At 34.4% G+C, this 115,343-nt stretch carries 99 protein-coding genes (2 of these 99 only partly in view); 61 read left to right on the top strand and 38 right to left on the bottom strand.

Annotated features, from left to right (window positions below; all coding sequences use genetic code 11):
- The 12 genes from M666_RS15815 to M666_RS15760 all read left to right on the top strand — a co-directional run.
- Positions 1-151, top strand: partial view of a cupin domain-containing protein gene (locus M666_RS15815; RefSeq protein ID WP_029446630.1) — the final stretch only. 332 nt of this gene lie to the left of the window's left edge; the window shows 151 of its 483 coding nt (coding positions 333-483); its start codon lies beyond the left edge, outside the window; its stop codon occupies positions 149-151.
- Between the two features lie 31 nt (positions 152-182).
- Positions 183-1,280 carry an L-dopachrome tautomerase-related protein gene (locus tag M666_RS15810; protein WP_029446629.1) on the top strand — a complete coding sequence of 366 codons (1,098 nt, stop codon included), beginning with the start codon at positions 183-185 and terminating at the stop codon, positions 1,278-1,280.
- 134 nt (positions 1,281-1,414) lie between these two features.
- Positions 1,415-2,353, top strand: coding sequence for a cyclase family protein (locus M666_RS15805; protein WP_082007918.1), 939 nt, complete (start codon positions 1,415-1,417; stop codon positions 2,351-2,353).
- A gap of 25 nt (positions 2,354-2,378) precedes the next feature.
- Positions 2,379-3,587 carry an MFS transporter gene (locus tag M666_RS15800; protein ID WP_029446627.1) on the top strand — a complete coding sequence of 403 codons (1,209 nt, stop codon included), beginning with the start codon at positions 2,379-2,381 and terminating at the stop codon, positions 3,585-3,587.
- An 8-nt stretch (positions 3,588-3,595) separates the two neighbouring features.
- Positions 3,596-4,537, top strand: a complete 942-nt coding sequence (locus tag M666_RS15795) for an aldo/keto reductase (RefSeq protein ID WP_316932426.1) — start codon at positions 3,596-3,598, stop codon at positions 4,535-4,537.
- Between the two features lie 59 nt (positions 4,538-4,596).
- Positions 4,597-5,556 carry a TIGR03571 family LLM class oxidoreductase gene (locus tag M666_RS15790; protein ID WP_029446625.1) on the top strand — a complete coding sequence of 320 codons (960 nt, stop codon included), beginning with the start codon at positions 4,597-4,599 and terminating at the stop codon, positions 5,554-5,556.
- A gap of 333 nt (positions 5,557-5,889) precedes the next feature.
- A complete protein-coding gene (locus M666_RS15785; RefSeq protein ID WP_029446624.1) occupies positions 5,890-6,396 on the top strand; it encodes a peroxiredoxin-like family protein in 507 nt (168 codons plus the stop codon).
- Between the two features lie 366 nt (positions 6,397-6,762).
- A complete protein-coding gene (locus M666_RS15780; RefSeq protein ID WP_151198075.1) occupies positions 6,763-7,380 on the top strand; it encodes a hypothetical protein in 618 nt (205 codons plus the stop codon).
- A 710-nt stretch (positions 7,381-8,090) separates the two neighbouring features.
- Positions 8,091-11,888, top strand: coding sequence for a thrombospondin type 3 repeat-containing protein (locus M666_RS15775; protein WP_029446622.1), 3,798 nt, complete (start codon positions 8,091-8,093; stop codon positions 11,886-11,888).
- The gene (locus M666_RS15770) at positions 11,885-12,574 is read left to right on the top strand and encodes a hypothetical protein (RefSeq protein ID WP_029446621.1); all 690 of its coding nucleotides are present in this window, start codon (positions 11,885-11,887) and stop codon (positions 12,572-12,574) included. Before M666_RS15775 ends, M666_RS15770 begins: the two co-directional genes overlap by 4 nt.
- Positions 12,575-12,617: 43 nt before the next feature.
- Complete coding sequence (locus M666_RS15765) at positions 12,618-14,012, top strand: BamB-related PQQ repeat family beta-propellar protein (protein ID WP_029446620.1); 1,395 nt, start codon at positions 12,618-12,620, stop codon at positions 14,010-14,012.
- A gap of 8 nt (positions 14,013-14,020) precedes the next feature.
- A complete protein-coding gene (locus tag M666_RS15760; protein ID WP_029446619.1) occupies positions 14,021-15,244 on the top strand; it encodes an SGBP N-terminal domain-containing protein in 1,224 nt (407 codons plus the stop codon).
- Between the two features lie 1,567 nt (positions 15,245-16,811).
- Here the strand turns inward: M666_RS15760 and M666_RS15755 are convergent.
- Positions 16,812-18,452 (bottom strand): right-handed parallel beta-helix repeat-containing protein, encoded by a 1,641-nt coding sequence (locus M666_RS15755; RefSeq protein WP_029446618.1) that lies wholly within the window; start codon positions 18,450-18,452, stop codon positions 16,812-16,814.
- 345 nt (positions 18,453-18,797) lie between these two features.
- Positions 18,798-19,919 (bottom strand): mechanosensitive ion channel family protein, encoded by a 1,122-nt coding sequence (locus M666_RS15750; RefSeq protein WP_029446617.1) that lies wholly within the window; start codon positions 19,917-19,919, stop codon positions 18,798-18,800.
- A gap of 317 nt (positions 19,920-20,236) precedes the next feature.
- Between M666_RS15750 and M666_RS15745 the strand changes: the two genes are divergently transcribed.
- The gene (locus M666_RS15745; RefSeq protein WP_029446616.1) at positions 20,237-20,713 is read left to right on the top strand and encodes a hypothetical protein; all 477 of its coding nucleotides are present in this window, start codon (positions 20,237-20,239) and stop codon (positions 20,711-20,713) included.
- Positions 20,714-20,785: 72 nt separating this feature from the next.
- Here the strand turns inward: M666_RS15745 and M666_RS15740 are convergent, their stop codons facing one another.
- The 6 genes from M666_RS15740 to M666_RS15715 all read right to left on the bottom strand — a co-directional run bounded on the left by M666_RS15740 (position 20,786) and on the right by M666_RS15715 (position 28,754).
- Positions 20,786-21,253, bottom strand: a complete 468-nt coding sequence (locus M666_RS15740; RefSeq protein ID WP_029446615.1) for a lipocalin-like domain-containing protein — start codon at positions 21,251-21,253, stop codon at positions 20,786-20,788.
- 206 nt (positions 21,254-21,459) lie between these two features.
- Positions 21,460-21,936 carry a nucleoside deaminase gene (locus M666_RS15735; RefSeq protein WP_024480968.1) on the bottom strand — a complete coding sequence of 159 codons (477 nt, stop codon included), beginning with the start codon at positions 21,934-21,936 and terminating at the stop codon, positions 21,460-21,462.
- Between the two features lie 90 nt (positions 21,937-22,026).
- Positions 22,027-23,151, bottom strand: a complete 1,125-nt coding sequence (locus M666_RS15730) for a glycerate kinase (RefSeq protein ID WP_029446614.1) — start codon at positions 23,149-23,151, stop codon at positions 22,027-22,029.
- Positions 23,152-23,163: 12 nt separating this feature from the next.
- Positions 23,164-24,768: a sodium:solute symporter family protein gene (locus M666_RS15725; protein WP_029446613.1), complete on the bottom strand. Its 1,605-nt coding sequence runs from the start codon at positions 24,766-24,768 to the stop codon at positions 23,164-23,166.
- Positions 24,769-24,786: 18 nt separating this feature from the next.
- The gene (locus tag M666_RS15720; protein WP_029446612.1) at positions 24,787-26,091 is read right to left on the bottom strand and encodes an MGH1-like glycoside hydrolase domain-containing protein; all 1,305 of its coding nucleotides are present in this window, start codon (positions 26,089-26,091) and stop codon (positions 24,787-24,789) included.
- Positions 26,092-26,159: 68 nt separating this feature from the next.
- Positions 26,160-28,754 (bottom strand): TonB-dependent receptor, encoded by a 2,595-nt coding sequence (locus M666_RS15715; protein ID WP_029446611.1) that lies wholly within the window; start codon positions 28,752-28,754, stop codon positions 26,160-26,162.
- A 188-nt stretch (positions 28,755-28,942) separates the two neighbouring features.
- Here M666_RS15715 and M666_RS15710 point away from each other — a divergent pair, with 188 nt between their 5' ends.
- Positions 28,943-29,971, top strand: coding sequence for a LacI family DNA-binding transcriptional regulator (locus tag M666_RS15710; RefSeq protein WP_029446610.1), 1,029 nt, complete (start codon positions 28,943-28,945; stop codon positions 29,969-29,971).
- Here the strand turns inward: M666_RS15710 and M666_RS20065 are convergent.
- Entirely contained in the window at positions 29,968-30,462 is a 495-nt protein-coding gene (locus tag M666_RS20065; protein ID WP_052206664.1) for a DUF4251 domain-containing protein, read from the bottom strand. The two genes, M666_RS15710 and M666_RS20065, sit on opposite strands and share 4 nt — an antisense overlap.
- Positions 30,463-30,538: 76 nt before the next feature.
- Complete coding sequence (locus M666_RS15700; protein ID WP_029446608.1) at positions 30,539-30,880, bottom strand: hypothetical protein; 342 nt, start codon at positions 30,878-30,880, stop codon at positions 30,539-30,541.
- Positions 30,881-31,042: 162 nt separating this feature from the next.
- Here M666_RS15700 and hpf point away from each other — a divergent pair, with 162 nt between their 5' ends.
- On the top strand, positions 31,043-31,348 hold the full coding sequence (gene hpf, locus M666_RS15695; protein WP_024480960.1) for a ribosome hibernation-promoting factor, HPF/YfiA family: 306 nt from the start codon (positions 31,043-31,045) through the stop codon (positions 31,346-31,348).
- Between the two features lie 79 nt (positions 31,349-31,427).
- Here the strand turns inward: hpf and M666_RS15690 are convergent, their stop codons facing one another.
- The gene (locus M666_RS15690; protein WP_151198074.1) at positions 31,428-31,751 is read right to left on the bottom strand and encodes a hypothetical protein; all 324 of its coding nucleotides are present in this window, start codon (positions 31,749-31,751) and stop codon (positions 31,428-31,430) included.
- A 224-nt stretch (positions 31,752-31,975) separates the two neighbouring features.
- On the opposite strand from M666_RS15690, the gene M666_RS15685 reads away from it, so the two are divergent.
- On the top strand, positions 31,976-32,938 hold the full coding sequence (locus tag M666_RS15685) for a TerC family protein (protein ID WP_024480958.1): 963 nt from the start codon (positions 31,976-31,978) through the stop codon (positions 32,936-32,938).
- Between the two features lie 245 nt (positions 32,939-33,183).
- Here M666_RS15685 and M666_RS15680 read toward each other — a convergent pair whose 3' ends face one another.
- The 3 genes from M666_RS15680 to M666_RS15670 all read right to left on the bottom strand — a co-directional run bounded on the left by M666_RS15680 (position 33,184) and on the right by M666_RS15670 (position 36,487).
- Positions 33,184-33,876, bottom strand: coding sequence for a YiaD family glycine zipper/OmpA-like lipoprotein (locus M666_RS15680; RefSeq protein WP_029446606.1), 693 nt, complete (start codon positions 33,874-33,876; stop codon positions 33,184-33,186).
- Between the two features lie 4 nt (positions 33,877-33,880).
- Complete coding sequence (locus M666_RS15675; RefSeq protein ID WP_034659917.1) at positions 33,881-34,360, bottom strand: lipocalin-like domain-containing protein; 480 nt, start codon at positions 34,358-34,360, stop codon at positions 33,881-33,883.
- 150 nt (positions 34,361-34,510) lie between these two features.
- A complete protein-coding gene (locus M666_RS15670; RefSeq protein WP_029446604.1) occupies positions 34,511-36,487 on the bottom strand; it encodes an alpha-ketoacid dehydrogenase subunit alpha/beta in 1,977 nt (658 codons plus the stop codon).
- 121 nt (positions 36,488-36,608) lie between these two features.
- Here M666_RS15670 and M666_RS15665 point away from each other — a divergent pair, with 121 nt between their 5' ends.
- The 6 genes from M666_RS15665 (at position 36,609) to M666_RS15640 (ending at position 41,086) form a co-directional block, all read left to right on the top strand.
- Complete coding sequence (locus M666_RS15665; RefSeq protein WP_029446603.1) at positions 36,609-37,559, top strand: isopenicillin N synthase family dioxygenase; 951 nt, start codon at positions 36,609-36,611, stop codon at positions 37,557-37,559.
- Between the two features lie 6 nt (positions 37,560-37,565).
- Positions 37,566-38,012, top strand: coding sequence for a DUF1572 family protein (locus M666_RS15660; RefSeq protein WP_025615271.1), 447 nt, complete (start codon positions 37,566-37,568; stop codon positions 38,010-38,012).
- Between the two features lie 20 nt (positions 38,013-38,032).
- The gene (locus M666_RS15655) at positions 38,033-38,362 is read left to right on the top strand and encodes a translation initiation factor (protein ID WP_025615270.1); all 330 of its coding nucleotides are present in this window, start codon (positions 38,033-38,035) and stop codon (positions 38,360-38,362) included.
- Positions 38,363-38,436: 74 nt separating this feature from the next.
- Complete coding sequence (locus M666_RS15650) at positions 38,437-39,369, top strand: DUF1835 domain-containing protein (protein ID WP_029446602.1); 933 nt, start codon at positions 38,437-38,439, stop codon at positions 39,367-39,369.
- Between the two features lies 1 nt (position 39,370).
- Positions 39,371-40,240: a nucleoside phosphorylase gene (locus M666_RS15645; protein WP_029446601.1), complete on the top strand. Its 870-nt coding sequence runs from the start codon at positions 39,371-39,373 to the stop codon at positions 40,238-40,240.
- Positions 40,241-41,086: a substrate-binding domain-containing protein gene (locus tag M666_RS15640; RefSeq protein WP_029446600.1), complete on the top strand. Its 846-nt coding sequence runs from the start codon at positions 40,241-40,243 to the stop codon at positions 41,084-41,086.
- 14 nt (positions 41,087-41,100) lie between these two features.
- On the opposite strand, the gene M666_RS15635 is transcribed toward M666_RS15640, so the two are convergent.
- From M666_RS15635 to M666_RS15625, 3 genes are all read right to left on the bottom strand, one after another.
- Positions 41,101-41,505 (bottom strand): response regulator, encoded by a 405-nt coding sequence (locus tag M666_RS15635; protein WP_029446599.1) that lies wholly within the window; start codon positions 41,503-41,505, stop codon positions 41,101-41,103.
- A gap of 236 nt (positions 41,506-41,741) precedes the next feature.
- A complete protein-coding gene (locus M666_RS15630; protein ID WP_029446598.1) occupies positions 41,742-42,407 on the bottom strand; it encodes a uracil-DNA glycosylase in 666 nt (221 codons plus the stop codon).
- A gap of 48 nt (positions 42,408-42,455) precedes the next feature.
- Positions 42,456-43,505 carry a DUF6340 family protein gene (locus M666_RS15625; RefSeq protein ID WP_029446597.1) on the bottom strand — a complete coding sequence of 350 codons (1,050 nt, stop codon included), beginning with the start codon at positions 43,503-43,505 and terminating at the stop codon, positions 42,456-42,458.
- Between the two features lie 182 nt (positions 43,506-43,687).
- Here M666_RS15625 and M666_RS15620 point away from each other — a divergent pair, with 182 nt between their 5' ends.
- Positions 43,688-45,865 carry an endonuclease MutS2 gene (locus tag M666_RS15620; RefSeq protein ID WP_029446596.1) on the top strand — a complete coding sequence of 726 codons (2,178 nt, stop codon included), beginning with the start codon at positions 43,688-43,690 and terminating at the stop codon, positions 45,863-45,865.
- A gap of 307 nt (positions 45,866-46,172) precedes the next feature.
- Here M666_RS15620 and M666_RS15615 read toward each other — a convergent pair whose 3' ends face one another.
- Together M666_RS15615 and M666_RS15610 are read right to left on the bottom strand one after the other, a co-directional pair.
- On the bottom strand, positions 46,173-47,021 hold the full coding sequence (locus M666_RS15615; RefSeq protein WP_029446595.1) for a universal stress protein: 849 nt from the start codon (positions 47,019-47,021) through the stop codon (positions 46,173-46,175).
- Between the two features lie 464 nt (positions 47,022-47,485).
- The gene (locus M666_RS15610; RefSeq protein ID WP_029446594.1) at positions 47,486-47,887 is read right to left on the bottom strand and encodes a DUF4890 domain-containing protein; all 402 of its coding nucleotides are present in this window, start codon (positions 47,885-47,887) and stop codon (positions 47,486-47,488) included.
- 581 nt (positions 47,888-48,468) lie between these two features.
- On the opposite strand from M666_RS15610, the gene M666_RS20805 reads away from it, so the two are divergent.
- The 5 genes from M666_RS20805 to M666_RS15590 all read left to right on the top strand — a co-directional run bounded on the left by M666_RS20805 (position 48,469) and on the right by M666_RS15590 (position 55,790).
- The gene (locus M666_RS20805) at positions 48,469-48,858 is read left to right on the top strand and encodes a cation:proton antiporter (protein WP_262486522.1); all 390 of its coding nucleotides are present in this window, start codon (positions 48,469-48,471) and stop codon (positions 48,856-48,858) included.
- A gap of 1 nt (position 48,859) precedes the next feature.
- Positions 48,860-50,611, top strand: a complete 1,752-nt coding sequence (locus M666_RS15605) for a cation:proton antiporter (RefSeq protein ID WP_262486521.1) — start codon at positions 48,860-48,862, stop codon at positions 50,609-50,611.
- A gap of 586 nt (positions 50,612-51,197) precedes the next feature.
- A complete protein-coding gene (locus M666_RS15600; protein ID WP_029446593.1) occupies positions 51,198-53,072 on the top strand; it encodes a tetratricopeptide repeat protein in 1,875 nt (624 codons plus the stop codon).
- Between the two features lie 152 nt (positions 53,073-53,224).
- A complete protein-coding gene (locus M666_RS15595; RefSeq protein WP_029446592.1) occupies positions 53,225-53,638 on the top strand; it encodes a thiol-disulfide oxidoreductase DCC family protein in 414 nt (137 codons plus the stop codon).
- 115 nt (positions 53,639-53,753) lie between these two features.
- Entirely contained in the window at positions 53,754-55,790 is a 2,037-nt protein-coding gene (locus M666_RS15590; RefSeq protein WP_029446591.1) for a mucoidy inhibitor MuiA family protein, read from the top strand.
- A gap of 11 nt (positions 55,791-55,801) precedes the next feature.
- Here M666_RS15590 and M666_RS15585 read toward each other — a convergent pair whose 3' ends face one another.
- Positions 55,802-56,971: a peptidase MATCAP family protein gene (locus tag M666_RS15585; protein WP_029446590.1), complete on the bottom strand. Its 1,170-nt coding sequence runs from the start codon at positions 56,969-56,971 to the stop codon at positions 55,802-55,804.
- Positions 56,972-57,200: 229 nt separating this feature from the next.
- On the opposite strand from M666_RS15585, the gene M666_RS15580 reads away from it, so the two are divergent.
- Genes M666_RS15580 through M666_RS15555 form a run of 6 tightly spaced genes read left to right on the top strand, consistent with a single transcriptional unit; the run spans position 57,201 to position 63,453 of the window.
- The gene (locus M666_RS15580) at positions 57,201-57,803 is read left to right on the top strand and encodes a CDP-alcohol phosphatidyltransferase family protein (protein ID WP_029446589.1); all 603 of its coding nucleotides are present in this window, start codon (positions 57,201-57,203) and stop codon (positions 57,801-57,803) included.
- Complete coding sequence (locus M666_RS15575; protein ID WP_029446588.1) at positions 57,793-58,608, top strand: phosphatidate cytidylyltransferase; 816 nt, start codon at positions 57,793-57,795, stop codon at positions 58,606-58,608. The genes M666_RS15580 and M666_RS15575 overlap by 11 nt, the downstream gene beginning before the upstream one ends.
- Before the next feature lie 3 nt (positions 58,609-58,611).
- Positions 58,612-59,655 (top strand): patatin-like phospholipase family protein, encoded by a 1,044-nt coding sequence (locus M666_RS15570; protein ID WP_029446587.1) that lies wholly within the window; start codon positions 58,612-58,614, stop codon positions 59,653-59,655.
- A gap of 59 nt (positions 59,656-59,714) precedes the next feature.
- A complete protein-coding gene (locus M666_RS15565; protein ID WP_029446586.1) occupies positions 59,715-60,470 on the top strand; it encodes an SDR family NAD(P)-dependent oxidoreductase in 756 nt (251 codons plus the stop codon).
- Positions 60,452-61,762, top strand: coding sequence for a phosphatase PAP2 family protein (locus M666_RS20060; RefSeq protein ID WP_029446585.1), 1,311 nt, complete (start codon positions 60,452-60,454; stop codon positions 61,760-61,762). Before M666_RS15565 ends, M666_RS20060 begins: the two co-directional genes overlap by 19 nt.
- Positions 61,759-63,453: a bifunctional alpha/beta hydrolase/class I SAM-dependent methyltransferase gene (locus M666_RS15555; RefSeq protein WP_029446584.1), complete on the top strand. Its 1,695-nt coding sequence runs from the start codon at positions 61,759-61,761 to the stop codon at positions 63,451-63,453. The genes M666_RS20060 and M666_RS15555 overlap by 4 nt, the downstream gene beginning before the upstream one ends.
- A gap of 157 nt (positions 63,454-63,610) precedes the next feature.
- Here M666_RS15555 and M666_RS15550 read toward each other — a convergent pair whose 3' ends face one another.
- Both M666_RS15550 and aroC read right to left on the bottom strand, forming a co-directional pair.
- Positions 63,611-64,912 carry a dicarboxylate/amino acid:cation symporter gene (locus tag M666_RS15550; protein ID WP_029446583.1) on the bottom strand — a complete coding sequence of 434 codons (1,302 nt, stop codon included), beginning with the start codon at positions 64,910-64,912 and terminating at the stop codon, positions 63,611-63,613.
- 61 nt (positions 64,913-64,973) lie between these two features.
- Positions 64,974-66,038: a chorismate synthase gene (gene aroC / locus M666_RS15545; protein ID WP_025615250.1), complete on the bottom strand. Its 1,065-nt coding sequence runs from the start codon at positions 66,036-66,038 to the stop codon at positions 64,974-64,976.
- 192 nt (positions 66,039-66,230) lie between these two features.
- On the opposite strand from aroC, the gene M666_RS15540 reads away from it, so the two are divergent.
- Positions 66,231-67,103, top strand: a complete 873-nt coding sequence (locus M666_RS15540) for a UDP-2,3-diacylglucosamine diphosphatase (protein WP_029446582.1) — start codon at positions 66,231-66,233, stop codon at positions 67,101-67,103.
- On the opposite strand, the gene M666_RS15535 is transcribed toward M666_RS15540, so the two are convergent.
- Complete coding sequence (locus tag M666_RS15535; protein WP_029446581.1) at positions 67,095-70,004, bottom strand: FAD-binding and (Fe-S)-binding domain-containing protein; 2,910 nt, start codon at positions 70,002-70,004, stop codon at positions 67,095-67,097. The two genes, M666_RS15540 and M666_RS15535, sit on opposite strands and share 9 nt — an antisense overlap.
- Before the next feature lie 93 nt (positions 70,005-70,097).
- Here M666_RS15535 and M666_RS15530 point away from each other — a divergent pair, with 93 nt between their 5' ends.
- Complete coding sequence (locus M666_RS15530) at positions 70,098-70,610, top strand: hypothetical protein (RefSeq protein WP_024480929.1); 513 nt, start codon at positions 70,098-70,100, stop codon at positions 70,608-70,610.
- A 102-nt stretch (positions 70,611-70,712) separates the two neighbouring features.
- Complete coding sequence (locus M666_RS15525; RefSeq protein WP_025615247.1) at positions 70,713-71,825, top strand: TlpA disulfide reductase family protein; 1,113 nt, start codon at positions 70,713-70,715, stop codon at positions 71,823-71,825.
- Between the two features lie 82 nt (positions 71,826-71,907).
- Here the strand turns inward: M666_RS15525 and M666_RS15520 are convergent, their stop codons facing one another.
- Together M666_RS15520 and M666_RS15515 are read right to left on the bottom strand one after the other, a co-directional pair.
- Entirely contained in the window at positions 71,908-73,545 is a 1,638-nt protein-coding gene (locus tag M666_RS15520) for an LVIVD repeat-containing protein (RefSeq protein WP_029446580.1), read from the bottom strand.
- Positions 73,546-73,675: 130 nt separating this feature from the next.
- Positions 73,676-74,311, bottom strand: coding sequence for a rhomboid family intramembrane serine protease (locus M666_RS15515; protein ID WP_025615245.1), 636 nt, complete (start codon positions 74,309-74,311; stop codon positions 73,676-73,678).
- Between the two features lie 58 nt (positions 74,312-74,369).
- Between M666_RS15515 and M666_RS15510 the strand changes: the two genes are divergently transcribed.
- Positions 74,370-75,251 (top strand): lysophospholipid acyltransferase family protein, encoded by an 882-nt coding sequence (locus tag M666_RS15510; RefSeq protein ID WP_029446579.1) that lies wholly within the window; start codon positions 74,370-74,372, stop codon positions 75,249-75,251.
- Positions 75,252-75,313: 62 nt separating this feature from the next.
- On the opposite strand, the gene glmM is transcribed toward M666_RS15510, so the two are convergent.
- The gene (gene glmM / locus M666_RS15505; RefSeq protein WP_024480924.1) at positions 75,314-76,702 is read right to left on the bottom strand and encodes a phosphoglucosamine mutase; all 1,389 of its coding nucleotides are present in this window, start codon (positions 76,700-76,702) and stop codon (positions 75,314-75,316) included.
- A gap of 94 nt (positions 76,703-76,796) precedes the next feature.
- Between glmM and M666_RS15500 the strand changes: the two genes are divergently transcribed.
- From M666_RS15500 to ppnP, 5 genes are all read left to right on the top strand, one after another.
- Positions 76,797-77,381, top strand: coding sequence for an acyl carrier protein phosphodiesterase (locus M666_RS15500; RefSeq protein WP_029446578.1), 585 nt, complete (start codon positions 76,797-76,799; stop codon positions 77,379-77,381).
- Positions 77,382-77,402: 21 nt separating this feature from the next.
- The gene (gene ggt / locus M666_RS15495; RefSeq protein WP_029446577.1) at positions 77,403-79,088 is read left to right on the top strand and encodes a gamma-glutamyltransferase; all 1,686 of its coding nucleotides are present in this window, start codon (positions 77,403-77,405) and stop codon (positions 79,086-79,088) included.
- A gap of 9 nt (positions 79,089-79,097) precedes the next feature.
- A complete protein-coding gene (locus M666_RS15490; RefSeq protein WP_029446576.1) occupies positions 79,098-79,811 on the top strand; it encodes a hypothetical protein in 714 nt (237 codons plus the stop codon).
- A gap of 5 nt (positions 79,812-79,816) precedes the next feature.
- Complete coding sequence (locus M666_RS20560) at positions 79,817-79,969, top strand: hypothetical protein (protein ID WP_173399766.1); 153 nt, start codon at positions 79,817-79,819, stop codon at positions 79,967-79,969.
- 90 nt (positions 79,970-80,059) lie between these two features.
- Positions 80,060-80,341: a pyrimidine/purine nucleoside phosphorylase gene (gene ppnP / locus M666_RS15485; RefSeq protein ID WP_029446575.1), complete on the top strand. Its 282-nt coding sequence runs from the start codon at positions 80,060-80,062 to the stop codon at positions 80,339-80,341.
- Between the two features lie 6 nt (positions 80,342-80,347).
- Here the strand turns inward: ppnP and M666_RS15480 are convergent, their stop codons facing one another.
- Entirely contained in the window at positions 80,348-81,106 is a 759-nt protein-coding gene (locus M666_RS15480) for an XRE family transcriptional regulator (protein WP_024480919.1), read from the bottom strand.
- Positions 81,107-81,221: 115 nt separating this feature from the next.
- Here M666_RS15480 and M666_RS15475 point away from each other — a divergent pair, with 115 nt between their 5' ends.
- From M666_RS15475 to M666_RS15465, 3 genes are read left to right on the top strand one after another with little or no spacing between them, the layout of a single operon-like run.
- On the top strand, positions 81,222-82,484 hold the full coding sequence (locus tag M666_RS15475) for a putative DNA modification/repair radical SAM protein (RefSeq protein ID WP_039325905.1): 1,263 nt from the start codon (positions 81,222-81,224) through the stop codon (positions 82,482-82,484).
- 6 nt (positions 82,485-82,490) lie between these two features.
- Positions 82,491-82,721 carry a hypothetical protein gene (locus M666_RS15470; protein WP_029446572.1) on the top strand — a complete coding sequence of 77 codons (231 nt, stop codon included), beginning with the start codon at positions 82,491-82,493 and terminating at the stop codon, positions 82,719-82,721.
- 37 nt (positions 82,722-82,758) lie between these two features.
- Positions 82,759-83,535, top strand: a complete 777-nt coding sequence (locus M666_RS15465; protein ID WP_029446571.1) for a TIGR03915 family putative DNA repair protein — start codon at positions 82,759-82,761, stop codon at positions 83,533-83,535.
- 43 nt (positions 83,536-83,578) lie between these two features.
- Here the strand turns inward: M666_RS15465 and M666_RS15460 are convergent, their stop codons facing one another.
- Positions 83,579-84,106: a DUF8685 domain-containing protein gene (locus M666_RS15460; protein WP_024480915.1), complete on the bottom strand. Its 528-nt coding sequence runs from the start codon at positions 84,104-84,106 to the stop codon at positions 83,579-83,581.
- A gap of 125 nt (positions 84,107-84,231) precedes the next feature.
- Here M666_RS15460 and uvrA point away from each other — a divergent pair, with 125 nt between their 5' ends.
- The 5 genes from uvrA (at position 84,232) to M666_RS15435 (ending at position 93,778) form a co-directional block, all read left to right on the top strand.
- Positions 84,232-87,066, top strand: coding sequence for an excinuclease ABC subunit UvrA (uvrA, locus tag M666_RS15455; protein ID WP_029446570.1), 2,835 nt, complete (start codon positions 84,232-84,234; stop codon positions 87,064-87,066).
- 63 nt (positions 87,067-87,129) lie between these two features.
- Positions 87,130-87,816, top strand: a complete 687-nt coding sequence (locus M666_RS15450) for an LOG family protein (RefSeq protein WP_025615235.1) — start codon at positions 87,130-87,132, stop codon at positions 87,814-87,816.
- An 8-nt stretch (positions 87,817-87,824) separates the two neighbouring features.
- Positions 87,825-90,665, top strand: a complete 2,841-nt coding sequence (locus tag M666_RS15445) for a gluzincin family metallopeptidase (protein ID WP_029446569.1) — start codon at positions 87,825-87,827, stop codon at positions 90,663-90,665.
- A gap of 160 nt (positions 90,666-90,825) precedes the next feature.
- Entirely contained in the window at positions 90,826-93,237 is a 2,412-nt protein-coding gene (locus M666_RS15440; protein ID WP_029446568.1) for an alpha-ketoacid dehydrogenase subunit alpha/beta, read from the top strand.
- A 163-nt stretch (positions 93,238-93,400) separates the two neighbouring features.
- The gene (locus M666_RS15435) at positions 93,401-93,778 is read left to right on the top strand and encodes a DoxX family protein (RefSeq protein ID WP_029446567.1); all 378 of its coding nucleotides are present in this window, start codon (positions 93,401-93,403) and stop codon (positions 93,776-93,778) included.
- Here the strand turns inward: M666_RS15435 and holA are convergent, their stop codons facing one another.
- The gene (gene holA, locus M666_RS15430; protein ID WP_029446566.1) at positions 93,779-94,777 is read right to left on the bottom strand and encodes a DNA polymerase III subunit delta; all 999 of its coding nucleotides are present in this window, start codon (positions 94,775-94,777) and stop codon (positions 93,779-93,781) included.
- Between the two features lie 26 nt (positions 94,778-94,803).
- Here holA and M666_RS15425 point away from each other — a divergent pair, with 26 nt between their 5' ends.
- The 3 genes from M666_RS15425 (at position 94,804) to M666_RS15415 (ending at position 97,283) form a co-directional block, all read left to right on the top strand.
- On the top strand, positions 94,804-95,250 hold the full coding sequence (locus tag M666_RS15425; protein WP_024480908.1) for a type I restriction enzyme HsdR N-terminal domain-containing protein: 447 nt from the start codon (positions 94,804-94,806) through the stop codon (positions 95,248-95,250).
- A 99-nt stretch (positions 95,251-95,349) separates the two neighbouring features.
- Entirely contained in the window at positions 95,350-96,354 is a 1,005-nt protein-coding gene (locus M666_RS15420) for a glycosyltransferase family 2 protein (protein WP_029446565.1), read from the top strand.
- A gap of 77 nt (positions 96,355-96,431) precedes the next feature.
- Entirely contained in the window at positions 96,432-97,283 is an 852-nt protein-coding gene (locus M666_RS15415; protein ID WP_024480906.1) for an OmpA/MotB family protein, read from the top strand.
- A 72-nt stretch (positions 97,284-97,355) separates the two neighbouring features.
- Here the strand turns inward: M666_RS15415 and M666_RS15410 are convergent, their stop codons facing one another.
- From M666_RS15410 to M666_RS15390, 5 genes are all read right to left on the bottom strand, one after another.
- On the bottom strand, positions 97,356-97,976 hold the full coding sequence (locus M666_RS15410) for an L-threonylcarbamoyladenylate synthase (RefSeq protein WP_029446564.1): 621 nt from the start codon (positions 97,974-97,976) through the stop codon (positions 97,356-97,358).
- Positions 97,977-98,116: 140 nt separating this feature from the next.
- Entirely contained in the window at positions 98,117-99,814 is a 1,698-nt protein-coding gene (locus tag M666_RS15405) for an alkaline phosphatase D family protein (protein WP_029446563.1), read from the bottom strand.
- A 114-nt stretch (positions 99,815-99,928) separates the two neighbouring features.
- Entirely contained in the window at positions 99,929-100,315 is a 387-nt protein-coding gene (gloA2, locus tag M666_RS15400) for an SMU1112c/YaeR family gloxylase I-like metalloprotein (RefSeq protein ID WP_024480903.1), read from the bottom strand.
- A complete protein-coding gene (locus M666_RS15395) occupies positions 100,315-100,605 on the bottom strand; it encodes a putative quinol monooxygenase (protein WP_029446562.1) in 291 nt (96 codons plus the stop codon). The genes gloA2 and M666_RS15395 overlap by 1 nt, the downstream gene beginning before the upstream one ends.
- A gap of 17 nt (positions 100,606-100,622) precedes the next feature.
- Positions 100,623-102,953 (bottom strand): ATP-dependent helicase, encoded by a 2,331-nt coding sequence (locus M666_RS15390; protein WP_029446561.1) that lies wholly within the window; start codon positions 102,951-102,953, stop codon positions 100,623-100,625.
- A gap of 172 nt (positions 102,954-103,125) precedes the next feature.
- Here M666_RS15390 and M666_RS15385 point away from each other — a divergent pair, with 172 nt between their 5' ends.
- The 6 genes from M666_RS15385 to M666_RS15360 all read left to right on the top strand — a co-directional run bounded on the left by M666_RS15385 (position 103,126) and on the right by M666_RS15360 (position 108,430).
- A complete protein-coding gene (locus M666_RS15385; RefSeq protein ID WP_029446560.1) occupies positions 103,126-103,665 on the top strand; it encodes a DsrE family protein in 540 nt (179 codons plus the stop codon).
- A 3-nt stretch (positions 103,666-103,668) separates the two neighbouring features.
- Entirely contained in the window at positions 103,669-104,946 is a 1,278-nt protein-coding gene (locus M666_RS15380) for an amidohydrolase (RefSeq protein WP_029446559.1), read from the top strand.
- Between the two features lie 107 nt (positions 104,947-105,053).
- Complete coding sequence (locus M666_RS15375) at positions 105,054-106,610, top strand: FMN-binding glutamate synthase family protein (RefSeq protein WP_029446558.1); 1,557 nt, start codon at positions 105,054-105,056, stop codon at positions 106,608-106,610.
- A 38-nt stretch (positions 106,611-106,648) separates the two neighbouring features.
- Entirely contained in the window at positions 106,649-107,416 is a 768-nt protein-coding gene (locus M666_RS15370) for a hypothetical protein (protein WP_029446557.1), read from the top strand.
- A 101-nt stretch (positions 107,417-107,517) separates the two neighbouring features.
- Entirely contained in the window at positions 107,518-107,844 is a 327-nt protein-coding gene (locus M666_RS15365) for a hypothetical protein (protein WP_024480896.1), read from the top strand.
- A gap of 70 nt (positions 107,845-107,914) precedes the next feature.
- Positions 107,915-108,430, top strand: coding sequence for a DUF7935 family protein (locus M666_RS15360; protein ID WP_024480895.1), 516 nt, complete (start codon positions 107,915-107,917; stop codon positions 108,428-108,430).
- Between the two features lie 8 nt (positions 108,431-108,438).
- Here M666_RS15360 and M666_RS15355 read toward each other — a convergent pair whose 3' ends face one another.
- The 3 genes from M666_RS15355 to M666_RS15345 are packed head-to-tail and all read right to left on the bottom strand — an operon-like array spanning position 108,439 to position 112,348.
- Complete coding sequence (locus tag M666_RS15355) at positions 108,439-109,326, bottom strand: patatin-like phospholipase family protein (RefSeq protein ID WP_024480894.1); 888 nt, start codon at positions 109,324-109,326, stop codon at positions 108,439-108,441.
- Between the two features lie 15 nt (positions 109,327-109,341).
- Positions 109,342-110,256, bottom strand: a complete 915-nt coding sequence (locus M666_RS15350; RefSeq protein WP_029446556.1) for a patatin-like phospholipase family protein — start codon at positions 110,254-110,256, stop codon at positions 109,342-109,344.
- A 1-nt stretch (position 110,257) separates the two neighbouring features.
- Positions 110,258-112,348 (bottom strand): M1 family metallopeptidase, encoded by a 2,091-nt coding sequence (locus M666_RS15345; RefSeq protein WP_029446555.1) that lies wholly within the window; start codon positions 112,346-112,348, stop codon positions 110,258-110,260.
- Between the two features lie 80 nt (positions 112,349-112,428).
- Here M666_RS15345 and recG point away from each other — a divergent pair, with 80 nt between their 5' ends.
- The gene (recG, locus tag M666_RS15340) at positions 112,429-114,534 is read left to right on the top strand and encodes an ATP-dependent DNA helicase RecG (RefSeq protein WP_029446554.1); all 2,106 of its coding nucleotides are present in this window, start codon (positions 112,429-112,431) and stop codon (positions 114,532-114,534) included.
- A gap of 12 nt (positions 114,535-114,546) precedes the next feature.
- Here recG and M666_RS20055 read toward each other — a convergent pair whose 3' ends face one another.
- On the bottom strand, positions 114,547-115,343 hold the 3' portion of the coding sequence (locus tag M666_RS20055) for a PKD domain-containing protein (protein WP_029446553.1). Its footprint extends 2,158 nt past the window's final position; 797 of the gene's 2,955 nt are visible here — the last part of the coding sequence; its start codon lies beyond the right edge, outside the window — the gene reads right to left on this strand; its stop codon occupies positions 114,547-114,549.

Raw genomic sequence — 115,343 nt, 5'->3', positions numbered from 1 at the left:
CTTACTGTTTTGGGGTAAAGGCACAGCACATGGAAACGGAAAAATTTTAGAAGGCCCATTAGACGTACTTGTTTTTGACGCCATAGCCAGAGACCCAAGCGATGTTATTTGGGTAGACCCATCAACCCAAAAGAAATTCTTAGGCAACTAATTAAATCAATTCAATTTTAAAAACAATAACGATGAAAACTATAACAATTATAAAAACAGTCTTGTTCGCACTTGTAATGAATTTTACACTATCAGCACAAGCACAATTAGAAACGATAGCCACATTTCCAGAATCACGACCAGGAAATATAACCGTCTCTAACGACGGAAGAATATTTGTAACAATGAGTGCCCTAAGTGCTTCAAAATATATGGTGAAAGAAATTTTGCCTAATGGAGAAGCTATTCCGTTTGGTGATAAAGAATGGATTGTAAAACCACAAAACGGAAGCATAAAAGGAATCAATTCAACCATCGGAATTCAAGCCGATGCTAACGGAATCCTTTGGGTGTTGGATATGGGTAATGTAAAACAAAATCAGGTTCCAAAATTGGTGGGTTTTGATTTGATAACCGGTAGTGTAACAAAGGTTTTTCCTATTCCAAATACGGTATTATCAACAAAACCTTTTTTACAGGATTTTGTAATCGATGTTAAAAACAACACTGCTGTAATTGCAGATATGACCGATGCGTTAAATCCGCCAATTGCACCAGCTTTTGTGGTGATTAACTTAGAAACAGGTTATATAAGACGAGTTCTGGAAGGGGATGCATCATTTTTGCCTGCTGATGAACCAGTAAAAATTCACGGTAGATTAGTATCCCACCAAAGAAAAGACGGTACTACTATTCAACCAAGATATCCTTTAAACCCAATTTCTATTGATGACGAAAACAACTACATCTACTATGGTGCAATGGGGAATACCAAAATTTACCGCATTTCGGCTGCCGTATTAGAAGATGAAAGTAAGCAAGATAGCGACCTGAATAAGCACATCGAGTTTTATGCCAACAAACCAAAATCTGACGGATTTAAAGTGGGTGCAAACGGAAAAGTATATGTCACCGATGTTGAAAATTCAGCCATTGTAGAAAGTACGCCTGCTGGAATGAAAACCATTGCGCAATCTAAAAAAGACCTGTCTTGGCCCGATGGTGTTGCCATACACGGAGACTACTTGTATATCGTAGCAAACCAGCTTCATAACCTTCCTTTATTGAATGAAGGAAAAGATGCCAGTAAACCGCCTTACTTGGTGTTGAAAATGAAGATTGAAGAGTAAGTATCTCTAAAAAAAGGGGTGATGTATGCGCAATATTAAATGTGACATACATCACTTTAAAATGGTGATGTACCTCCTCGCACACCCCTTGCTTTAATCGGAAATTTGTATCAGAAATTAAAAAACATATAAAAATGAATACAATAGTAAATACATTAAAAACAGTGGCATTAGCAGCTACACTTTTTACTGCTTTAACTACAAACGCACAACAAGTACCAACGTCACCTTATGGTGCAGACGATGAAATTGGCGCACTAAACCTTTTGAATGAAGAAACGGTTTTAGATGCCGTAAAATTGGTGAAAAAAGGAAAAGTATACCGCCTAGGAATGGTGGTAAATGCAGAAACCGCAGCTTTCCGTCACAGATACTTTCATATTGAAACCTTACAACCAGAAACTGCTGCTGCAGGTTCTAACAAATTCACGTACGTAGATGACCAATTAATTGGTTGGACAGGTGTTGGGTCTCAAATAAACGGATTGGCACATTACGGTAGAGACAATGTGCATTATAACGGACATAAAGTAGAAGATTTTTTAACCGTTTCTGGTGTAAAAAAATTAGGGTTAGAAAAATTACCCCCAATTGTTACTAGAGGTGTTGTATTAGATATGCGTTCTTATTACAATCAAGATATTGTAAAAGAAGGTACTGTTTTTACCGTAGAAGACATTGAAAAAGTAGCCAAAAAACAAGGCATTGAAATTCGTAAAGGTGATGTGGTATTGTTCTATACAGGATGGACAAAATTAATGGGTAAAGATGATAAACGCTATTTAGCTGGTGGACCTGGTATTGGTACAGAAGCTGCACATTACTTAGGTAAAAAAGGAATTGTAGCAGCAGGTGCAGATAACTGGTCTTTTGAAGCTGTACCACACGAAAACAGCGCACTTTCTTTTCCTGTAAATCAAATGATGGCAACCGAATATGGTGTACAAGTATTAGAAAACATTCTTGTAGATGAATTGGTAAAAGATAAAGCTTGGGAATTCCTGTTTGTATTAGGTCACCCTTTATATGAAGGCTCTACGCAAGTACAAATAAACCCGGTTGCCATTAAATAAGAATAACAAAAAACGATTAGAAATTATGGAAACATCAACGATAAATAAAGACACAACGGTAGCTAAAAAGAAGGGATTACCGGCAGCATTATGGGCATTGACGATAAGTGCATTTGCTATTGGAACAACAGAATTTGTAATTGTAGGTCTACTATCTACCGTTGCAAATGATTTAGGCACATCATTAACCTCTGCAGGATTATTAGTTAGTTTATATGCTATTGGTGTAGCTATTGGAGCACCCATATTAACCGCCTTAACAGGTAAAATTCCTAGAAAACAGTTATTAATGGGGATTATGGTGTTATTTATAATTGGTAACGGATTAGCAGCCATTGCACCAAGTTTTGAATTATTGCTGTTATCAAGAGTCGTAACAGGTTTTGCGCACGGTGTATTTTTCTCTATCGGTTCTACCATTGCAGCCAGTTTAGTACCTAAAGATAAAAGGGCAACTGCCATTTCTATAATGTTTGCAGGTCTTACCGTGGCTATTGTAACTGGTGTGCCTTTAGGAACATATATCGGTCAGAATTTTGGGTGGAGAGCTACTTTTATTGGTGTTGCTTTATTAGGATTAGTAGGTGCAATAGCTAGTTTGGCTTTGGTTCCTAAAAACATCAAACAATCAGCGCCATTACGTCTTATAGACCAATTAAAGGTGATTAAAAATCCGTCTATTTTATTGGTGTTAGCCATTACTGCATTTGGGTATGGTGGTACGTTTGTCACTTTTACTTATTTAACACCGCTATTGGAAGAAGTAACCGGTTTTTCTTCAGATATGACTAGTATATTTCTTTTAATTTATGGTATCGCCATCGCGATCGGTAATATCATTGGTGGTAAAGTCTCTAACAACAAACCAGGAAAAGCATTATTAGTAATGTTTGCGTTGCAAGCCATAGTATTGTTTGTGTTGTACTTCACGGCTTCTAATCAAATCTTGGCAATTGTAACCTTGTTTTTTATGGGAATCCTAGCGTTTTCAAATGTACCGGCATTACAATTATATGTCGTAAAAATGGCGGAAAAATACTTACCAGGAACCGAAGATGTAGCATCTGCCTTAAACATCGCAGCTTTTAACGTCGGTATCGCGATTGGGGCTTACGTAGGCGGCATGGTGGTAGAATCAAATTTGGGTATTGAAGCCACTCCTTGGGTAGGTGGTATCCTAGTGATTGTAGGATTCTTGTTGACCCTAGTTTTATTCAGAAAAGAGAAAATATAAATAACAGAATGATGACTACATTAAAATTTAGAAATAACGACGAAATGCCAATTTTAGGCTTAGGAACTTTTAGATCTGAACCTAATGAAGTGTACAATGCGGTATTTTCCGCTATTAAAATAGGATACAGACATATAGATTGTGCTGCGGCATACGGTAACGAAAAAGAAGTAGGTAATGCTATTGCTGAAGCCATAAAACAAGGTTTAGTTACGCGTAACGATTTATGGATAACTTCCAAATTATGGAATGCTTCTCACGGAGAGGAAAATGTGATTCCAGCGCTTAATCAGACTTTAGAAGATTTACAACTAGAGTATCTAGACCTGTATCTCATCCACTGGCCAGTAGCTCTTAAAAAAGGAACCGAAATGCCAGAAAAAGCATCCGATTTTATTCCACTTTCAGAGGTGCCATTAACCAATACTTGGAAAGGGATGGAAGCTGCTTTAGAGCAAGGTCTTACAAAACATATTGGAGTGAGTAATTTCAATGAGAATCAGTTGAAAGAAGTATTAGCGACTGCAGTGCATCAACCAGAGCTGAATCAGGTAGAAATGCATCCGTTTTTACAGCAAGAAGCATTACAATCATTTTGCATACAAAACAATATACTGCTAACCGCTTATGCACCATTAGGTTCGCTTGTAGATAAAAATAGCACGCTACGTTTGTTGGAAAATGATACGATACAAACCATTGCCGAAGCAAAACATATATCGCCTGCACAAGTCGCATTGGCATATACGATGCAACGAGGCATTGCCGTAATTCCTAAATCTATAAATGAAGCACGATTGCTTCAGAATTTAGAGACGATAAACCATACGCTTACTGAAGAAGATATGGCGTTGTTTAAGGATTTAGATAAGGGACACCGCTTTATAGATGGTAAATTTTGGGAAGTTGAAAACGGACCATACACTGCAGATAGTATCTGGAATAACTAATCTTGAAAATCATCAAGTGTCTTGACAGAAACCTGATGATTTCAAAAACAAATAACACTATGAATCAATTTGATAAACTATATAGACCAGGTAAAATGACATTGGGTATAGAGTTTCCTTTAGATAACGATTGGTCAACCGAAGGAAATCGCAAACGGTTGGAAGATAACAGACCCTTTGGCGTGCCCGATATCTCCAACCATTTAGCATTGGCACAACAAATTGATGAAGCAGGCTTCGCAGCCTTATGGATGCGAGATGTTCCTGTGTATGATCCTAATTTTGGCGATGGCGCGCAATTGTTTGATACCTTACCGTACTTGGGGTATTTAGCTGCTGCTACCAAAAATGTTTTGTTAGGTACGGCTGCCATTGTATTGCCCTTACAACAACCTATAAAGTTAGCAAAGGCTGCTGCTACCATAGAAAATTTAAGTGATGGCAGGCTTTTATTGGGTTTAGGTTTGGGAGACAGACCAGTGGAGTTCCCGATGTATAATATCGATTATAAAAAAAGACCTGAAATCTTTAGACAAAATCTTGATATCATCGAAGAAGCTTGGAAAACTAATAGCGATTTAAAATCTAAGTATGATTTTTTAAGTAGTGACATTGAAGTGTATCCAAAACCGAAGAAAGACATTCCGCTTGTAGTAGCGGGCCATTCCGGACAAAGTATTAATTGGATTGCCAAAAACGCACAAGCTTGGTTTAATTATCCAAGACCCGTAGCAGAAACTTTAGAAAACAGAAAGTATTGGTGTAATGCTTTGTATGATGAAGACCAAGCAGCAAAACCTTATATTTCTGCCATACATTTAAACCTATCTAAAGATGATAATGCAACTTTTAACCCACAACGATTTGGTGGTACGGTAGGCATCAACCATCTTACCGAATATTTAAAGTCCTATGAAAATGTGGGAGTCAATCATATGGCTATCAACCTCAGAAAATCTGAAACACCAGTTAGTGAAGCCATTGCTAAAATTAAAGATGTGGTGTTACCTGAGATTTAAAATGAAACTAAAAACGGTCTAAGAGAAATTTAGTTCCTAGTAGGTTTATTATTTTAAGGATTCTGGAACCTCCTGCGTCGGTTGGGTATAAAATAGGGGAGAGGAATGGCTATATAGTGCGCGGCTCTGATAAACCAAATATTTTATAGAACAAAAACTTCAACCACCTTACATTGGAGCATAATAAAATTACAGTGATATTTTTAAACGCTGGTAGCCAATAAATTGAATACTAAAGCTTTAGTGGTTTGAAGCAATAATTTAAACATATGTGTCAACCATAACTCCTTTTTACGACTAAATTATGCATCAATAAAATATAATAATAAAAGCATGATAAAACCGAGACAAAAAGCACCCGAGTTAGAAATTAAATTAGTGAATGATACCACGTGGAAACTTAGTGATCAATCACCTGAAAATTTTACCATGATCTTGTTTTACAGGGGTAAACATTGCCCTGTATGTAAATCGCAGTTAGAAGAGTTACAGAAAAAATTAGATAAGTTTATACAACGTGGAGTTTCTGTAATAGCCATTAGTACGGACACAGCCGAAGTTGCCAAAGCCACGTATGACGAATGGGAGATTTCAGATATTCCATTGGGTTATGGTTTACCTATAGAAGAAGCCAGAGAATGGGGTTTATTCATTTCTGAAGGTATTAAGAACGAGCCTAAACATTTTACCGAACCTGGATTGTTTTTGTTAACACCAGAACAAACAGTTTATTGGGAATCTATACAGTCTATGCCATTTGGTAGACCTGGTTTTAACGATGTTTTAGGTGGTATCGACTATATCTTAAAAGCAGATTATCCTGCTAGAGGAGAGGCATAGTATTCTTCATTAAAAAGCTAAAAAAATTAAAAAGTTGATGTAAGCGTGAGTTTCATCAACTTTTTAGTTTATAATAAATAGCAATTTAAATTAATAGTAGATTCTAATTGAACGTACGATTATATACCATTAAAAAGATAGAAAAAACTAGGTTACGAAGTTCTGTAAATAGTTACTTGTTAAAATTTTGTACCTTCGAAAAGGTTAATAAAATATATTAAAAAGCCCTTTAATTATGGTTTTTTATTAAACAGCTCAAACATTCTTTCTAATTATATGATGGTAAAAGTACAGGGTTATTTACAATCCGATATTAAAAATTTTTTTAGGTTCTCAGAAAATTATAGCACAAAGCCAGCATATTTTATGATGCTTTTTTTATGTGTTGTAACCTACGGATACAGTCAGCAAACGTTTGATGCTGCTAATAAGCAATATGACGTTTTACAAGAAAGAATAAAAAAGAAAGACACCTTAATACATTATATCACAAAACATTATGAGTGTTCTCAAGTATTATCAGGAAGAATTGATTATTACTATGAGGCAGACAAGCTTGTATTAATTAATCATTTATATAAACAAGGACTTGCAAACCTTTGGACTTCAGAAGATTATTTTATCATAGATGATACACTAAAAATAAAAACCTTAACTACGGAAGAAACAATTCACCTTAATACGGAGTATAAAAAAGATGAAAAAGGATCATCATCTATACGTGTAGAAAAAGTAATAGAAGTTGTTGAACAACGAATGTTTTTTGACAGTAATACTACTAGTACATGTTTTGCAAGAAAGCATGCAAAAAATGGACTTGATTGGGATGCTGCTTATTTTAATTCTTTAGCGTTAAAAGAAAGTAATTGCATAGAATATGATGACGAAATACGCGATAAATACAAACTACTCAGGAAGGCTGAAAAGAAATTAAATGTAGGGTACTCTTATAGAAAACAACAATGTATTTTTTATATGTGGTAAATGAATAGTAGCTCAATCAAGATTTTTATAAAAACACGTAAAAAACCTATCTAATTTTTTAGTCTGGCTTAATTTTTTTACGCTAATAATTAGCCGTTTTGTCAACACATTAAACTTTCACATAAATACTGACGATATAGACCTAAAGGCGCTATAGCCACAGTTATGCAAAACAGAACTGAAAAAGTTCTATTCGCCGTTTAACCCACTCCCAGCCGCACCAGTCTTGCCGCCAATCTAAAATGTCACTTTTTTTAAATTTTAATTCTAAAAAACTTCTTTGAAAAGGTAATGAAACCGAGCCCTTTTGCGAGGTTCATGAATTCCTTTTAAAAACAAATAACTAGCAATGAATAAACACTTATTATGAGACCCGACGGTAGGAGGGGAGTGTAATGGGTGTGGAATGGTATTTTACTATAATTTTAATCGATTACGGAATTGCAATTAAAAGATGCTGACGGGTCATCTCCAAATTTCTCCGATAAGGAATAAACAAAAACAGAAATGACAAAATGGATAACATATTAAACAGGTAAATTGTTAGAGACGAAGGTTAAATAAACGATTATTTTGTAGTCGTTTGTAGGTTCACCTGATTTATTGACATTTAATCTATATGGACTTTATTTTTTACAAAATAAATAAAAAAAAGACTTATTTTTCCCACAAAATATAAGGCCTTTAAAACCCAACCAACTAATAGTTTTATGAAAAAAATCTCATTTCTGATTTATTTTTTGTTTTTTTTTCAAACAATCTTACAGAGTCAAATATTAGATGCTTCACTATTAGAACTAAAATTTTCTAATGATGGATATCCTGAAAAATTCACAAAGGTTGAAAATGGTTTTTTCTTTAGTTCAGAAGATGATCAATTATGGTTTTCTGATGGCTTAATTGAAAATACATATTTGGTAAAAGATTTTGAATCAGGAACATATGATGATATTACATCTTTAACCCCAGTTGGAAGGAAAGTTTTTTTTGTTGCTGAAAATGGCAGTGATAATAGAGAATTGTGGGTGTCTGACGGTACTGGGGAAGGGACTATTCAGCTGACAGATCGAAATGTAAATTATAGTACTGAAGGTATTTATAATATTATTGAGTATAATGGAAAAGTATATTTTGGAGCATATAGTGAAACTTATGGAAATGAGCTTTGGGTAAGTGATGGCACTTCTATTGGGACATTTGTTTTAAAAGATATTTCAGAGAGTGCCAATAGTTCTCCTAAAGATTTTTTTGTTTTTAATAATAAATTAATTTTCAAGGCTATTACAGATGATAACAAGTATGATTATTGGTCTACAGACGGAACAGAACTGGGTACTGTTCTTTTAAAAAATTTTCAAGAAGACAGCATTTATGGTGCAGTTTCTGAAGGTCAAGTTATTTATAATGGGAATTTCTATTTTTTTGCAAATAATGGAGTAACAGGTTATGAATTGTGGAAAAGCGATGGTACAACACAAGGCACACAATTGTTCAAAGAAATTTATCCTGGTAATTATAATAGTAGTAATAGCATGAATGGACTTATTGTAAATAATAAATTATTATTTTTTGCAAATGATGGAGTGAATGGAAATGAACTTTGGAAGACAGATGGAACAACTGAAGGAACCTCATTATTTAAAGACCTCAATCCTGGATCAGGATCTGGAATTCAATATAATGGAATATTACATTTAGTAGGAGATTTGATTTATTTTACGGCTTCTGATGGAGCAGAACAATCGGGTCTTTGGGTAACTGATGGAACAGAACAAGGAACTATTTTTTTAAATTCCGCAACTCCACAAATTTTAGAGGGTAATGTAGCAGGAACTCATGCAGTTTACTTTGCATATAATGAAAATTATAAAAGTGCATTGTGGAAAAGTGATGGTACACCTAATGGTACTAATGTTATTTCAGAAGATGTTGAAGTTACTAATATCTCCGTTTCAGAGCAAGGTTTTCTTGCTTATGGAGATCGTATTTTTTTTAACGGAAACAATAAAGCCAATGGAAATGAATTGTGGGTAACAGATGTTACCTCTGAAGGAACTAAGCTATTTTTTGATGTAAACCATAGATATGGCGTTAGTCCTTCCTTGTTAACTGAAGTTGGTGACCAACTCTTTTTTAGGGGAAATAATGATGGGTATTATGAACTTTGTGTGAGCGATGGTACAATTGAGGGCACAAATTATCTCCCCATTAATCCTGATGGCCAAGGTGTTGATGACGAATCAGAATTTATTAATTTCAATGGTAAGCTAGTAGTAAGTGCTAATGATGGGGTTCATGGTTATGAGTTATGGATTAGCGATGGCACCAAGGAAGGTACAAAGATGATAAAAGATATTAATACTGGTAGTGGTAGTAGTATGTACAACGAACTTAATGTTAAAACCCTAACAGTAATCAACAATCGACTATATTTTATTGCTGATGACGGAATCTATGGTTCTGAATTATGGACTAGCGATGGCACAGAATCTGGTACCTATCGGGTCACTGATATTGCCAAAGGAGTAAATAATCATTATGGAAGTTACCCACAAAATTTAGTTTTGCTCGATGATTATATATATTTTTCAGCTTCTGACGGAACAGGATCTGCTCTTTACAAAACTAATGGTACAGAATCTGGCACTAATAAGATAATAAATTTAAATAGGTTAGAATCTATAAGTGTGATCAATAATAAATTAGTAATGATAGCTGAAACTTCAGGTACTTCTTATGGACCACATGATTTATGGGTTTCAGATGGTACTGCTGAAGGAACTAATCATTTAATGTCTTTTGGAGATGGTATAGATAGTAATATTCAGTTTACTACAGTTTTAAATGATGAATTATATTTTGTTGCACGTTTTCCATACAACCCAAATGGTAATAATGAAAGGTATGGTAAGTCTATTTTTAAAACAAATGGTACTCTTGAAGGTACTATTCCATTATTTGTAGGTAGCGAACACCCTATACATAATCCTGATATTGATAATATTCTTACATGCGGAGACTACGTTTATTTTGGCATACAAGAATCTCTTGGATTTGGAAATAAAGAACTGTGGCGAACCAGCGGTGCTTTAGAAACAACTATAAAACTTGTAGGACAGGAAGAAGGGGAATATAACTCTGTTAATAACCTGGCCTGTTTTAAAGATAACTTGATTTTCACACAATACTCCTCTGACTTTCAAATTTGGATAACTAATGGGCAACCTGATAAGGTTATAGGGTTAAACTTTAATATATCAAATGGTTCACCGCTATCAGGGTCGCCTTTTTATTTTACAAGTGTCGTAAATAAATTATATTTTGAAGGCACTTCTACAGAAAGTGGTAGTGAAATATATGTCGCAAATCCTTTGAGGATTCGTCCAGAAGGTACACTTGAAGATAACGATGAGGATGGCGTAATAGATCTTTTTGATGAATGTACTGAAACACCTTCAGGAGAATCTGTAAATGATGAGGGTTGCTCAGAAAGCCAACTTGATGATGATGAGGATGGTATTTCGAATGAATTAGATGAATGTCCTGAAACTCCAATGGGTGAAGCTGTTAACTCAAATGGATGTTCTGAAAGTGATTTAACCGATGAAGATAAAGATGGTGTAAATAATAATCTTGATCTCTGCCCTAATACCCCTTTAGGAGAATCTGTTGATGAAAATGGGTGCTCTCAAAGCCAGCTAGATGATGATGTAGATGGCGTGATGAATAACCTCGATATTTGCCCCGAAACTCTCCCTATTTATGAAGTGGATAACAATGGATGTCCGGTATTATTTGAATTACCTTCAGACAATTTCACAATTGAAGTAACGGGAGTATCATGCGTAGGTAAAAATAATGGGAAATTATCAATTCTTGCAGAAGAGCCCTTCAATTATACCGCAACAATTGATGGAGATGAATATACTTTTTCATCTAAACTTTTGATTCAAAATCTATATTCCGGATCGTATAATCTTTGTATAACTATCGAAGGAGAGCTTGATTTTCAAAGATGTTTTAATCTAATAGTTGAATCAGCATCCGAAATTTCTGGTAAATCAACAACGTCGGTTTTCAATGATAAAGTATCAGAATTAATAGAAATAGACTCAGGAACTCCACCGTACATCGTTTCATTAAACGATAAAGATATTATGACTACGTCTTCATTAGTATTCAATGTTGATGTATCTTATGGAGATACCTTAAAGGTTTCTTCAAAATTTGAATGTGAGGGAGTACTAGAGAAAGATATAGTTACAGGTAGTGAATTGTTAGTTTATCCAAACCCTACCATGGATTTGGTTAACATTCTTATCGCTGAAAAAAATGTTTCTGATGTTGTGCTCAAATTATTCGACTCTCAACAAAGGTTGCTATCGTCAAAAAAACATAATATATCAAATGGAAAGGTTCAAATATCTATTGCAGACAAACCATCTGGAGTATACTTTATAAAACTTGAGTTACATAGCCCATTGATGTTTAAAATAATCAAGCAATGAAAAAATACCTACTAACTTTAATAATTGTGTTGGTTTTTGGTTGTAAAAAATCTGATGATGCAAGTCCAATCGTGGAGCCAGAAACTTTAAATACAGCACCAACGGTTCCAGTAAAAACTTATCCGACAAATGGACTTCTCTGTACTGAAAATCCACTTGAGTTTAAGTGGAATTCGGCAACTGATAAAGAGGGGGATGTTATATCTTATGAACTTGAAATAGCTAGCGATGCAGGGTTTAACAACATTATTGAAAGAGTAACAATTAATAGTACTAGTAAAATTTTGGTTTTAGAGAAGGGTATTGAACTCAACTGGCGGTTAAGGTCTAAAGACACTCAAAATGAAGTTAGCCCCTATTCACCAAATTGGAAATTTTATACTGAAGGTGATGGGGTGATTAATTATGTTCCTTTTACGCCTAGCTTAATCGCTCCTATTCTTGATACGAAAGTTTCAGGTAGTATGGCAAAATTAGAATGGTCATCAAGTGATGTTGATAATGACAGCCTTAGTTACGATATTTATTTTGGGGAAACTACACCTCCTGCCTTGTTTGATGAAAACATAACAAATACGAGTTATGAAATCAATATAAACCCAAACCAAACCAACTACTGGAAGATAATCGTTAAAGATGGAAAAGGCGGAGAAGCTATTGGTGCTATCTGGAAGTTTAAAAGTTGATTAATTTTAATATCCCTATTAATTATATCTCTAATTTTGACTAATGAAATATATTGCTGTTTTACTAATTATCTTATGTTTGTCATGTTCATCAGACGATAACACTCCGGCTCCAACGCCAAATTCGGCACCCCAATCTATAAAGATTGATGCAATTACTTTTGAAGGAGAAAATGTTACTATAGATTGGAGTGATGCCCAAGATGCAGATGGGGATCAAATCTTTTACAAACTTTACATAAATTCAGTTTTGATAAAAGAATCTACCGAATCTATAGCTACTTCAATTCTAAACTATAATTCAGAATATTCAGGAAGAATTATCGGTACTGATAAAAAGGGAGGTGTTGTGGAAATCGATTTTGAAATTTCAGCTCCAAAAAGTAAAATACTTTTTTATACAGATGGTTTTAGTTCACTTATTGCATTAGACCTATATACTTTAAAACCCATGTGGTCTGCACAGACTTCATCTTTAGAAAGCCATACCATTTCAGATAATCTCATTTATTCTGGAATAGAAGCTATTAATGGTATAGATATTCTTTCTGGGGAAATAAAATGGACAAGTACACCTAACACAAATAGCAATAATATTCAATATAGAAACATTATTCTAGACGACACTAATGTTTTTGCGTTTGGTCCTAATTCAACTTTATATTGCGTAAATAAGAATTCCGGTGGAAAATTATGGGAACGTAGCTTTCTTAATTATTACGCACAATTGGCAATAGATGCAGATAAAGTATTTGTAAGTAGTAGGAATAATGATCATCTATACGCTATAAATAAACTAACCGGACTAACAGATTGGAGCTTTTTAATAACAGTTAATAATAGTAATCCAGGTGCTTCTTCACAAATAAAGACGAATCCGTTAATCGTTAATGATGCTATCTATTTTGGTGATAATCATGGTAATTTTTATTCTCTTAATAAAAATACAGGATTACAAAACTGGATAATCCATTCAAATCAATTTGAAACGTATTATCCTTCTCCAACTCAATTTAAAGAATCCGTAATTGTAGGCACCTATAATACACTCTATGCCTATAACCAAAATAATGGATCTACTATATGGGAGTATAAACCTAATAATGGTACATTAGAAACCTCTCCTTTTATCTATAATGATAAAGTTTATATTGGAGTATCAAAGAATGGAAGTGGCGAGTTGTTATGTCTAAATGCAAATGATGGATCTCTGATTTGGAGATTAGATTTAGAAAATAACACTACATCTTCACCCATTGTATTCGAAAATACTGTATACATAGGTGATTGGAATAAGAATATGTATGCAGTAAATGCTGAAACAGGAACACTAGATTGGAAAATTAAAACCGAAGAGATGATTTTTCGTTCTCCAACAATTGTAGTCGGTGCTTCGGAAACTGTAATTTATTCAAGTGTTAGCGGATTAAAAAATTAAATTGTAAAATGAAAAATATAATCTTTATTCTAGTATTATTTGTTGGTGTATTGTCTTCGTGTAAAAAGGACGATGCTCCAGAGACGCCTAAAGAAGTAGTTTTGAGCACGGAAAATCAAATAATATCTTTTCAATTAAACATTGAAGGAACATTAGTAACTGGTTCTATTGATGAGACCAACAAACTAATAACACTAGACACAGAAGATGCAGATGTAACATCCTTAGTTCCAATAATAGAATATTCAGATGACTCAACTATTTCACCAGCAGTAAATGTCTCTCAAAATTTTGAGAATGAAGTCGCATATACAATTATCGCAGAAAACGGAGACTCAAATATCTACCGGGTAGTTGTTAACAATATAAGTTCTAATACAGCTATACTAAATTTTCAATTATTAATTAATGCCAAAACTTATGAAGGTACAATAGATAATGATTCTAAAACTTTGTATGTCGAAACAGATTATACCTTAGACACTGCAGATATTGTATTTTCTTTACCTGAAGGAACGTCAATTACACCTGTACTAGAAGGTACTCCAAATTTCTACCTACCTATTGAATATATGGTAACAGCTGAAAATGGTGAAATAACTATTTATACGTTAACTACTAAAGCTTATTATTTTTTTGACAATAACTCCAACCATTTATTTTATAGTGACGCTACTGCTGGATTTTCAGGAACAGGTCTAGATTTGACAATACCAAATTCCTCAATTATTATAGAGAATGAACAAAACTCTTATACCATACAAAACACAATAATATCAAACTCTTCTACTTATACAAATGGAATGCCTTTTGATGCGTTTAGATGTACTTTTCCTGATAATATTACTACAGCTACCGATTATAAGATAAAATATTTAATAGATGGAGAAGTTAAAACCGTATCCGATTTTAATATTGATGTTTTAGCGGAAAATGTGCCTGTTATCACTTCTTTAAATCAAGAAAAATATGCTTGGAATGATATTTTAATTATTACTGGTGAAAATTTACCCGATATTATTTCTATTCCTTCAAATGGGTCCCTTTTTATTATTCAAAATTCAAATAGTTACGACTTAACTGTCAATAATGATAGAACCCAACTAACTCTTACACTTGACTACTCCTATTTATTTCCTTCTTATTTTGGAAGACCTGAGGGAGAAAAAACCATTACTTTATATGGAACAAACCGTAGAATTGGGACTACAATTAATACTATTTTTAAATAGATTATAGTACCAGTAATTTCTATAATGTTAATTGAATACTCTTTTTACGAAACGACAATAGGAGCGAAGTGGAAAATTATTTACTAGTCAAGCTCAATGCCTACATTTCGCTCTAAGCTGAAAATGTACTTTGCGTACATTTTCTTTACGCTCTGCCATGTTTCAAAATTATCTGCAAACCTATATTTTTTTTGTTTCGCCACTGAATTAACTCGCTCAAAGTATACTTTACCGTAAAAGAAAAGAAATTCCAATAAACATCTAGGTGCTAAATGCCAACGCTTGGGTTTAGAATCAATACCTATAAAAAATCACGTAAAAAGAAACATTGAGTATGCTCTTAAAAGTGGAGATGGAGAGAGGAAGAGAAGGTTTTTAGAACGTAATTTTTAATCTATGCTTTTTTTTCCGGCCTAAGAGAATTTTGGTAAAACAATAGGCGAGGGGAGCGACCATATTCTAGAGAACTCGCAATACAGTTTGTTAAACAGTAATATGTTTCAAGAAGTTCAAAGCAGTCTTAAGAGTTAAAATGCATTCTAGAATATAGCGATTAAGCCGTACATTGTTTCCAAAGTTATCTGAAGCCTTGATTTTTTTGTTTCGCCGCCGCCTCGTCGCGCTCAAAGTATACTTTGCCGTATCAAGAAAAAAAGATAAAATATTTCGGTTACAGGTTACAATGCTGAAAGTCTATTTTACATAATAATAAAAGCACCTAAAGGAAAGATTCAATTAAGACGAGAAGTTAGTAAGTGTGCAATTATCTCGCAGAGTAATTTTGTACTCTTACGGCAAGCTGACAAGAATTCTCTAAAAAAATCTTGCAGGGTTTTTCTCGAACCTGTCTGCCGACAGGCAGGTACGCGAATTTTAATAAGAGTAAAAAGGTTAGCTTTTATTTTAGCGCTGGCAAGTGTTGGAAGTTATTCGCAGATTTTTAGAGTTCTGAAGTTTCGTGAGAATCGCATATTTAAAATTATAGGAGCCATTGTACTGAATATCCAATTTAAACTAACATTCCAGTAAAACGGCTTTTACATAATTGCTATCGATATAAGTCTAAAGACGTTATATCTGCAACTATGTAAAATAGAACTGAAAAAGTTCTATTCGCCGTTTTTACTCATAATACTTATTTGTTCTATAATTTATATTATGTAAAATAGAGTTTTTCAGGACCTCTTTACTTTTGTAAAATTGCTATCCCGTTTAGACTTATAAGTCAATGAATACATAATGCCACTTGCTTCGTCTCGCCGACTTTCTAAATCATCCACAGGATAATTCAAAAAGCTTGCGTATGTAAAATAGAAAATATAGGAACTCCTCTCTCAATTGAATCAAACATAACTAAATTATCACTTGTTCTGTAGGTTCATCTATAAAACCTATAAGTCCAACGCTTCATCTCGCCGCTATTTAAAATCATCCTTGAGTTAATCTCAAATACGCCTGTATTCTGATTCGCTAAAACAAAAAAACTCACGTACAAAAAACAAATGTCTTTACGTACGTGAGTAAAATTTTTAAATAGCAATCTATAGCAGCTTATAAACTTAATTGTTTAGTTGGTATAAGCTCCCATATTCCATGCGCCAGTAGTTGGTCTAGCCACCTGGTTGATATCAACTTTTATGTTAAGTTCGTATAAAGATTCAAAATGATCATACACATCTAATGTTAAAGCACTAGGAGTTAATCCCGCAGCTACGGCAGTACTAGCTGCTTGCAAAGAGAAATCATTAGCATCTACAAATAAAGGATCTGCACTAATACAGCCTTCGCCTTTATCAAATGCAGCTTGAAAACTTTCTAGATCATGAGTAACACCATTACTCCAGGTTATTTTAGCTTCAGCATCAAAATGATTATTTCTAAGTGTAGATAGTGTTCCAGTTTGGTAACTGTCTTCTAACATCACATCAAAATCTCGTGTATTAGAAAATACATTGTTTTCAATGATCATGGTAGAGTTATAATAGCCATTAGCAACTGCAATATCACTATTGACAATGGTATTATTAATGATGTATCTTGGTGTAGCTCCATTGTTTATTTCTATTCCTAAACCACTGGTAGCACCATTATGTGCAGTACCATCTATAGTAGCATCATGTATAAAGTTCCCAATAATAAAAACACTTTTTCCATTAGTACCTGCACCGCCATTATCACTACCTCCGCGAATACCAGTGTATGCATTATAAATTTCGTTATAAAGTATCCACACACGATCTGGAGCATATTGAAAACCAATTCCTTTTGCGGGTGACCATGGGGTATCTATAATATCATGAATTACATTTTCACTGATGATAATATCTAAGGCATATTTTATTCCGATACCAGCTTGCGCAATATTAAAAATATGGTTCCGCGCAATATATATATGATGTGCTGTCGGTTGGTTTTCCAAGGTCCCGGCTTCTACTTGAAGTCCGGCAGACGAGTTACTAAATTCATTATTTACGACCCACATGTTACTAGTATAAGATTGTATAGAACACCCACGGGCATCAATATCTACATCTGAATCAAGCGGGCCAATTCTATGTGCTTTATTATTGTATATAATAATATCTGAAGCTGGATCATCTTTTAAGCCTACCGTATTTATTAAAACACCGCCAGCAACATCAACTTCACCTTTCATTTCACTATTTCTAATTAAGATGTGATCTACAGGAGATCCTGGTTGGTTTGAACCCAATTGTATTCTCCCACCAGAATGAAAATAAAAACCATCTAGATAAACATAACTACCGGATAACAGCATTTTTTTATCTGTAATCTCTGCTTTATTTTCAGTATCACTAACCACCCAAACAGGTCCGCTTTCTCCGGCTATCCATGTTTCGCCAGTTCCTTCGCCTCTAAGTTTTATATCGTTTTGTATGTAATTATAATTACCTGAAACCACCACATATGACCCTGCAGGAACAGGATATGGAATTGTTTTACGTGGTGCACTTGGCGTTCCGTAGGTATTATCAGTATCAGAACCCACGGCATATTCCACAAAATAATAACCAATTTGCTCGGTATCCCAAGTAGCTGGTCTTTCTGGGCTAGCCATATCTGGAGAAATCCATGCATCGGGAACACCAATAGCGGCTAAATAGTCGCCCGTAATTCCGGAAGTTGGGGACCCATCATCTAATACCGTATCTAATTCGCCATCACTGCTGCAACTTGCAATGCTCATGCATAGTATTCCTATGCAGGTAATTTTAATAAAAAATTTGTTCACGTTTCTTTTTTGGGATTAGATAGATTTGGTGTTACCTATCTAAACTAGCGATTCTGGAATTTATTGCAGCTAAGTAGCAAATGAATTTAGTTGTAAGATATTTCTTATGGTTGTTTTTGGTGATTGTAACTAACTGTAGTGTAGTTAGTTATGAAACAAGAATAGCATCAGGGGAAATCTAAATTATACTGTAAGTAAAAGGGCTTAAGATATTCCATATCAGCCCCTACCCTAGTATATTTTCTGTTGCTTATCACGCGTAGTTTTAGTGCTTTTTGAGATATACTATCGCAATGTGTACTAAGAATCTTTCGGCTTTAATTGTTCTTTTAATTCCGCCAACTGGTTTTCTTTGAATACCATAGTACGGTGTGGAAACGGAATTTCGATGCCTTTGGCGTCAAACTCCTTTTTAATGCTTTCTAAGAGATCACATTTCATGACAAATGATGACGGATAATCTTTTGCCCAGGTCCACGCCCTAAGCGTAACTTCAGATTCATTGAGACCTATAACGCGCACCAATACTTTAGGATCTCCGTTTTTTATATCTAATGGATTTCTATTGTCTATAATGCTTGGATGTTGGGTACATTGTTCGCGCATGATCTCTTTAGCGGTATCAATATCACTATCATAAGAAATACCAATCTCTATCCATTGGCAGCATTTACGATCGCCTAAATCATAATTAATGAGCTTCTCTTTGTTAATGATGGAATTTGGAACCACAATCATTTTATTCTCAAAATTCCTAATCACCGTATGGCGTAAGGTAATATCTATAACCGTACCCACCATATCATCAGAAATACGAACAATATCAAAAATTTTAAAAGGTTTGAAGGTGATAATAAACACACCGCCCACTAAATTTGCTAAGGCTTCTTGAGAGGCTACACCGGCAATAACGGCAATGACTCCTGCCCCACCCAAAGCTGTTTGTGCCAAACCGCGTAGTGAAGGGAAGGCCATCACAGCAAAAAGCACTCCTAAGAAATACACGCCAAATACGGCCAGATTTCGTAAAAATTTGTAGCTCGTAGGATCGTTCTTTTCTTCTACCCGTTTTGCAATAACATGCGCAAAAAGCATTTGCACTACAGAGACCCCAATAATGGTAAGAATAAGGACAAAACCTAAGTAAAAAATCAGCCAGAAATCTTTCTGTACCCGTTGGTAATACTGCTCATCTATAAATACAAAAATCAAAGAAATGAACCCTAAAACAATCCACAAGGTCTTAAGAATACGACGAAGTAAGTCTAAGGTACTAGAATCCTGATTAGGAAATTTTGCATTCAGCTTAGCTTTTAACCACTTATGAAAGTAATTGGTGATTACGAGTAATATAATTACGGTTCCAACGGTTGCTAGAATATGGTAAATTGCCTTTGAATTTTCCTGAATAAACTCGTTCATATCATCCTACGTCTTAAAGGTAACTATTGGGTGCTTGTTGTTTGGGATTCAAATTTACAGATTGTAACCCACATGGAGAGCTCCATTATCTTAAGAATTGATTTTTAAGAATAAACTAGGGCCATTTGGGATAATTTTTTATGTAGGAATAATTTTCAATGATTGCTTTTCAGCGTTAAAAATAAACCTATTATCGTCTTTTTTGAACCCCTTAAAAGAATTGCATTTTTCGCAATAAAAAATGCGTTGATTGCATCAATAAATGTGAATTCCTTTATATACATTTGCGCGAGTATTAACACTAATTTTAACTAAATATGAACTTGAAAAAAATCTCCCTAGTATTGTTTTTAGCAGCAGCGTTTACCTTTGTTGGTTGCTCTAAAGATGAAAACCAAACTACTGAAAATGAATTACGTACTAAAGTATTTGCTTTAAATGCTGCTGATAATGCAGACATTTCTGGAACGGCTACATTTACAGAAAAAGAAGACGGTACAACAACCATCTTCTTGAGTTTAACTAATTCTAATAATGATATTCACCCAGCATTTATTTATTTAGATGATGTAACTTCTACTGGTGAAGTTGCCATTACTTTAGCACCTATTGAATGTAATTGTGAAGAAAGTACAACAGAAGTTTCTATGTTAGATAACGGTACGGCAATTACGTTTGATGAATTGTTATTTTTTGATGGAAACATTAGAGTACACCAAAGTGCAAGTGACTTAGAAACAGTTATTGCTCAAGGGAATATTGGTATCAATGCGATCAACGAACAAGCGAAATAATTAAAGACTATTTTATACAAAAAACCCTCGAAGAATTTTCTTCGAGGGTTTTTTTATGCCTATTAATCGACTTTAATTACGTCTAGATAAAATTCCAATATAATCATCTAGAACACCATCGTTATCATAATCAATCTTGATTTGATACTTTAAGGTGTTTTCTGATAATTCTAAGATAGTTAGGGCGCTATGGTCTTCAGGATCGCTGCCTAGGTTTAGGTTTAGAATTGAATCTTCAATACTCCAAGTACCTACGGTCGATGCGACTTGCTCACATCCGTTTCCTGTAATGTTTTCAAATTCGGTTTGATTGTAAACGCCATCACTCGTATAAATCTGATATTCATTTTCTTTTTGGCACTCATCATTAAATTCAATATCCTCACCGTTTAAAGTCTGTGAGATGTAATTCCATTCTCCTAATATAAGCTCACTCTGGTCTAGCGGTTCTTCGACATCATTATCATTGTCGTCGTCTGAACATGAAACAAACAATGTTGCAGCGAATACCATTCCTAAAAATAATCTGGATTTTTTCATGGGATACTTTTTAAGTTGTTGTACTTAATACGCTTTTATGCTATGGATATTGCCTTCGTATCGATTAAAATTAGAACAGAGTTCTGTTACTTAAATCAATTAAAAAAGCCTCGAAGAATTTTCTTCGAGGCTTTTTTACAATACTCAATACTCAATACTCAATACTCAATACTCAATACTTAATACTTTGTACTTAATACTACGAACTAGTATTCTTTTTTATCTTGCTTACTATCCCAAGCATTAAACACTTCTAAAGCGTCTTTACGTGCTAGTTGTACAAACTTAATTTGACGTCCGTCAATATCTTTATCAATCTCATCATAAATAAACTGATCATCAAACTGAATGGCAGCAGCATCTTCACGGCTACACCCAAAATAAACCATTTTTGGTCGGGTCCAGTAAATAGCGCCTAAGCACATTGGGCAGGGCTCACAAGATGTATAAATAGTACAATCTGTTAATTCAAAATTATTTAGTTTTTTACACGCTTCACGAATAGCCACTACCTCAGCATGTGCTGTAGGATCATTGGTAGAAGTAACTCTGTTATAACCTTCGGCGATAATTTCATCGTCTTTTACAACCACGGCTCCAAAAGGTCCGCCAGCATTAGCATTCATACCTTCTGCGGCAAGTGCTATCGCTCTTTTCATGAAAAACTCATCTCTTTCTGTCATGCTTCTTTTCAATTTTAAAATGCGGGCAAAATTCGGCAATATTTATAGAAATCCGAATAATAAACCCACATTTCTGAACAAAACATTATTTTAAGCGATACAACGGGCAAAATTATAGGCTGCAAAAACCAAATTATCAGCACTCGTTGCCATAGCTTCTTCTATGGTTGTAATTTCTTTTAAGATGGAGGTGGTATACGTGATGCCCAATGCTTCTTGCGCTGCTATAGATAAATCTACAACTCCGCATAAGGCCGCAACTTTTATTTTTTCTTTATGTGCCGCCGTCAATACCCCTTGGATTGTTTTTCCGGATAAGGATTGAGCATCTAATTTTCCTTCGCCTGTAATAATCCAATGTGCGCCTTGTATACGGACATCAAAATTAGCAAGTTCTTTGAGCAGTTCTATACCTGAAGCAAGGGTGCCCTTTAAAAATATAGATATCCCTACTCCCATGCCTCCTGCTGCACCACCGCCTACAATTTGCTGTACATCTGTGCCGTACATTGTATTAAGCACCCGCGAAAATTGCTGCAAGCCTACATCGAGCTCCTTTATTTGCGCTTCATTAGCTCCTTTTTGGGCTCCATAAATATAGGCAGCACCATTTTTTCCATATAAAGGGTTGGTCACATCACAGGCCACTTGTACTTTTAATTTCTGTAACTTTTTAGAGATTTTGTTTGCGGCAATATGGTGAACTTTTATCAAATTACTACCAATAGGTTGTAACGCTTGATTGTTGGCATCAAAAAACTCATAACCTAATGCGGCGGCCATTCCCATTCCAGCATCATTAGTAGCGCTACCTCCTATACCTAAAATTAGATGTTCTGCACCCCGATCTAAACAATCAGCAATAAGTTCTCCAGTGCCATACGTACTCGTAATCATGCAATTGTATGCACTAGGTGCTAAAAGTTTTAATCCCGAGGCTTCTGCCATTTCTATATAGGCGGTTTTAGTGGCACTAGAATATAAGTACGAAGCTTCTACTTTTTCAAATAGCGGGTTGTTTACGCTTACCGTAACCATAGTGCCCTGAATGTAGTTTTTAATCACCTCCACGGTACCATCGCCACCATCCGCCAACGGAATTTTTAGAATATCCGCTTGCGGAAATACTTTTAGGAGTCCTTCTTCTACCGCATCACAAAATTCAATTCCACTTAGCGAACCTTTAAATTTATCGGGGGCAATCACAAATTTCATAGTTGCGTTTTTTTAACTTAATATACTTGGTAGTAAGGTACTTATGGTTACAATTATTCCGAAATACACTACTAAAATAGCCAGTTCTTTTCTACTAGGATTGTAGACCACCTCTAAACCTTCTTTCGCTTTTGCTTTTACAATATAGCTTACGCCTATTGCAACAATAATAGTGACCAAACATCCTAAAGCATTCCACCAGAACCAAAATATTTGAGGTACATAAAGCCATAGGTACATATTGAATAAAACCCCTGCTATGATCCCCACATTGGCCCCAAAGGCATGGGTTTTTTTGGTAGCAATAGCTACTATAAATACCGCAAGTATAGGACCGTAGAAAACAGAGCTAATTTTATTGATGACCTCAATAACGGTACCTTCTATATTTCCTGCAAAAAAGGCAAAGAACAAACATACTAGTCCCCAGAATATAGAAAGATATCTAGAATAGCTGATGTATTGTTTGTCTTGCATATTGGGCTTAAAACGCTTTACAATATCTTCCATAGTTACTGCCGAAAGCGAGTTTACGGTAGAACTTAAACTGGACATTGCGGCAGACATAATAGCTACAATTAGAATACCGATAACACCATTAGGTAAGTATTTTATAATAAATACAGGCACCATTAAATCGGCCTTTTTACCTTCTAAGGAACCAATATTGGTCGCGTAAACGGTATCTATCAATTCTTGGTAACTACTATCTTGCATTAAGAGTGTTCCTAAGACCAAGCCCATAATACAATAGGTTAAGGTGAACGGGAAACGTAATAATCCGTTGGCTAATAGTAATTTTTTTAGCGAAGGCATATCTTTAGAAGACAGTAAACGTTGTGATTGTGTTTGGTCTGTTCCGTAATAGGATGCGTATAAAAAGAAGCCCCCTAGCACCATAGGCCAAAAACCAAATTCATCATTACCATCGGCATTATTAAAACCCCATTTACTAAAATCGACCGCCTTTACACGATCTGGATCTACATGGGTTAAGAAATTATCAATGCCTCCCAATTCACTAAAGCCATATACTAAACATATAATAATACCAAAAAAGAGAATGGTCATTTGTATTACATCACCCCAAATAACCGCCTTCATACCCCCTTGAAAAGAATAGATCATGGTAATTACTCCAATAAGTAACACTGAAACAACAAAGTCTAACTGAATAGTAGCTTGAAGGATTAGTGCCATGGCATACACCATTACTCCGGTGGCAACAGACCTACTAATTTGAAAAACAATACTAATTAATAACCGGGAAGAAGAATCAAAACGTTTTTCTAGGTATTCATAGACACTAACAATTCCAGATTTATATAAGGTAGGCAAAAGTACAATAAGTAAAAAAGCCATGGCCAATGGCACCCCAAATTCATAGGTAAGCCATTGCATACCTCCACCATCTTTTAAGCCTACAAATGCGGGGGCAGATATAAAGCTAATGGCAGATAATTGCGTGGCCATGGTAGACAAACTCAACGGAAACCACCCCATAGACTTACCGCCTAAAAAGTAATCTCCTGATGTTTTATTTTCTTTAAAAAAGAAGCCCATAGCTAAAAACGCTAGGAGATATACTATGATGATGATATAATCTAGATAGTTCATAATGGCTTGGTTTTGTGGTTATTTAAGCAAATCTATAAGCAGAGCAGCACTCCATGAGAAGTTATTACCACCATATCCTACGTTTTCTGTTTCATTTACTTTTTTGATAGGATTAAAATACTCAAAAAAGCCATTCTTTTCTATTAGAGCGATAGAATCTTCTTTAACACGTTGCGCCACATCATTAAAACCATAACGTTTTAATCCGTTATAAAGAATCCAATTCATATTAATCCATACGGGACCTCTCCAGTATTTTTTAGGATCAAAACGATCGCTGTTCGGATCAAAAGAAGCACATAAGTATAGCTCCTCACCGCCAAATTTACCCATCATCGTTTGTAGCAATAAATCTGCTCTTTCCTGACTAGGTATCCCAGCATAAAAAGCAGAAAATGACGAGGAGGTTACAAAACGTATAGGAGCATCTTTTCTTAAATCATAATGCACGTAGGCATTCAATTTATCATCCCAAAGTTTGTCATTAAACCCTTTGATACTCTTTTTTTGCCATGCTTCTAATTGCGCTACTTTACTAGTATTACCTAACAAGCGGTATAAATTGATAAGTGATTCGTTAGATTTTATCAACATAGCATTGAATAAAGGATCTAATACAAGGAAAGGTGAATGTGCTGCAATTTTAGCATCGTTATAGTTGTGCTCCTTAGCAATTTCAATAATATTCAAGTAATGATCATACTCCCGTTTGGTGGGGCGTTGTGATGCATCTACATGGGTCGTATCTCGGCGCTCAAACGTATAATCTGGCGGATTCATAGTTTTCCAAATGTCATCCCAAATAGGAGAATTGTCGGTACCAGATTCCCAATTATGGTAGATGAATGCTAAACCTTCATTATTCACATCTCTGTGGGTATAGAAATACGCATGATTGTCATATACCTTATCTATTTGCGTAGCAATATACTGCAATAGATCTTCTTTGTCTTCTGCAATCCGATACATTTCTTCAAGGACAAAACCTGTGACCGGTGGTTGTGTCATTCCTGTAGATTTGTATTTTTTAGAAGCAAGCGGACTCAAATCTGAACGGTGCACATCGGCACCTGGGAAATAGGTGTCACTTTCATTATGAAAAATGATATGAGGTATAAATCCGTTTTCCCATTGCGCATCTAATAAGGTCGCAATTTCAGTTTTTGCTTTTTCAATATCATAATGTGCCTGTCCAATGGCTATAAAGCCACTATCCCATTTCCACTGGAAAGGATATAAACCTTTACAAGGAATGGTAAAACCACCTTCTTGAAAATTTTCGTTTAGGATGGCTATTGCTTGTTTGATTAATTGTTCTTTCATAAATACATAGAATTAAAACACATTGGAAGCTCTCAGGAACCAATGTGTTTCTTAATATAAAACTCAACTTAAAAATTAAATGTCGCGTTTAAGAATACACGTGTTGGTAGAATTGGTCTACCTACGAAGAAAGCTTCTTCTGTTTGTGTATTATTAAGACGAGGAGAACCTTCTGTAATTCCTTCAGAATTTAAAAGGTTGTATACTTGTGCACCCAGTCTAACCGTACCACCATCTTCACCTGTTTTAAAGGTGTAGCCTAGGTTTAAATTAGTAATACCAATAGCATCTAATTCAATAGAATTAGAATCATTCGTATATTTTTTACCCGTATAATTATAATTAACCCCAGCATCGAATGTAGCATTGTCATACTCTAGACCAATAGCATTGATGAAATTTGGTTGTCTAGAAATCTTATTTCCTTCAAACTCAGGGTTCGAAGTAGATTTAGTAATCTCATGACTTTGTACGGTTAAAGATCCGTTTAAGCTAAAGTCTTGAACAAACCTCCAGTTATAGGTACCTTCAAAACCAAAGGTTTTGGTATCTTGCGTATCTACATCTTCTATAAAACCACCTCCTGGAGCATTGATAAAGTTTACTACTCTACGATCATTTAGGTTTATAGCATATAAAGCACCTGTACCAGAGAAGTTGTTTTTTCCGTACTTCACCCCTAATTCTCCTTGAACAATTTTCTCTGTATCATAGCTACTAGGATTCCCGAAGCCGTCAAATTTTGTTCCTCTTAATTCCGGAAAGAAATAGCCTCTAGAAAAGTTACCATAGGCACTCAAGGCATCACTTACTTTATACAAACCAGCTAAGGCTACGGCAAAATCATCTGCAGAAACATGCCCTCTTGTCCAGCTACCATTACCCCACGTAACATTGTCTAAATTAGCTATTCCTGTATTATCTACCAGGTAAGAAGTAGACCCTTCATTTTCAATAGTCCCTGAAGCACGTTCGTAACGTACACCAAAATCTAAATTCCAACGGTCTAATTTAATTTCATCCGTTAAGAACAAGGCAATTTTATTACTAGAAATATTTCTATTGGTATAGGCAGTACCTCTATTGGTTACCCCATTAATAGAATATCCAGACAGCTCTACTAAATCTGGTCTGTTATTATATTCCCCTAAATAATTAGTAATTACATTAAAATCTCCTGCCGTAGATCTAGAAATAAAAGTACCTCCGGTGATGGTATGATCGCCCGCCGTTCTTGTTAATTTAATATCTGCCATAGTTTCAGATAAAGGCCTGCTTCTATCCAAGATTCTATTTTCAAATAATAATGCATCTGCAGCTAAGGGCTGTCCGTTTAAATAGGTAAAATCTCCACCGGTTAAACCTCTTGCCGCTAAATATTCTGCTTGAGTTTCTACGACATTGGCACCACTAACACCACTACCATCTAAAAATAAATTAAATTGGTGTGCATATTTAGAGTAACGCAGTTTCGCATCCATCTTTAAATTGTCTGAAAAGTTGTGCTTAAATTGCGTTAAGAAAAATCCGCCTTTCGTAGCTACACCTTCTTCTATAGGAGACTCATACACCCCATCAGGAGTTAAGTATGAAATGTTGGCAGCAGCTGCTGTCTGTAACGTGTAAATGGTGTTACCATCATTCCCTGTAGGACGATCACGAGAACCTCCTTCTAAAGGATAAGGCAAAAAGAACTGTACTTTATCATCTATATATTGTCCTGAAAAGGTAATAGATCCGTTTTTAGTAACTTGTTTTAGGTTCCCTCTTAATTGAAAACCTTCTGTAGGTAATCCCGTTTTAATAGGACCATCATCATACCTGTAAAAACCAGAAAGCGCATAGAACGTATTAGAATCTTCGCCACCTAAAGGTCCGCTAGTCACAAAATCTGCCTTGTAACGAGAGTTTGTCGCTACTTCTGTACGTATTGTTGTTTTTTGATCTACGCCTCCTGTGATGCTGTTATAGTTAATAATACCCGCAACAGAACCTACTCCATATAATATAGAAGATCCCCCACGTACAAATTCCAAATTTTTAATTCCAATATCATTCCTAAAATACACATCATGTGCAGAAGAATTAAGTCCGAATGTACTTAATACCGGCATACCATCAATTTGTAATGGTGTATACTGGTATTGACCTCCCGAAGGTAATCCTCTTACAAAAACGTTAGAGGCAACTTCTCCCCCACCACCTTCAGCAGTAATTCCGGGTACACCAATTAAAATATCTGCTTGGCTACTTGTATTTGCTTTAGCTAATTGTTTTGCTCCTAAAGAGGTAATTGATAAAGGAGATTCCTTTTGTGATCTTGTTGTAGAGGTAGCGGTTAGTAAAATTTCATCTAATTGCTCCCCACTTTCCATCATAACGATGTTTACTTGTACGGTACCGCCATTTAGGGTAACTGGCTTCTCTACAGCGCCATAACCTATATAGGTAACACGAATAGTTTGTGAGCCGGTTAAATCCGAACTTAGACTATAATTTCCGTCAAAATCGGAAATAGTTCCTGCAGTAGTAGCTTTAATAATAATGTTGGCTCCTGCAACAGGTATTCCGGAATCATCTGTAACCACACCCATAATTTCAGTTTGTGCGTTTACGGTAGAAAATCCAAGAATGCAAACGAATGCAAAAATTAAATTCTTCATAATTTGTCGTTTAGTTAATAAAAGTTTTTGAGTTAATTGTTTAAATACAGCTTAAATTTATGTGGATATAACATTCAAACCCTAGTTATTTTACAATTTTCTTATGCAATCGTTTGCGGTAACGTTTGCAAAATGTTAAATTTACTTTTAGCTATATTATTTTTTAGACTTTATAGTGTTATACACCTATGGAAAAGAAAACAACAGTTACTTTAAAAGATTTAGCCTTGCGTCTAAACCTCTCGGTATCAACGGTATCTAGAGCTTTAAATAATCATCCAGATATAAGTGCGCATACTATTCAAAGAGTTAAAGAGCTCGCGGAAAAGTTAAATTATGTTCCCAATTTATTTGCCAAAGGCTTTCGATCGCATAGAACGCATATTCTAGGCGTAATTGTCCCTAATATATCACACCTATTTACTTCTACCTTATTAAAAGGTATTTTAGAAGAGGCAGAACAAAATGGATATCGGGTGATTATTTCAGAATCTAACAATGAAGAAAATAAGCAAACAGAGATGTTACAAACAATGATGCAATTTGGGGCAGATGGGATCCTCTTGTCTTTGGCTAAGAAAACCAAATCTGTGCATCACATCTTAGAAACCTTGCAACGTATTCCTTTAGTCCTCTTTGATAAGGTGTCCGAAAAAGTTCCATGTACTCAAATTGTAATTAACGAAGAAGAAGCTGCTTTTAATGCTGTAGAACATTTGATTGGTTTGGGTAAAAAGAGAATTGCAATTTTAAAAGAAACAGAGAATTCTTTTAATTCTGAAAAACGATTTCAGGGATACAAAAGGGCTTTGGAAACCTATAATATTCCTTTAGACTTAAAATTGGTACAGAGTACAGAAGATATATCTTTAAATAATGGAAAACGCTTAACCAATGTATTATTGAGCCAGAAAGTACGGCCTGATGCTATTTTTGCCATAACAGATAATGCGGCGATAGGCGCTATAAAAGCACTACATAAATTTAATGTAAAAATTCCAGAAGATATTGCTGTAGTAGGCTTTAGTAACTCTATTAATTCTACCATAATTCAACCAGAATTATCTACAGTAGACCAGCCAGGAGAGCGTATAGGTAGAATTGCCGCTAAATCGTTAATTGATGAAATTAACCACCCAAATAAAGAATTAATGTCTAAAACTATAGAGATTAAAACCAATTTAATTGTTCGTGATTCTTCCTTTAAAGCTATTTAATTTTCTAAGGGAGCTATTTCTGATACAGTACCTCTAAAACCTATAGAAGTTCTTTGGGAACTGGTAACCATAATTTCACTTGTCCAATTAGGAAAAAGAAGTACTGTAATACTATAGTGTTCATTGGAATCTCCTGAGATTTTAAATTTGATGGTATGGGTTTGCGTCCTATCATTTTTAACTTGCTCATAAAAAGTAGGGACGGTATTAAATGTGATACCAGTATCGTTCACAGCATACCCACCACCCATTTGACGTTCGCCAAAATAAGGTAAATGCGCTGTTATACTATCACCTTTAATGCTAAGGTAATTTGTATTTCCTATTAAATTAATGTTTCCCGGTGAGTTTCCAGGACCTAGTAAGCCATTGTTTGCTATATAATTCATGCTACTAGTAGCCATAGGTGTAGCCCAATCAGAAGAGATCTGAAAATTCTTTTGTATAACGAGTTGGTCTAGAGCGATACTTTTAGGGGTAGCACTGACCATTTTTTTAGAATTTGAGCATGCAATACCAGAAAAAAGAGCACACAAAATTATCAAGAAACGTAGAATCATAAATGATTTAGTGTTGTTGAGAACTTGTATAATACGCTTGAAATTCTGACTGTAACACCATAAAATCATCTAATTGCATTTTGATTCTATCTACTTGATTTTCTAGTAGTTCCTTTCGTTCTTTTACGGCTTCTATGATTTCTTGATTTTTGTTTTTTAAACGATGCATCTGCTGCTTTAACAAACTTTTTCGTTCAAATAAGTCTTCTGTTTTTGGCTCGCAAGTATAGCTATTGAGCTTTACATTTAATTGATCTAACTCTTTTGAATACCGCTCTAATTTGATGAGATAGCTGCGATTATTGAAGAGATTTTTTTGCTGTGCTGAGTTAATTTTTAAATCTTCCATGTTCCCGTATTTAAATCTGACTATAATGTACGAAAAATACTTCAAAGTAAAAATGATTTAATATGGTATTAATGCATATTTAACAATTACTTTAAAGAAAAAATGTGGTATCTTTAAGTATTAGAAAAGTATAAGTAGAGTATCAATTTAAATTAAATATATATGAATATCAATTTTGAATATAACGACGTAAAAGCAAGTGAAAGGCTTGAAATTTTTGCAGGTAAGAAACTAACAAAGCTTTTTGATAAACATGATAATATAATTCGTGCTGATGTCTTTTTCAAAAAAGAAAATACATCTACTCCTGATACCGGATTAATATGTAATATTAAATTGAGTATTCCTGGACCAGTATTATTTGCAGAATCTAGTAAAGGTAGTTTTGAAGCTTCAATAGCGTCATCTACAGATGAATTAGAACGTCAGCTTCAAAAGAGAAAAGATAAAATGAGTCGAGTAAAATAAATTTTGTTTTCTAAAATCAAAAAAGAGCGCCTTAAAATTGTACAATTTTAAGGCGCTCTTTTTATTAAGCATTTCAAGATTACTGTTCGTCTTCCAACTTCGTGTCTACCGTAACAATTTCTGAGAGGTACCTAGAAAAATCTTTAGAGAAAACCTTTCTCATTAATCTTCTTCTTTTTCGATCAGAAATTTCTAGAGCATTTACCAAAGCTCTGTTTCGTTTAAATTTTTGACGTTTTGTTTCTTCTGCGCTAGTGTACTCTGGCTCAAACTTAAATATTATAGGTCCCTCGTCTTTTTCTGTAGCAACAGTTGTAGTGACGCGGGATTTTTCTTGAGCGACCAGTTGACAAAAGCCTACAGCAAAAAACAGGACAACAGTCCAAATTGTAGGATTCTTCATTTTCATCATATAAGTGTTCGGAATAAATATATAAGAAAGATTTGAACAGGTACTAATCCTAAATAAATAATGTAGTTTGTCGATGATATCCTGTTTTTTGGCTATAAAACAAAGGGAGTCAATGAGCTACAATAGCACGATTAGCGATAGAATTAATATTTTTATTATTCAGATAGCTAATATCATCAAATCATTATTACTTTTACTTTTTTAAATAATTTTATATGCTGATTTGGGGATTATTTTTGGTGTTAATTATAATTTTTTTAGCCCTTGATTTGGGTGTTTTTAATAAAGAAGACCATGTTATTAAAACAAAAGAAGCTAGTATCTGGACGGCTGTTTGGGTTACCGTAGCCTTAGCTTTTAGTGGTGTTATTTATTGGTTGTTTTCTTCGGGTTTGATAGAAAACCCAACGGGCCTTACTCCCAAAGGGGCTGTTTTAAAATATATTACAGGTTATTTAATTGAGCTTTCACTAAGTATAGATAACGTATTTGTTATTGCAGTGATATTTACCTCTTTCAAAATTCCGTTAATATACCAACACCGTGTGTTATTTTGGGGTATTCTTGGCGCTATCGTGTTCCGAGCTCTGATGATCCTTTTTGGTGTTGCATTAATTACACGTTTTGATTGGATAATTTATGTATTTGGAGTATTCTTATTATATACTGCTTTTAAGATGTTGAAAGGAGATGATGACAATTTTGATCCTAAAAACTCTTTTGTGTTTAGACAAATAAAAAAAGTATATCCCATAACAACACAGATTAACGGGCATGACTTTTTTATAAAAAAAATGGGCTTAAATGCCGCTACGCCATTATTTGTAGCCCTTATTGTTATTGAATTAACAGATATATTATTTGCTCTAGACAGTATTCCTGCAATCTTAGCTATTACGGCAGATCCATTTATCGTATTTACCTCTAATATCTTGGCCATTTTAGGCTTACGTTCTATGTATTTTTTAATTTCTAGAATGTTACAGAAGTTCAGGTTTATCAACTATAGCTTGGTAGTGATCTTAGCCTTTGTAGGGATTAAGATGTTACTGTCTCATCATGTAGAATTTCCAGAGTGGTTATCTTTAGGAGTGATCGCTTTAGCGTTAATTGGAGGTATTGTTGCTTCGCTAGTTATAAAAGATACCGGAGCATTAGAGGAAGGTGAAAAAGAATAGTACTATTAGAGTATGGGTTTCTGAAGAATTTTAAAGAAAACTTTTGCTAATGATTTAGTCCTATGACAAAGCTTGAGAATTCTCTTTCCTTAGAAAGTATGGAGAATATCTAAGGATCCTAATTAGTGACTTCCCACCTCAATTTGGGATGTTTTAGGCTGAGTACCTCTACAAGATTAGTACACATAAAAAAACCTCGAAAGCACGTTGCTTTCGAGGTTTTTTAAATAAGTTTATTTCTTATTTTATTGTGTTTTCTGAACGGCTTCTTGCTTCAATTCATCACTAGCAACAATTACCATTTCTACTCTGCGGTTTTTTGCTTTCCCTTCTGCCGTACTATTGTCTGACTTAGGTTGTGTTTCTCCGTACCATTTAGTCGTTAATCTACTACCTGCAATACCATGTGTATTTAAATAGCTAGTCACAGATTCTGCTCTTTGCTTAGATAAATTCATATTGTAATCATCTGCACCAGCACTATCCGTATGGCCCTCTACTAAGATGTTAGAATCTGGATATTCTTTTAAGATACCCACCAAACGATCTAAAGTAGTTGCCGAAGTACCTTTTACAACAGACTTATTCGTATCAAAATACACACCTGCATCTTCATTAAATACCACATTAATTCCTTCACCAACTCTAGTAACCTCAGCTCCAGGAATTTCTTCTTCAATACGTTCTGCTTGCTTATCCATACGGTTACCAATGTAACCACCGGCAGCACCACCTACTACAGCACCAATAATAGCACCTAAAGCAGTATTGTTTCCGTTTCCAATATTATTTCCTAAGATACCGCCAATAGCAGCACCACTACCAGCGCCGATAACGGCACCTTTTTGTTTGTTGTTGGCATTTTTAACAGCGCTACAGCTAACTGTTAAGGTAACAGCAAGTAATACTGTACTTAATTTTAATCCTATATTTTTCATTATTCTATTGTTTTGTAAATTCATATACTACAGCTACTGGCGCACCATTAGCCATTACGTTAGATTTCAATGTCATGTTAGAAGCTGTTAAGCTTGCAATATCTAAACGATATCCGTAACCACCAGAAATATCCTTATTTTTCTCATCAATTGGCTTAAATTGTAATTGACTTGTACCGTAATCGTTCTCTATTACAGACCAACGAATGTATCTATCTCCGCCATTACATAAAGAAGATTGCGCGATAGTATAACGACCTGTACTGTTGTTGTCTCTAAAAAACCAGTTACTTCCTTCAAAACAAATGTCTTGAGCATCGTTAAAGATCACCGATTTAAAACTTCCAGGTTGTCCTTCAAAGGAAACATTTGTTAATTCCCAAGTTCCACTAAGCAGATTTCTTTTCTCTCTGACTGCTTTCGTAGCAGAACAAGAACTTAGAACTACACTAAAGAGTAAACTTAGTATCAAAATTTTTCTCATAATATCTATTTTTATTTAGGTATAATTATATACGTTCAAAACGCATTAAAGTATTCATTTAACAAAGTTAAATCATTGTTAAACGTATGCAAGCTCGTATTATTATGCAGAATTTTTTAATTCGATGAAATAATTTTTTAACACGAATACCTAGTAGGCTAAAAGCGCCAGTAAAGCCTTTAAAAATCTATCTTTAGGTAAATAATTGTGTTCTAATATTTTAGAAAAAGGAATGGGAGTATCTAAACTAGCTACACGTTGCACAGGAGCATCTAAAAACTCAAAGCATTCTTCCATAACCAAAGCAGCTATTTCACTAGCAAGACTTCCAAACAAACTATCTTCTTGCAAAATGATAAGCTTACCTGTTTTTTTTACAGAATGATAAATGGTTTCCGTATCCAATGGTTGTAAGGTACGCAAGTCAATAAGATCTGCATGTATTTCTGGTCGCTCTTCTAAAACCTCTAAAGCCCAATGCACGGCAGCACCATACGCCACTATAGTAATCGCTGTTCCTTTTGTAAGCAATGCGGCCTTTCCAAGGGGTAAGGTATAATAGGCTGTAGGTACTTCTTGATAGAGGCTTCTGTAAAGTGCTTTGTGTTCAAAGAAAAGTACAGGATTAGGATCATTAATGGCCGTAGCTAACAAACCTTTAGCATCAAAAGGAAATGCGGGGTATACTACTTTTAACCCCGGGGTTTTCGTAAACCAAGCTTCATTTGTTTGTGAATGAAAAGGTCCTGCTCCTACTCCAGCTCCGCAAGGCATTCTAATAACAACATCTGCTTTTTCTGCCCATCGATAATGCGTTTTTGCTAGGTAATTTACGATAGGATTAAAGCCGCTACTCACAAAATCGGCAAATTGCATTTCTACAACAGCCTTCATGCCGTTTATAGATAAGCCCATTGCGGCAGATATAATTGCCGATTCGCAAATTGGGGTATTTCTAACCCGTTCTTTTCCAAATTGCGCAACGAAGCCCTCTGTGATTTTAAACACACCGCCGTAGTCGGCAATATCTTGTCCCATAAGTACCAAGTTGCCATGTTTTTCCATAGCTTGTTTTAAACTCTGAGAAATGGCATCAACCAAACGGATATTTTCTGTAGTTAAATTCGGCGCTTCTTCTATGTAGGTAAAAGGCGCATAAACATCTGCTAGCTCTTTTTCAGGAACTAAGGGTAAATCTTCTTCTTGATAAGAAATTTGCAACTCTTCCTCTATTTCTTGTTGCATCTTTGTTTTGAGAAGTGTAATGGCATCAGCCGTTAGCGTATTTGATGCTAGCAAAAAGGCCTCGTAATTAGTTATTGGATCTTTTGCTTCCCAGGTATCTAATAATTCTTGAGGGACATATTTTGTCCCACTAGCTTCTTCATGACCGCGCATTCTAAAGGTCTTAAACTCTAGTAATACAGGTCTAGGATTTTCCCTAAGGTCTGAACATAGTGCGTTCACTCTAGTATAAACCTCTAAAATATTATTTCCATCAATACAATGAGATTCCATACCGTAACCAATACCTTTATCTGCCAAATCTTTACAGTTAAATTGTTCATTGGTGGGGGTTGATAATCCGTAGCCATTGTTTTCAATACAAAAAAGAACTGGAAGATTCCATACCGATGCTACGTTTAAAGCTTCATGAAAATCTCCTTCACTAGTAGCTCCTTCTCCAGTGAAAACAGCAGTAACTTGTTTGTTCTTTTTTAAAAGATTGGCAAGCGCTATCCCATCTGCGACTCCTAATTGTGGTCCTAGATGTGAAATCATTCCAATAATTTTATGTTCTTGAGATCCAAAATGAAAGCTTCGATCTCTACCCTTAGTAAAACCGTTTGCTTTTCCTTGCCACTGAGAAAACAATCTTGACAATGGGATGCCTCTGGTGGTGAATACGCCTAAGTTTCGATGCATAGGTAATAGGTATTCATCTGGATGTAAAGCGGCTGTTACCCCAACAGAAATGGCCTCCTGTCCTATTCCACTAAACCATTTTGTTATTTTTCCCTGTCGTAATAAAATCAGCATTTTTTCTTCAATCAGCCGGGGTAATAAGAGCTGTTTGTATAGTTTAATTTTCGTATGATCTGATAAGGAATAGTCCGTGTACTTCATAACTTTTGTTACGGATTTGAGCCGTTCTATAAATGTAACAAAATTGACACAGAACAAAAACATTCTTAACAATTGAGAGTTGTCTTATTTTTAGCTAAATTTGATTCTTAATTTTTATCATATGAGTGTTGTTCCAAGTGTAGATTTGCAAGATTTTGTATCTGGAGATCCAAAGAGAAAAGAAAAATTTATAAAAGAAATAGGAAGTGCTTTTGAAAATATAGGTTTCGTAGCATTGCGCGGACATTTTTTGTCTGATAAATTAGTAGATGATTTATACGAAGAGATTAAAAACTTTTTCAAACTTCCACAAGAGGTAAAAGATTCTTATGAAATAGAAGGTATTGGCGGACAAAGAGGCTATACTTCTTTTGGGAAAGAACATGCAAAAGGAAAGAAAGAAGGCGATTTAAAAGAGTTTTGGCATTTTGGTCAATATGTAGAAGACAATCCTGAATTGGAAAAAGAGTACCCTGCAAATGTCATGGTCAAGGAGCTTTCTACATTTAATGAAGTAGGTGAAGAAACCTTTAAAATGCTTGAAAAAACTGCTAAGTATGTGTTACGTGCATTGGCCTTGCATTTAAATTTAGAAGAGACTTACTTTGATAACTATATTAAAAATGGTAACTCTATTCTAAGACCAATTCATTACCCACCAATTACCTCTGAACCTAAAAATGCGGTAAGAGCAGCTGCGCATGGTGATATTAACCTTATTACGTTATTAATGGGGGCACATGGCAAAGGATTACAGGTGAAAAATCATAATGACGAATGGGTAGATGCTATTGCTAAACCCGATGAATTAATGATTAATGTGGGCGATATGTTATCACGTCTAACCAATAACAGATTAAAATCTACGATTCATCAAGTGGTAAACCCTCCAAAAGAATTATGGGGAACTTCTCGTTATTCTGTACCTTTCTTTATGCATCCAGTTAGTGAAATGTCATTAAATTGTCTAGAGAATTGTATTGATGAGGAAAATCCTAAATTGTATGAAGATATTACTGCGGGCGATTTTTTACATGAACGCTTGATAGAATTAGGTCTGATAAAAAAGTAGACATTTATGTCTTTAGAAACATTAAAGACGCTATTTAAGCGCGATTTATTAAGACTTAAATGGGAGATTGAAAGCTATAAAGAGGAAGCCTCCTTATGGAAAGTAGATCACGCAATCACCAATTCGGCCGGAAATTTATGTTTACACCTTGTAGGGAACTTAAATGCGCTGATTGGCGTGCCATTTGGCAAAACAGATTACAAAAGAGATAGAGAAGCTGAGTTTTCTTTAAAGAATGTGCATCGATCTGTTTTAATAAAACAGATTGATGCCACAATTTTAACCGTAGAAAAATCGTTAGAAACTATAAATGAGGCTGATCTAAAGAATGATAGCCCTATTGTGCCTTCTAAAACAGAAGTAACCACGGTAGATTATTACCTGACACATTTAGCCCTGCATCTGTCCTATCATTTGGGACAAATTAATTATCACAGGCGTTTTTTTGAATAACTTATTTTAATACCTTTTAAATGGACTTAAAAGATCAACTAAAAAACTTTTTTCCAGAGCATCAAGAAGAGAAAGTTACTCCGGAGAAAGTTGTCGGAGAAAAAATTTGGATGCAAGATGATCCTATTATTTGCAAATACGAAAAAAGAAAAGGAAAGCCTACGACCATTCTTGAAGGGTATACTGGAGCCGACGAAGATTTTAAAAAATTGGCTAAAGAATTAAAAACAAAACTAAGTGTTGGTGGTAGCTTCAAAGATGGTGCTATCATTATTCAAGGCGACTACAGAGATAAGATTATGGCCTTATTAAAAGAAAAAGGATTTAAGGTAAAACGCGTTGGCGGCTGATAACTGTTAATTCTCTTTTCTTTTTTTACATTTAATAGTACATTTATATCCCTTAATTTTTAAATACCCTCCAAATGAGCTCCCTACTACACATAACAAACGGCGATACATTTACCAACAAGCTAAAAACACTTAACGTTCCAGGAGCAATTATTACCTGGCGCGAAATGCTGTGTGAAGGCAAAACAGAAAGTAATGTGGGTAGCGAGAATTTTTGGAAAACCCGCTTTGAATTTTTGAATAAAAACTATAAGGTTTCAAAGTCAATTTTTATAGAAAAAACCTTAAAGGAATACAGATCACTTTGTAATCATAAGAAACAAGATGAAATTGTCTTGTGGTTTGAGTACGATTTATTCTGCCAAATAAATATGTTAGCGGTTATTAGCTGGCTTAAAACACATCGCAAATACGCACAAATATCATTAGTGTGTAGTGGCAAAGAAGACAAATCTGATGTAAAGTATGGCTTAAATGATTTAAGTGATACAAAGCTTAAGAAGCTTTATAAAAACAAGATTACACTTACCCTTGATGATATAGAATATGCAGATTATGTATGGCAATTGTATTGCAGCGATAATCCTATTCGATTAGAAAATCTTACCGATTTTGATAATTATCAATTTAAATATTTAGGAGAAAGTATTCAGGCGCATTTACACCGTTTCCCTTCCGTAAAAAATGGATTAAATGAAATGGAGTCTAGAATTTTACAATTAGCAGCAGAATCAAAGGCCGCTAATAAAACTGATTTTATGGAGATTCTTCTTAAAAATCAAGGAATTTTAGGTTTTGGAGATTCACAATTTCAGCGGGCTTTAGGACGTTTAAAACCTTTGTTTTCTTCTTTCAATCCCGTACGATTAACGCAAAAAGGAAAACTTATATTACAAGGTGATACCAGTTATTATTCCTGTATCCAGGAGAACGACTATTATTTAGGAGGAGCTTTGAAATATGATTTCCTTTACAATACCGATACGAACAGAATTTTAAAATTATAGCATGCAATTAAAGCCATCAGAGCTAGTGTTAAATGCCGATAATAGCATTTATCATCTTAATATATTACCAGAAGACATCGCAGATACTATTATTACCGTAGGAGACCCAGACCGTGTAGGCGGGGTGTCTAAGTATTTTGATACGATTGAAGTAAAAAAAGGAAAGCGAGAATTTCATACCCATACAGGAACCTTAAATGGAAAGCGTATTTCTGTTATTTCTACAGGAATAGGAACAGATAATATTGATATCGTTCTTAATGAATTAGATGCCTTGGTGAATATTAATTTTGAAACAAGGAAAATCAACTCAGAAAAAAAGCAATTAGATATTATACGTATTGGTACTACTGGTGCCATACAGCCTCATATAAATGTGGGCGATTTTTTACTTAGTGAGCACGCTATTGGATTTGATAGTTTATTGCGATTTTATGATGCAAAACATGTATTGAATGAAGAGGTGCAAAACAGTTTTATAAAACATACAACATGGTCTAAAGATAAATCTACACCTTATGTAGTTTCCTGTGATCAAGATCTTGCAGCTACTTTTATGTCCGAGACAATGCATAAAGGATTTACAGCGACAAATGTTGGTTTCTATGGTCCTCAAGGACGAGTACTTCGTTTGAAAACTGAAGACCCTAGTTTAAATGATAAATTAGCATCCTTTGATTATAACGGGCTAAAAATTACCAATCTAGAAATGGAAACCTCTGGAATTTATGGTTTGGCTAAGTTGTTAGGACATAGAGCTGTATCATTAAATTGTATTTTAGCCAATAGAAGTACGGGAGAATTCTTAACAAACCCTACCGAAGCTACTGAAAAATTAATTGAATACGCGTTAAAAAAATTGACAGAGTAGATGAAGAAAGTTAGAATTATTGGTGTTCCAGAACATTTTAACCTGCCATGGCATATGGCTATTGAAGAAAATGCCTTTAAAGAAAGAGGTATTGATTTAAGTTGGACAGATATTCCTGAAGGTACAGGTGAAATGTGTCAAATGTTAGAAAATGATGAGACCGATTTAGCCATAATTCTTACAGAAGGTATTGTTAAAAGTATATCTACTGGCAATCCCGTTAAAATAGTTCAGGAATTTATTGCTACACCCCTACTTTGGGGAATTCATGTAGCAGCCACAAGTAATTGTAAGACCATAGCCGATTTAAAAGATAGTACGGCTGCCATAAGTAGATTTGGTAGCGGAAGCCATCTAATGGCCTATGTAAATGCCGATAATCAAGGGTGGAGTACTAAAGACTTAAAGTTTGAGGTGATAAATAACTTAGATGGCGCTATAACGGCACTAACAGCCAACACCGCAGATTATTTTATGTGGGAAAGGTTTACGACCAAACCCGTGGTAGATCGCGGCATATTTAGACGCGTTGCAGATTGCCCTACGCCCTGGCCTTGTTTTGTTATAGCCGCCAGTGACAAATTTCTAAAGGAACATCCGTCGTTAGTACATCATATTACTGAAGTTATAAACCTATACACTGAAGAATTCAAAAATATACCAAGTATAGATAAAACACTAGCAAATGCCTACGGTCAAAAACTAGAAGACATCAAAGAATGGCTGGCCATCACAAAATGGAGTCAGAAACCGCTAAAGGTTTCAACACTTCAGAAAGTTCAAGACACTTTATTTACCTTAAATCTTATTGATAAAAAATTAGCACCAGAAGCAATACTTGTGTAGCACTAGAACGGTATTTACAGAATAAAGTATTTGTTTAGTAAAGAACTAAATTTCTCGTCAGACATTGGTTTTTGAAAATATTCTTTTACATCTTCATTATCTGTAGCTCTAATTAAATCCTTATCATCTTCGCTGACAGTAGTCATGACAACGATACAATTGTTCTTAATGCTGGGTGATAATTTTTTGTAGCGCTCTAAAAAGGCCCAACCGTTCATAACAGGCATATTAATGTCTAAAGTAATTAAACAAGGGAAAAAGTCAGAGTCGTCAGAACTTTCTTCCAAAATTTCTAAGGCTTCTTCTCCATTTAAAGCTTTGTAGACATCTACATCGATGTCGAGTTTTTTTATAAATACGCTATTTATAAAATTTGTAGATTCATCATCGTCTACAAGTAAAATAGATTTTAAGTTCATTTTGGTTTGTGTTTTTTGGTTGGGTCAAAAATATTGAGAATTTATTTTTAAATGGAAAAAATAATGAACAGTTCCTTAATTTTTAAAGATTCTTAATAATTAACCCTCAAAAAGTCTGGTATTAAAAAATTAACTCCTTGACTTATACCAATTTAATTATAATTAACTCATTAACCAAATAATATGATAATTGCTATTTTTTAATTTGATACCAGTGCTGCAGTATCTAGAGGCTATTACCAGTTAATAGGGTCTTTTTTTAGTTGTATCAAAATGTCATTAGTTGTACTAAAGCATTTGTTACCAAACCAATAGCCTCTATTGGCACTTAAGGGAGATGGATGACCGCTGGTGAGAATATGATGTTTACTTTTGTCTATCAATTTTGCTTTCTTTTTAGCAAAACCACCCCAAAGTAAAAAAATCACGGCTGTTTTTTCGGCACTAATTTTTTTGATGACAGCATCTGTAAATACTTCCCAACCTTTTTTTTGATGACTTCCTGCTTCGTGGGCTCTAACGGTTAAGGTAGCATTAAGAAGTAAGATGCCTTGTTTTGCCCAAGATTCTAAATTTCCAGATTCGGGATAAGGCTTCTGAAGGTCGGTAGCCAATTCTTTAAAAATATTGACTAATGAGGGTGGGTGCGCTACGCCGTCTTGGACAGAAAAACACAAACCATTAGCTTGGTTTGGTCCGTGATATGGGTCTTGACCAATAATAACCACTCGGGTATCCTGAAATGTACAATGATTAAAGGCTGCAAAAATATCTTCCTGTTTTGGGTAGACCACCTGCTCACTATATTCTTTAGCTACAAAAGTGGTTAGTGCTTTAAAATAGGGCGCACTAAACTCTTCTTCTAATTGCGTCTTCCAACTTTTGTGAATATTCCAAGTCATACTTTAGATTGTTTTGAAATCAAAAGTAACAAAATATACGCTTCTACTTTAATTAGAGCGCTGTTGGTCTAATACATTATTTTGTTGTACTCTATACTTAAGAACATTTACGTAATCTAATGCTAATTTATCCTTGGAGTCAGTATAGGCTTTTGAGGCATATTGAATAGCAAGATCTAAATCGCCATCTATTTCACTACTAATAGCCATATTATAATTGGCTCTTCCCTGAATTTTTAAGTCCGGATTTGTAGTTTCTTGTTTCCAAAGTTCTGCGGCACCATCCCAATCACCTGTCAGTGCTCTCCGGTGCGCTACCTTAAAATTATCAGTTCCAGACATATAGTAATCTCTAGAGATTCTCACTTTATTCGGAATTAAACGTTGTGCGTAAGCAATACCAACATTCTTGCTATATTCTTGGATCGTTTCATTACGTTGTTTTACTGCTTCCACTGCCTTTATAGGATTAATACCTTGACCGTGAAAAATCATCTCTTTGGTGTAATTTTTCTCATCAATAATTAATTTTGTACTAGGATCATATACGCGCCATCCACAGTTAACCAACGTGTTTAAGGTTACTTCATGCGCAGGTACGTTTACTTTAACGCCTAAATTGTTCTCTAAAGGCATTGTAGTTACTTTAAAGGATGATTTTGTATCTGTATCATAAAAAGCTAGTGAAAAAATAACATCAACATTATATGTGTCACATAATTTATCTATCGTTTCCCAAGAGAGTGTTGCTGGCAGAACACCCAATCCGCTTTTAACTTCTTCTATGTTTTCTAGAATTTTAATTTCATCTAGACTTTTAATCATTTCCAATTCTGATGCAAAAGCACTTATAGCTGCTTCGGCCCCTTTTTGGTCTAAATTTAGACCCTCTGCAGAAAGTATTTGATCTATTTTGTCTAAGCCTTTATTCCCTTTAGAGGGCTCACTCCTATTAATAATCCCTATGGTTTTAACCGCAGAAGAAAGATGCACTTTAGCAGGTGTCGTTACTCCCATAGTCATTTTATTGGTAGAGGCACATGCAGAAATAAACAGTGCTATGCTTAAATAAATAAAGGGTTTGATTTGATTTTTCATAGGATTAATAATCTGTTTAAAGTGGATACAAAAATGTATCAGAACAAATGTATATTAAACTCCAAAAGCTAATTTTTATTGCCTTATTGGGGTACTATGAAGTATCTCAATCCTTAGACAAAAAGTGAATTAATTTTGTAATTTATAGTGAAATATTTTTTTCAATGTATCTTTGAAAAAGAATGAATAAGATAAACGATAAGACATTAAAAGATTTAGAATTTTATACAGTTCTAAACCATATTGCAGCACGTTGTAATACAGAGCAGGGTAAAGAAAATGCCTTGCAAATAGTTCCGCTAAGATCAAAAGAATTGATTGTAATACATTTAGGACAAACTTCTGAATATGTTTCTTCTTTTTCCAATGATAACCGGATTCCCAATCATGGTTTTGATGCGATTAATCAAGAGTTAAAACTATTAAAAATTGAAAACGCAACGATAGAAATTTCTGGGTTTAGAAAAATTGGCAATATCTGTAGTACCGTAAATACGATTAAGAAGTTTTTAAAGAAATTTAAAGAGTACTACCCTTTACTTTTTCAAGCATCCGAAGATGTTGAACTAAATATTGAGATTCCAACGCAAATAGATGCTGTCATAGATAGGTTTGGGGAAATTAAAGATAATGCCTCAGATAATTTACGGATTATTAGATCGGAAATTAATGGCTTGAAAGGGAAGATTAATCAGAGTTTTTCTCGGGCGCTGACCATGTACCAAGCTTCAGATTTTTTAGATGAGATTAGAGAATCTGTTGTAGATAACCGTCGTGTTTTAGCGGTAAAAGCCATGAACCGTAAAAAGGTGAAAGGTGCTGTTATGGGTACTTCTAAAACAGGAAGTATTGTTTATATAGAACCAGAAGCTGCACTACAGTTTAGTCGTCAATTAAATAATTTAGAATTTGAAGAGCGAGAAGAGATTCAAAGAATTCTTAGGGTGCTAACCGCGCATATCACTCCTTTTATTCCTGAATTATCTATTTATCAAGACTTTTTAGCCCACATAGATATTACCGCTGCAAAGGCGAAATACGCCATGGAAATGGATGCTGTATTGCCAGAGTTTAGTGAGAATAATGAATTATATTTAAGGGATGCCTACCACCCACTGCTCTACTTAACTAATAAACGCAAGAAAGAAAAGACGTATCCTCAGACGATAGGTTTGCATGATGAAAATAGAATTATTGTTATTTCTGGTCCTAATGCAGGAGGAAAAAGTATCACCCTAAAAACCTTAGGAATTCTACAGGTGATGTTGCAGAGTGGCTTATTAATTCCAGTGCATGAGCGTAGTAAAGTGTGTTTGTTTAGTAGGATATTAACAGATATTGGAGATAATCAATCTATTGAAAATCATCTAAGTACGTACAGTTACCGACTTAAGAACATGAACTACTTCTTACGTAAGTGTGATGATAAAACCTTGTTTTTAATTGATGAATTTGGTACAGGTAGTGATCCGGAATTAGGAGGAGCATTAGCGGAGATTTTCTTAGAAGTATTTTATGAACGTGGTTCTTATGGTGTGATTACTACGCACTACTCCAACTTAAAGTTGTTGGCTAATGAATTGCCCCATGCAACCAATGCCAATATGTTGTTTGATTCAAAAACCTTAGAACCTACGTATCAACTGGTTTTAGGGCAAGCAGGAAGTTCGTTTACATTTGAAGTAGCGCAGAAAAACGGAATTCCATATAGTCTAATAAACCGTGCTAAGAAAAAAATTGAGAGTGGTAAAGTGCGCTTTGATGCCACGATAGCCAAATTACAAAAAGAGCGTAGTTCTATGGTTAAAACCGGAACAAAGCTTAGAGAGGAAGAAACAAAAGCGCGTAGTGAAGCACAACGCTTCGAGGAACTGAATACGAAAGTGAAATCTAAATTAGAAAATTATCAAGAGTTGTATGATTCTAGCCAGCGCATGATTTATTTAGGAAATAAATTGAATGATGCGGCATTGAAATATTTTCAAGATAAAAAGAAAAGACCTCTTGTTTCAGAATTGCTTCGGATTGTAGAAACTGAAAATAGCAAGCGTAAAAAGAAATCTTCGCAACAAGTAAAAATAGAAAAAGCGAAGAAGGTTGAAGTTGAAAAAGAGGTGATTCAGAAAGTTGAAGTCATCAGGGAAGAAAAAAAGAAAGAGAAAAAGATAAAGGCTGTTGTAGAAAAGAATAAGCCTAAACCTGTTTTTAGGCTTGGAGACCGTGTGCGAATGATAGATGGAAAAGCGGTGGGTAGTATTGATAAATTAGAGAAAAATAAGGCGGTGGTTAATTATGGTATGTTCACCACAAACGTAAGTATAAACCAATTGGAATTGGTAGAAGCAAAAAAGAAGAAATAGAATGAATTCATGAGCATTCTAAAAATATAATGAGATTATAAATAGATAAAATTTAGAGCTAAAATTTGTAGACTATTATTGGTAATAGCGCTTAACAGACTACTTTTTAGTAGCTGTGGCTTTTAATAAGGCATATAACAGGAGTAACCTTTCTAAGTCTACTAAAATAATTTCATTCTTGAGAAGAGGTAAAGCCATTATATAGATGGTATAGCAGTCTCTCGATACTTTAATGAAAATTTTATTTTATAAATTTAAGATTTAGCACTCTTGTCATATGTTTTAAGTAATGTGTACTACTATTTTTTTAGTTTCTTAAATCATGTAAAGCCAATACAGGAATGTTAGGGTTATTGCCTAATTCTTTCACCATTGGGTTTGAGAAAATACTACCGAAAAAATTATGCTTCTTGTTTATAAAAGCTATCATCTCGCTTTCGCGACTTTGGAAAAAACAACGCACACCTTCTTGTATGTCTGAACTATATAATACATGGTGCGAAAAACTAGTAGCACCTAAAATCTGATTCAGCAACGCTTTATTTTCCGATTGTTTTTTACTGAATTCTTTATCCTTTTGAATATACAAAATTCGGATGGGAGCATTGGTTATTTTAGAAATTTCAATTAAAGTTGCTAATTCCTTTTCCTTGTAATGCGTTTTAAAACTGGTAGGAAACACAATCTCGTTTGGATTTTTAAAAATAACCTTATCAGGAATTTCAAACACCGGACAGTTTCTAACCTTCTCCATCATATTTACGGCATTACTACCTTGAATTAATTTTTTGTCCTCTTTTCCCCCTTCCGATCCAATAAGTATCAACTCTATATCTTCTTTTTCAACAACTTTTTTGAGTACATCATTAAAAGATCCAAATTCATTCAGAAAATGAAACGTGTGTTTATTGTTCGCATTATTAAAGCGTTCGTGCTTCTTTAACTTTTCCATGCTTTTTTCTGCAAGCTCTTTTACCTCATTTAACTTTTTGTCGGTAGGTTCAGGACTTAAAAGATTGTTTTTGGAATATCCAGTAAGATAGTACGAATGCAAAATAAAGAATTCACAAGATTCTCTTTTGTAGAGCTCAATGGCGTAATTTATTGCGTTATTGGCATTATGTGAAAAATCTGTTGGAATTAATATTCTTTTCATTTTGGAATGATTTTAAGTATATTCCAAAGCTAAGCTTCATTTCGTACACATGAGATGACCGATGTCATCTAAGCAATTTTATTACTATGGATCATTCCAGGAATTCAATATCCATTTTAAAAATTAATAAAAATTACGTGATTCTAGTCTGCGTAGAATTTGTTTTGGAAATAAACTGCTCAACTTCCCCCTAGAAATCAGAAACAGTATGTACAGCACTACCCTGATTGAAAATATAATGGTGAGATAAGGAAGACACAAACAACACAATGGAATTCCCAATAGATGATGCTCATAAAAATCAGGATATCTAGCATGAATGCAGCGCACAAAAAAATGGACGGTTCGAATACTACTTGGAAGTTAATACTTAATCCGTTCTTAACTAGATATAAAAAACGGGTCCAACTATAGAAAAGTTAAACCCGCTGAAATTTTTGTTTACTCAAAATTATGGATCCTGTTTACGACTTCATTTTTTTAGCTCCTTTTTTGTTTTTACCTCTTTTTTCTTGCATGGTTTCCCATTTTTGAAACTGCTCTGTATTTAGAATGCCTCTCATTTCTTCTTTATGAGCATTTAATTGAGCTCCCATTTCAGCTTTTCTTGCTTCACGTTCTTCTTCGGTCGGTTTTTTTCTTTCGCCACTTTTACGCTCTTCCATTTTAGATGTGCGCTCTTGAGCATTTTTAAGATTCATATCATAAACCTTAGCTTGCTGATCTTCATTTAAGCCTAATTCTTTGGTTAATCTTTCTGTGTTTTTTTGAGCAAACGTTTCAGGATCAATGACTTTTTTTTCGCTTCTTTGTGCAATTGCATTCATACCAATGAATAATACGATCACTGTAATTATTTTTTTCATTTTTATATATTTTAATGATTAGCTATTGGTAGGACTCTTATTTTTTAAAAAGGTTTAGTCTTATTAATTTCGGATAGCATTTAAAGACCTTCTTCAGTTCCTATCTTTTTTCGTTACCTGTAACCTGGCATTTTATAAAAAATAAGTACGAAGTAAATTTCTAATTTAGTTGATCATGTGCATGCAACAAATAGCGTTTGACTTGAGAAAGGACTGATGAGTACTTTATAAAATATGTTCATTCAACTAGCGCGTGTCATTAAGACAATACTAGCTGTAATTATTAAATTAATGCAAAAAGAGTAGATTATACCATCTAAAAATACATTTCTTTTAAGAAAAATTAAGCAATACTAAACAACTCGTATAAATGATTGCTTTCATTATTTAATTAGCATACAGTTCATAGTTTCATCTATATTTATAGTACCAAACTATCTTAATTTAGAAAGAGAAAAATTATTTGAATGATGTTTGTTTTTAATGCATTCAAATAAAAAATAGAACGTTTTTAAACGCTCCCCACGTTTATGACTCAAATATTGAGTGAATAATAAATATTTCATTTCATAAATTAAACTATGATAGTAGTAAGCATATTTGAAACATCGCTGCCATTAACAGATCCTGTTTTAAAATTTCTTTTAATATTGGTGATTATTTTGTTTGCTCCAATAATCCTAAACAAAATTAAAATACCACACCTTCTTGGGCTAATAATTGCGGGTGCTGTAGTTGGACCTAATGGTGTTAATTTAATAGAACGAGATAGTGGAATTATATTATCTGGAACAGCCGGATTACTTTACATCATGTTTCTTGCAGGATTGGAAATAGACTTAGTTGACTTTAAAAAAAACAGCAAAAAAAGTATTGTTTTTGGTTTACTTACTTTCAGTATTCCTATGACATTAGGTACCATATGTGGGATTTACATTCTAGATTTCTCTACGCAAACAGCAGTTGGCTAGTATGTTTGCATCTCATACCCTAATTGCTTACCCCTTAATAAGCAAACTTGGTGTTGCCAAAAATAGAGCCGTAAACATAACGGTGGGAGGAACAATGATTACTGATACCCTAGCTTTATTGGTTTTAGCAGTCATTGTTGGAATGACAACTGGAGAAGTAAATGCGCAATTTTGGATCCGATTATCAGTATCCATACTAATTTTTGGTTTCATTGTGTTATTCCTGTTCCCTATTATTGGAAGATGGTTTTTTAAAAAATTTGATGATAATGTTTCTCAATATATTTTTGTTTTAGTAATGGTTTTTTTAGGGGCTGGTCTAGCAGAGCTGGCGGGAATAGAACCTATTATAGGCGCTTTTTTAACTGGTTTAGCCTTAAACAGACTTATTCCTCACATCTCACCTTTAATGAATAGGATAGAATTTGTGGGAAATGCTATTTTTATTCCTTTTTTCTTAATTGGCGTGGGAATGCTTATAGATTTCCGGGTGTTTTTTAAAGATTTTGAAACAATTAAAGTTGCGGCAATTATGATTTTTATTGCAACGCTTGCAAAATTTATTGCAGCATGGTGTACACAAAAAATTTATGATTTTTCTTTAGATGAACGTAGATTGATTTTTGGATTAAGTAATGCTCAAGCAGCAGCAACATTAGCTGCGGTTTTGGTCGGATATTCTATAATTCTTGGGAAAACACCATCTGGTGAGCCGATACGTTTATTAAACGAAACTATTCTGAATGGCACAATACTTATGATTCTGTTTACATGTACTATCGCTTCTTTTGTAGCTCAAAAAGGAGCTCAAAATATTGCACTCTCAGAACATACGGATGCTTTGCCTGAAGAAACTGACCATCCAGAACGAATATTAATTCCTATCAGTAATATGGATACTACTGATGAACTCATTAATTTAGGAATCACTATCAAATCCAAAAGTAACAAAGATGGCTTGTATGCGCTGAGTATTGTTGATAATACTAAGACTAATGGTTCTGCAGATAAACTAGCAAAAACAATACTAAGTAAGGCAGCCATAGCTGCAGCCGCTACAGACACCAACTTACATGAACTATTGCGTTATGATATCAATTTAATAAATGGAATCACTAGCGTTACAAAAGAACACGCCATAACTGATTTAATTCTAGGGCTCCATGTTCATAAAGGTATTTCAGATTCATTTTTAGGAAACCTTACAGAAGGTATTTTAACTAAAAGTAGCACCACCACCTTAATTTATAAACCTGTTCAACCTCTCGGGACTATAAAAAGACATATCGTTATTGTACCTGAAAATGCGGAAAAAGAAATAGGTTTTCCTTTTTGGTTACTAAAAGTGTGGAACATTGCAAGAAATACCAGCGCTAAACTCCTTTTTTATGGCAATGAAAACACTTTAAAATTTATAAAAGATATTAAAAAACAATATCCTATTGAATGTTCATTTGAAACGTTTAATGATTGGGATAATTTTTTGATTATAGCTAAAACTTCTTTCAAAGACGACAACATAATTATTGTTTTAAGCAGAAAAGAACAGCTTTCTTACCATAGAAATATGAGTAAAATTCCGGCTTATTTGAATACGTCTTTTAAAAAGACAAGTTGTATTTTAATTTATCCCATGCAATCTTCTCTAAATACAACGCAGAAGATAAATGTGACCAACCCTAGTTTAATGGAGCCCTTGGAAAAACTAGAGGAAATTAGTAAAACCATAGCTAAGCTTTTTACACACAAATAACAGGCGTAAAAAGACCCCAGTACAACAAGTTAAAATATAGAAAGAGAAAAAGTTAGAAAATAAGTGTTTTAGAAAACGGAAATCTTTCACTGCTATTTCTGATACGCGTTTTGAGGTCAAAAGCAATAACAAAGCACTACCCGATTTCTTCTTTGTTACAGCATATGATATTTAACAAGAACCATAAAAATAGAATTAGAGTTTAATTTGATTCCATTTACTACTTGTATACGATTTTAAGATCAGCATGATTAAAACTAGACGCAATTAGGGCGTACGCCTAATAAATGCTATAGACAAAGTATGGACAACGAAAAGATACTACTATACGATATGTCTTAAAATGGTAGTTATTTGGATATTGTACAATACGCTCTTAATAGCTGTAAAAATGAGGTGTCATTCGATTTTTATACTACTTACTTTAAGGTGATTTTGAGGATAAGGAATAGACATTTGTTCCTATAGCCTTCTGAGGTTTTATGTTATTACAAAGCAGAAAACCGCTATCTTAGAACTCCAGAATGAAAAATATACTCCCCCTATTATTTAAATTATTCCAACTATAAATAGTTTAATTCTAGTTATGAAAGTTTTTATAATGGTATTGGCTACCTTTTGCTTTGCTTTTTCTTATGGGCAAATAGAGCGGAAAGTAGATAGTTTAAAAAAAGCTTTAAAAGCTGAAAAAAGTCTTATAGGTAAAGTAGAAACCCTTGAAACATTGTATGCAATTTTGCGCTACAATAACCCTGAAACCTCCTTAAAATATTCCCTGAAAGCCTACGAGATAGCGCGTACGCTAGAGGATAAAAAAAAGCAACTTAAGGCGGTATATCAATCGGCTATTAGTTATAGAGCATTAAACCAATTAGATGCGGCTGTGTCGTATCATGAGACCGCCATGAAACTTTCTACAGAACTAAAGGAAGAGGTTTTTTACGCAAAAAGCTTATTAGAATTGGCAGATATTAAACGCTTAGACGCTAAAAAAAAGGAAGCTTTAGAAATGCTTAACGAGGCAAAAGCTATATTTGAAAACAATGATGAAAAAGAATTAGTGAATGTTTGCTTAGGTAATATTGCTAGTGTGTACCTGAGTAATGGACAATTTAAATTATCTCAACAATTGTACATGCAAGCATTGAATAACATAGACTCACTACATACGGATCCGCTAACGAAGGCAGATATTATAGCAAGATTAGGAGAGATACAATACAACACAGAAAATTACGAAGCATCTATACCGTATTATTATCAGGCTTTAGAAGTTTATATTGCGGTAGATGATAATATCTGGCAATCTAATATGTACCTGCAAATTGGCACCTCGTGGGCGGCATTGCAGGACTATGATAAGGCTTTAGAGTATTTTTTTAAGAGCCTAGAAATTGCTAAGAACTTTGGACTCATATCAAATGAAGCTATGGTGTATACCAATATTGGTTCAACCTATAGAGAAATGAAGAACTTGGAAGCTTCTGAGGCTTATTTAGAAGAGAGTTTACATTTTCATGAAAAAGAAGGACTTGCTTATAACCATATTGCAGTGCTTTTAGAATTAGGGCGGTTACATATAGATTTAAACAATCTAGAAAAAGCGTTATGTTTCTTAGATGAAGCTATTGATAAATCTACACCCTCCATGCGTTTAGATTATTTAATGGAAGGATATAAATTAAGGTCTACTACTTATGATATGTTGAAAAGTCCGCAAATGGCATTACGCGATTTAAAAGCACACCAAATATTTAAAGACAGCATTTTTAACCATACAAAAATGCAGCAAATAGAAGAATTGAAAACAATCTATGAGACTGAAAATAAACAAACATTACTCGCTTTAAATAAAGAAGAAATTGAAAATTTACAGCATAAATCTAAAGTAGATACCTTAACCAAGAGTCTTTATGCAGGAGGCATGCTTTCTGGCTTGTCATTGTCTATACTCCTATTTTTTATTTTCAGACAACGTCTAAGAAAGAACAAGTCTAATCAAAGGAAATTAGATGAACTTTACAAAAAAGAGATTGAATATAAACAAAAGGAATTGGCAAGCTTAACGGTACATTTAGCACAAAAAAATACATTCACCCAAGATTTAATTGAAGACTTAAAGGAACTGAAAGATAATCCCGATAAATTCAAATTGCAGTTTAGAAGAATTCTGTTGTTGTTAAAAAAGCAGAATTCTGATGATAAGGACTGGGAGTTATTTAAAACTTACTTCGCGGATGTGCATAATGACTTTGATGATAAACTAAGAGCTATATATGCAGATATTACGGAAAAGGAAATAAGGCTAGCGGCTTTTTTAAGGATGAATTTGTCTACAAAAGAAATAGCGGCAATATTTAATGTGCTTCCAGATAGTATCCTGAAGTCTAAATACCGATTAAAAAAGAAGCTAAATTTAGACAAAGATATGGATTTAGGGAGCTTTTTAAATTCGTTGTAAATGCAAGTTTCATAGCTAAAGTAAGAAAATGAAAGCTGTTGCTACTTTTTACGCAAAACCACTATCTGGGAAAAACCCAATTAATTTTTTACTATTATAATGTCGTTCCATAGCCTATCTTTGAGTCAAATTTAGATTGATACAATTTACGTATGCAAGGAAATAATTCTCATAAGATTGTACTTTTTGATGGTGTTTGTAATTTGTGTAACACTTCAATACATACGATTATTAAATACGATAAGAAAGACGAATTCCGTTTTGCATCCTTACAAAGTGAAATAGGACAAAAGCTGGCCAAAGAAAGGCATATAGATACTACACTAGTAGACTCTATAATTTTAATAGAACCAGGAATTGCGTATTACACCAAATCTACAGCGGCATTATTGATCGGTAAATCATTTGGAGGTTTATGGTCTTTATTGACCATTTTTGAATGGTTTCCAGAAAAATTTAGGGATAGTATTTATGACTATGTGGCTAATAACAGATACAAATGGTACGGTAAACAAGATGCTTGTATGGTACCCACTGCTGAATTAAAAGCTAAATTTATAGAATAACACTTTACTCAGTATAAAGCAGTGTTTACTAAGTTCTAAAAGAAGCATACTCAAGGCTCCTTTAAATTATGTTTGGTTCTGGTTAGGTTTACTTTAAATCTAAAACCAACACAATATGAAACAGGTACTATTATTTCTTATTTTATTCCCAATTCTCTTATTAGGAGCAGATAAAACTCCTTCTAAAATAAAAGCGGTCACCGTATTTCTAAATAGTGCAGAAGTTTTAAGAACCGCTAGTTTTCAATTGAAAGAAGGTACTACAGAGCTTATTTTTAATGGTTTGTCTCCTAAAATTGATGAAAGTAGTATTCAAATTTCAGGATTAAAAGGAGTCTCTATTTTGTCTATTGCTTATGATATTAATTATTTAGATTCTAAAGTTTCAGATGAAGAATCTGAAGCATTAACTACAGCTATAAAAACAACAGAATTAGAAATAAGTTTACTTAAAAATCTCATAATAGGATTAGAGGAAGAGGAAAAGGTAATTAATGGAAACCGCCTGCTTAATTCAGAACATCAAGCTATAGATTTAGAAAAAGTAAAGCAAATAAGCACGTATTATAGAGAGCGAATTACTGCGATTAAAAACGAAATTTACACAACAACAATTAAAATTAATGTTTTAAGTGAGGAATTACAACGTATTAATATACAGTATCTTGAGCTGAATTCAACGCCTACTGAGCCTAAGGGAGAAATAAGTATATTATTTGAAACTCCAATCTCTATGCAATTAAGTTTAGAATTAAAATACAACGTCTCTGATGCGGGATGGATACCCAATTATGATCTAAAATCTAATAAGATTAATGATCCAATACGGTTAACTTATAAAGCGCATGTGTATCAACATACTGGCGCGGATTGGGAAAATGTTGTTGTAACGCTCTCCACAGGGAATCCTAATAATTATGCTATTAAACCTGAGTTAGCAACGGATTATCTGAATTTCGGAATGCGTAAAAATTACAACACAGCATCAAAGAAACACAAGTTTTCTTATAATCCAACGGTAAGAACTGTTACAGGAATTGTGACAGATGCCTCAGGACAAGCATTGCCGGGGTGTACCGTACTTATCAAAGGAACTTCTATTAGTACGCAAACAGATTTTGATGGGAGGTATAAATTAAAAATTAGTGGAGGCCAAGAATTAGTGTTCTCCTATATAGGATTTCAACAAGATGAAGTACCTATTTACTCCTCCATTATTAATGCTCGATTACAAGAAGACTCCTCAGCCTTAGATGAAGTTATAGTTGTTGGGTATGGAACGCAAAATAGCGATATGAGCAGAGTTCTAAAAGGGCGAGTGGCCGGAGTTAGTGTTAGAGGAGCCTCCAGTGTTACCGAAGCTTCGCAACCTTTGTATATTATTGATGGTGTTCCGATGGAAGGATTTGAAGAGGGTGATTTGGATGCCAACGAAATACAAAACATAGAAATTTTGAAAGATGCCTCTGCTACTTCAATTTATGGCTCTAGGGCAGCAAACGGTGTTGTCGTAATTACCACGAATAAGAGTTTCTCCGAGGATAATGTTACCAGTACCAAATTTGTAATTAAAAGTCCATATACGATAGTAAGTGATGTAGATATTACGGCAATAGAAATTAACACGTTTAAGCTTGATGCGGTCTATGAGTTTTTTGCTGCTCCCATAATTAATGAAAATGTTTTTCTTACGGCTAGATTCAAAGATTGGGAGAAATTAAATCTGCTACCTGGTGAAGCCAATATTTATTTTAATGGCGGATATGCAGGGAAAACTACCATAGATCCTTATGCTGTAAACAAAGAAATGACTGTTTCATTAGGTATTGATGCCTCCATTGCTGTAACTAGAAAACAAGATAAAAATTTTAAGAGTAAATCTTTTACTGGAAGTAATAGAATTGTAGACCGAACTTATAATTTAGAAGTGAAAAATAATAAAGCGGAACCCGTAAAACTAATTTTAATGGACCGTATTCCTGTTTCAGCCAATAAAGAAATTAAAATAGAAGATATTATAGTTAATGATGCCACTTATGATAAAGAAAAGGGTTTGCTAACTTGGGAGCTAAATTTAGCCTCAAAGCAAGAAAGCAAACACCAATTTTCTTTTCAAGTAAAACATCCAAAAGGGCGTAGTATAAGTTTATAAGCTAATGCAACCTATTTTAAGTGATTAAGAATAAAATCGAGCGTAGCGTTCTCATTCTTATTTTCCTTAAAAGCAATATTTCTATGGGTTATAGGGCTGGCTAATCCTAAATCTTGAAGATTTACGATGTCTGCTTCATAATCCATAGTTACTTTTCCAGTTAGAAGTGTGTCCATCTCTTCGCCTCTTTGGTGGCGTTTGTAGATTTTTTTTAATCCACTTAGGTATAATCTGTCTTTTGTAAAGCCACCACCACGGTGTACTCTCATGGTGATGCTAAAAGCATCATTTCTATTAAGTTTATACGTACCGTGTATCAAATCAAAAGTATCAGAAAAGCTATAACCTTTAATTAAACTATCACTTGCTAGAACTCTATAAGCTAATGTTTTAAGTCTTTCTAATGTTAGAGCTCCGCTCATGTATTCACTAAAGACAGCAAGCCCCTCTTGGGTTTCTACATTACGAGGAAAACCGTTGGAAAATATCTTCAAAGGTTGCTCAATTCCGTTGTAGGTGGTTACTAAATGCACCCCAATTTCATGGTTAGCCAATGTTAATAATTGATTCTTGCTAAACTTGGTATTTTTTTTAATTAACAAGGTTTGGGTGCTATTACTTACCATAGCATCTGCAGCAATAGCTGTAGATAATTTTATGTTTAAAGGAAAGTCATACAACTTAGAAAATTCATCAAAATAAGCCTTAGCATCATCTGGGGAATAGATTTTCTCCATATCTGCTCTTTCCGTTTCATTACTGTAATGAAGTATAAATTGCGCATTTTGCACATCTTTCTCTGTTGGCGAGCCATAGAGCCTTAAAGAATTATAATAAAATTTCTTAGGCTCACCAATGGTTTGTATGCATTGGGCCATATTAGAATAGTAATAGATGATATCTTGATAGAGCTTCTGTACTTTTTGATCTGTAATACGTTCCAAGCGTTGTGAAAACAACATTCGGTGTAATTTATAGGGATGAAACTTTATCTTCGGATATTTAAGAATAGGATTTTCTGTATATTTTGAAGCAAAAAAACGTTGTTTTTCCTTCTCGGTATTTAACGGGTTTAAATAACTTAATAACTCAATTTTTTTAACCAATCGGTTTAAATTTGAGTCTATTTCAAACAAAGATTCATTGGCTCTTTGTAAGGCTACTAAGTCTTTTGCATTCATTCTAGTTGGGTATTAAAAACGCCACAAGGTAATCAATCTATCTGAGTCATTTTTGGGACTTTTCATTTTTCGGTCCGTAGTTTTCGCTAAATAATAATAGCATTTCATCACAGAATTACCGCATCTTAAATATCTAGTTTTAGTATTTTTTAGCGCAGCCAAGGAGATAGGGTAACTTCTAATAAAAAGACTTAGATTTGGAATATAATGTAGAAAAAAAGCAGCTTACATGATTTCCATTTATAAATTAAAACCCAAATTTCAACAACTACTAAATCCTGTTTTAATTTTTTTGCACAAATGTAATGTAACCGCAAATCAAATTACGATAGCTTCTATTTTACTATCTCTTATTATCGGAGTATTGTTCTGGAACGCAGATAGGATGCACTGGTTTTTCTTAAGCTTGCCAATTGGACTATTGCTACGAATGGCGTTAAATGCCTTAGATGGTATGATGGCTCGAAAGTTTCATCAAACCAGTACTCTCGGTGAAGTTTTAAATGAAATGGGGGATTTAGTTTCCGACGTTATTATTTTCTTTCCCTTGATGAAGTTTCAGCCAGAGAGCTTATATAGCATCATTGCGTTTATTTTATTCAGTATCATTAATGAATTTGCTGGAGTCTTAGGAAAGGTGGTTGGAAAAGAACGGAGAAATGACGGACCTATGGGTAAAAGCGATCGTGCTTTACTTTTAAGTATTTATGGTCTACTCCTATTTTTTGGCGTAAACCTTGCGACATATTCTAGGTACATTTTTGGAATAATTATTTTATTGCTCGTACTTAGTACTTTTACGCGTCTTAAGAAAGCATTACATGGAGCTTGAAGTAAATAATTCTGAAAATAAATTTTCTGACGTTCCGCTAAGGGTAAAAACATGGTGCTATATTATTTTGGTATTTGCCATCTCTATTTCTAGTTCTATAACCATGAAACTTTTTATTTCTTGGATAGGGTGCCAAGTTTTATATGAATTTTTAAGGATGTTTCAAGTTAAAAGAAACCTTTTTATTATTGCTTTGAGCCTAGGAATTGTACAATTTTCATTGTTGTATTTTTTGAATTTTGAACCTTATTCCCTGTATGCTGCAGTATTCTTGATTACATTTCTGGTATATTTTCTGATGCTAAAAGTTACCGTAAAGCAAGGTGTTGGTATTGTAATAGGACTAAGTTTGAGTCTTCTGGTTTTTCCACATTTATTATATGTAAGAGAGAGTGCTTTTGGTATAAAAGCCCTTGTTTATTTAGTAGTTCTTACAGAATTAAATGATGTCTTTCAATATTTTATGGGTAAGCTTTTTGGAAATCATAAGGTAATGCCTAAAATTAGTCCCAATAAGACATGGGAAGGTGTTGTAGGCGGTGTAGGTCTCACCATAGTACTTAGTATTATCTTAGGGTATTTTCTTTTACCATTCACTATTCTGATTCAGGTAATTTTGGGTATAGTTTTGGGGGTTGCAGGTTTTTTTGGAGATGTTTTTATGTCTCTACTAAAGCGAAAAGCAAATGTGAAAGACACTGGAACGTTACTGCCTGGTCATGGCGGACTTATGGATAGAATGGATAGTCTTATTTTTAATGCGCCTATTTTCTTTTGGGTACTGCCGCTATTTGTAAAAAGCTAAGCTATGGAACGTAAATTCAATAATGCTTTTATTCTTTCTGGCGGAGGTACACGGTTAATGATTTATCTTGGAATGTATGCGGCATTAGAAGAGTTGCAAATGAAACCAGATGTTCTTATTGCAACTTGCGGAGGTGCTTTTGCAGCAGCAGTGATAACAACTTTTCCAGATACGATTTCACGCAAAGCATATTTGAAATCAGAAGAATACTATCAATTTGCAACAAAAGACCGGCTAACAAAAGAGAAGAAGTTGTCGAGGATAGGACTTCTTTCACTCCAAAAAGTATGGTCTAAAAAGAATGCACCTTTTATAGAAGACGTATTCTATAAATATCTTGCAGACGTATCTCAAGATTTTTCCAGAGATTTTCCTTCATTGACAGCAACAAGGTTTTCTTCAGAAATACCTACACTCTTGATAGGCTCTCAAATACTTTTTGATCCTAAGCTTATAGGACAAAAAAGAGGCGGTAAAAAATTGTATCAAAAAGTGATATTTACAGATAAAGAAACGGCTAGTAAAATAGACCTAAGTGCAATTACCATTACTTCCGAAAATTATAAAAATAGTGCCGTATCAGCATCAGTAAAAATTAAAACAAATCTCTCCATGTTAGTTAGTGCACGGATTTCTGTTTCTGATATGTATTACGTGGCTCCTGTGTACTTAGAAGATACCTACTTTGCAGGAGGCGCTGTTGATTTAATTCCTATTGAATTGGCTAAACATCTAGCCAAAACAGTAACTATAGAAAAAAAACAGTCTTATAGTCCGGTTGAAGAAGCGCTGGTACGTGCAGTTTTAGGGTATAGTGGCAACCAACGTTTACAAGAAATTGAAAATCAGGGCGCTAATTTTCAGATTGATACCATTCATATCAAGAAAGATTTAAAAGGGCATTTCATCAAGAAAAGTATAGATTGGAAAAACCTTGAGATTTGCTTTGAATACCCTAAATCTTATCAAGACTTTAAAGATGATATGGATAAACAATGGGAGTACGGATATCAGCAAACCATGAAGGCCATGCAATCAGAAAAGTAATTCTATTAATTGCTTTGAAAAACTTACATTTATAAACTCATGAAAATAGCCTTTTGCATATGAATGTTTTTATTGCCGGCGGAACCTCTGGAATTGGATATTCATTAGCACTACATTATTGCGCTAAGGGCTTTCATGTTGGGGTTTGTGGTAGAGATTTAGATAAAATTTCGGGAAATAAGCCTTCTAGTTTACTTGCGTATCAGGTAGATGTTTGTGAGATTTCTTCACTTACGTTGGCCGTACAAAGCTTTTTAAATGAACAGGAAAATCTAGATCTCTTCATAAATTGCACAGGTAGCTACGCAGAAGATGTTGCAGGAAAAATTTCTTATGAAGAAGCTGCGCAAATGCTTAAAACCAATATTTTAGGAGCTACCAATTGCTTTGAAGTTGCAAGAACGGCTATGCTACATCAAAAAAGTGGTCATATTGTGGTAATTGCATCTGTATCAGGTATTTTAGATTATAAGAACTCTAGTCTGTATACGAAAACTAAACGTGCTATACTCCAAATTTCAGATGCTTATCATAGAGCCTTAAAACCTTTCGGCATTTCAGTAACTACTATTGCTCCGGGGTATGTGGATACCTTAAAATTAAGAGCATTAAACAACAACGACTTGAGTAAAAAACCTTTTTTAGTACCGCTTGATGTGGCTACAAAAAAAATTGTCGAAGCTATTGATGCTAAAAAAAAGCTGGTTATTTTTCCTTTAAAAATGAAATGGATGATGACATTTTTATCGCTACTCCCTGCTCCTATTCTTAATCTTATTATGTATAAAAAAGCCAAATGGATGAAGCAAGAGTAACAATAGGGACAAGAATAAAGCTAGTGGCGCTGTGTGCTACGGTATTTAGTCTGTTCTATAATGTGAATGCTTGGTATGCGTCTACGCTAGATTACGTGCCTTCATTTATTTTTAGTTTTGAGCAGTACATTCCCTTTATTCCTTGGACAGTAATACCATATATGACTAGCGGAATATTTTTTGTCATTGTTTTTTTTCTTTGTGAAACAAGGCAAGAACTACAGACCTTGACAAAACGGGTCGTATTTGTGAGTGTTGCTGCTGGGTTATTTTTTCTATTATTTCCTTTGAAATTTTCATTCATAAAACCAGAAACAAGTAGTGTTTTATTTAATTTTTTCTTTCAATTTATTAAAAAAGTAGATTCTCCTTTCAATGAAGCTCCTTCATTACATATCGCTTTTGCTTTTATATTTTGGTCGGTCTTTAGAAACTTTACAGCTCCCTGGCGTCAAGTCTCGGCCGTATGGTTGGTGTTATTGGGTCTCGCTACGTTGACCACGTATCAGCATCATTTACTAGATGTAGTTACTGGAGCCATATTAGGGCAATTGAGTTTTATCGTTTTTCCTGCGGAGAAAAACAATTTCAAATTACGAAATTTTTACCTCGCCAACTGTTATTTTTTAGGAGGCTGGCTGGTGATTCTGTTAAGTCTGGTGGTTTTTGAATTTTATCATGCAAGCGGACTCATTTTATTATGGCCCGCATTGGTTCTATTTTTAGTGGGGTACCATTACCAAAAAAATAGCATATACTTTTTAAAAAATAACGAGGGTACTATTCCGTGGTATAAAAAAATAGTGTATTTCCCATACATCGGGCTGTATTGGTTGTTTTGGAAATTTTTAAGGAAAAATAAAAAGCCTATAGAACTTATTCCAAAGCTGTATGTTTCGTCGAGGCTTGATCATTCAGAATTTCAAAATTTTAAAGGCAATCAAAACACTTTAGTATATGATTTTTCGGCAGAATTGGAAGAAAATAATGCAATTAAGGGTAATTGTGTGTATCATGCTGTTCCCTTATTGGATATCGGAGCATTCGATACTATCGAAATTAAAAGAATCGTCTTAGAAATAACATCACATTACAAGGAATTACCTAAAGATGGAAAAATACTAATTCATTGTACTATGGGGCTTAGCAGAAGTACATTGGTTGGGATTCTTGTTGTAAAAAATATTCTATCTTTACCTTTAGACGAGGCACTAATAAAAATAAAAACCACCCACAAAAATGCTGTAATACATAGCTATGTACAGGATTTTTTAAAGACAATCAATATATGAGTAACGGACATTTTAATAGTTTTGATGGAAGCGAAATTTTTTATCGCAAATGGAATTTCAAACCATCTCAAAAGAGTGTTATCATCATTCATCGTGGACATGAACATTCTGAGCGTTTAAATGATATTGCTACTTCTTCTCAATTTTCAGAGTATAATATTTTTGCTTTTGATCTTCGGGGTCATGGTCATACGAAGACAGAAACATCTTCTGTTTTTATGGACTATGTGAGAGATTTAGATGCTTTTGCGCTCTATTTAAAATCCGCATACACTATTCCTAGTACAGATATGTTTGTAATAGCAAATAGTATTGGTGGTGTCATTGCTTCTGCATGGGTTCATGATTACGCGCCAAATATTGCCGGTATGGCACTGCTTGCTCCTGCTTTTAGAATCAACCTCATTGTACCTTTAGCCAATGAGATGATTACTTTGGGTACTAAGTTGAAAAAGGATTTGATTATTAAAAGCTATGTAAAATCTACCCTGTTAACACACGACGTAGCGCAGCAAAATGCCTATGATACAGATTCTTTGATTACACGATCCATTGATGCCAAATTATTGATAGACTTAGCAGATGCAGGTAAACGCTTGGTAGAAGATGCAGCAGCTATAGATACCCCAACGCTTATTTTGTCTGCAGAGAAAGACAAGGTGGTATTTAATAAGGATCAAAAAATATTTTTCGATAAGTTAGACACAAATTTAAAGCAACTTGAATTATTGCCAGACTTTTTTCATGGTATTTTGTTTGAAACCGAAAAAGAATTGGTCTATGATAAGATGAAAGCTTTTGCAGTACAGAGTTTCAAGCAACCCCAGAAAAAGCTTAGCCTTGAGCCGGATCAATTTTCAATGGTAGAACATAGGAGTCTACAAAATAAAGAAGGTAATAACTTAAATTTCAAGTTTCAAAAATGGTCTTTAAGTAAAATAGGAAAAATTAGTGACGGGATGGCTATTGGCTTAGAACATGGTTTTGATTCTGGGGCATCTCTAGATTATGTCTATCATAATAAACCTAAAGGAAAATTAGGTTTTGGTACCATGATGGATAAAAATTACCTTGAAGCAATAGGTTGGCGAGGTATTAGAATACGAAAGCAGCACTTGCTACAACTTTTAGAAAAGAATATAGAGCAGTTAAAAAAAGCAGGCCGCAGCATTAAAATTTTAGACGTTGCTGGGGGTACCGGAAATTACCTGTTTGATATTAAAGATACATACCCTGAGGCAGAAATTGTAATCAATGAATTTGTAAAAGAGAATATTGATATAGGACAGAAAGTTATTGATACTAAAGGGTATAAGAACGTTCGATTTACCAATTTTGATTGTTTTGATCCAGAGACGTATAAGAAAATTAATTTTGAGCCAACTATTATTATCGTATCCGGGATATTAGAACTCTTCGGTGATAATGAAATGGCTAGTAAAGCGCTAGCGGGAATACAATCTGTTGCTGAAAAGAATGCGCATGTGGTCTATACGGGTCAGCCGTGGCATCCGCAATTAAAAATGATAGCCTATGTGTTAAATAGTCATCAAAAGAAAAATTGGGTGATGAGAAGAAGATCTCAGAAAGAATTAGATAGATTGATGGCGTATAATGGCATCTATAAAGAAACCATGCTCATTGATGATTTTGGAATCTTTACCGTTTCATCAGCTAAAGTAAATTATTAAGTAGTGGTAGTTAATTGATTGTAAATCAAATGATACTGCCTTACTTTAAGATGCTTATCTGTATGCATAGTGCATAACTTTATCTAATAAACTTCATTCATTAGCATAAAAAAAGAGTCCTATTTTGGACTCTTTTTTATGTATAAATAATTAATATCTAAGCTTTATAATTGTCATCCCATTTTCTTTCTTTAGGATCATGTAGTTTGTCTACAGATTTAGCAACCATCATGGATACGGCAGCATCACCCGTAACATTCACTACTGTTCTACACATATCTAATGGTCTATCTACCGCAAAAATTAAGGCTAAGCCCGCTTCTGGTATTCCTGCTTGAGAAAGAACAATAACTAGCATCACCATTCCGGCTCCGGGTACCGCAGCGCTACCAATAGAGGCTAAAGTTGCTGTAACGATAATTCCTAATTGCGCCCATAAATCTAGATCCATACCAAAGGCTTGTGCTATAAAAATAGCAGCTACAGCTTGATATAAACTTGTACCATCCATATTAATAGTGGCACCAATAGGTAACACAAAACTGGTAACTTCTTCATCTACGCCTAAATGCTCTTCTACGCGCTCCATAGTAACAGGTAAGGTAGCGGCACTAGAGCTCGTAGAAAAAGCTAAAAGCTGCGCAGGAGACATCCCTTTTAAGAAAAATGAAGGCGATTTTTTAGTGAATATCCACACAAAACCAAGGTATACGCATATCATTAAAAATAATCCAACAATAACACATAAGGCATACCAAGCTAAGGCCTTAAATAAGTCCAAGCTAGGAGATTCTACTACTAGTGCTGCTAATAATGCAAATACACCAAACGGAGCAGCAAGCATTATTAAATCAATTAATTTTAGAATTACTTCATTAAAGCCGTCAAAGAATTTTTTTACTGGTGTGGATTGTTCTTCTGGGATAAGGATCAATCCAATTCCAAAGAAAATAGCGAAGAAGATAACTTGTAGCATATTACCATTATCACTTGCCGCTTTAAAGATATTGCTAGGTACAATATCTTCCAGAGCTTGTAATGGACCCGATTCTTCCTGCTTGTGTGCTTGCGCTATTCTAGAATCAGCATCACCTTTATAGTTTTCAACAAGCTGAGTTCTTGTTTCTTCCGATATAGATTTTCCGGGTTGTATAATATTTACCACAGCTAAACCTATAGAAACGGCTATGACGGTAGTAACAATATAAATTCCTATAGTCCTACCTCCCATTTGTGAGAGTTTAGAAATATCTTTTAAGTCTGACACTCCTTTTATTAAGGAAGCGAGTATTAAAGGAACTGCAATAAGTTTAAGCGAGTTGATGAATATATTTCCGAAAGGTTTTATCCAATCTGAAACAAATTTTGCTCCCCAATCAAATTGAACCATTATGAATGCAAATAATACTCCGGCTAACATGCCTATTAAAATTTGCCAGTGCAATTCCAATTTCTTCATAAAATAATTAGTTTTAGGACAGAAAGATACAGTTTTGAACCTTAATCTACCAAATCCCTAACTATAATTTTATGGTTCTGTTTAGTAAAGTGAAGTCTGCCAAGACTATAGCAGCCATTGCTTCTACGATAGGCACTGCTCTTGGTACTACACAAGGGTCATGACGTCCTTTTCCTTGCGTCTTGATCATATTACCTTCTTTGTCGATGGTCTCGTAAGGTTGTATTACGGTTGCTACGGGTTTAAAGGCTACGTTGAAGTAGATGTCCATGCCGTTAGAAATGCCTCCTTGTATGCCTCCACTATAGTTTGTTTTTGTGGTGCCATCCGGATTGTATTGATCATTATGATCGCTACCTTTTTTAGTCACGCCATCAAAACCACTTCCGTATTCAAAACCTTTAACAGCATTAATAGAAAGCATTGCTTTACCCAACTCCGCATGTAATTTATCAAAAACAGGTTCTCCTAAGCCAATTGGGACATTCTGAATAACACAAGTTACAATACCTCCAATAGTATCACCTTCTTTTCTTATTTCTTTGATATAATCTTCCATTTTTGCCGCAGTTGCAGGATCTGGACAGCGTACTGGATTGCTTTCTGTTAGAGAGAAATCTAAATCTTGATAGTTTTTATCTAATTTAAGGGTGCCCACCTGAGATACATACGCATTAATTTTAATAGCGCTTACAAATTGTTTGGCGATAGCACCGGCTACTACTCTACTTGCTGTTTCGCGAGCAGAACTTCGTCCACCACCCCGGTAGTCACGAAAACCATATTTTTGATCATAGACATAATCGGCATGTGAGGGCCTGTAAGAATCTTTTATATGTGTATAATCATGGGACTTCTGATTAGTGTTATGGATAGCAAAACCTATTGGAGTTCCTGTGGTAACGCCTTCAAAGATTCCTGAATAAAATTCGACGGTATCCGGTTCTTTTCGCTGGGTAACAATAGCAGACTGGCCCGGTTTACGTCGGTTTAATTCATTCTGAATTTCTTCTAAGTTTATGGCAATACCTGCTGGGCAACCATCTATAACTCCACCAATTGCAACACCATGAGATTCTCCAAAAGTGGAAAGTTTAAAAATAGTTCCGTATGTATTTCCTGCCATTTCTTCTTAAAATTTAACAGATTCAAAGGTAATTCTAAATTCATATAAACCCAAACTTAGAGTGGTCTTAATCTAAAATTTACCTTGTAGGAAATTACATAATAAATATTTAACATTTAACTGATATAATGTTGATTTTCAATTGATGATAACTTTATAGTCTCTGCTTTAATTTTGTAAAAACGAGAAGATTTGAAAAAGAGAAAAATAGATGTAGTCGTAATTTCAGATGTGCATTTGGGTACTTATGGCTGTCATGCCGATGAATTAATCTCATATTTGAGCAGTATTCAGCCCAAGAAGCTCATTCTTAATGGAGATATCATAGATATCTGGCAGTTTAGTAAGCGGTATTTTCCACCTTCCCATTTAAAGGTTTTAAAGAAGATTATAGGTATGGCATCTAACGGTGTTGAAGTAACGTATATTACTGGAAATCATGATGAAATGCTTCGTAAGTTTAGCGATACTTCAATAGGATACGTGAGTATTGTTGATAAGCTAGTATTGGATTTGAATGGAAAAAAAACATGGTTTTTTCACGGAGATGTTTTTGACGCTTCCATACAAAATGCAAAATGGTTAGCGAAGCTTGGAGGTTATGGTTATGACTTTCTAATATTGATTAACCGGTTCATGAACTGGTGTTTAACACGTATGGGTAGAGAAAAATATTCGCTATCTAAGCGAATTAAAAATAGCGTAAAAGGGGCTATCAAGTATGTCAACGATTTTGAGAAAACAGCGGCAGATTTGGCTATAGAGAATGGCTATGATTATGTAGTGTGCGGACATATTCATCAACCTAAAAAAGAGCTATATGAAAATAAAAATGGAGCGTGTATTTACTTAAACTCTGGAGATTGGGTAGAAAACCTAACAGCGTTAGAATATTCTTTTAAAAGATGGAAAGTCTACCACTATAACAATGATAAACTTTCCCCTTTTTATGCTGATGAGGAATTGAAAGAATTAGACATCAATGAATTAATTGCTTCTATTACTTTTAATCAAGACAAGAAAAAAGATTCTTCTTCGTCTTTAGAAGAAAGCTCTTTAGATTAGTGCTTCTTTTAAAATTGTAATAGGATGCTTGGCCTGTCTTTTGGTGCCATCATAAATCTGATGACGACAACTTGTACCATTGGCAGAAATAATGGTGTCTTCTGGAGACTTACGCACTGCGGGAAATAGTTTTAACTCCCCTATTTGCATACTTACTTCATAATGTTCTTTTTCATAGCCAAAAGATCCTGCCATTCCGCAACACCCTGAAGTGATAATAGATACTTCGTAATTCTTTGGAAGGTTTAGAATGTCAAATGTCACTTTTTGGTTCGATAAGGCCTTTTGGTGGCAATGCCCGTGAATTTTAACCTTTTTAGTTGCTGTTGTAAATACGTCAGAATTTAAAACTCCGGCTGTAATTTCATTTGCTAAAAACTCCTCAATAAGATAACAGTTTGTAGCTATTTTTGTTATCGTTTCTTTATCTGTTGTAAAACGTCTATACTCATCTCTAAAGGTTAGAATTGCAGAAGGCTCTAATCCAACTACCGGGATATTCTTATCTGCAAATATCTTTAATTTTTCAATGTTGTCTAGCGCTAGTTTTTTTGCCTGCTTTAAAAAGCCTTTGGAGATATAAGTTCTGCCGCTTTCCGCATAGAATAATTCTACATCATAGCCTAGCTTTGTTAATACTTCTATAGCGTCTTTTCCTAGTTCTACATCTAGGTAATTAGTAAATTCATCAATATATAAGGCAATACTTTTTTTATTTTTAGTATTCTTGTTATTAAGTGTTTGCAGGTGTTTATCGAAATTAAAACTATAAACTTTAGGCATGGTACGTTCTTTAGCAACTCCGGCACTACTTTTTAAGAGTCCGCCAAAGAAACTAGAATCATATATTGCATTAGTTAAGCCAGAAACCTTACTTCCCAATTTATTTAATTGAGTATTGTAAGCAAATAATTTACCTCGTAAAGGGTATCCATTTGCTTCTTGATATTGGTATAAAAATTCGGTTTTTAGAGTAGCTACATCTACGTTACTTGGGCACTCACTTGCACAAGCTTTACAGCTTAAACATAGATCAAATACTTCTTTTAATTCTTTCTGATTAAACTTGTTTGGTGCTTCAGAAGTAGTTAGGAACTCCCTTAACGCGTTGGCTCTACCTCGTGTAGTATCTTTTTCGTTTTTGGTGGCGTGATAACTTGGGCACATACCGCCTGCACTTTGGTGAGTTTTTCTGCAATCTCCACTTCCATTACATTTCTCTGCCGCTTTTAAAATACCTTCACTATCAGAAAAATCTAAGAGTGTTTTTATCTCTGGCTCTTTTCTATCGATCGTATAGCGTAACGATTCATCCATGGCGAAAGCATCCACAATTTTACCAGGATTAAAAATGTTTGTAGGATCAAAGTATGATTTTACGCGCTTTAATAGTTGGTAGTTTTTATCTCCGATCATTAAAGGGATAAATTCTGCTCTCACAATACCATCTCCGTGTTCTCCACTAAAAGAGCCTTTATATTTTTTAGTTAGTTTGGCTACATCTGTCGTGATGGCTCTAAAAAGGTGAACATCATCAGATTTTTTTAGATTAAGCATAGGTCTTAAGTGCAATTCTCCTGCACCAGCATGTGCATAGTATACGGCACTCTGCTTGTAACCTGCCATGATTTGTGTAAATTCTCCAATAAAATCTTTTAAATCTTCTACGGCAACTGCAGTGTCTTCAATACACGCAACTGCTTTTTTATCTCCTACTATATTTCCTAAAAGTCCTAATCCGGCTTTACGCAATTCGGCAGCCATTTTTCCTTCCTGGGCATTTAGAATGGAATTGGAATAACTTAGTCCAGAAGCTTCTATAGTCGCTAAAAGTGCCTCAATTTGCTTTTGTAGATCTTCTTCAGTATCAGATTTTACCTCAAGCATTAAAAGAGCGGCAGGATCACCTGCCACGAAGAATCTATTTTTTAATTGGTCTCTATTGTTTTTAGTGCAGTCAAGTATCACCTTGTCCATCATTTCGCACGTATGCAAATTGTGTTTCATGGTAGGAGCTACGTCTGTAAGGCAATCTTCCAGAGTGCGGTAGTGCGGTACTACCATTGCCGAAAGTTTTGGTGGTATTGGCACCAATTGAAGTGTAATTTCTGTGGTAAATGCTAAAGTACCCTCACTTCCACTTAATAATTCGCAAACATTAATTAAATCTTTTTTACCACCGAAAACATCACTTTTTAGCAATTCGTCTATAGCGTATCCTGTATTTCTTCTATGAATTTGTGGTTTTGGGAATTCCCTTATAATTTCTTCTTGAATTTCTTTATTTGAAAGTTCTTTATGTAAACTTCGGTAAATAGACCCTTCAAAAGAGTCTAATTTGGTTTTGTCTAAAAACTCATCTGTCGTGAGTGCTTTAAACTCCGCCTCTTCTCCGTTAGATAAAATAGTTTTTAAGCTAGACGTATACTCCCTGGTTATTCCGTAACGTATAGATGTAGTTCCTGAAGAGTTGTTTCCAACCATTCCGCCAATCATGCAACGGTTTGCTGTGGAGGTATTGGGGCCGAAAAACAAGCCATACGGTTCTAAGTAGGTGTTTAATTCATCACGTATCACTCCTGGTTGTACAGTGACTTGCATTTTTTCTTTGTCAACAGAAATAATTTTCGTGAAATGTACAGATACATCTACTACAATTCCATCACCCACGCATTGCCCTGCTAGAGAAGTACCTGCCGTTCTAGGTATCAATCCGATACTGTGTTCTTTAGCAAATAAAATTAATTTTTGAAGGTCTGAAGTGTTTTTAGGGAAAGCAACAGCTAAAGGTGTTTTCCTATAAACCGATGCGTCTGTAGCATATAGCGCTTTTGATAGTTTGTCTATTCTTAATTCTCCTTCTAAACGCTCTTTGAGGTCGTGTAATGATGCAGTTTCCAATCTAAAAATAATTTGAATGCTAAATTAAGTTTTTATTAACTACAGAACGCAAGTAAAATCCTATTTTTGGTGTTAATATTTAAATAAAAAAGAATGAAATTGTTAAAATTAAGCCTCTTGGCTCTTTTGATTTTTCCAGCATTTGTAAGTGCTCAAAGCATGTCTGACCATACTATTGGTTTGCGACTTGGAGATAGTGATGGATTGGGCGCAGAAATATCATACCAGAAATCATTAAGTAGAAACAATCGTTTAGAGGTAAATTTAGGTTTTAGAGATAGTCGTGCATATGATGCCTTTAAATTATCAGGATTATATGAGTGGGTTTTACCTTTAGAAGGTGATTTTAACTGGTACTATGGTGTTGGTGGTGGTTTAGGGAATGTAAATTTTGAACGTAGACCTTCAGAAACAGATCCTAATGGAGAGGAAGTAGATGGCGGACTCTTTGTTTTCGCTGCAGGTAATATTGGTGTGGAATATAATTTTGATTTTCCGCTCGTAATTTCTTTAGATATGCGCCCTGAAATTGGTTTATTAGGATATAGTGAATTTTCAGATAGTTTTGATTTTGATATTGGATTAGGAATTAGATATCAGTTTTAAACGGTAAACATTATTAAAGCTAAGAATATGAATGTATTAGATAGTCTTTTTTTTAATAACAATATATAATTACATTTGCGAGAATTAAATTTAGAAATCATAATGAGAAAAGTAATATTAGGATTATTTGCCACTGCCCTATTAGTATCTTGTAATAGTAATCCTGACGGATTTTCTATTGAAGCTACTGTCAATGGAGAGATAGAAAATGGAACAAAAGTATTTCTTAAAAAAATAAACGAAGTAAACCAACCTGTAGATGTAGATACAACTACGGTAGAAAATGGAAAGTTTGTTTTTAAGGGTACAGCAGATTCTTTAGACTTACAATATATTTTCATAGATAAACTTCAGGGTAATATTCCTGTAATGATTGAGAAAGGAACTATTGATGTTGTTTTTCAAAAAGATAGCTTAGGTTTTGCTAAAGTTGAAGGAACGGAGCAAAATGAATTGTTTGGTAAGTTCTTAGACAATAGCAGATCATTCTCTAAGAGAGCGATGTCTATGCGTAGTGATTTTGAAAAAGCGAGAGCTTCCGGAGATCTTGCGACACAAGAAGCGTTACAGGCAGAAAGCATGGAAATGCAAGAACAAGCTAAGAATTTTGAGCTTACGTATATCAAAGAGAACCCGAATGCATATGTTTCTGTCTTAATTTTAGAGCGTGTATTAATGAGTAAGGGTTTAGCGGAAGATGAGATTTCTAAAATCTATGAAGCATTTACTCCAGAAATTAAAGCCACTGCTACCGCAAAAAGAATAGAAAAACAATTATCACTTACAAAAAGTACAGCGATAGGTTCTAAAGCTCCTGATTTTTCTGCGCCAACACCTGATGGAAAACAATTGGCTTTGAAAGATGCTTTAGGAAAAGTTACCATCGTAGATTTCTGGGCTGGATGGTGTAGACCATGTAGAGCAGAAAATCCTAACTTAGTTCGTGTTTATAATAAGTATAAAGATAGCGGATTAAGTATTCTAGGAGTATCTTTAGATAAAACAAAAGAAGAATGGACAGGTGCTATTGCTGCAGATAGTTTAACATGGAACCATGTTTCTAATGTTCAATATTTTGATGAAATTGCTAAGTTGTACAATGTAAGAGCTATTCCTGCAATGTTCATTTTAGATGAAAATGGTGTAATTATCGCAAAAGACTTAAGAGGCCCAGAATTAGAAAGTAAGATTGCTGAACTTATGGGGAATATCTAAATCCTTAAAAGTTTTCACTATAAAAAAAAGCTCCAATTTGAATTTCAAATTGGAGCTTTTTTTATTTTGTTAATTGGTTTAATTAAAACCTATTTAGCATATCATTAAATTCTCCTTTTACCACGGCTGTGTCAGCTTTAGTAACTTCACCTGTTATGTAAGCTCTAGAGCTAGATCCTAAGAATTCAATAGTAGCACCATCGCCTAAGATTAAATCCCCGTAAATAACTAAGTCGCCCTCTATAACCAGCGTTGCATTACTTGCAACGGTAATATCTTTAGTGCTTCTATTGTTTCCTACGATAATAGCGCCTTTCATTTCAAATAAACTATCCGTATTTAAAGCTACACCAGTACTTACTGTCCAGCTACCACATAGCAACAAATCTCCAAAAACGTCTATTTGTCTTAATCGCTTAGAACCTTGGTAAGCCATGCTTTCATTAGCAGGAACGGTTATATTTGAACTACCTCTGTATGAAGTTAAATCTTCGCATTTAGTTTCTAAGCTCTGATTTGGTTTGTTCATTTTAATAATCTGTAAACCAGCAGTGCCAGAAGCTGCAAAGATATAATCTCCTTTAGAGGCAACAAAGTTAATAGAGCCATCTAAATCTATAATTCCAACGGGAGTTGTACTTCCACTAGATTCTTCAGAAAGAGAAAGTCCTGCGCCACCATTAGCCATTAAAATAGCACTTTCATTAACGGCTACGGCATTAGTTACATTATCTGAAGCATCAGAACCTTCAGGGTTTATTAAAATTGGAATGTATTCTACAAAAGCTCCTGTACTAGCATTGTAAATACCAGCGCCTTTAGAGCCTTCAGAAACAAATAGTTTATCATTAGAAAAATCTAAAGTCCTTTTAGAAGCGATACCAAAATCAGAAGAAATAGCAATTTCTTTTACAAGTGAAAAATTAGCATCAAAAATAGAAACTCCCTTACTCGCATCTAATACAGCGATATTGTTATTCGCCATTGTTACCGAACGTAAATCAGATAACGGCAATTCATTTAAAAGGGCTACAGTATTTTTATCATATACCGCTAATACACCGTCTTCGCCACTTGTTACATATATATTATTTCCGTTGATAGCTATATCGGTAGCAATAAAACCTTCTTGAAAACCATAAGTAATTCCATTATTCACGTCAATACTTCCGTTAGAGGATGGTATTTTTGCTACAAAAGAGTTGGTGCTTGCGGTTGCAGAATTTTCGGCATCTACTCCACCAACAATATAAATATAACCATTGTCATAAGCGATAGCATTAATATCAGCATTACTATAATACAGTCTAGAAGTAATTTTAGGGCTATAAGGATCGCTAACGTCTACTGCATCAATTGCACCTACATAATCAGATTCTACTGTGTTATAAGATACATAAGCAATGTCATCAACAATGTTTACATGTGTTGCTGTTAAATTTTCTCCACCAGAAAAACTAGGAGGTGTAATTTGAGCAATTAAAGAAAGAGGGTAATCTCCGGCTAAAGGGTCTCCATCCTTACTTGTTTTGCCTGATAAATCGTCTTCACTAGATATATCGATAACACCAGCATTTTCATAGCTGATACTTCTATTTAAAAAATCTTGATTGTTCTCTGAACTTACATTACTCTGCTCATCTTCAAAAACAGTTGTTTCTTCAGAACATGATGTAATAAAAACTAGCGAAAAAGCCAGTAGTAGGGAAACTTTTCTCATAATTACGTAGGTTGAATAAGAGTTTGGGTACTCTAACAACGGCAAAACTATGAATTTATGTTTCTATAAGTCAGAAATTTCGACGAACGACGCTTTTTCTATCGTTTATCGGCGGAATATTACCGATAAACTAAATTTTTCCTAATTTTTGAAGCACAAACAAGGCAACAATAGGAATAGCAAGTAACCCTACCATTAAGGGATCTTGCAATGCCAAGCCCGGCATAAGTATCAAGGTTGTAGCATACCCGCCAACCGCACCACCAAAATGAGCGGTGTGTCCAATATTTCCTAACCTACTCTTCATTCCATAAATAGAATAAATAAGATAGCCTATTCCAAAAACCCAACCTGGAATGATAAAATTTATTTGCATCCAAGGGTCTAATAAAATCGCAGCATATAAAATTCCCGTAACAGCCCCACTTGCTCCAACAGCTGTGTAATAATCTTCATCCTTATGAAATACCATGGATAGTAAACTACCCGCAATTAAACTAATCACATAAATTATCACAAACTTTACAGCTCCCAGCCATGCGATTACGATGGGTGCAAAAAAGAATAAGGTAAACATGTTAAAAAACAAATGCGAAAAGTCTACATGTAAGAATCCAGAAGAAAACATCCGCTCTTTTTGTCCTGCTTTTATAGCGCCTACGCTAAATTTATAACGGTCAAAGAAATTAACATCATTGAATCCTTTTATGGAAACCAATAAATTTATTGCAATAATACCTACGGTAACTAAATCAATACTATCCATATAATCAAACGTTCTGTTTGACTTCAAATATAACTATATTTGCCTTATAATTATTGGCATGCAGTTATTAGTATTTATTTTAGTTTATCCTATTCTTTGGTTTATTTCCATATTACCATATACCCTATTTTATTGGCTCTCAGATTTTGTTTTTTTCTTGGTGTATACCCTTTTTGGTTACCGCAAAAAAGTTGTGTATTCAAATTTGAAACTGGTATTCCCTGATAAAAGCGAACAAGAACTGTTACAAATTCAGCGTAAGTTCTATAGTCATTTGATTGATACATTCATGGAGATGATTAAAACCATGGCACTATCCAAGGCTCAAGTACAGCAAAGATATACCATCAAAAATATTGATGTCCTTAAAGAATTAGGAAAGACTAAAAGCGTTTTAATTGTCTGTTCGCATTACGCCAATTGGGAATGGAATGTGAGTATAAATAACTATGTAGATTTCAAAGGGTATGCTGTGTATCAAAAAGTAGCAAATAAATATTTTGATCATTGGATACGTAAAGTAAGAGCCCGTTGGAACACCACCTTAATTACACAAGAAGAAACAGTAAAAACTGTGGTAAGAAATGTTAGAGATGACGTTAGGAGTGCTTACGGAATGGTAAGTGATCAATCTCCTCAAGCTCATAGAGCTCCCTATTGGACGGAGTTTATGGGTATTAAAGTTCCTGTTTTTAGTGGTGCAGAAACTATGGCACGTAAAATGGATTTAGGAGTGCTGTTTCTAAAAGTATCCAAAATAAAGAGAGGTTATTATGAGGCGGAATTTATTCCGATTACAGATGCCGGAAAATCTACTGCTGAACATGAAATTACCGATAAGTTTCTGCGCTTAACAGAACAACAGATACTTGAACGTCCTGAGCATTATTTATGGACACATCGCCGCTGGAAACATAGAGATAAAGCAGATCAGCATTAATAAAAAAAAGGAGCATCTAATAGTATTTAGTTGCTCCTTTTTATGGCAATTTTAACTAGTTTTTATAAGCCAGCTATTTTTTTTATTTCACCTATAATTTTATCTGCTAAAGCATCAGCTTCTGATTGCGATTTAGCCTCCGTGTAAATTCTTATAATAGGCTCTGTATTAGATTTGCGTAAATGTACCCAGTTCTCAGCAAAATCGATTTTCACACCGTCAATGGTAGAAATCTCTTCGTTTTTATAAGTATCAGCCATGGCAACTAAAATAGCATCCACATCTAAACCAGGGGTTAATTCAATTTTCTTTTTACTCATGAAGTAAGATGGGTAACTAGCTCTCAATTCAGCAACAGTGCCACCTTTTTCTGCCATTAGCATCAAAAATAAAGCGGTACCTACAAGAGAATCTCTTCCGTAATGACTTTCAGGGTAAATAATACCACCATTACCTTCTCCTCCAATAACGGCATTATTTGCTTTCATTTTGGTTACCACATTTACCTCTCCAACGGCAGCAGCTTCATAAGTGCCACCATGTTTTTGTGTGATATCTCTAAGCGCTCTAGAAGAAGATAAGTTTGATACAGTATTTCCTTTTGTTTTTCCTAAGACATAATCAGCACATGCTACTAAAGTATATTCTTCGCCAAACATTTCACCATCATTACTAATAAAAGCCAAACGGTCTACATCAGGATCAACTACAATTCCAAAATCTGCTTTTTCTTCAAGTACTAAAGCACAAATATCTCCTAAATGCTCTTTCAGAGGTTCTGGGTTATGTGGAAAATGTCCCGTAGGGTCACAATATAACTCCACAACTTCTACTCCTAATTCTTTTAAAAGCTTTGGTATGGCAATACCACCCGTTGAATTTACACCATCTACTACGACTTTAAATTTTGCAGCTCTAATGGTATCAGCATCTATTAAATCAAGTTCTAAAACTTCATCAATATGAATATCTATATAAGAATCATTTCGTGTGATCTCTCCTAAATCATCAACCTCAGAAAAATTGAAATCTTCTTTTTCTGCGATGGCCAAAATCTTAGCTCCTTGTGCTGCATCTAAAAATTCTCCCTTTTCATTTAGCAATTTTAAAGCATTCCATTGTTTTGGGTTGTGACTAGCGGTTAGAATAATACCTCCATCAGCCTCTTCTAAAGGAACGGCAATTTCAACAGTAGGTGTAGTAGATAAATCTAAATCAATTACATCTATCCCTAAACCTATTAAAGTAGATACTACAATATTCTGAATCATCTCTCCAGAAATACGAGCATCTCTACCTATAACTACTTTTAATTTATCTTTCTTAGAATATTCTTTTAACCAAATACCATAGGCTGCTGCAAATTTTACAGCATCAATGGGTGTTAAGTTATCTCCTGGTTTTCCTCCGATTGTACCACGTATTCCTGAAATAGATTTGATTAGTGTCATAATTTATTTGAAAATTTTTACAAATATAAAGGGTTCAGGCCAAATGCTAGACTTCTTATTTGTAAATTCGATAGGAATAGTTTTTCTTCGGTCTATGAATTTTTTAGCACATATTTACCTATCTTTTGATGATAATGAGATAACTCTTGGAAATTTTATAGCCGATAGTATTCGCGGTAATAAGTACAAGCATTTACCAGAGCGGGTACAAAAAGGGATTAAATTACATCGATTTATTGATACCTTTACCGATGCGCACCCCACGGTTAGAAAAAGTACTAAAAGATTACATGAAAACTATAGCCATTATAGCGGCGTTATTGTAGATATTTTTTATGATCATTTTTTAGCTAAAAATTGGAGTACGTATTCCGATGTTCCTTTGGAGCTTTTTGTAGATAATTTCTACGATCTTTTAGAAGATAACTATGAAATACTTCCAGATACTACTAAACATATGATGCCGTATATGATTGCTGATAATTGGATTTTCAATTACTCAAAACTAGAAGGTATTGGTAGGGTGCTAAATGGAATGAATAGAAGAACAAAAAATAAATCTAAGATGAACTTTGCTATTTTAGATCTAGAAGAGCATTATGATGAGTTTGAAAAAGAATTTACATCCTTTTTTGAGGAGTTAGTTACCTTTTCAAAGCAAAAATACATTTCACTATAACCCAATATGATCCCTGCGACAATGAAGAAATTTTTTCTCCCTATTTTAGTCTTATTTCTTTTTATACAATGTAAAAATCAGCCAGCGATACCCACCGGGCTTGTGGTAGAAAAAGCAATGGTAGTTTCTGCGCGTGAAGAGGCCTCTAAAGTTGGTTCTGATATTATGGCAAATGGCGGTAATGCTTTTGATGCCATGGTAGGTACACAGTTGGCACTTGCCGTAGCATACCCTCGTGCCGGAAATATTGGTGGAGGTGGTTTTATGGTCTACAGAGAAGCAGACGGTGCTATTGGGAGTTTAGATTTTAGGGAAAAAGCACCAAAATCTGCCCATAGAGATATGTATTTAGATTCCTTAGGGAGTGTTATTATTAATATGAGTACGCTAGGCGCAACTTCTGTAGGGGTTCCTGGATCTGTAGCGGGGATTTTAGAAGTGCATAAAAAGTTTGGCAAGCTTCCACTGGCGGCTATTTTTGAGCCTGTAATTACTATGGCGGAAAATGGCGTTGTAGTTACAGCTAAGCAAGCTGATATGTTGGCGCAGTATCGTGAAGTATTTACGGAGGTGAATAGCGATAGTACAAAATTTGGAGCGGTTTATAAAGAAGGTGATATTATTACGTACCCTAAACTAGCCGCTACCTTACGTACAATTGTTGAAAAAGGGAAAGACGGATTTTATAAAGGAGAAATAGCACAAAAACTGGCTAATTTTATTCAAAAAAATGGGGGATTTGTTACTGAAGATGATTTGGCAAGTTACGATGTAGTATGGCGCAAACCCATAGCATTCAACTATAAAGGATTAAAAATTATATCCATGAGTCCACCTAGCAGTGGCGGTGTTACTATGAATCAAATTTTTGATATGATAGCGCCTTTTGATATTGGAACATTCGGGCATAATTCTGAAAAAACTATTCAAGTATTCACTGAAGCTTCTCGCCGAGCTTATGCAGATAGAAATTACTATTTAGGAGATCCGGATTTTGTTGATATTCCGCTAGATGTATTATTAAAGGATAGTTATCTAGAAGATCGTATGACTGATTTTTCTTTTGATAAAGCGACCAAATCATCCGATGTTTCTCATGGTAAAGTGGAGATAGTGGAAAGTATGGAGACCACCCACTACTCTATTGTAGATGAAGAGGGCAATGCTGTTTCTGTAACAACTACCTTAAATGGAAATTTTGGTTCTAAATTATATTGTGATGAATTGGGTTTCTTTTTAAACAATGAAATGGACGATTTTAGTTCCAAAGCAGGAGTACCTAATATGTTTGGTCTTATTGGTGCAGAAGCAAATAATATTCAGCCAGAAAAGCGAATGCTGAGTAGTATGACGCCAACAATTGTAGAAAAAGAGGGTGAGCTTTGGATGGTGGTAGGTACCCCTGGAGGTTCTACTATTATTACTGCCGTAGCACAAACTATACTGAATGCCTATGAATTTGACATGAGCATGCAAGATGCCGTAAATGCTCCTAGATTTCATCATCAATGGTTGCCAGATATTGTAACCTTTGAACCGGAAGGATTTTCTACGGAATTAAAAACATCACTAAAAGCAAAAGGCTACTTTATTAATGAAGAACGCACACCAATTATAGGAAAGGTAGATGCTATTAGAGTACTTGCTGATGGTAGCCTAGAAGGTGGAGCGGATAAAAGAGGTGATGATATGGCTGTCGGATTTTAGATTATTTATATGAAGAGATTATTGAAAGGAATTTTAAAAGCTATCCTAGTACTTTTAGGACTGTTGATTGCAGTTTTTGTTGTGGTGTATTTTGTGTATAATGAAAAGGTTCCCGAAGGTAAAAATACCCAAGAGGCAGATGCTTTAGCTTATAAGATGCTTACTGCAATAAATAAAGTAGCATATCAAGATACAAGATATTTAGAGTGGTCTTTTGCAGGAGGTAGTCATAGGTATAAATGGGACAAAGAAATAGGTCATGTAACCGTTATATGGGCGCAATACAAGGTTTTATTGAACTTAAATACGCCTAATTGGAGTGAAGTTTTTGAAAATGGAGCAAAAGTTATTGGTACGGAGAAAACAAAGTTGATAACCACGGCAACAGACTATTTTAATAATGATTCTTTTTGGTTGGTTGCACCTTTTAAAATTTTTGATGAAGGCACAATTAGAAGCTTAGTAACTTTAGATGATGGGACACAAGGCTTAATGATTACCTATAATTCTGGCGGTACCACTCCTGGAGATTCTTATGTCTGGAAATTAAAAGAAAACGGAATGCCTACAAGCTACAAAATGTGGGTGAAAATTATTCCTATTGGTGGTTTAGAAGCTACTTGGGATAATTGGAAAACTATGGAAAATGGCGTTCTTTTGCCTACTTCTCATAAAATTGGTCCTGTATCATTAAGTATGGGAGAAGTTAGAGCGTACAATTAAAACTTATGTCAAAAAAAGGAAAAGAAAAAAATACTAAGAATAAAGCGAAACATACCAAGCTTATGAATCGTAAAATTAATAAGCTCCGGGACGAGAAAGAAGCGCGTAAGCAACGCCTTAAAGAAATTCAGCAATCAGCGAAGAAACCCAAAGAATAATTAAATTACCACAAAAGAAGAGTTCTTTGTGAATATGATTTCTATTCCACTATTTGTACTTAGTTTTACTTTTAAATTTAGCGCTATAGTATGTTTAAGACAAATACATATTTCGAAGATAAGGTTGTTTCCATTGCTTTTAAAAATTCAGAAGGCAGGGCTACAGTTGGAGTAATGGCTCCTGGAGCTTACACGTTCGGAACCACAACAGTAGAATATATGACGGTAATTTCGGGCAGTATGGAAGTAAAATTAAAAGATGCAACAGTTTGGAGCACCTATACTCCTTACCAAACGTTTAAAGTGGATGCCAATAGTTCTTTTGATGTGAAAGTGACAGAAGATACTTCGTATAAATGTGCTTATGAATAGGAGATTCTAGTTCTGAACCCGTAACTGGCTTTTTAATTCTTCCATAGATTCTTGTAATTGTCTTAACAGGCCTGTTTCTGTGGTTGCATCAACGCCAAAAGTAATCTTACTATTAACCTGCCAAATTTCTTGAATTTGAAAAGGTTTGATTTCATAAGGTGGATAGTTTTCGTTTAAGGAAACTAAAGTAACATTATTAGAGTTGGGCTTTTTAATTACTTTTTTAACTAAAACGGCATCTTGAAGTACTACTACATAAATTTTGTTGGGCGTAACATCATCAATATGTTCAATAGCTTTTGCGAGTACCCACTCCCCTGGTCTTAAATTAGGCAACATACTGTCTCCTTCTACTTGAAAACCTCTGTAAGTAGCATTTCTAAATTCAGGTATAGGTAAATCAAATGCTGGTAATTGTTGATACCAACTTGTATCAGCAATATTTTGTGGATAACCGGCTGCTGCTTTAGCATTCACTAAAACCATATTTTCGCGATCTGCAGAATCTACAGTAACTACTTTAGGAATTACACTGGTATGAGAAGTTTCTATATATTTAGAATCACTTTCTCCAAACAACCACAACGGATTAATTTTAAATTGTTTTAAAAGCTCTGTGACCACTTTACCAGAAAGTTTGGTTCTTCCGCGTTCTATATCTGCAGTAGTGTTAGACACACCAATCAAAGCGGCAAATTCAGCTTGCGTAAAACCTAAGTCTCTTCTGATTTCTATAAAGCGTTTCAGGGTAATTTCGTTTTCCATAATCCTTTCGTAATAAGCCAAATATACGCAATTTGGATATATTCCAAAATATTTTATGGAAAAATTCCATATTTAGGAATATTTCCATAATTTTGGAGTAATTACAATTTGAACTATGTCTTTCGAACGAATAAAAGAAAAATTAAATATTTTGGCCGATGCCGCAAAGTACGACGTTTCATGCTCTAGTAGTGGAAGTACTAGGGGTAATAAAAATAAAGGCCTCGGTGATAGTACGGGTATGGGTATTTGTCATACCTATACGGAAGATGGACGTTGTGTGTCGCTCTTGAAGATATTGCTCACTAATCATTGCATTTTTGATTGTGCCTATTGTGTGACCAGAAAAAGCAATGATATAAAAAGAGCTGCTTTTAAAATTCAAGAAGCCGTAGATCTTACTATTAATTTTTACCGCCGTAACTATATTGAGGGACTTTTTTTAAGTTCAGGAATTTTTAAAAGTCCTGATTATACCATGGAGCGTTTGGTGGCCGTGGCTAAGAAATTGAGACTTGAGGAAAATTTTAACGGCTACATTCATCTTAAATCTATTCCTGGAGCAAGTGATGAATTAATGTATGAGGCTGGCTTATATGCAGACCGATTATCGGTAAATATAGAGGTGCCAACTATTTCTGGTTTAAAATTATTAGCTCCAGATAAGAAGCATGAAGACTTTACAAAACCCATGTTAAAAGTTAAAAACGAAATTCTGATTTATAAGGCAGAAAAAAAGATTACTAAAAGCACACCAATATATGCCCCTGCGGGGCAAAGTACACAAATGATTATAGGTGCCACAGGAGAATCTGACAAGGATATTATGTATTCGGCAACACATTATTATAAAAACTATAACATGAAACGGGTCTATTATTCCGGCTATGTACCCGTGGCAGATGATAGTAGACTCCCGGCTATAGGTTCGCAAGTACCTATGTTGCGTGAAAATAGATTGTATCAGACAGATTGGTTGCTTCGTTTTTATGGCTTTGGTGTTAAAGAAATTTTGAATGATACACATCCAAATTTAGATATAGATGTGGATCCTAAATTAAGTTGGGCTTTGCGTAATTTGTCACAGTTTCCTATAGATGTAAATACTGCAGAACCTAGGATGCTAGCAAGAATTCCCGGTTTAGGAATGAATTCTGTATATAAAATCATCAATGCTAGAAAATATAGAAAGCTAACATTTGATCATCTTAAGAAAATTGGAGTATCCTTAAATAGGGCTAAGTATTTTATGGTATGTAGTGGTAATGATTATGCTCATAAGGATTTGCAAGCCATTCAAATAAAAGGATTAATTCTTCAAAATTCTCAAGGAAAGTTCAGGAATAATTATAGCTCACAATTATCCTTATTTAACTAGTTAAAAATGAGCACAACCAAACCCACCATAGCAAACCACGGCAGTATGAAACGATCATGGTCTTCTCTAGAAAAAAGACGAAATACAATTCTAAATATTGGATATGGCATGATTGCATTTAAAAGCAGCCTAAAAAGGGCTCTTAGAAAGAAATTTAATAGCTTTTTTTTTCGGAGAAATGCACAAGCAAATAGCACCGACGAAGCAGAGATAAAAGAAATGGATAGTCCCGTTTAGTAGGTTCCAAGTCAGGATATAAATTAAATTATATAGTATGAACGAAGCAAAAATTTTAGTTTACGATGGAAGTTTTAATGGATACTTAACAGCTGTTTTTCAAGCTTTTGAGCAAAAGTTAACTATTGCAGATATTCAGAAAGAGGAAAACGCACAAAGTGGTTTGTTTTCTGATGCAGAATTAGTTTATACGGATGTTTTAAAATCAAAGCGGGTTTGGAATGGCATACAGAAAAAGAATAATACAGCCATAAAGAATATATACTTTGCATTTCTTAGCGAAACAAAAGGAATAGAGTTACTACTCTATCGGTATATTCAAAAATTGTTTTCAGAAACGGAACTATTGCATCTTAATTTTTCTGATGATATTGTGCTAAAAATTAGTCAACTTGCCAAATCTGTAGGAAGAGAAAAACATCGTATGGAAGCGTTCGTCCGATTTCAATTAACAAAAGATGCTATTTATTTTTCTAATATAGAGCCAGATTTTGATGTGCTACCCTTAATTTCTAAACATTTTAAAAGCAGGTATGCAGACCAGCAATGGATTATTTATGATGTAAAACGCAAATACGGCATCTATTATAATTTAGACACCGTTGAGTTCATTACTTTAGATATGGATGAGATTCATAGCAACAAAACGAAAAAAAGCAATGTTTTTACAGATGAAGAATATGAGTTTCAGGATTTATGGAACAACTATTTTAAAAGCACAAATATTGCTTCAAGAGTAAATTTAAAGTTACATACACAGCATGTGCCAAAGCGCTATTGGAAATATTTGAGTGAGAAAAAAGCAGTATCCTAGTATATTGTACTATTGTTTATTACGAACAGATTTATGCTTTTAGTTATTTGGATTTTTCGCCCACAAAATGATCGCTTTGATTTTTAAACAGCACATTAAATGTTGTTAAGCTTCCATATATTCTAGTAATGTATTGTTGTAAATCAATCTTTTCTTGATCATCTAAATTCTTGCTAGCGTTTATTTTTTGTTCCATTACCCTAATACGGTCACGGACCATGACTATTTTATGAAAAAAGGTGTCAATAGGTACAATTTTATCACTCAAATTAGAATCACCCGGTTGCATCACAATCGTTCCGCCACGCCATTTATCAGCAATAGGGGTAACAGAGCTAGCATCACTCCATTTTCTTAAAATTGAAATCAGAGATTGTTCTACTTCAGAGAAACTAATGGTATCCACGTCATCTTCTAAAGCTTCAATTACCTCAAAATCAGCATTTATATCTATTGTTTCTAATCCGTTTTCCATAAAAGTAACCCAGTAATGTTTTGAAGTTACATTGGTAACAGCACCAAGTCCATATTCCGCATGTTTTATTCTTGAACCGATTCCTAATATTTGCATAATTCTTAAAATTGAAAGTTTGAAATGCTAATTTATGTTAAGCTTTTCAAATCACAAAAAACTAAATATAGCCAGTTATAAAATTAACTATCAAAATTGTATTTTTGTAATTGCAGAAAAAGAAAATGATAAATTACGAAGAGAATATAGAGGTGAAAGGCGCACGCGTTCATAACCTTAAAAATATAGACATTACAATCCCTCGAGAAAAGTTAGTGGTCATCACAGGACTTTCAGGAAGTGGTAAATCATCCTTAGCATTTGACACTATTTATGCAGAAGGGCAAAGAAGGTATATAGAAACCTTTTCAGCCTATGCAAGACAGTTTCTTGGAGGCTTAGAGCGCCCAGATGTGGATAAGATAGATGGTTTATCTCCAGTAATTGCCATTGAGCAAAAAACTACTTCTAAATCACCGCGATCTACCGTAGGTACTATTACCGAAATTTACGATTTTTTGCGATTATTATATGCTCGTGCAGGAGATGCATACAGTTATAATACTGGCGAGAAAATGGTAAGTTATAGCGATGATCAAATTCGGGATTTAATAAAAAAGGATTATGACCAGAAGAAAATTAATATTCTGGCGCCTGTTATTAGATCTAGAAAAGGGCATTACCGAGAATTATTTGAACAAATAGCAAAACAAGGTTTTGTGAAAGTTCGTGTAGATGGTGTAGTAGTAGATATTACTAAAGGAATGAAAGTGGACCGTTACAAGGTGCATGACATTGAAATAGTGATAGACCGACTAAAAGTTATTGATACAGAAGATTTTGATAAACGATTATCAGAAACGATAAACACGGCTATGTATAGCGGTGAAAATGTATTAATGGTTTTAGAAGAAGGACAAAAAATTGCGCGTTATTTCAGTAGAGATTTAATGTGCCCCACTACAGGTATTTCTTATCCTAATCCAGAGCCTAATACATTTTCATTCAATTCTCCAAAAGGGATGTGTTCTCATTGCAGTGGTTTAGGACATGTCTATCAGGTAAATGAAAAGAAGATTTTTCCAAATAAAAAACTAACGATTAAAGCAGGTGGTATTGCTCCTCTTGGAGAGTATAAAAGTTCTTGGGCTTTTAAACAAATAGATACCATTGGCCAACGTTATAAATTTGATATCAACACTCCTATTGAAAAAATTTCTGAAGAAGCTATCAATGTACTGTTAAACGGTACGGTCGAGAGTTTTGATTTAGATTCTAAAACACTGGGTGTTAAGCGTACTTATAAAATTGATTACGAAGGGATATCTAATTTCATTACCAATCAATTTAATGAAGCCGATTCTACCTCTATTAAACGGTGGGCAAAAGAGTACATGGATAAGATAACTTGCCCTACTTGCGATGGTTCTCGTTTACGTAAAGAGTCTTTAAATTTTAAGGTTGATGAAAAGAATATAGCAGAATTAGCGCATTTAGATATTTCTGAATTGGCAGAATTCTTCAAAAAGCTTCCTAAGAAAATTCAGGGAAATCAGCTTAAAATTGCAGAAGAAATTATTAAAGAGATCAGTACTCGAGTTCAATTTTTATTGGATGTTGGTTTGGATTATTTATCTCTAAACAGAAGCTCTAAATCGCTCTCTGGTGGTGAAGCACAACGTATACGTTTAGCCACACAGATAGGATCTCAACTAGTGGGTGTATTGTATATTTTAGATGAGCCTAGTATTGGATTACATCAACGTGACAATGAGCGTTTGATAAAATCATTAGAAGCCCTGAGAGATTTAGGTAATTCTGTGATTGTGGTTGAGCATGATAAAGATATGATTGAGCGTGCAGATCATGTTATAGATATTGGTCCTAAAGCGGGAAAATATGGTGGAGAAATTATATCAGAAGGGAAACCGGAAGATCTTAAAAATTTCAACACGCTGACGGCAGATTATATCTCAGGTAAAAAACAAATTGAAGTACCTAAGCAACGCAGAAAAGGAAATGGTAAAAAAATTACCTTATCTGGTTGTACTGGAAATAATCTTAAAAATGTTACTGCAAGTTTTCCTTTAGGAAAATTAATTGGTGTTACAGGTGTTTCGGGAAGTGGAAAATCTACTTTAATAAATGAAACGCTCTACCCTATCATGAATGCCTATTACTTCAATGGGGTTAAAAAGCCAATGCCGTATAAGAAAATTACGGGATTAGAGCACATTGATAAGGTTATTGATATTAATCAATCTCCCATTGGGAGAACTCCACGTTCAAATCCTGCTACATACACAGGCGTTTTTAGCGAAATTCGTTCTCTTTTTACCAAAACTCCTGAAGCGGCTATTCGCGGATATAAACCAGGAAGATTTAGTTTTAATGTAAAAGGTGGCCGTTGTGAAACCTGTCAAGGTGGTGGTTTGCGTGTTATTGAAATGAATTTCTTGCCAGACGTCTATGTGGAATGTGAAACCTGTAATGGGAAACGTTTTAATAGAGAAACTTTAGAGATTAGGTATAAAGGTAAGTCTATAGCAGATGTTTTGGAAATGACCATCAATGAAGCAGTAGATTTCTTCGAATTAATTCCAAAAATACACAGAAAACTTAAGACTATTAAAGAAGTTGGTTTAGGCTATATTTCTTTAGGACAGCAGTCTACAACACTCTCTGGTGGAGAAGCGCAACGTATAAAATTAGCCACAGAACTTTCTAAAAGAGATACTGGAAATACTTTTTATATATTAGACGAACCAACAACAGGTTTGCATTTTGAAGATATTAGAGTATTGATGGAAGTTTTAGAGCGTTTGGTAGATAAAGGAAATACTATTCTTGTTATAGAACACAATATGGATGTCATTAAAATGGCAGACTATATTATTGATATAGGTTATGAAGGTGGTAAAGGAGGCGGTAAACTCGTTGCAAAAGGTACGCCTGAAGAGGTGTGCAAAGATAAAAAGAGTTATACGGCAAAGTTTCTTAGAAAAGAATTAGGTTTGTGAATAGTAGAATAAGCAGCAAAAAGATTAAAATATAAGCATAGTAATAAAGATTATAAAGATAGAATGAGAAAAGAACAACATCATAAGGGTTGGAATGAGATAAAAACAAACGATTCATGGGCCTTATTTAAAATAATGGGGGAATTCGTAAACGGATTCGAAAAAATGAGTCAAATTGGCCCTTGTGTTTCCATATTTGGATCAGCAAGAACTAAAGAAGAAGATAAATATTACCAATTAGCTATTGAAGTCGCTAAAAGTATTGCAGAGGCTGGTTATGGTGTTATTACTGGAGGCGGTCCTGGTATTATGGAAGCTGGAAATCGTGGAGCTAATTTAGCTGGAGGAACTTCTGTAGGTTTAAATATTGATTTACCATTTGAGCAGCATGACAATCCTTATATTGATAGCGATAAAAGTTTAGACTTTGATTACTTCTTTGTTCGTAAAGTGATGTTTGTAAAATATAGTCAAGGTTTTGTGGTAATGCCAGGAGGCTTTGGTACATTAGATGAACTTTTTGAAGCAATTACCTTAATCCAAACCAATAAAATTGAGAAATTCCCAATTATATTAGTAGGAACGGAATTTTGGAGTGGCTTAATGGATTGGATTAGAAACACTATGCTTACCATGGGTACCATTAGTGAGAAAGACTTAGATTTAATTAAAATTGTAGATACAAAAGAAGAAGTTGTAGATATTATAGATTCTTTCTACAAAGGACATTTACACAGTCCAAACTTTTAATTAAGTATATGCGGATAAGGAAATTTAATTTCTTAATTGCGGTGTTGAATTTTACTGTGTGCTTTTTGGCATGCAGTAAAATTTCATGTCAACATTACAATAAAGTTACTGCAAAATTGAATGATCAGGATAAAACGCTGAACATCATACAAGAGTTTAAATTTCATAATAGTTCTACAGATACTCTTAGAGTTTTGTATTTTAACGATTGGGCCAATGCCTATAGTAACAAGAAAACACCTCTAGCAAAACGATTTCAAGAAGAGTTTAAAAAGAATTTTCATTTAGCAAAAGATGAGGAACGGGGTTATACAAAAATCTATAGCATTATAGATGAGAAGTTTTCAGTAATTAATTGGGAACATACTCCAGAAAGCGATATTTTAAAGCTAGAATTAAACAAGCCCATTGGACCTGACGAGTATGCTACATTTTCATTGACCTATCAGGTTAAACTTCCACAAAATAAGTTTACCCTTTTTGGGTACAATACGAAGGGCGAGTATTATTTAAGAGACTGGTACTTAACACCAGCAGTGTATGACGGTTCATGGCATTTGTACTCCAATAAAGATTTAGAAGATTTATACACAGGTATTACAAATACAGATGTAATGCTCACACTTCCAAACAATCTATTTGTAATTTCTAATTTTGAGAAAGAAAACGAAATTAAAAAAGATAGTTATAAAGAGATTAATTTAAGAGGAGACTATAGAAAAAGCTGTAGTTTAATTTTATCTCCTACCTCCTACTTCACCAAGCATATTACCGATTATGCGACAGTGGTTACCGATATTAATGTTTCTAAATTTGATGAAATATCTAGAACTATCGCTATAGATAAAGTTTCTGAATACATTTATAAGCACTTAGGGAGTTATCCTCATACAGAATTGGTGGTAAGTACTATAGATTACAACAAAGATCCGTTATATGGTTTAAATCAGCTGCCTTCATTTGTACGCCCTTACGATAATCAGTTTCAATTTGAATTAAAGTATCTCAAAACAGCATTGAATAACTTTTTCAACGAAACCTTATTTCTAGATCCAAGAAAAGAACGCTGGGTGATGGATGCGCTGATTAATTACATGATGATATCCTATGTAGAGGAAAACTATCCAGATCAAAAATTATTAGGGAAATTATCTACGATTTGGGGCTTTAAAAACTTTAACCTTGCAAAAATGAAATTTGAGGAGCAATATCCGCTACTCTATATGTATGCTGCAAGAAAAAATATTGATCAACCTTTAACTACACCCAACGATTCTCTAATAAAATACAATCATAAAATTGGGAACCGTTATAAAGCCGGCGCAGGACTATCTTTTCTTGCCAATTACGTAGGCAAGGAAAAAGTAGATGAGAGTATTAAGGATTTTTATGCTAATTATAAATTAAGACCAGTATCCTCACAAGATTTTGAACGCATTTTAGCCAACAATGTAGATAAAGATATTTCTTGGTTCTTAGATGAATATGTGACTACGAATGATCGTATAGATTTTAAAATTAAGAAAGTCGTAAAAGTGGGCGATTCTTTGGGGGTTACCCTGAAAAATAAGAGTGGTACCAATGTGCCTATTTCAATGTTTGGATTGCAAAAAGATTCTATCGTATCTAAATATTGGTTCACAGGAATAGACAGTACCAAAACATTTTATATTCCACAGAATGGAGAAGATAAACTGGTTCTTAATTATGACCAGAAAATACCAGAATTTAATCAAAGAGATAATTGGAAATCTTTAGGCGGTTTCTTATCCAGTAATAAAAAATTAAAATTTCAGTTTTTTAAGGATACGGAAGATCCTTTTTACAATCAAATCTTTTATGTGCCCACAATACGTTTTAATATCTATGATGGTATTACTCCGGCCATGCGTATTTATAATAAAACATTTTTAGAGCGCCCATTTCTGTTTGACATATCTCCGGCCTATGCCTTTAAAGAAAGATCACTAGTAGGTTCGGCAGGCTTTAAGTTTAGAAAATATCATAATAAAACAGGATTTTATCTTTCTAATTATAGTCTTAGTGGTTCAACATATCATTTTCAAGAAAACTCTAGGTATGTGTCTATAACACCAGCTGTAAGTTTTGGTTGGCGTCCAGATGATTTCAGATCTAATAAAAGAGATTTTTTAAACATTAGATACGTAAATATCTATAGGTCATTAGATGAAAACATTGAGGAACTAGAAACCACTCCTGATTATAGTGTTTTAAACGCTAGATATGGAAGTTTTAAAAACGGAATAATTGATTATTATTCATGGTTTGCAGATGCGCAATACGCAGGTAATTTTAGTAAAATAGCTTTTAATTTTGAGTATAGAAAACTCTTTGCGAATAACATGCAACTGAACACCCGTTTTTTTGCGGGTAAATTTATCTCCAACACAAGCAATACAGACTTTTACAGTTTTGCATTAGATCGTCCTACAGATTATTTATTTGATTATAATTATTTAGGGAGGTCAGAAGCTTCGGGTTTATATAGCCAGCAACTAGTTATTGCGGAAGGTGGTTTTAAATCTAAATTAGCGAACCCTTTTGCTAATGATTTTTTAGCAACCACCAACACAAGTATAAGTGTATGGAGATGGATTGAGCTTTATGGAGACTTGGGGTTAACGAAAAACAAGAATGAGAACGCTCGTTTTGTTTATGACTCAGGTGTGCGCCTGAATTTGGTAACAGACTATTTTGAGCTCTATTTTCCGCTATATTCCAATAATGGATGGGAAGTGGCGCAACCAGATTATAGTCAGAAAATACGATTTATAGTAACCTTAAGTCCTAGAACACTTACGCGACTTATTACTAGAAAATGGTTCTAAATCTTTATTAAATTCTCAATTTAAAAGTTTTTATTTAAGAATTTGACAATTGGATAATTGATTATTTACTAAAATTTAAAAATTCTTTAGTATTTGTAACGATTTATAGATTGCAAAATTCAATCTGTTTTGATATTTTTGCGAAAATGAAATTCTAACGATGAAAGTAAATCTGCAAGACAATAACGACATTTCTTTTGAAGACTTTAAGGAGCAAATTCTTAATGATTATGAAATCGCTGTATTAAGCAGGGAGTGTAGTTTGTTAGGAAGACGAGAAGTACTTACGGGTAAAGCAAAATTCGGAATTTTTGGTGACGGTAAGGAATTACCACAACTAGCAATGGCACGGTCTTTTAAAAATGGTGACTTTAGAAGCGGCTATTACAGAGATCAAACATTTATGATGGCCTTAGGTCATTTAAATGCAAAGCAATTCTTTCATGGCTTATATGCCACTACAGATATTAAAAAAGAACCAATGTCTGCTGGTAGGCAGATGGGTGGGCACTTTGTGACTCCTAGTTTAAATGAAGATGGGACTTGGAAAGATTTAACTGCTCAAACAAATAGTAGCGCAGATATTTCACCTACTGCAGGCCAAATGCCTAGACTTTTAGGTTTAGCACAAGCATCTAAAATATATAGAAACGTTGAAGGTATAGATACAACTAATTTCTCTAAGAACGGAAATGAAGTAGCATGGGGAACCATTGGAAATGCCAGTACAAGTGAGGGACATTTTTTTGAAACTATTAACGCTGCAGGAGTATTACAAGTTCCTATGGTTATTAGTGTTTGGGATGATAATTACGGAATATCCGTTCATGCAAGACATCAAACTACAAAAGAAGATATTTCTGAAATTTTGAAAGGTTTTCAACGTACCGAAGATGCTAAAGGGTATGAAATATTAATCGTAAATGGTTGGGATTATACCGCCTTAATTCACGCCTATGAGAATGCTGCAGATATTGCAAGAGAAGAACATGTACCTGTTTTAATTCACGTTAAAGAACTAACGCAACCACAAGGGCATTCAACTTCAGGTTCTCATGAAAGGTATAAAAGCGAAGAACGCTTAGAATGGGAACGAGAAAACGACTGTAACAAACGTTTTAGAGAATGGATTCTTGAAATTGGTATTGCTACAGACGATGAATTGAAAGTATTAGAAAAAGATATCCGCAAAAACGTTAGAACAGCTAAGAAAGAAGCTTGGAATGAGTTCTTGGACTCACATAGGGCCGCTAAGGAAGAATTGCTTGCCTTATTGGATAAAGTTTCTGGAAGCAGTCCAAATAAAGTATTCATCACGCGAATTAAGAACGATTTAATTGCTATTGACGAACCTATCAAAAAAGATATCGCATCAAAAGCAAGAAGAGCATTACGTTATTTAATTGGAGAAGATACTAACGCTAAAAATGAATTAATAGCATTTATAGATCGCTATTACAAAGAGGTACAACCAAAATTCAGTTCTCATTTATATAGTGAGCTACCAAACAATGCGCTAAGTATAAAAGAGGTAAAAGCAGTTTACAATCCAGAAGCTGAAAAAGTAGACGGAAGAATCATATTGAAAGAGAACTTTGATAAGCTCTTTACAAATAATCCTGAAGCGCTAATTTTCGGAGAAGACACAGGAGCTATTGGAGATGTAAATCAAGGTTTAGAAGGTCTTCAGAAAAAATTTGGAGAATTAAGAATCGCAGATACCGGTATTCGTGAAGCAACAATCGTAGGTCAAGGTATTGGTTTGGCAATGAGAGGATTACGACCTATCGCTGAGATACAATATTTAGATTACTTATTATACGGACTTCAAACCTTAAGTGATGATTTGGCTACCCTACTCTATAGAACAGTAGGGAAACAAAAAGCGCCTTTAATTATAAGAACTCGTGGGCACCGTTTGGAAGGAATATGGCACTCAGGTTCACAAATGGGAGGAATTATTAATCTTTTAAGAGGAATGTATATTCTAGTTCCTCGTAATATGGTTAAAGCTGCTGGTTTCTATAATACACTAATGAAAAGTGATGAACCTGCTATTGTTATAGAAAGTTTAAATGGGTATCGCTTAAAAGAAGAATTACCCACTAATTTAGGAGAAATTTGCACTCCAATTGGTATTGTAGAAACGGTAAAAGAAGGTTCGGATCTTACGGTAGTCACTTATGGTTCTACATTACGAATAGTAATGCAAGTGGCTCAAGAGCTTAATGAGGTGGGTATTGATGTAGAAGTTATTGATGCGCAAACCTTACTTCCTTTTGATGTAAACAAAGACGTCGTAGAGAGTGTAAAGAAAACTAATAGATTACTTGTCGTTGATGAAGATATGCCTGGAGGTTGTTCGGCTTATTTAATTCAAGAAATAGTTGAGAACCAAGATGGCTATAAATATTTAGATAGTGCACCTCAAACATTAACAGCAAAAGCACATAGACCTGCTTATGCTACAGATGGTGATTATTTTTCTAAGCCAAATGCAGAAGATATATTTGAGAAAATTTATGGTATCATGCACGAAGCTAACCCTGGGAAATTTTCTAAATTAAGATAAGGTATTTGTGAAATAATAGAATTTTCTTACATATTTATTGATTTTATTTACAATTATTGACAAATAGAAACTATAGGAGCACGTTTGGTCAAAAACTGAAGTTAATTTTTAATATAGTAATAAATTATTGTTACTTTTAATTAAAATTATCCCCAATATTACGATGCAAAAAAAACTATTTAATGAAATAGGACTGGCGTTACTTCGCATAGTTCCTTCTGTTATGATGATAACACATGGTATACTAAAATTTCAAAAATTAATTGCAGGCAATATAAAATTCCAAGACCCTATTGGTATAGGTGAAGCTCCTTCACTATTTCTAGCGGTTATAGGAGAATTAGTATGCCCTATATTAATAATTTTAGGTTTTAAAACTAGATGGGCCGCATTACCTGCAGCTATAACTATGGGGGTAGCAGCTTTTATCGCTCATGGATCTGCCCCTTTAGCTAAAAAAGAATTAGCGCTGCTTTATCTTACGTTCTTTGTGGTTATTATGTTCGTAGGCCCAGGAAAATATAGTTTCGATAGAAAATAATTACATAATTCTCACAAGAAGCTCTTTCAGAAGGTCTTCTTGTGATAAACTTGCCCCTACTCCTTTGCCCTTTACATCCAACTCACGCAGGTGCGCTATGATCATACTTACTTTCTTCATAGGGTAGTTTTTTGCGGCAGTTTGGTATTCTCCAACAAAATAAGGACTTATCCCTAGTGCACTAGCGACTGTTTTTGGATTATGATCTTTGAGGCCATGATATTGTAGGAGTTGTATGAAAAAACTATTGAGCAAGGTCACTGTTAAGACAAACGGATTATCTTTAGGATTTTGTGCAAAATAATTTAAAATACGTGTAGCTTTTAATACGTTACGTTCTCCTAATGCTTTTTTAAGTTCAAAATTATTATAATCTTTACTAATCCCTATATTCTCTTCAATAGCTTGAGGCGTAATTTCTTGGCTTTTTGGAATTACTAATTTCAGTTTTTCCAACTCATTATTAATCTTGCTTAAATCTGTTCCTAGAAATTCTACAAGAAGAATAGCCGCTTTAGGAGTTATACCGTATCCACTACCCGCTAATACTTTTCGGATCCAATCAGAAACTTGATTCTCATATAATTTTTTACTTTCAAAAAGTACGCCTGCTTTTTGTACCGCTTTGTATACTTTCTTGCGTTTGTCTAGTTTGGCATATTTGTAACAAATCACCAAAACTGTCGTAGGTTGTGGATTGTCAGCATAGGCAGTTAAATTATCTATGGTTCTAGATAAATGTTGTGCTTCTTTTACAATAATTACTTGATGCTCCGCCATCATAGGATAACGTTTAGCATTGCTTATGATATCATCTATAGTAACATCTTTTCCATACAACGTCATTTGATTAAAACCGCGTTCTTCTTCAGCAAGAATATTGTTCTCTATATATTCGGAAAGCTTATCGATGTAATATGCCTCTTCTCCCATTAGAAAATAAATTGGCTTTATCTTCCGTGCTTTTATATCGCTAACAATCTTTTTTACTTCATCCATTCAGAAAAAATCATCAAATTTGTGCCATGCAAGTATTGAATTTTCCTGCTTATGACTTTCGATTCAAAAATAGCGAAAATAAAGTCTATATTTTTGATGTTGTCCGTAAAAAATTTGTGGTTCTGCAGCCAGAAGAATGGGTGAGACAACACATTGTACATTACCTAATTACAGAAAAAAAGTATCCATTAAGTCTTGTCAATGTTGAAAAACAATTAAAAGTAAATGGTATGGTAAAACGATATGATGTGGTTATTTTCAATTCTGATGGAACTATAAAAGTACTTGTAGAATGTAAAGCTCCAGAAATCAACATCACGCAAAATGTTTTTGATCAAATAGCAAGGTATAACATGCAACTTCAAGCAGAATATTTAATGGTAACAAATGGCTTGTCTCATTTTTACTGCGAAATGGATTTTCAAAAAGAAAAGTATGCTTTTTTGCGTGATATTCCTGAATTTAGCCGTTAATTTGTGAACTTCAAAAATAATCGTAACACTATTGTACTTTGTTGTACTAGCTGTTCTTAATTGAAAAAATATCCAGCAAATTAGTTTGGTACTTAGTTAATGTCGAAAATTGCAGTTGTTATACTTAATTGGAACGGGGAAGAATTATTAGAACAATTTCTACCTTCCGTTCAAAATTTTTCCAAAGGCGCCGCAATTTATGTGGCTGATAATGCTTCCACAGACAATTCAATTGCGTTTATCAAAAAAAACTACTCTGCAGTAAAAATCATTGAGAATGCTAGCAATGGAGGTTATGCAAAAGGTTATAATGATGCTTTACAACATGTAGAGGCAGATATCTTTTGCTTACTGAATTCTGATGTGGAAGTTACTGAGAATTGGCTTACACCCATTTTAAACCATTTTGACGAGCATCCTGAAGTTGCTATTATTCAACCTAAAATCTTAGATTACAAAAGAAAAGAATATTTTGAATATGCTGGTGCTGCTGGTGGTTTTATAGATCAGTTAGGATATCCTTTCTGTCGAGGCCGAATTTTTCAAGCGTTAGAAAAAGACAAAGGACAGTATGATGATGTAAAAGAAATCTTTTGGGCAACAGGCGCTTGTTTATTTATTAAGAGTTCCGTTTTTAAAGAATTGAAAGGTTTTGATGAAGATTATTTTGCACACCAAGAAGAAGTAGATTTATGCTGGCGGGCACATAATCATGGGTACAAAATTTTTTATGTAGGTACTTCTAAAATATACCACTTAGGAGGTTCTACTCTGAGTAATATGAATCCGAAAAAAACATTTTTAAACTTTAGAAATTCCCTATATTCTATCACTAAAAATTTACCGCGTAAAAAAGCATTCCCCATTATATTTTTCCGATTGCTATTAGACGGTGTAGCTGGAATACGGTTTATTTTTCAAGGAAAATTTAGTCATTGTTTTGCCATTTTAAAGGCGCATTTAAGCTTTTATGTAAACTTTTCGAAAATTTTTAAAAAGCGTGAGAAAACGAAATATATGCCTAATTATTATACAGTGAAGTCCATTGTATGGTCTCACTTCGTATATCATAACAGAAAGTTTAAGAATTTAGTAAAACATTAACGAAAGCGAAATGTTAACGTATCGCTTTTTGTATAATTTTGCTATGAATTAACAAATTAATTTAAGCATTAATAATTATGAACAAAATCATTTTAGGCTGTTTAGGGGTTACTTTATTATTATCCTCTTGTGTGTCACAAAAAAAATATGCCGAATTAGAGGCAAAAAGTAAAGAAACTCAGGATTTATTAAACTCTGCAACTGTTAAATTAAACACTTGTTTAGAGGAAAAAGCATCTGCTTCTTCAAGGTTAAAAACTTTAGAGGATCAAAATGCATTCTTAAAAAGTAACAATCAGGATTTAATAAACAACATGGGTAATTTAACTACCTTATCATCTAAAGGTGCTCAAAACCTTGAGAAGTCTTTAGAAAGTTTACAAGAAAAAGATTTAACCATCAGAAAATTAAACGATGCTATAACTCGTAGAGATTCTGTAAACTTATCTTTAGTACAAAGTTTAAAAGGTGTACTTGGTAATTTAGATGATCAAGACATTGAAATTAGCGTTGAAAAAGGTGTTGTTTTCGTATCTATTTCTGATAAATTGTTATTTAGCAGCGGTAGTTATAATGTAACTAGTAGAGCTAAAGAGGTTTTAGGTAAAGTTGCTAAGGTGGTCAACAATAAACCAGATTTCGAATTTTTAGTTGAAGGTCATACTGATGATGTTCCTTACAGAAAAGGTATTTTATTAGACAACTGGGATTTAAGTGCTAAACGTGCAACTGCTGTTGTTCGTATCTTACAAAACGATTACAATGTTGATCCTAAGCGTATGACTGCTGCAGCAAGATCTTCTTATGTTCCTTTATCTACAACAGATAAAGCTAAAAATAGAAGAACTCGTATTGTAGTACTTCCAAAAATCGATCAGTTCTATGAAATGATTGAAGAAGGAATGAAAGATCCAGCTATCAATAACTAAGAAATTGATATCATATACAAAAGGCGACCAATTGGTCGCCTTTTTTTATGCTCAAAATTTAAATAGTTTCGTTTAGAAAATATCAATAGGTCCTTTGCCTTCTCTTACTACTACAGGCTCACCATCAGATAAATCAATTACGGTAGAAGCGGTATTATCACCATAGCCACCATCTATAACGATATCAACAAGGTTTTGCCATTTCTCAAAGATTAATTCAGGATCTGTCGTGTATTCTAAGAGCTCATCTTCATCTCGTATAGATGTAGATACAATTGGATTGCCCAGAGCTTCTACAATGGCTTTAGCGATACTATTGTCTGGTACACGAATACCTACGGTCTTTTTCTTTTTAAATTCTTTAGGAAGGTTGTTATTGCCAGGCAGTATAAAAGTATAGGGTCCTGGTAAAGCTCGTTTTAATATTTTAAAAGTGGGGGTGTCTATTTGTCGAACGTAATCTGATAAATTACTTAAATCTGCGCAGATGAAAGACCAATTAGCTTTGTCTAGTTTAATACCCTTAATTCGGGCAATTTTCTCTAAAGCTTTTGTATTGGTAATATCGCAGCCCAAACCATATACCGTATCGGTAGGGTAAATTACCAGTCCTCCCTTTTTTAGTACCTGAATTACCTTTTTTATTTCCTTCGGATTTGGATTTTCAGGGTATATTTTAATAAATTCAGCCATAATTTAAAGATGTATATTAAAGGTACTATTTTTTATTCAGGTACTATTAATTCTACTGGTGGTAATACTGACGCTATTGAAAATAAAAAATCCATTAGCAATTACTAATGGATTTTTATACTCTTATTTAGACACTTGTTCTAGGAATATGTAATGCTGTGCCCTACACTTGCGGTGTATGAGGATGACAAAATAGTATCTACATAAATCCATTCAGAGCTTACTGATGTTTGATTAAATGTAGTCATCATATAACCTCTTCTTGAAGCATCAAAATAGTTTAACCCATCTATTAATGTTGTTAATGCTTGTTCAAAACCACTAATAAATGCGGCATCTGTAGTACCCAAGTACGTTTCAAAACCTGGAGAACTAACACTAGAAGTGGCTAACTCTACGCCTACTTCCGTTCCATTTTGATCATACAGTGTGTTGTTCCATGCGTTATGGGTGTCACCAGCGAAGGTTATTATTTTTTTTCCATTCAAAGCTTGGTAAATCTCCTCTCTATCTCCTGGGTAACCATCCCAAGCATCTAAGTTGTATGGAATTGTATTGAGAACTTTAGCTTTCTCCTCCGCAGATAATGTAGGGTCGTCATTTTCCATTCTCGTTTTTATAGTAACCAGTTCTGTTAATATTTCTCCAAAATTATCTGTACCGAAAGCAGTTAGCATAGCAATAGGAATATACATTTGTCCCATTAAAACCTGTTGCCCAAGGACCTGCCATTTGCTACTACTACCTGCTAACTCACTTAATAGCCATTCTTTTTGTGTAGATCCTAAAATTGTTCGCGTTGTAGCATTTAAATCGCTTTCTAAGGCTTCTGTATTTAAGCCTGTTGCCGTAAAGTAATTAGATATATTTAACTGCTTGTCCCTACCAATAAGCCGTGTATCAAGCATCATCATATGTACTAGATTGCCAATATTTATACTTCTATAAATAAGGCTATTATTCTCTTTGTTTACTCGGGAAAAAGGTAAAAATTCGCTGTAAGATTGTAAGGCATTTTGTTTTCTTAATTCAAAGCTTCCTTCCGTGGCGTCATCATGGTTCTCTGCACCATCTTTATAAGTATCATTAGCAATTTCATGATCATCCCAAATGCATATAAAAGGCTTTTTTTGATGAGCTAATTGCAAATCTATATCGGATCTATATTGTTTGTAGCGTGTTCTATAATCCTCTAAAGTGATGATTTCTCCTGCGGGTTCATGCTGGCGATTCAAAAAAGCATTCTCAGCTGTAGATCCGTAACCGCCGGCTTCATACTCATAAAAATAATCGCCCAAGTGTATGATAATATCTGCATCTGATTTTGCCATGGCATTATACGAATTGAATAATCCTGCTTGGTAGTTAGAGCAAGAACAAACGGCAAGTTTAATGGAAGATGCCTCATCTGGGAGTGTTATGGTTTCTCCTACTACAGAGATAGCAGAATCTATTGGACTAGCAAACCTATAATACAGTTTTAGATGCTCTTCTAACTCTGTTACTTCAATAGCCAAAGTATTATCTCTTGATGCTTCTGTAGTAATTTTACCGCTTCTTAAAATAGATGTAAAAGAGGCATCTGTAGCTAATTCCCAAACTATCTCGGCATTTGCAGTAGCATAGCGTGTCCATAAAATCACAGAAGAACTGCTTGGATCAAAACTAGCAACCCCTTCATGGAAGTTTTTGATAGTTAATAGATTAGTATCTAGCTCAGAAGCCACTAGGTCATCGTCTTTTTTACAGCTAATAAAATTAGGAGCTAAGATGATGCCTCCAGAGGCTAATAATGTTTTTTGAATAAAATTTCTTCTCGTAGTGTTCTTGGTTGACATAAATAGTAAATTTTCATTCAAAAATGATACTATTATCTGACGCCACGGTTAGCAAAACTTTATGGAATTGTTATCTAAAAATTTTAAAAAAGTTCCACGCCGAAAACTAAGAAGTTATTGCTCATATAGTTCTAATGGCAAATTATCCGGGTCTGCAAAGAAGGTGAATTTCTTTCCTGTATACGGATCTATTTTTATAGCCTCAACTTGTATTCCCTTTTCTTTAAGTTCTATTGCCGTGCGCTCTATATCTGCTACTTCAAAGGCTAGATGACGCAGCCCGCAAGCCTCTGGGTAAGAAGGTCTTTCAGGAACATTAGGAAATGAAAATAATTCAATACAATAATGTTTGTTTATGGCTAAGTCTAACTTGTAAGAGTCCCTTTCTTCACGGTACACTTCTTGTAGTATTTCTAAGCCTAAAATTTGCGTATAAAAAGCTTTAGATTTGCTGTAATCAGAACAAATTATAGCGACATGGTGAAGCGCTTTAAATGTCATTAGGCTATTAGTGTTGATTTCACTAACACGGATTCAGAAGCTAGTTTATCCTCAAATAAAACGCCTAACTCTTTAATATAAGGCATGGTATTATGCTTGTCTAAAGCTTCTTGATGCTCCCAAACTTCGTAAAACACAAAAGTGTTTTTATCTTCAATACCTTGGTGTAAAGTATATTGAATACAACCTTTCTCTTGTAACGTTTGTACAACCAAATTTTGTAAAATAGCTTTTACTTCTTGTTGCGCTTCTTTTTTACTCTGAATATGGACACTCAAATATATTTTCATAATAGTAATGTATAATATTAACCTAACACTTCTAATTTAGCAAAGCGCAACAGTAATTTTTTAATCCCAGCAGTATCAAACTGTATCTCTGCCTTGCGGTCATTACCAATGCCATCTATTTTTACAACAGTACCCCGACCAAAACGGGTATGATTAATTAAACTTCCTTCTGCTAAATTGGGATCTACAGTATTGGTATTTCCAATGGGTTGAGCTAATTCTGGTTTTAATTTTCTAAGCTTTCTAAGCTGATTTTCATTAGGTTTTACCGTGCTTGGTGGGATACCACTTTTAGGTTTTATTTGACGCAGTTTACTTTTATCAACTTCACCAAAAATATCAGTATCTATTGTTGATTTATAACGGTATGCTGGTTTTTCAATCGGTGTTAGATTTTCAATAAATTTCTCATCAATTTCTTCTAAAAACCGACTAGGTTCAGCATCTATTAATTTACCCCAACGGTACCTATTTTGCGTATAGGTTAAATAAGCTTGTTTTTCTGCTCTAGTCAATGCTACATAAAACAATCTACGTTCTTCTTCTAATTCACTTCGGGTACTCATACTCATACCTGACGGGAATAGGTCTTCTTCCATCCCTACAATATAGACATGCGGAAACTCTAATCCTTTTGCTAAGTGGATGGTCATTAAAGCTACTCTGTCATCATCGCCAGTGTCATTATCTAAATCTGTAGCCAAAGCAACATCTTCTAGGAATTCACTAATATTACCTGTAGCATCGACAACCTCTTTCTGTCCTTCCACAAAATCTTTTATACCATTTAGAAGCTCTTCAATATTATCCATTTTGGCAATACCTTCCGGAGTACCATCTTTTTTAAATTCTAAAAGTAACCCCGATTTTTTTGCGACATGTTCAGAAATAGCAAAGGCATCTGTAGTTTCATTCATGATTTGAAAACTTTTAATCATGTTGGTAAAATCTACTAATTTCCTTTTGGTACCTGCGTTAATTTTTAAATTTATTCGATCTAAATTCTCAATTACTTCAAAAATAGATCTGCCATAGTGGTTCGCTGCTACTGTAAGTTTATCTAAAGTGCTCATTCCAATTCCTCTCGCAGGAAAATTAATGACACGCTTTAAAGCTTCCTCATCTTTAGGATTAATCACTAGACGCAAATAAGACAATACATCTTTAATCTCTTTTCTTTGGTAAAAAGATAAACCACCATAGATACGGTATGGAATATCGCGTTTACGCAAAGCATCTTCTATAGCTCTAGATTGCGAGTTAGTGCGATAAAGTACAGCAAAACTACCATTTGACATTTGGTGTTGCATACGGTTTTCAAATATAGAACCTGCAACAAACCTGCCTTCTTCTGCATCCGTAGGACTTCTGTGTACTTTTATAGCTGGACCATCATCATTATCTGTCCAAACCACTTTCTCTAATTGGTTGGTATTTTTTTCAATTATAGAATTCGCTGCATTTACAATATTTCGGGTAGATCTATAATTCTGCTCCAGTCGGTACATGATAACATTATCATAATCTTTTTGAAAGTTTAGAATATTGCTAATGTTTGCACCACGGAAAGAGTAAATACTTTGTGCATCATCCCCTACCACACAAATATTTTGAAATTTATCGGATAACGCTTTAATAATTAGATATTGCGAATGGTTGGTATCTTGATACTCATCTACCAATATATATCTAAACCTATCTTGATACTTGGCAAGGACTTCTGGATATTTATTTAATAACTCATTGGTTCTTAGTAATAAATCATCAAAATCCATCGCTCCTGCTTTAAAACAGCGATCTACATAGTTTTGATAAATATCTCCCATTCTTGGCCGTTTGGCCATGGCATCGGCCTCTTGCATTTCTGCATCATTAAAATAAGCTCTTACCGTAATAAGGCTATTTTTATAGGATGATATTCTATTTTGGACTTGTTTGTATTTATAGACATCTTTATCAAGTCCCATTTCTTTGATAATTGAAGCGATTAAACGCTGAGAATCTTGTGTGTCATAAATAGTGAAGTTACTAGGGTATCCTAATTTGTCACCGTCATATCGTAATAATCTAGCAAAAACCGAGTGGAATGTACCCATCATTAGGTTTTTGGCTTCAGAATTCCCCACAATAGCGGCAATCCTAGCTTTCATCTCACGGGCAGCTTTATTTGTAAATGTAAGTGCAAGGATATTAAAGGAGTCAATTCCTAGACTCATTAAATAGGCTATTCTGTAGGTTAATACCCTTGTCTTTCCTGAGCCCGCTCCCGCAATAACAATTAACGGTCCGTCTTTATGTAAAACTGGTGCTCGCTGAGCATCATTCAATTGATTTATATAGTTTTCCAACAGCTTTTTCTTTGATTTTTTGGAACTGTGAATTTAACTATAATTGCTAGCATACTAAAATGATGCATCTAATAATTATAAACAAAAAACTTAAACGCTAAAATCATTTTGAATATATTTGAAGATAAAGAGGTATTATCCTCAGGATACGCAACGCTTTATTTATTTTACCATGAAATCTATACAAAATTCTTTAATTCTTTCTATTATTCTAGTAAACTTAAGTTTTGGACAAGAAAAAGCTACCGGGCCAGTTATTCAAGAATTCGGAGCAGTCTATAGTGTAGAAAACCCAGATTTTGAAGTAGATTTAACGCAAGATTTTAAAGCTGTTTTTGATGTAGGAGCTAGTCCTAAAGAACATTCTAAAATTAACCCTTACCTGGAAACTGGTGCTCGTTTTTTAAATATGCATGCACAAGCCGGTGTCCCTGAAAAACAATTAAAAGCCGCACTAGTTATTCACGGTTCTGCTACAAAAGATATCTTGACAGACATAGCCTATGAAGAACGTTACGGTACTAAAAATCCCAATCTAGCATTAATCAATGCTTTGCTGGCAGCAGATGTTCAACTAATTTTATGCGGACAGTCTGCAAATTCAAGAAAGATAAAAGAGACTGAAATGATCAATGGAGTGCAACTTTCCTTGTCAGCTATGACCGCTCTTGTTTTATTGCAGAATGAAGATTATAGACTAATTAAATTTTAATATATGAATAAACTTGTACTCAAAGGTTTTCTCCTTTTTGGGTTTTGTGCATTTGCTCAAAACGCAGTTTCAGAGAAAGATTTTAAATCAGTAGAACAGAAAGTAATAGATTGGCGAAGAGACTTTCATCAATATCCGGAGCTTTCAAATAGGGAGTTTAAAACCGCAGAAAAGATAGCTAAACATTTGAAATCTTTAGGAATTGAGGTGCAAACGGGAGTTGCTAAAACCGGAGTTGTTGGCGTATTAAAAGGGAATACTCCTGGAAAAGTAGTTGCATTACGAGCAGATATTGATGCCTTACCAGTAACCGAGAGGAATGATTTGTCTTTTAAATCGGAAGTTGTAGGAGAGTTTCAAGGAGAAGAAGTTGGAGTGATGCATGCTTGTGGTCATGATACGCATATCGCGATACTCATGGGTGTGGCAGAAATTTTATCAAAAAATAAGGATAAGATTAAAGGTACCGTTAAATTTATTTTTCAGCCAGCAGAAGAAGGTCCGCCACCAGGAGAAGAAGGTGGTGCAGCATTAATGATAAAAGAAGGAGCCTTAAAAAATCCGGATGTAGATGCTATTTTTGGATTACATATCAACAGTGGTACTCCTGTAGGAACAATTGGTTATAAACCCGGAGGTACGATGGCTGCAGTAGAGCGGTTTGTTGTAAATGTCAATGGAAAACAAACACATGGTTCTCAGCCTTGGGGTGGTGTAGATCCTATTTATATCGCAGCAAAAATTATAGATGGGTACCAGTCTATAATTAGTAGAGAATCTAATTTGCTGATAGAACCGGCAGTAATTACTGTTGGGAAAATCACAGCTGGAGTTCGTTTTAATATTATTCCTGAAAGCGCTGAAATGATAGGAACCGTACGTACGCTAGATCCGGATATGAAGGCATTAATTATTAGACGTATGACTGAGATGACAGAAGGATTGGCAAAAACATATGGAGGATCTGCTACCATAGAATTTCAAAATAATACAGCAATTACCTACAACGATGAAAAATTAACAGAAGCGATGTTACCTACCTTACAAAAAACTGCAGGGGTAGAAAATGTAGTGTTAATTAAAGCAACAACCGGAGGAGAAGATTTTAGTTTTTTCCAAGAAAAAGTACCCGGATTTTATTTCTTTTTAGGAGGAATGACTCCAGGGAATACCGAGGCTTTTCCGCATCATACGCCAGATTTTAAAATTGATGATAGTGGTATGCTTCTAGGGGTAAAAACCTTAACAGCAATGAGTTTAGATTATTTGAATAAAAAATAAAAAAGATTATTATTTATTTCGAGTTCAATTTTAATAAAAATTAATTTTGAACTCGTTTTTTTTTATAGGTTTGTTGTAGTTTAAATTTTAATTGAAACTTTCTTTACATGATTGACTTTTTTACAAGTATTCCATGGTATGCTTGGCTATTGCTAGTGGTTTTTGTTGTTGCTATTCGCGATGTTTTTTTTCAAAGAGCGCATACTATCTCACACAATTTTCCAATTGTAGGTCATTTTAGGTATTGGTTGGAGAGTATTGGACCAGAAATGCGTCAATATTTTGTAGCAAACAATAGAGAAGAACTTCCTTTTAATCGTATAGAACGTGGTTGGATTTATGCCTCTGCAAAAAAAGAGAACAACTATGAAGGTTTTGGGACGGATCGTGATATTTATGCACACCATCATATTTTTGTAAAAAACCAAATGATGGCCTATGAGGTACCCGAAAATCATCCTAATACAGAGGATAAAAGTTTTGTTCCTTGTGCTAAAGTTATTGGTGCCTACAACAAACGTGCAAAACCATATAGACCGGCTTCTGTTATAAATGTATCTGCAATGAGTTTTGGATCGCTTTCCGCAGCAGCAGTAGAAGCGATGAATATAGGTGTTCAAAAAGCGGATGCTTACCATAATACTGGAGAAGGCGGACTTTCTCCGTACCATAAGCAAGGTGGTGATGTTATTTTTCACTTTGGAACTGGATATTTTGGAGTACGTAGTGATGAGGGAAGTTTATCTATTGAGAAACTTAAAGCTTTAGTTGAGAATAATCCTTGTATTAAAGCCATTGAAATAAAACTATCTCAAGGGGCTAAACCTGGAAAAGGGGGTGTATTACCGGGCGCAAAAATAACTCCAGAATTAGCGGAGATTAGAGGCGTAGAAGTAGGTAAAGATGTATTATCGCCTGCAACGCACAAGGCCTTTAAATCTGTTCCTGAATTATTGCAATTAATTGAAAAAATAGCGGAAGCAACTGGCTTACCGGTGGGCATCAAAGGAGCTATAGGAAAAATAGACCAATGGGAACAATTGGCAGATTTAATGTTAAAAACAGGAAAAGGTCCTGATTTTATAACCGTAGATGGTGGTGAAGGTGGTACAGGTGCCGCTCCCCCAAGTTTTGCGGATCATGTGTCTTTACCTTGGGTATATGGGTTTTCTAGTGTGTATAAAGTATTTTTAAATAGAGAGCTTACAGATAGAATTGTATTTATAGGAAGTGGAAAATTAGGTTTCCCTGCCAAAGCAGCAATGGCTTTTGCTATGGGTGCAGATTGTATCAATGTTGCTCGTGAAGCCATGATGAGTATTGGTTGCATTCAAGCACAAGTATGTCATACCAACCGCTGTCCGACGGGTATTGCTACCCAAAGTAAATGGTTGCAAAACGGAATTGATGTTACTTTAAAATCGGAACGTTTAGCACAGTATTTCAAATCTTTTAGAAAAGAATTTTTAGAAATTACGCATGCCGCTGGTTATGAGCATCCATGTCAATTTCATATGGAAGATATTCAAGTGAATGTAGATGATACCGATTTGAATAGAGATTTAAGATCTACCTATAAATATCAAAAAAATCCTGTTCCGTTTAATGGAGTGCAAGAATTGTATGATTGCATTCACTTAGGTGGAAAAAGCGTTACCAAATAATACAACAATTAATATTTAATTTAAAAATCGTTTTAAAAATGATAAAGTATTCTTTATTCCTACTCGTTTTAACTTTAGGCTTAACAAACCTACACGCACAAAAAAAGTCTGATTTATTACTTGAAATTCAGAATTTAAAAGCATCTAGAGATTCTATTAATAACCTATACGTAGTGTCTAAGAAACGTGAAACTGTTAGTAAAACAGAAGCAGAATCTTACAAAGCGCAGGCCGATGAGTTATTAGAAACCAATGGCCAATTAATGCAAAACATTAATAATTTTACGAAAGCCTCTATTGAAAAATCTGAGAATATTGGTAAGACTTTAGAAAGCCTACAGGAAAAAGAGGCTAAGCTTAAATTTATAAATGATAAGTTTAGTAGTCATGATTCTATTGCCCTTGCCATTTTAACCGATTTAAAGAAAACTTTAGGAGAAAATAGTGCCATTAATGTAACAAATGGTGCAGTGGTTATCTCTTTAAATGAAGCAATAAGAAACGGTATTGCAGCTAAGGATACTGCTGCAGATGCACAATTATCGAAGATTGCTACGGTTTTGAATAAATATTCAGATGCATTAGTAACTATAGAAGGTGTTTCTAATACAGGAGAGTTTGATGTTGCTTTAAATCAAGCTACCCTATTAGCAAATAAATTTCAAAAGCAGTTCACTATTAGTAATGCCCGCTTAATGGCAGTTACAAAAGATGGTGGTTTTACAGAAGGCTTAAACATCCGTATTTCTCCAAAATTTGATGCGTTTTATTTTCAAGTTAGAGAACTAGTTAAAGAGAATAAATAAAGTCTGATTTTGGTACAGGGAATTAATAATACTAATTCCTTATCATCCAGTATATATTTTTAGCTACTTTCGCGCGAAATACATAAATAGTATTTACAATTATGGAACAACAAGAATTTTTAGAGAAGAATGTATTTGTCGATTTAAAAAATGTAAATGAGAATTTTGAGGCAGATAACATCCACCAATTTTCAGAAGCAGAATTTGCGACAGTGCTTCAAAAATGCGAATATTTTGGAATCGGAATTTATACCATCGAAGCTTTTTTGAATGGAGCCTCTTTTGGAGTTTCTAGTCATGATACTCATAACAAAAAAGCAACAGATCCAAAATGGTTTAAGAAGGCATTTTCAAACTTTAAAAACGGTGAAACAGGTATGACATACGCTGCAACTTATAAAGTATCTCCTAAACTTTTAGCGAGATAATTTTAGGTTTCATACTTTTTTAAAAAATACTTCGTTTTACATTCAATAACCAAATAAAACCACAAGTATCATGAACGGAGAACAGATTCTACAGGCTTTCGCTTATTTATTACCAGCAGTAGTTACAGGTGTTGTTGCCTTTTATTTTTTTAAAATGCACACAAAAAATGAAGAAGGCCGTAGAAGGTATTTGTTACAGAAAGATACTCAAAAACACACATTACCTATTAGATTGCAAGCGTACGAGCGTATGGCACTATTTTTAGAGCGTATTGCTATTCCTAGCTTAGTGGTTAGAGTAGCTCCCGTATCTACGAGTAAGAACGATTATGAATCACTTTTGATACGTACGATTGAAACAGAATTTGATCATAATTTATCGCAGCAAATATACCTAACAGATGATTGTTGGAATATTATTAAAGCGGCAAAAAGTGCAACGATACAATCAATTAGAAAAGCTGCATTAAGTGCAGAAAATGCAGATAAATTTAGAGAAGACGTATTAAGTGATACCATGGATAAGGCCTCTCCTTCTGCCACAGCGTTATCTTTCGTAAAAAAAGAAATTAGCAATCTTTGGTAAGCGATTGTCTATTTACCTTTAAATTTTTCCTCGGCGTAACTAAACCCTTGGAGCCACCATTCTCGCATAAGCTTTTTATTAAATACTAAAGAGTTCTCAGTAAGCCTTGTTGGGGTATAATATAAGTTTAACTTAACTCCGTTGTGTTTGGCTGCAAGCACCCCTTCAGAAACATCGTGGTATTCTATTTGATCCAATACAAAGCCATAAATGCTTAGCATTAAGGAAAAAGGATTTTTACCTAATACTTTGTTCTGATTCAAATTTTCAGATTCTAAAATAATAGCATCTACCTCCGTAGCCCCTCTACGTATGGCCTCTCGGATAGGCACAACACAACCCAAACCTCCATCGCCATACTCATATCCATTACGTTTTACTAAAGACATAAATGGAATATAATTACAAGAAATCCAAATCCAATCACAAAACTCTTCGTAAGTAAATTCGCTAAGCTCCTTGTACTCTACTCTGTTCTTAGATAAATTAGAAACGGTAACAATTACTTTTTTGTTTGAGGTTTTTATTTTAGTAAATTCTTCTGGAGAGAAATTCTTTTTAATGGTTCTGCGCAATGCCCCACTTTCACCAAAAGTTCTTTTCCGTTTTAAAAACTGTAAAAATGTAGTAAAATAATTAATGGTTACGAATTCACGACCATCTTTTTTCTTAACTATAAAAGGATTTAAACTAAATATAGAAAGTTGATTAACATTGGTATAAATATCATATAGTTTGCCTACATTATTAAGCGATAATTGTGGTATTAAAAGACTACCTGTAGAAGTACCAAGGAATAAGTCATACTCCTTTTTTTCTATCTCCATTAAGTATTGTGCGACACCTCCAGCAAAAGCCCCTTTACTCCCACCGCCACTTATTACTAATGCTTTCAAATTTCAATATTTTAGTTAGTTGGTTATTTCTGGTTCTAATTGGCTACTCTCAGAACTTTTAAATTTCGCGTAATTAAATCCGCTTTTCCACCAAGCTGCCATTTTAGTTTTGTCAAAAATAAGTGAATTTGTAGTTAAAACAGTAGGAGTATAATAAAAGTTAATGATTGCATTATTATGCTTAGCCACATACTTTCCGATTCTAATATTTTGATGTTCGATACGATCCAACATAAAAGCAAACATATTGGTCAATAAGGAGAACACATTTTTTGATGGCATTCGATTTAAATGTGTCACTTCGGTTTGTAAAATAATAGCATCTACAGTAGTTGCACCTCTTTTTATAGCTTCTTCGATAGGAACCATGGTTCCTAAACCACCATCAGCATATTCACAACCATCCTTTTTTACCAAGCTCATAAAAGGTGTGTAATTACAAGAAATCCATACCCATTCACAAAATTCATCATATGAAAAATCATTAATAGATTTATACTCCACTTGATTAAGTGATAAATTAGATACGGTTACTACAATATCTTTTGGACCGTTTTTCAGGATATTGAACTCTTCTAGGGTAATGGTGTTTTTTATAAGTTGCAATAGATTGTGACTCTCTCCAAAAGTTTTACTTCCGCTATAGAAATTTTTAAGTACATTAAAATGATGTATACCAATAGTTTCTACTCCATGTTTTTTTCGAGTAGAAAAGGGGCAGTTGCTAAAAATATCTTTCTGATGTACGGAGGTATAAATTTCTTTGATTTTGTCTATTTTATGTAAGCCTAAATGTGATATCAAAAGACTTCCGGTAGAGGTGCCTATGAATAAATCGTAATGTTGTTGCGCTTCTTCAATAAGATATTGGGCAACCCCACCAGCAAAGGCCCCTTTGCTCCCACCTCCAGAAATTACTAATGCTCTCATACTACTCTAGTTTACTAGTAAGATACAGTTTTTCTTTTTCATTTAGTTTAGGCAATAACGCAATAATTCTATCTTTATAGGCTTCATCTTTTAACAACTCATCAAATAATGCTCTGGCAAATTTCTTAAACTGCCAACTATGGTGCATACTAGCCTTCGCTAAATCTTCTAAGTTGGTATCTGTTAATCCAAAAGTTTGAAACAAATATTGAAAAGCTGTTTCACGTGTTTTAGGATCATATTTAGGATTGGTATAACTCCCTAATTCATCAAAATAGTCTTTGGTTTTTAAACTGTTATAATCTTCAGTAACCAAGGCTAGTGTTAGCCATAATAGACGCACATTTTTATCAGAGAAACCAATGATATCTTTTGTTTGGTCTAAATACGTGTTTCTTTTCTCAGGAAAGTTTAAAAAGAGCCGGTATAAACTGTTTTCAATAGTACTATAGCTTTGGTCTTCTAATAGCGATTCAAAATCTGTTTGCAATTCTGTGGGGATTTGAATGGTTTTTAAACTTAATGCTTGCCGTAACATCAAATCATTTGACGCTATAATCTTCCTCATAAAGTCTATGGAGAACAGTTCAGCATATGTAAATATCAATCGCTTCTTAAATTCTATAGAATCAGATTCATCATAGGCATTTTCAATCAAAACTAACTGAGCTTTTTTATCAGCAACCTTATTTATTGATTCCTGTAGACTTATAAAATCGGAAATACTAGATGAATTATTTTTTAAATAGTCATACACCACAGCCACTGGAAATTCCGTGTTTTCCAACCAGATTTCATTAAAATTACTTAATGATTGCCCATTCGCTTGCTCTATCTCAACAAGAAAATCATTTATTTTTACATTCTTAAATTTATATTTTTCTAGGTAGTTCTGTATTCCCTTTTTAAATGATTCGGTTCCTACTTCTTCTTTTAACAAGGCTAGAGCCCATGCTCCTTTTTCATAAAAAGTAAGACTGCTTGCTTTTGGATCTTTTAATGACTCTCCTTTTCCTTCTTTAGACTGTTGCTTTAAGGTTTCTGCAGTATCAAATAGTTTCCAAAAATAATACTCGGCGCCAAATAGTTCTTTTTCTGCTAAAAGTGCGTAATAGGTCGCAAAGCCTTCTTGTAGCCAATGATGCTGACCGTCAGTTTCTGTTACAAGGTTTCCAAACCATTGGTGCGCTAATTCGTGTGCGTTTATATTGACGTAATTACGATCTATAAAAGTAATAGAATCTATCATGTAGGCATCAGAAAAAATAGTAGTTGTTGTATTTTCCATTCCTGCATAAAGGAAATCTTTTACTGGTATTTGTTTGTAATTTTGCCAAGGATAAGGAACGCCAATTTCGGAAACTAAAAAATCAAAAATTTCTTTTGTATATCGATAAGTAGGCTCTACTTTCTGTTGATCTTTAGGGTAATAATATAGTTCTAATGGTACAGCATCCGCGCTGGTTACCACTTTCTTATCATAATTAGCTATGGAAAAAGCTAAAAGATAACTACTCATAGGTTGCACCATATCATAGGACCAAGTGGTCGTATTGTTAGCATTTTTTTTAGAGTGTACTAAATTACCATTGGCAATTACCTGATACGTAGAATCAAATGTTATTTCTGTATCAAATACTACTTTTTCATTCATATCATCAAAGCTAGGAAGCCAATGACTTGTATATTTACCTTGCCCTTGTGTCCAAATTTGCTTGTTCTTATTGGCATCATCTTCCCAACCAATAAAATATACCGTTTGTGTAGGTTGGACTTCATAAGATAGTTGTAACTGCTGAGCTCCGCCCTTTTTAAATTTTTTTCTAATGATGATGTGCTTGTCATCAACACTATATTTTACTTTTTTATTATTAAGTCGTACGGTGGTAAATGTGAAGTTTTTAGCATCTAAAAAAATACTATCCACCGGTTTCAAGATATCAAAAGTGTAGGTTACGGTCCCATTTACCTGCTTCTGCTCAGGAACAACGGTTATGGAAAGGTCTCCAGAAATAAAATCTACCGATTTCTGTTCTTGAGCTGATAGCGTAATTGAAAGGAAAAGACAAAAACTTATAAATAAATGACGCATATTTTAATAAAATTCAAAATGAATACCAAAATAAGCAATTTGGTTTTTGTTCCTTTGTTTCTATCTACTATTTTAGTCCAATGAATGCAAATTTTTTACAAACTCCCATTGCTTATTTAAAAGGTGTTGGTCCAAATAGGGCAAATACGTTGCAGTCAGAGCTTGGCATTCAAACATACCAAGATCTAATTAATCTGTTTCCCCATCGGTATATAGATAAAACACAGTATTATAAGATTAATCTGTTACAACAAAACTCTTCTGAGGTTCAGGTAGTTGGTAAAATTACCCATATTAAATCTGTAGCGCAAAAAAAAGGGAATCGCCTCGTAGCTACTTTTTTAGATGATACAGGTAAGATGGAATTAGTATGGTTCAGAGGACAGAAATGGATTCGTGAGAATTTAAAGCTGAATGTACCTTATGTAATTTTTGGAAAAACTAATTTTTACAATGGTACTTTTTCTATGCCGCACCCTGAAATGGAATTACTTGCGGATCATGAAAAGGGTTTAAAGATATACATGCAACCCGTATATCCGTCTACAGAGAAACTGAGTAATAAAGGAATTACCAATAGAGTATTAAGTAAGTTAATTCAGCAGATTTTTGTAGAACTGAATGGGAAGTTTACAGAAGCACTGTCTCCTAAAATTATAGAAGAACTTCATTTAATTTCTAAGAGTGAAGCGATGTTTAATATTCACTTCCCTAAGAATCAAGAACTTTTAGCTAAAGCACAATTCCGATTAAAATTTGAAGAGCTTTTTTATATTCAACTGCAGCTTATTGCTAAGAATATGTTGCATAAAAAGCGTATTAAAGGCTTTCCTTTTGACAAAGTTGGTACTATTTTTAATGATTTTTACAGTAATCATTTGCCATTTGATCTTACCAATGCTCAGAAACGGGTACTAAAAGAAATTAGATCAGATCTTGGGAGCAATGCCCAAATGAATCGCTTATTGCAAGGTGATGTTGGTTCTGGTAAAACAATTGTTGCTTTAATGGCGATGTTATTAGCAATTGACAATGGATTTCAAGCCTGCTTGATGGCTCCTACAGAGATTTTAGCGAATCAGCATTATGTAGGCATTCAAGAGCTATTAGAAGGTGTAGGCATTACGGTTTCACTATTAACAGGTTCCGTGAAAAAATCTTCTAGGAAAGTCATACACGAGCAGTTAGAAAGTGGGGAACTTCAAATTTTAATAGGCACCCATGCCCTATTGGAGGATAAAGTGCAGTATAAGAACTTAGGCCTAGCGATTGTGGATGAACAGCATCGTTTTGGTGTTGCGCAGCGTTCTAAATTATGGCATAAGAATACGATACCACCACATGTTTTAGTAATGACAGCCACCCCAATACCTAGAACCTTGGCGATGAGTTTGTATGGCGATTTAGATATTTCTGTGATTGATGAATTACCTCCAGGAAGGAAACCTATAAAAACGGTGCATCGGTATGATTCTAACCGATTAAAAGTGTTTCAGTTTATCCGAGATGAAATAAAAAAAGGAAGACAGATTTATGTAGTTTATCCTTTAATTCAAGAGTCAGAAGCTTTGGATTATAAGGATTTAATGGATGGCTATGAAAGTATTGCAAGAGATTTTCCACAACCTGAATATCAAATTTCCATTGTGCATGGGCAAATGAAACCTGTGGATAAAGAATATGAAATGCAGCGTTTTGTAAAGGGCGAAACGCAAATAATGGTGGCGACAACAGTTATAGAAGTGGGCGTTAACGTTCCCAATGCTTCTGTAATGATTATAGAAAGTGCGGAACGCTTTGGATTATCGCAATTGCACCAATTGCGCGGGCGTGTTGGCCGTGGGGCAGACCAAAGTTTTTGTATTCTGATGACCAGTTTTAAGCTATCTACCGAAGCAAAAACGAGGTTGGAAACGATGGTACGTACCAATGATGGTTTTGAAATCGCAGAGGTCGATTTAAAGCTCCGTGGTCCTGGAGATTTAATGGGAACCCAGCAAAGTGGTATGCTAAATCTAAAGATTGCAGATATAGTCAGAGACAATGATATTCTAAAAACAGCCCGTTACTATGCATTACAACTCTTAAAAGACGATCCGACCCTCGCCAAAGATGAGAATGCTGTAATCAACTATACTTACGCACAATTAATTACGCACAAGAATATTTGGAAGTATATTAGTTAGTTCAAAATTTAACTATGGATAAGTGACAACGGCTCTGATTATTCCTGAATTTCCAGAAGTATTGATAACACTTAATGTATATGTATAGATGCCTGAAGAGTACGAAATTGTATTTCGCAATCCTGGAACGCTAGTATTACTAGTGTTTGCGGTATATTGAGTACTACCTATTATAAAGGTAGCATTCGAATTTGCTCCTACACCTGTTATTAATGTGGCAGCTAAGGTAAATATAGTCGGGCTACCAGTGATAATTAAATCACCTGTAACACTTATGCTGCCAGTACCAAATGTATCAGAAATATTACTTCCTTCAGTAAAAATAACAAAGTCTCTTGCGTTCACAGTAAATGAACTGGTATTCGTTAAAGAACCATCACTTACTGTTAGGGAAGCATTATATACTCCCGTAGTAGTATATGTATGATTTGGATTTACTTCAGTGGAGGAACCACCATCTCCAAAATCCCATAAATAAGTTATTGGATTACTATCTGGGTCACTAGAACTATCTCCTGCAAAGTCAAATATATATTGAGATATTCCTGTTCTTTGCACAGATGTTGCCACGGCTGTTGGAGCTTGATTGGCAGGAGCAGTTACGGTTATTGTTATTGTCACCTCAGAACTTGATAAAGAAGGTGTTCCATCATCAGTAACTGTAAGTGTTACGGTATACGTTCCTACGGTTGTAAAGGTATGAGAAGGATTGGCTGTTGTTGCTGTAGTGCTATCACCAAAATCCCAAGTATAGGTTAATATATCGCCTGCATCTGGATCAGAAGAAGTATCTCCTGTAAACTGTACCG

The sequence above is a fragment of the Cellulophaga baltica 18 genome (assembly GCF_000468615.2).
Classification (GTDB): Bacteria; Bacteroidota; Bacteroidia; order Flavobacteriales; family Flavobacteriaceae; genus Cellulophaga; species Cellulophaga baltica.
The sequence above is the reverse complement of the archived record's forward strand: the minus strand, read 5'-3'. Positions and strand labels throughout refer to the sequence as shown.

What these genes read in the sequence shown, in the direction of transcription:
- M666_RS15810 (WP_029446629.1), top strand. Translation starts at nt 183, where the DNA reads ATGAAAACTATAACAATTATAAAAACAGTCTTGTTCGCACTTGTAATG.
- M666_RS15805 (WP_082007918.1), top strand. Translation starts at nt 1,415, where the DNA reads ATGAATACAATAGTAAATACATTAAAAACAGTGGCATTAGCAGCTACA.
- M666_RS15800 (WP_029446627.1), top strand. Translation starts at nt 2,379, where the DNA reads ATGGAAACATCAACGATAAATAAAGACACAACGGTAGCTAAAAAGAAG.
- M666_RS15795 (WP_316932426.1), top strand. Translation starts at nt 3,596, where the DNA reads ATGATGACTACATTAAAATTTAGAAATAACGACGAAATGCCAATTTTA.
- M666_RS15790 (WP_029446625.1), top strand. Translation starts at nt 4,597, where the DNA reads ATGAATCAATTTGATAAACTATATAGACCAGGTAAAATGACATTGGGT.
- M666_RS15785 (WP_029446624.1), top strand. Translation starts at nt 5,890, where the DNA reads ATGATAAAACCGAGACAAAAAGCACCCGAGTTAGAAATTAAATTAGTG.
- M666_RS15780 (WP_151198075.1), top strand. Translation starts at nt 6,763, where the DNA reads ATGATGCTTTTTTTATGTGTTGTAACCTACGGATACAGTCAGCAAACG.
- M666_RS15775 (WP_029446622.1), top strand. Translation starts at nt 8,091, where the DNA reads ATGAAAAAAATCTCATTTCTGATTTATTTTTTGTTTTTTTTTCAAACA.
- M666_RS15770 (WP_029446621.1), top strand. Translation starts at nt 11,885, where the DNA reads ATGAAAAAATACCTACTAACTTTAATAATTGTGTTGGTTTTTGGTTGT.
- M666_RS15765 (WP_029446620.1), top strand. Translation starts at nt 12,618, where the DNA reads ATGAAATATATTGCTGTTTTACTAATTATCTTATGTTTGTCATGTTCA.
- M666_RS15760 (WP_029446619.1), top strand. Translation starts at nt 14,021, where the DNA reads ATGAAAAATATAATCTTTATTCTAGTATTATTTGTTGGTGTATTGTCT.
- M666_RS15755 (WP_029446618.1), bottom strand. Translation starts at nt 18,452, where the DNA reads ATGAGCATTGCAAGTTGCAGCAGTGATGGCGAATTAGATACGGTATTA.
- M666_RS15750 (WP_029446617.1), bottom strand. Translation starts at nt 19,919, where the DNA reads ATGAACGAGTTTATTCAGGAAAATTCAAAGGCAATTTACCATATTCTA.
- M666_RS15745 (WP_029446616.1), top strand. Translation starts at nt 20,237, where the DNA reads ATGAACTTGAAAAAAATCTCCCTAGTATTGTTTTTAGCAGCAGCGTTT.
- M666_RS15740 (WP_029446615.1), bottom strand. Translation starts at nt 21,253, where the DNA reads ATGAAAAAATCCAGATTATTTTTAGGAATGGTATTCGCTGCAACATTG.
- M666_RS15735 (WP_024480968.1), bottom strand. Translation starts at nt 21,936, where the DNA reads ATGACAGAAAGAGATGAGTTTTTCATGAAAAGAGCGATAGCACTTGCC.
- M666_RS15730 (WP_029446614.1), bottom strand. Translation starts at nt 23,151, where the DNA reads ATGAAATTTGTGATTGCCCCCGATAAATTTAAAGGTTCGCTAAGTGGA.
- M666_RS15725 (WP_029446613.1), bottom strand. Translation starts at nt 24,768, where the DNA reads ATGAACTATCTAGATTATATCATCATCATAGTATATCTCCTAGCGTTT.
- M666_RS15720 (WP_029446612.1), bottom strand. Translation starts at nt 26,091, where the DNA reads ATGAAAGAACAATTAATCAAACAAGCAATAGCCATCCTAAACGAAAAT.
- M666_RS15715 (WP_029446611.1), bottom strand. Translation starts at nt 28,754, where the DNA reads ATGAAGAATTTAATTTTTGCATTCGTTTGCATTCTTGGATTTTCTACC.
- M666_RS15710 (WP_029446610.1), top strand. Translation starts at nt 28,943, where the DNA reads ATGGAAAAGAAAACAACAGTTACTTTAAAAGATTTAGCCTTGCGTCTA.
- M666_RS20065 (WP_052206664.1), bottom strand. Translation starts at nt 30,462, where the DNA reads ATGGTCAGTGCTACCCCTAAAAGTATCGCTCTAGACCAACTCGTTATA.
- M666_RS15700 (WP_029446608.1), bottom strand. Translation starts at nt 30,880, where the DNA reads ATGGAAGATTTAAAAATTAACTCAGCACAGCAAAAAAATCTCTTCAAT.
- hpf (WP_024480960.1), top strand. Translation starts at nt 31,043, where the DNA reads ATGAATATCAATTTTGAATATAACGACGTAAAAGCAAGTGAAAGGCTT.
- M666_RS15690 (WP_151198074.1), bottom strand. Translation starts at nt 31,751, where the DNA reads ATGAAGAATCCTACAATTTGGACTGTTGTCCTGTTTTTTGCTGTAGGC.
- M666_RS15685 (WP_024480958.1), top strand. Translation starts at nt 31,976, where the DNA reads ATGCTGATTTGGGGATTATTTTTGGTGTTAATTATAATTTTTTTAGCC.
- M666_RS15680 (WP_029446606.1), bottom strand. Translation starts at nt 33,876, where the DNA reads ATGAAAAATATAGGATTAAAATTAAGTACAGTATTACTTGCTGTTACC.
- M666_RS15675 (WP_034659917.1), bottom strand. Translation starts at nt 34,360, where the DNA reads ATGAGAAAAATTTTGATACTAAGTTTACTCTTTAGTGTAGTTCTAAGT.
- M666_RS15670 (WP_029446604.1), bottom strand. Translation starts at nt 36,487, where the DNA reads ATGAAGTACACGGACTATTCCTTATCAGATCATACGAAAATTAAACTA.
- M666_RS15665 (WP_029446603.1), top strand. Translation starts at nt 36,609, where the DNA reads ATGAGTGTTGTTCCAAGTGTAGATTTGCAAGATTTTGTATCTGGAGAT.
- M666_RS15660 (WP_025615271.1), top strand. Translation starts at nt 37,566, where the DNA reads ATGTCTTTAGAAACATTAAAGACGCTATTTAAGCGCGATTTATTAAGA.
- M666_RS15655 (WP_025615270.1), top strand. Translation starts at nt 38,033, where the DNA reads ATGGACTTAAAAGATCAACTAAAAAACTTTTTTCCAGAGCATCAAGAA.
- M666_RS15650 (WP_029446602.1), top strand. Translation starts at nt 38,437, where the DNA reads ATGAGCTCCCTACTACACATAACAAACGGCGATACATTTACCAACAAG.
- M666_RS15645 (WP_029446601.1), top strand. Translation starts at nt 39,371, where the DNA reads ATGCAATTAAAGCCATCAGAGCTAGTGTTAAATGCCGATAATAGCATT.
- M666_RS15640 (WP_029446600.1), top strand. Translation starts at nt 40,241, where the DNA reads ATGAAGAAAGTTAGAATTATTGGTGTTCCAGAACATTTTAACCTGCCA.
- M666_RS15635 (WP_029446599.1), bottom strand. Translation starts at nt 41,505, where the DNA reads ATGAACTTAAAATCTATTTTACTTGTAGACGATGATGAATCTACAAAT.
- M666_RS15630 (WP_029446598.1), bottom strand. Translation starts at nt 42,407, where the DNA reads ATGACTTGGAATATTCACAAAAGTTGGAAGACGCAATTAGAAGAAGAG.
- M666_RS15625 (WP_029446597.1), bottom strand. Translation starts at nt 43,505, where the DNA reads ATGAAAAATCAAATCAAACCCTTTATTTATTTAAGCATAGCACTGTTT.
- M666_RS15620 (WP_029446596.1), top strand. Translation starts at nt 43,688, where the DNA reads ATGAATAAGATAAACGATAAGACATTAAAAGATTTAGAATTTTATACA.
- M666_RS15615 (WP_029446595.1), bottom strand. Translation starts at nt 47,021, where the DNA reads ATGAAAAGAATATTAATTCCAACAGATTTTTCACATAATGCCAATAAC.
- M666_RS15610 (WP_029446594.1), bottom strand. Translation starts at nt 47,887, where the DNA reads ATGAAAAAAATAATTACAGTGATCGTATTATTCATTGGTATGAATGCA.
- M666_RS20805 (WP_262486522.1), top strand. Translation starts at nt 48,469, where the DNA reads ATGATAGTAGTAAGCATATTTGAAACATCGCTGCCATTAACAGATCCT.
- M666_RS15605 (WP_262486521.1), top strand. Translation starts at nt 48,860, where the DNA reads ATGTTTGCATCTCATACCCTAATTGCTTACCCCTTAATAAGCAAACTT.
- M666_RS15600 (WP_029446593.1), top strand. Translation starts at nt 51,198, where the DNA reads ATGAAAGTTTTTATAATGGTATTGGCTACCTTTTGCTTTGCTTTTTCT.
- M666_RS15595 (WP_029446592.1), top strand. Translation starts at nt 53,225, where the DNA reads ATGCAAGGAAATAATTCTCATAAGATTGTACTTTTTGATGGTGTTTGT.
- M666_RS15590 (WP_029446591.1), top strand. Translation starts at nt 53,754, where the DNA reads ATGAAACAGGTACTATTATTTCTTATTTTATTCCCAATTCTCTTATTA.
- M666_RS15585 (WP_029446590.1), bottom strand. Translation starts at nt 56,971, where the DNA reads ATGAATGCAAAAGACTTAGTAGCCTTACAAAGAGCCAATGAATCTTTG.
- M666_RS15580 (WP_029446589.1), top strand. Translation starts at nt 57,201, where the DNA reads ATGATTTCCATTTATAAATTAAAACCCAAATTTCAACAACTACTAAAT.
- M666_RS15575 (WP_029446588.1), top strand. Translation starts at nt 57,793, where the DNA reads ATGGAGCTTGAAGTAAATAATTCTGAAAATAAATTTTCTGACGTTCCG.
- M666_RS15570 (WP_029446587.1), top strand. Translation starts at nt 58,612, where the DNA reads ATGGAACGTAAATTCAATAATGCTTTTATTCTTTCTGGCGGAGGTACA.
- M666_RS15565 (WP_029446586.1), top strand. Translation starts at nt 59,715, where the DNA reads ATGAATGTTTTTATTGCCGGCGGAACCTCTGGAATTGGATATTCATTA.
- M666_RS20060 (WP_029446585.1), top strand. Translation starts at nt 60,452, where the DNA reads ATGGATGAAGCAAGAGTAACAATAGGGACAAGAATAAAGCTAGTGGCG.
- M666_RS15555 (WP_029446584.1), top strand. Translation starts at nt 61,759, where the DNA reads ATGAGTAACGGACATTTTAATAGTTTTGATGGAAGCGAAATTTTTTAT.
- M666_RS15550 (WP_029446583.1), bottom strand. Translation starts at nt 64,912, where the DNA reads ATGAAGAAATTGGAATTGCACTGGCAAATTTTAATAGGCATGTTAGCC.
- aroC (WP_025615250.1), bottom strand. Translation starts at nt 66,038, where the DNA reads ATGGCAGGAAATACATACGGAACTATTTTTAAACTTTCCACTTTTGGA.
- M666_RS15530 (WP_024480929.1), top strand. Translation starts at nt 70,098, where the DNA reads ATGAAATTGTTAAAATTAAGCCTCTTGGCTCTTTTGATTTTTCCAGCA.
- M666_RS15525 (WP_025615247.1), top strand. Translation starts at nt 70,713, where the DNA reads ATGAGAAAAGTAATATTAGGATTATTTGCCACTGCCCTATTAGTATCT.
- M666_RS15520 (WP_029446580.1), bottom strand. Translation starts at nt 73,545, where the DNA reads ATGAGAAAAGTTTCCCTACTACTGGCTTTTTCGCTAGTTTTTATTACA.
- M666_RS15515 (WP_025615245.1), bottom strand. Translation starts at nt 74,311, where the DNA reads ATGGATAGTATTGATTTAGTTACCGTAGGTATTATTGCAATAAATTTA.
- M666_RS15510 (WP_029446579.1), top strand. Translation starts at nt 74,370, where the DNA reads ATGCAGTTATTAGTATTTATTTTAGTTTATCCTATTCTTTGGTTTATT.
- glmM (WP_024480924.1), bottom strand. Translation starts at nt 76,702, where the DNA reads ATGACACTAATCAAATCTATTTCAGGAATACGTGGTACAATCGGAGGA.
- M666_RS15500 (WP_029446578.1), top strand. Translation starts at nt 76,797, where the DNA reads ATGAATTTTTTAGCACATATTTACCTATCTTTTGATGATAATGAGATA.
- ggt (WP_029446577.1), top strand. Translation starts at nt 77,403, where the DNA reads ATGAAGAAATTTTTTCTCCCTATTTTAGTCTTATTTCTTTTTATACAA.
- M666_RS15490 (WP_029446576.1), top strand. Translation starts at nt 79,098, where the DNA reads ATGAAGAGATTATTGAAAGGAATTTTAAAAGCTATCCTAGTACTTTTA.
- M666_RS20560 (WP_173399766.1), top strand. Translation starts at nt 79,817, where the DNA reads ATGTCAAAAAAAGGAAAAGAAAAAAATACTAAGAATAAAGCGAAACAT.
- ppnP (WP_029446575.1), top strand. Translation starts at nt 80,060, where the DNA reads ATGTTTAAGACAAATACATATTTCGAAGATAAGGTTGTTTCCATTGCT.
- M666_RS15480 (WP_024480919.1), bottom strand. Translation starts at nt 81,106, where the DNA reads ATGGAAAACGAAATTACCCTGAAACGCTTTATAGAAATCAGAAGAGAC.
- M666_RS15475 (WP_039325905.1), top strand. Translation starts at nt 81,222, where the DNA reads ATGTCTTTCGAACGAATAAAAGAAAAATTAAATATTTTGGCCGATGCC.
- M666_RS15470 (WP_029446572.1), top strand. Translation starts at nt 82,491, where the DNA reads ATGAGCACAACCAAACCCACCATAGCAAACCACGGCAGTATGAAACGA.
- M666_RS15465 (WP_029446571.1), top strand. Translation starts at nt 82,759, where the DNA reads ATGAACGAAGCAAAAATTTTAGTTTACGATGGAAGTTTTAATGGATAC.
- M666_RS15460 (WP_024480915.1), bottom strand. Translation starts at nt 84,106, where the DNA reads ATGCAAATATTAGGAATCGGTTCAAGAATAAAACATGCGGAATATGGA.
- uvrA (WP_029446570.1), top strand. Translation starts at nt 84,232, where the DNA reads ATGATAAATTACGAAGAGAATATAGAGGTGAAAGGCGCACGCGTTCAT.
- M666_RS15450 (WP_025615235.1), top strand. Translation starts at nt 87,130, where the DNA reads ATGAGAAAAGAACAACATCATAAGGGTTGGAATGAGATAAAAACAAAC.
- M666_RS15445 (WP_029446569.1), top strand. Translation starts at nt 87,825, where the DNA reads ATGCGGATAAGGAAATTTAATTTCTTAATTGCGGTGTTGAATTTTACT.
- M666_RS15440 (WP_029446568.1), top strand. Translation starts at nt 90,826, where the DNA reads ATGAAAGTAAATCTGCAAGACAATAACGACATTTCTTTTGAAGACTTT.
- M666_RS15435 (WP_029446567.1), top strand. Translation starts at nt 93,401, where the DNA reads ATGCAAAAAAAACTATTTAATGAAATAGGACTGGCGTTACTTCGCATA.
- holA (WP_029446566.1), bottom strand. Translation starts at nt 94,777, where the DNA reads ATGGATGAAGTAAAAAAGATTGTTAGCGATATAAAAGCACGGAAGATA.
- M666_RS15425 (WP_024480908.1), top strand. Translation starts at nt 94,804, where the DNA reads ATGCAAGTATTGAATTTTCCTGCTTATGACTTTCGATTCAAAAATAGC.
- M666_RS15420 (WP_029446565.1), top strand. Translation starts at nt 95,350, where the DNA reads ATGTCGAAAATTGCAGTTGTTATACTTAATTGGAACGGGGAAGAATTA.
- M666_RS15415 (WP_024480906.1), top strand. Translation starts at nt 96,432, where the DNA reads ATGAACAAAATCATTTTAGGCTGTTTAGGGGTTACTTTATTATTATCC.
- M666_RS15410 (WP_029446564.1), bottom strand. Translation starts at nt 97,976, where the DNA reads ATGGCTGAATTTATTAAAATATACCCTGAAAATCCAAATCCGAAGGAA.
- M666_RS15405 (WP_029446563.1), bottom strand. Translation starts at nt 99,814, where the DNA reads ATGTCAACCAAGAACACTACGAGAAGAAATTTTATTCAAAAAACATTA.
- gloA2 (WP_024480903.1), bottom strand. Translation starts at nt 100,315, where the DNA reads ATGACATTTAAAGCGCTTCACCATGTCGCTATAATTTGTTCTGATTAC.
- M666_RS15395 (WP_029446562.1), bottom strand. Translation starts at nt 100,605, where the DNA reads ATGAAAATATATTTGAGTGTCCATATTCAGAGTAAAAAAGAAGCGCAA.
- M666_RS15385 (WP_029446560.1), top strand. Translation starts at nt 103,126, where the DNA reads ATGAAATCTATACAAAATTCTTTAATTCTTTCTATTATTCTAGTAAAC.
- M666_RS15380 (WP_029446559.1), top strand. Translation starts at nt 103,669, where the DNA reads ATGAATAAACTTGTACTCAAAGGTTTTCTCCTTTTTGGGTTTTGTGCA.
- M666_RS15375 (WP_029446558.1), top strand. Translation starts at nt 105,054, where the DNA reads ATGATTGACTTTTTTACAAGTATTCCATGGTATGCTTGGCTATTGCTA.
- M666_RS15370 (WP_029446557.1), top strand. Translation starts at nt 106,649, where the DNA reads ATGATAAAGTATTCTTTATTCCTACTCGTTTTAACTTTAGGCTTAACA.
- M666_RS15365 (WP_024480896.1), top strand. Translation starts at nt 107,518, where the DNA reads ATGGAACAACAAGAATTTTTAGAGAAGAATGTATTTGTCGATTTAAAA.
- M666_RS15360 (WP_024480895.1), top strand. Translation starts at nt 107,915, where the DNA reads ATGAACGGAGAACAGATTCTACAGGCTTTCGCTTATTTATTACCAGCA.
- M666_RS15350 (WP_029446556.1), bottom strand. Translation starts at nt 110,256, where the DNA reads ATGAGAGCATTAGTAATTTCTGGAGGTGGGAGCAAAGGGGCCTTTGCT.
- M666_RS15345 (WP_029446555.1), bottom strand. Translation starts at nt 112,348, where the DNA reads ATGCGTCATTTATTTATAAGTTTTTGTCTTTTCCTTTCAATTACGCTA.
- recG (WP_029446554.1), top strand. Translation starts at nt 112,429, where the DNA reads ATGAATGCAAATTTTTTACAAACTCCCATTGCTTATTTAAAAGGTGTT.